The 112,208-nt window shown below is 59.4% G+C and carries 107 protein-coding genes and 8 pseudogenes (1 of these 115 only partly in view); 57 read left to right on the top strand and 58 right to left on the bottom strand.

Annotation, left to right across the window (positions count from 1 at the left end):
* On the top strand, positions 1-348 hold the 3' portion of the coding sequence (locus ACZ9EJ_RS24815; RefSeq protein ID WP_080955876.1) for a PAS domain S-box protein. The gene continues 2,625 nt to the left of window position 1, outside the view; only the last 348 of its 2,973 coding nucleotides appear in the window; its start codon lies beyond the left edge, outside the window; the stop codon is at positions 346-348.
* A 505-nt stretch (positions 349-853) separates the two neighbouring features.
* On the opposite strand, the gene ACZ9EJ_RS24810 is transcribed toward ACZ9EJ_RS24815, so the two are convergent.
* Positions 854-1,228: a hypothetical protein gene (locus tag ACZ9EJ_RS24810; RefSeq protein ID WP_046642513.1), complete on the bottom strand. Its 375-nt coding sequence runs from the start codon at positions 1,226-1,228 to the stop codon at positions 854-856.
* Positions 1,229-1,344: 116 nt separating this feature from the next.
* Between ACZ9EJ_RS24810 and ACZ9EJ_RS24805 the strand changes: the two are divergent.
* Both ACZ9EJ_RS24805 and ACZ9EJ_RS24800 read left to right on the top strand, forming a co-directional pair.
* Positions 1,345-1,624: pseudogene (locus ACZ9EJ_RS24805) on the top strand (transposase); the annotation flags it as partial.
* Positions 1,625-1,846: 222 nt separating this feature from the next.
* A complete protein-coding gene (locus ACZ9EJ_RS24800) occupies positions 1,847-2,158 on the top strand; it encodes a hypothetical protein (RefSeq protein WP_255743353.1) in 312 nt (103 codons plus the stop codon).
* A gap of 253 nt (positions 2,159-2,411) precedes the next feature.
* On the opposite strand, the gene ACZ9EJ_RS24795 is transcribed toward ACZ9EJ_RS24800, so the two are convergent.
* The 8 genes from ACZ9EJ_RS24795 to ACZ9EJ_RS24760 form a co-directional block, all read right to left on the bottom strand.
* Complete coding sequence (locus tag ACZ9EJ_RS24795) at positions 2,412-2,639, bottom strand: hypothetical protein (RefSeq protein ID WP_046642515.1); 228 nt, start codon at positions 2,637-2,639, stop codon at positions 2,412-2,414.
* A 1,848-nt stretch (positions 2,640-4,487) separates the two neighbouring features.
* Entirely contained in the window at positions 4,488-5,285 is a 798-nt protein-coding gene (locus tag ACZ9EJ_RS24790) for an NAD(P)-dependent oxidoreductase (RefSeq protein WP_255743354.1), read from the bottom strand.
* A 33-nt stretch (positions 5,286-5,318) separates the two neighbouring features.
* Positions 5,319-5,672, bottom strand: coding sequence for a Rossmann-fold NAD(P)-binding domain-containing protein (locus ACZ9EJ_RS24785; protein WP_255743355.1), 354 nt, complete (start codon positions 5,670-5,672; stop codon positions 5,319-5,321).
* 24 nt (positions 5,673-5,696) lie between these two features.
* Positions 5,697-7,205: a tripartite tricarboxylate transporter permease gene (locus ACZ9EJ_RS24780; protein ID WP_046642519.1), complete on the bottom strand. Its 1,509-nt coding sequence runs from the start codon at positions 7,203-7,205 to the stop codon at positions 5,697-5,699.
* Between the two features lie 12 nt (positions 7,206-7,217).
* A complete protein-coding gene (locus ACZ9EJ_RS24775; protein ID WP_046642521.1) occupies positions 7,218-7,682 on the bottom strand; it encodes a tripartite tricarboxylate transporter TctB family protein in 465 nt (154 codons plus the stop codon).
* Positions 7,682-8,611 (bottom strand): tripartite tricarboxylate transporter substrate binding protein, encoded by a 930-nt coding sequence (locus ACZ9EJ_RS24770; RefSeq protein WP_255743356.1) that lies wholly within the window; start codon positions 8,609-8,611, stop codon positions 7,682-7,684. The genes ACZ9EJ_RS24775 and ACZ9EJ_RS24770 overlap by 1 nt, the downstream gene beginning before the upstream one ends.
* Before the next feature lie 116 nt (positions 8,612-8,727).
* Positions 8,728-9,411 carry an RraA family protein gene (locus tag ACZ9EJ_RS24765; RefSeq protein WP_046642524.1) on the bottom strand — a complete coding sequence of 228 codons (684 nt, stop codon included), beginning with the start codon at positions 9,409-9,411 and terminating at the stop codon, positions 8,728-8,730.
* A gap of 10 nt (positions 9,412-9,421) precedes the next feature.
* Positions 9,422-10,438 carry a hydroxyacid dehydrogenase gene (locus ACZ9EJ_RS24760; RefSeq protein WP_046642526.1) on the bottom strand — a complete coding sequence of 339 codons (1,017 nt, stop codon included), beginning with the start codon at positions 10,436-10,438 and terminating at the stop codon, positions 9,422-9,424.
* Between the two features lie 180 nt (positions 10,439-10,618).
* On the opposite strand from ACZ9EJ_RS24760, the gene ACZ9EJ_RS24755 reads away from it, so the two are divergent.
* On the top strand, positions 10,619-11,500 hold the full coding sequence (locus tag ACZ9EJ_RS24755; RefSeq protein WP_255743357.1) for a LysR family transcriptional regulator: 882 nt from the start codon (positions 10,619-10,621) through the stop codon (positions 11,498-11,500).
* A 307-nt stretch (positions 11,501-11,807) separates the two neighbouring features.
* Here ACZ9EJ_RS24755 and ACZ9EJ_RS24750 read toward each other — a convergent pair whose 3' ends face one another.
* Positions 11,808-12,731 carry an AraC family transcriptional regulator gene (locus ACZ9EJ_RS24750; protein WP_255743375.1) on the bottom strand — a complete coding sequence of 308 codons (924 nt, stop codon included), beginning with the start codon at positions 12,729-12,731 and terminating at the stop codon, positions 11,808-11,810.
* A gap of 162 nt (positions 12,732-12,893) precedes the next feature.
* Between ACZ9EJ_RS24750 and ACZ9EJ_RS24745 the strand changes: the two genes are divergently transcribed.
* From ACZ9EJ_RS24745 to ACZ9EJ_RS24685, 13 genes and pseudogenes are all read left to right on the top strand, one after another.
* On the top strand, positions 12,894-14,207 hold the full coding sequence (locus ACZ9EJ_RS24745; RefSeq protein ID WP_080955841.1) for an MFS transporter: 1,314 nt from the start codon (positions 12,894-12,896) through the stop codon (positions 14,205-14,207).
* Between the two features lie 135 nt (positions 14,208-14,342).
* Positions 14,343-15,392 carry an aldo/keto reductase gene (locus ACZ9EJ_RS24740; protein ID WP_046642034.1) on the top strand — a complete coding sequence of 350 codons (1,050 nt, stop codon included), beginning with the start codon at positions 14,343-14,345 and terminating at the stop codon, positions 15,390-15,392.
* A 137-nt stretch (positions 15,393-15,529) separates the two neighbouring features.
* On the top strand, positions 15,530-16,513 hold the full coding sequence (locus ACZ9EJ_RS24735) for an SDR family oxidoreductase (RefSeq protein WP_046642033.1): 984 nt from the start codon (positions 15,530-15,532) through the stop codon (positions 16,511-16,513).
* 3 nt (positions 16,514-16,516) lie between these two features.
* Positions 16,517-17,152, top strand: coding sequence for a DedA family protein (locus tag ACZ9EJ_RS24730; RefSeq protein WP_046642032.1), 636 nt, complete (start codon positions 16,517-16,519; stop codon positions 17,150-17,152).
* Positions 17,149-17,790, top strand: coding sequence for a class I SAM-dependent methyltransferase (locus ACZ9EJ_RS24725; protein WP_080955840.1), 642 nt, complete (start codon positions 17,149-17,151; stop codon positions 17,788-17,790). Before ACZ9EJ_RS24730 ends, ACZ9EJ_RS24725 begins: the two co-directional genes overlap by 4 nt.
* A gap of 397 nt (positions 17,791-18,187) precedes the next feature.
* Positions 18,188-18,457 (top strand): annotated as a pseudogene (locus ACZ9EJ_RS24720) (DUF2147 domain-containing protein); the annotation flags it as partial.
* Positions 18,458-18,617: 160 nt separating this feature from the next.
* The gene (locus ACZ9EJ_RS24715) at positions 18,618-19,226 is read left to right on the top strand and encodes a DUF2306 domain-containing protein (protein WP_255743376.1); all 609 of its coding nucleotides are present in this window, start codon (positions 18,618-18,620) and stop codon (positions 19,224-19,226) included.
* Positions 19,227-19,526: 300 nt separating this feature from the next.
* Positions 19,527-19,994, top strand: coding sequence for a (2Fe-2S)-binding protein (locus ACZ9EJ_RS24710; RefSeq protein WP_080955839.1), 468 nt, complete (start codon positions 19,527-19,529; stop codon positions 19,992-19,994).
* Entirely contained in the window at positions 19,991-20,683 is a 693-nt protein-coding gene (locus tag ACZ9EJ_RS24705) for a hypothetical protein (protein ID WP_046642030.1), read from the top strand. Before ACZ9EJ_RS24710 ends, ACZ9EJ_RS24705 begins: the two co-directional genes overlap by 4 nt.
* Before the next feature lie 42 nt (positions 20,684-20,725).
* Positions 20,726-22,918: a xanthine dehydrogenase family protein molybdopterin-binding subunit gene (locus ACZ9EJ_RS24700; protein ID WP_080955843.1), complete on the top strand. Its 2,193-nt coding sequence runs from the start codon at positions 20,726-20,728 to the stop codon at positions 22,916-22,918.
* A gap of 199 nt (positions 22,919-23,117) precedes the next feature.
* Positions 23,118-23,735 carry a (2Fe-2S)-binding protein gene (locus tag ACZ9EJ_RS24695; RefSeq protein WP_046642027.1) on the top strand — a complete coding sequence of 206 codons (618 nt, stop codon included), beginning with the start codon at positions 23,118-23,120 and terminating at the stop codon, positions 23,733-23,735.
* Positions 23,736-23,737: 2 nt separating this feature from the next.
* Positions 23,738-24,739 (top strand): FAD binding domain-containing protein, encoded by a 1,002-nt coding sequence (locus ACZ9EJ_RS24690; RefSeq protein WP_046642026.1) that lies wholly within the window; start codon positions 23,738-23,740, stop codon positions 24,737-24,739.
* On the top strand, positions 24,736-26,916 hold the full coding sequence (locus tag ACZ9EJ_RS24685) for a xanthine dehydrogenase family protein molybdopterin-binding subunit (RefSeq protein WP_046642024.1): 2,181 nt from the start codon (positions 24,736-24,738) through the stop codon (positions 26,914-26,916). The genes ACZ9EJ_RS24690 and ACZ9EJ_RS24685 overlap by 4 nt, the downstream gene beginning before the upstream one ends.
* Before the next feature lie 119 nt (positions 26,917-27,035).
* On the opposite strand, the gene ACZ9EJ_RS24680 is transcribed toward ACZ9EJ_RS24685, so the two are convergent.
* Complete coding sequence (locus ACZ9EJ_RS24680; RefSeq protein ID WP_255743358.1) at positions 27,036-27,401, bottom strand: DUF1330 domain-containing protein; 366 nt, start codon at positions 27,399-27,401, stop codon at positions 27,036-27,038.
* A gap of 113 nt (positions 27,402-27,514) precedes the next feature.
* Here ACZ9EJ_RS24680 and ACZ9EJ_RS24675 point away from each other — a divergent pair, with 113 nt between their 5' ends.
* Positions 27,515-28,453: an AraC family transcriptional regulator gene (locus ACZ9EJ_RS24675; RefSeq protein ID WP_046642022.1), complete on the top strand. Its 939-nt coding sequence runs from the start codon at positions 27,515-27,517 to the stop codon at positions 28,451-28,453.
* Positions 28,454-28,529: 76 nt separating this feature from the next.
* Here the strand turns inward: ACZ9EJ_RS24675 and ACZ9EJ_RS24670 are convergent, their stop codons facing one another.
* Positions 28,530-29,183 carry a TetR/AcrR family transcriptional regulator gene (locus ACZ9EJ_RS24670; protein ID WP_255743359.1) on the bottom strand — a complete coding sequence of 218 codons (654 nt, stop codon included), beginning with the start codon at positions 29,181-29,183 and terminating at the stop codon, positions 28,530-28,532.
* Positions 29,184-29,264: 81 nt separating this feature from the next.
* Between ACZ9EJ_RS24670 and ACZ9EJ_RS24665 the strand changes: the two genes are divergently transcribed.
* The 3 genes from ACZ9EJ_RS24665 to ACZ9EJ_RS24655 all read left to right on the top strand — a co-directional run bounded on the left by ACZ9EJ_RS24665 (position 29,265) and on the right by ACZ9EJ_RS24655 (position 32,035).
* Positions 29,265-30,002, top strand: a complete 738-nt coding sequence (locus ACZ9EJ_RS24665) for an SDR family NAD(P)-dependent oxidoreductase (protein WP_046642020.1) — start codon at positions 29,265-29,267, stop codon at positions 30,000-30,002.
* A gap of 435 nt (positions 30,003-30,437) precedes the next feature.
* Positions 30,438-31,397 (top strand): quinone oxidoreductase family protein, encoded by a 960-nt coding sequence (locus tag ACZ9EJ_RS24660; protein ID WP_046642019.1) that lies wholly within the window; start codon positions 30,438-30,440, stop codon positions 31,395-31,397.
* Between the two features lie 314 nt (positions 31,398-31,711).
* Complete coding sequence (locus ACZ9EJ_RS24655; protein ID WP_052764698.1) at positions 31,712-32,035, top strand: hypothetical protein; 324 nt, start codon at positions 31,712-31,714, stop codon at positions 32,033-32,035.
* A gap of 146 nt (positions 32,036-32,181) precedes the next feature.
* Here the strand turns inward: ACZ9EJ_RS24655 and ACZ9EJ_RS24650 are convergent, their stop codons facing one another.
* The 3 genes from ACZ9EJ_RS24650 to ACZ9EJ_RS24640 are packed head-to-tail and all read right to left on the bottom strand — an operon-like array spanning position 32,182 to position 34,920.
* Positions 32,182-32,766, bottom strand: coding sequence for a dioxygenase family protein (locus tag ACZ9EJ_RS24650; protein ID WP_046642018.1), 585 nt, complete (start codon positions 32,764-32,766; stop codon positions 32,182-32,184).
* Positions 32,767-32,819: 53 nt separating this feature from the next.
* Positions 32,820-33,902, bottom strand: coding sequence for an aldo/keto reductase (locus ACZ9EJ_RS24645; RefSeq protein WP_046642017.1), 1,083 nt, complete (start codon positions 33,900-33,902; stop codon positions 32,820-32,822).
* Positions 33,903-33,927: 25 nt separating this feature from the next.
* Complete coding sequence (locus ACZ9EJ_RS24640) at positions 33,928-34,920, bottom strand: MBL fold metallo-hydrolase (RefSeq protein ID WP_046642016.1); 993 nt, start codon at positions 34,918-34,920, stop codon at positions 33,928-33,930.
* A 146-nt stretch (positions 34,921-35,066) separates the two neighbouring features.
* Here ACZ9EJ_RS24640 and ACZ9EJ_RS24635 point away from each other — a divergent pair, with 146 nt between their 5' ends.
* On the top strand, positions 35,067-35,996 hold the full coding sequence (locus ACZ9EJ_RS24635; protein WP_046642015.1) for a LysR family transcriptional regulator: 930 nt from the start codon (positions 35,067-35,069) through the stop codon (positions 35,994-35,996).
* Positions 35,997-36,028: 32 nt separating this feature from the next.
* On the opposite strand, the gene ACZ9EJ_RS24630 is transcribed toward ACZ9EJ_RS24635, so the two are convergent.
* Together ACZ9EJ_RS24630 and ACZ9EJ_RS24625 are read right to left on the bottom strand one after the other, a co-directional pair.
* Entirely contained in the window at positions 36,029-36,523 is a 495-nt protein-coding gene (locus tag ACZ9EJ_RS24630) for a lipocalin-like domain-containing protein (protein ID WP_046642014.1), read from the bottom strand.
* A 49-nt stretch (positions 36,524-36,572) separates the two neighbouring features.
* Positions 36,573-37,406 carry an SDR family oxidoreductase gene (locus ACZ9EJ_RS24625; protein WP_046642013.1) on the bottom strand — a complete coding sequence of 278 codons (834 nt, stop codon included), beginning with the start codon at positions 37,404-37,406 and terminating at the stop codon, positions 36,573-36,575.
* Positions 37,407-37,502: 96 nt separating this feature from the next.
* On the opposite strand from ACZ9EJ_RS24625, the gene ACZ9EJ_RS24620 reads away from it, so the two are divergent.
* Positions 37,503-38,402 (top strand): LysR family transcriptional regulator, encoded by a 900-nt coding sequence (locus ACZ9EJ_RS24620; RefSeq protein WP_046642012.1) that lies wholly within the window; start codon positions 37,503-37,505, stop codon positions 38,400-38,402.
* A 94-nt stretch (positions 38,403-38,496) separates the two neighbouring features.
* Here the strand turns inward: ACZ9EJ_RS24620 and ACZ9EJ_RS24615 are convergent.
* Positions 38,497-38,825 (bottom strand): annotated as a pseudogene (locus tag ACZ9EJ_RS24615) (Atu4866 domain-containing protein).
* 106 nt (positions 38,826-38,931) lie between these two features.
* Positions 38,932-39,486 (bottom strand): nuclear transport factor 2 family protein, encoded by a 555-nt coding sequence (locus tag ACZ9EJ_RS24610; RefSeq protein ID WP_080955838.1) that lies wholly within the window; start codon positions 39,484-39,486, stop codon positions 38,932-38,934.
* 221 nt (positions 39,487-39,707) lie between these two features.
* On the opposite strand from ACZ9EJ_RS24610, the gene ACZ9EJ_RS24605 reads away from it, so the two are divergent.
* The 8 genes from ACZ9EJ_RS24605 (at position 39,708) to ACZ9EJ_RS24570 (ending at position 45,273) form a co-directional block, all read left to right on the top strand.
* A complete protein-coding gene (locus ACZ9EJ_RS24605; protein ID WP_046642011.1) occupies positions 39,708-40,598 on the top strand; it encodes a LysR family transcriptional regulator in 891 nt (296 codons plus the stop codon).
* A gap of 269 nt (positions 40,599-40,867) precedes the next feature.
* Entirely contained in the window at positions 40,868-41,317 is a 450-nt protein-coding gene (locus tag ACZ9EJ_RS24600) for a MarR family winged helix-turn-helix transcriptional regulator (protein WP_046642010.1), read from the top strand.
* Between the two features lie 4 nt (positions 41,318-41,321).
* Positions 41,322-42,131, top strand: coding sequence for an NAD-dependent epimerase/dehydratase family protein (locus ACZ9EJ_RS24595; protein WP_046642009.1), 810 nt, complete (start codon positions 41,322-41,324; stop codon positions 42,129-42,131).
* Between the two features lie 365 nt (positions 42,132-42,496).
* A complete protein-coding gene (locus tag ACZ9EJ_RS24590; RefSeq protein ID WP_046642008.1) occupies positions 42,497-42,808 on the top strand; it encodes a helix-turn-helix domain-containing protein in 312 nt (103 codons plus the stop codon).
* On the top strand, positions 42,805-44,034 hold the full coding sequence (locus ACZ9EJ_RS24585; protein ID WP_255743362.1) for a type II toxin-antitoxin system HipA family toxin: 1,230 nt from the start codon (positions 42,805-42,807) through the stop codon (positions 44,032-44,034). Before ACZ9EJ_RS24590 ends, ACZ9EJ_RS24585 begins: the two co-directional genes overlap by 4 nt.
* 172 nt (positions 44,035-44,206) lie before the next feature.
* Positions 44,207-44,470, top strand: a complete 264-nt coding sequence (locus ACZ9EJ_RS24580; RefSeq protein ID WP_255743363.1) for a hypothetical protein — start codon at positions 44,207-44,209, stop codon at positions 44,468-44,470.
* A complete protein-coding gene (locus tag ACZ9EJ_RS24575; protein WP_255743364.1) occupies positions 44,460-44,828 on the top strand; it encodes an HAD-IA family hydrolase in 369 nt (122 codons plus the stop codon). Before ACZ9EJ_RS24580 ends, ACZ9EJ_RS24575 begins: the two co-directional genes overlap by 11 nt.
* Before the next feature lie 211 nt (positions 44,829-45,039).
* A complete protein-coding gene (locus ACZ9EJ_RS24570; protein ID WP_046642007.1) occupies positions 45,040-45,273 on the top strand; it encodes a hypothetical protein in 234 nt (77 codons plus the stop codon).
* Positions 45,274-45,428: 155 nt separating this feature from the next.
* On the opposite strand, the gene ACZ9EJ_RS24565 is transcribed toward ACZ9EJ_RS24570, so the two are convergent.
* A complete protein-coding gene (locus ACZ9EJ_RS24565) occupies positions 45,429-45,773 on the bottom strand; it encodes a hypothetical protein (protein ID WP_255743365.1) in 345 nt (114 codons plus the stop codon).
* Between the two features lie 95 nt (positions 45,774-45,868).
* Here ACZ9EJ_RS24565 and ACZ9EJ_RS24560 point away from each other — a divergent pair.
* Positions 45,869-46,569 (top strand): annotated as a pseudogene (locus ACZ9EJ_RS24560) (enoyl-CoA hydratase-related protein).
* Positions 46,570-47,054: 485 nt separating this feature from the next.
* On the opposite strand, the gene ACZ9EJ_RS24555 reads toward ACZ9EJ_RS24560, so the two are convergent.
* From ACZ9EJ_RS24555 to ACZ9EJ_RS24535, 5 genes and pseudogenes are all read right to left on the bottom strand, one after another.
* Positions 47,055-47,654 (bottom strand): alpha/beta fold hydrolase, encoded by a 600-nt coding sequence (locus ACZ9EJ_RS24555; protein ID WP_255743366.1) that lies wholly within the window; start codon positions 47,652-47,654, stop codon positions 47,055-47,057.
* On the bottom strand, positions 47,632-49,254 hold the full coding sequence (locus ACZ9EJ_RS24550; RefSeq protein WP_052764701.1) for a GMC family oxidoreductase: 1,623 nt from the start codon (positions 49,252-49,254) through the stop codon (positions 47,632-47,634). Before ACZ9EJ_RS24550 ends, ACZ9EJ_RS24555 begins: the two co-directional genes overlap by 23 nt.
* Before the next feature lie 66 nt (positions 49,255-49,320).
* Positions 49,321-50,283: a Bug family tripartite tricarboxylate transporter substrate binding protein gene (locus ACZ9EJ_RS24545; protein ID WP_046642004.1), complete on the bottom strand. Its 963-nt coding sequence runs from the start codon at positions 50,281-50,283 to the stop codon at positions 49,321-49,323.
* A 147-nt stretch (positions 50,284-50,430) separates the two neighbouring features.
* Positions 50,431-51,177 (bottom strand): aldehyde dehydrogenase family protein, encoded by a 747-nt coding sequence (locus ACZ9EJ_RS24540; RefSeq protein WP_476100007.1) that lies wholly within the window; start codon positions 51,175-51,177, stop codon positions 50,431-50,433.
* Positions 51,149-51,910, bottom strand: a pseudogene (locus ACZ9EJ_RS24535) (aldehyde dehydrogenase family protein); the annotation flags it as partial. The pseudogene ACZ9EJ_RS24535 and the gene ACZ9EJ_RS24540, both read right to left, overlap by 29 nt.
* On the opposite strand from ACZ9EJ_RS24535, the gene ACZ9EJ_RS24530 reads away from it, so the two are divergent.
* The gene (locus ACZ9EJ_RS24530; protein WP_370649758.1) at positions 51,876-52,964 is read left to right on the top strand and encodes an NAD(P)-dependent oxidoreductase; all 1,089 of its coding nucleotides are present in this window, start codon (positions 51,876-51,878) and stop codon (positions 52,962-52,964) included. The pseudogene ACZ9EJ_RS24535 and the gene ACZ9EJ_RS24530 overlap by 35 nt on opposite strands.
* Positions 52,954-54,576 carry a GMC family oxidoreductase gene (locus tag ACZ9EJ_RS24525; RefSeq protein WP_046642002.1) on the top strand — a complete coding sequence of 541 codons (1,623 nt, stop codon included), beginning with the start codon at positions 52,954-52,956 and terminating at the stop codon, positions 54,574-54,576. Before ACZ9EJ_RS24530 ends, ACZ9EJ_RS24525 begins: the two co-directional genes overlap by 11 nt.
* Before the next feature lie 42 nt (positions 54,577-54,618).
* Here the strand turns inward: ACZ9EJ_RS24525 and ACZ9EJ_RS24520 are convergent, their stop codons facing one another.
* Positions 54,619-55,593: a Bug family tripartite tricarboxylate transporter substrate binding protein gene (locus tag ACZ9EJ_RS24520; RefSeq protein WP_255743367.1), complete on the bottom strand. Its 975-nt coding sequence runs from the start codon at positions 55,591-55,593 to the stop codon at positions 54,619-54,621.
* A 195-nt stretch (positions 55,594-55,788) separates the two neighbouring features.
* Here ACZ9EJ_RS24520 and ACZ9EJ_RS24515 point away from each other — a divergent pair, with 195 nt between their 5' ends.
* A complete protein-coding gene (locus ACZ9EJ_RS24515) occupies positions 55,789-56,889 on the top strand; it encodes an NAD(P)-dependent alcohol dehydrogenase (RefSeq protein WP_046642001.1) in 1,101 nt (366 codons plus the stop codon).
* Positions 56,890-57,202: 313 nt separating this feature from the next.
* Here the strand turns inward: ACZ9EJ_RS24515 and ACZ9EJ_RS24510 are convergent.
* The 7 genes and pseudogenes from ACZ9EJ_RS24510 to ACZ9EJ_RS24480 all read right to left on the bottom strand — a co-directional run bounded on the left by ACZ9EJ_RS24510 (position 57,203) and on the right by ACZ9EJ_RS24480 (position 63,966).
* Positions 57,203-58,019 (bottom strand): annotated as a pseudogene (locus ACZ9EJ_RS24510) (bifunctional allantoicase/(S)-ureidoglycine aminohydrolase).
* Complete coding sequence (locus ACZ9EJ_RS24505; RefSeq protein WP_046635634.1) at positions 58,016-58,678, bottom strand: flavin reductase family protein; 663 nt, start codon at positions 58,676-58,678, stop codon at positions 58,016-58,018. The pseudogene ACZ9EJ_RS24510 and the gene ACZ9EJ_RS24505 overlap by 4 nt, the downstream one beginning before the upstream one ends.
* A 1-nt stretch (position 58,679) precedes the next feature.
* The gene (locus ACZ9EJ_RS24500; protein ID WP_007773262.1) at positions 58,680-60,104 is read right to left on the bottom strand and encodes a Xaa-Pro peptidase family protein; all 1,425 of its coding nucleotides are present in this window, start codon (positions 60,102-60,104) and stop codon (positions 58,680-58,682) included.
* Positions 60,105-60,138: 34 nt separating this feature from the next.
* Positions 60,139-60,960 (bottom strand): ABC transporter permease, encoded by an 822-nt coding sequence (locus ACZ9EJ_RS24495; protein WP_046635632.1) that lies wholly within the window; start codon positions 60,958-60,960, stop codon positions 60,139-60,141.
* The gene (locus ACZ9EJ_RS24490; RefSeq protein ID WP_046642000.1) at positions 60,953-61,780 is read right to left on the bottom strand and encodes an ABC transporter permease; all 828 of its coding nucleotides are present in this window, start codon (positions 61,778-61,780) and stop codon (positions 60,953-60,955) included. The genes ACZ9EJ_RS24495 and ACZ9EJ_RS24490 overlap by 8 nt, the downstream gene beginning before the upstream one ends.
* Before the next feature lie 9 nt (positions 61,781-61,789).
* Positions 61,790-62,830 (bottom strand): extracellular solute-binding protein, encoded by a 1,041-nt coding sequence (locus ACZ9EJ_RS24485; RefSeq protein ID WP_046642036.1) that lies wholly within the window; start codon positions 62,828-62,830, stop codon positions 61,790-61,792.
* A gap of 20 nt (positions 62,831-62,850) precedes the next feature.
* A complete protein-coding gene (locus tag ACZ9EJ_RS24480; protein WP_370649761.1) occupies positions 62,851-63,966 on the bottom strand; it encodes an ABC transporter ATP-binding protein in 1,116 nt (371 codons plus the stop codon).
* Positions 63,967-64,594: 628 nt separating this feature from the next.
* Here ACZ9EJ_RS24480 and ACZ9EJ_RS24475 point away from each other — a divergent pair.
* From ACZ9EJ_RS24475 to ACZ9EJ_RS24460, 4 genes are all read left to right on the top strand, one after another.
* Complete coding sequence (locus ACZ9EJ_RS24475) at positions 64,595-65,527, top strand: ABC transporter substrate-binding protein (protein WP_046635625.1); 933 nt, start codon at positions 64,595-64,597, stop codon at positions 65,525-65,527.
* A gap of 2 nt (positions 65,528-65,529) precedes the next feature.
* Entirely contained in the window at positions 65,530-66,402 is an 873-nt protein-coding gene (locus tag ACZ9EJ_RS24470) for an amino acid ABC transporter permease (RefSeq protein WP_046635624.1), read from the top strand.
* Between the two features lie 79 nt (positions 66,403-66,481).
* Positions 66,482-67,612, top strand: a complete 1,131-nt coding sequence (locus ACZ9EJ_RS24465) for a sugar phosphate isomerase/epimerase family protein (protein WP_046635622.1) — start codon at positions 66,482-66,484, stop codon at positions 67,610-67,612.
* 144 nt (positions 67,613-67,756) lie between these two features.
* Positions 67,757-68,509: a GntR family transcriptional regulator gene (locus tag ACZ9EJ_RS24460; RefSeq protein ID WP_046635620.1), complete on the top strand. Its 753-nt coding sequence runs from the start codon at positions 67,757-67,759 to the stop codon at positions 68,507-68,509.
* A 232-nt stretch (positions 68,510-68,741) separates the two neighbouring features.
* Here ACZ9EJ_RS24460 and ACZ9EJ_RS24455 read toward each other — a convergent pair whose 3' ends face one another.
* Positions 68,742-69,440, bottom strand: a complete 699-nt coding sequence (locus tag ACZ9EJ_RS24455) for a nucleotidyl transferase AbiEii/AbiGii toxin family protein (protein WP_046635618.1) — start codon at positions 69,438-69,440, stop codon at positions 68,742-68,744.
* An 11-nt stretch (positions 69,441-69,451) separates the two neighbouring features.
* A complete protein-coding gene (locus ACZ9EJ_RS24450) occupies positions 69,452-69,715 on the bottom strand; it encodes a hypothetical protein (RefSeq protein WP_046635680.1) in 264 nt (87 codons plus the stop codon).
* 347 nt (positions 69,716-70,062) lie between these two features.
* Here ACZ9EJ_RS24450 and ACZ9EJ_RS24445 point away from each other — a divergent pair, with 347 nt between their 5' ends.
* Positions 70,063-70,701, top strand: a complete 639-nt coding sequence (locus tag ACZ9EJ_RS24445; RefSeq protein WP_046635616.1) for a plasmid pRiA4b ORF-3 family protein — start codon at positions 70,063-70,065, stop codon at positions 70,699-70,701.
* 86 nt (positions 70,702-70,787) lie between these two features.
* Here the strand turns inward: ACZ9EJ_RS24445 and ACZ9EJ_RS24440 are convergent, their stop codons facing one another.
* The gene (locus tag ACZ9EJ_RS24440) at positions 70,788-72,419 is read right to left on the bottom strand and encodes a GMC family oxidoreductase (protein WP_046635615.1); all 1,632 of its coding nucleotides are present in this window, start codon (positions 72,417-72,419) and stop codon (positions 70,788-70,790) included.
* Positions 72,420-72,611: 192 nt separating this feature from the next.
* Complete coding sequence (locus tag ACZ9EJ_RS24435; RefSeq protein ID WP_046635613.1) at positions 72,612-73,403, bottom strand: alpha/beta fold hydrolase; 792 nt, start codon at positions 73,401-73,403, stop codon at positions 72,612-72,614.
* 143 nt (positions 73,404-73,546) lie between these two features.
* Here ACZ9EJ_RS24435 and ACZ9EJ_RS24430 point away from each other — a divergent pair, with 143 nt between their 5' ends.
* Positions 73,547-74,014: a MarR family winged helix-turn-helix transcriptional regulator gene (locus ACZ9EJ_RS24430; RefSeq protein ID WP_046635611.1), complete on the top strand. Its 468-nt coding sequence runs from the start codon at positions 73,547-73,549 to the stop codon at positions 74,012-74,014.
* A gap of 19 nt (positions 74,015-74,033) precedes the next feature.
* Here the strand turns inward: ACZ9EJ_RS24430 and ACZ9EJ_RS24425 are convergent, their stop codons facing one another.
* Entirely contained in the window at positions 74,034-74,822 is a 789-nt protein-coding gene (locus ACZ9EJ_RS24425) for an SDR family oxidoreductase (protein WP_255736851.1), read from the bottom strand.
* Positions 74,819-75,079, bottom strand: coding sequence for a nuclear transport factor 2 family protein (locus ACZ9EJ_RS24420; protein ID WP_476099997.1), 261 nt, complete (start codon positions 75,077-75,079; stop codon positions 74,819-74,821). The genes ACZ9EJ_RS24425 and ACZ9EJ_RS24420 overlap by 4 nt, the downstream gene beginning before the upstream one ends.
* 164 nt (positions 75,080-75,243) lie before the next feature.
* Between ACZ9EJ_RS24420 and ACZ9EJ_RS24415 the strand changes: the two genes are divergently transcribed.
* On the top strand, positions 75,244-76,161 hold the full coding sequence (locus ACZ9EJ_RS24415; protein WP_476099995.1) for a LysR family transcriptional regulator: 918 nt from the start codon (positions 75,244-75,246) through the stop codon (positions 76,159-76,161).
* 103 nt (positions 76,162-76,264) lie between these two features.
* Here ACZ9EJ_RS24415 and ACZ9EJ_RS24410 read toward each other — a convergent pair whose 3' ends face one another.
* Positions 76,265-77,170, bottom strand: a complete 906-nt coding sequence (locus ACZ9EJ_RS24410; protein ID WP_046642505.1) for a LysR family transcriptional regulator — start codon at positions 77,168-77,170, stop codon at positions 76,265-76,267.
* A gap of 94 nt (positions 77,171-77,264) precedes the next feature.
* Between ACZ9EJ_RS24410 and ACZ9EJ_RS24405 the strand changes: the two genes are divergently transcribed.
* The 4 genes from ACZ9EJ_RS24405 to ACZ9EJ_RS24390 are packed head-to-tail and all read left to right on the top strand — an operon-like array spanning position 77,265 to position 80,176.
* Entirely contained in the window at positions 77,265-78,443 is a 1,179-nt protein-coding gene (locus ACZ9EJ_RS24405; RefSeq protein ID WP_046635141.1) for an MFS transporter, read from the top strand.
* 36 nt (positions 78,444-78,479) lie between these two features.
* Complete coding sequence (locus ACZ9EJ_RS24400) at positions 78,480-79,226, top strand: SDR family oxidoreductase (RefSeq protein WP_046642506.1); 747 nt, start codon at positions 78,480-78,482, stop codon at positions 79,224-79,226.
* Between the two features lie 10 nt (positions 79,227-79,236).
* Positions 79,237-79,698, top strand: a complete 462-nt coding sequence (locus ACZ9EJ_RS24395) for a cyclophilin-like fold protein (protein ID WP_046635138.1) — start codon at positions 79,237-79,239, stop codon at positions 79,696-79,698.
* 40 nt (positions 79,699-79,738) lie between these two features.
* Positions 79,739-80,176 (top strand): lipocalin-like domain-containing protein, encoded by a 438-nt coding sequence (locus ACZ9EJ_RS24390; protein WP_046635136.1) that lies wholly within the window; start codon positions 79,739-79,741, stop codon positions 80,174-80,176.
* Positions 80,177-80,289: 113 nt separating this feature from the next.
* Here ACZ9EJ_RS24390 and ACZ9EJ_RS24385 read toward each other — a convergent pair whose 3' ends face one another.
* Together ACZ9EJ_RS24385 and ACZ9EJ_RS24380 are read right to left on the bottom strand one after the other, a co-directional pair.
* A complete protein-coding gene (locus tag ACZ9EJ_RS24385) occupies positions 80,290-80,580 on the bottom strand; it encodes a DUF1330 domain-containing protein (RefSeq protein ID WP_046635134.1) in 291 nt (96 codons plus the stop codon).
* 31 nt (positions 80,581-80,611) lie between these two features.
* On the bottom strand, positions 80,612-81,607 hold the full coding sequence (locus ACZ9EJ_RS24380; protein ID WP_046642508.1) for a zinc-dependent alcohol dehydrogenase family protein: 996 nt from the start codon (positions 81,605-81,607) through the stop codon (positions 80,612-80,614).
* 105 nt (positions 81,608-81,712) lie between these two features.
* Between ACZ9EJ_RS24380 and ACZ9EJ_RS24375 the strand changes: the two genes are divergently transcribed.
* Positions 81,713-82,681 (top strand): AraC family transcriptional regulator, encoded by a 969-nt coding sequence (locus tag ACZ9EJ_RS24375; RefSeq protein ID WP_046635132.1) that lies wholly within the window; start codon positions 81,713-81,715, stop codon positions 82,679-82,681.
* 242 nt (positions 82,682-82,923) lie between these two features.
* Here ACZ9EJ_RS24375 and ACZ9EJ_RS24370 read toward each other — a convergent pair whose 3' ends face one another.
* From ACZ9EJ_RS24370 to ACZ9EJ_RS24340, 7 genes are all read right to left on the bottom strand, one after another.
* A complete protein-coding gene (locus ACZ9EJ_RS24370) occupies positions 82,924-84,018 on the bottom strand; it encodes an ABC transporter ATP-binding protein (protein WP_046635130.1) in 1,095 nt (364 codons plus the stop codon).
* 29 nt (positions 84,019-84,047) lie between these two features.
* On the bottom strand, positions 84,048-84,428 hold the full coding sequence (locus ACZ9EJ_RS24365; protein WP_046635128.1) for a cupin domain-containing protein: 381 nt from the start codon (positions 84,426-84,428) through the stop codon (positions 84,048-84,050).
* 16 nt (positions 84,429-84,444) lie between these two features.
* On the bottom strand, positions 84,445-85,536 hold the full coding sequence (locus ACZ9EJ_RS24360) for a Gfo/Idh/MocA family protein (RefSeq protein WP_046635126.1): 1,092 nt from the start codon (positions 85,534-85,536) through the stop codon (positions 84,445-84,447).
* Positions 85,537-85,538: 2 nt separating this feature from the next.
* Positions 85,539-86,366 carry a carbohydrate ABC transporter permease gene (locus ACZ9EJ_RS24355; RefSeq protein ID WP_046635124.1) on the bottom strand — a complete coding sequence of 276 codons (828 nt, stop codon included), beginning with the start codon at positions 86,364-86,366 and terminating at the stop codon, positions 85,539-85,541.
* A complete protein-coding gene (locus ACZ9EJ_RS24350; RefSeq protein WP_046635175.1) occupies positions 86,363-87,310 on the bottom strand; it encodes a carbohydrate ABC transporter permease in 948 nt (315 codons plus the stop codon). The genes ACZ9EJ_RS24355 and ACZ9EJ_RS24350 overlap by 4 nt, the downstream gene beginning before the upstream one ends.
* A gap of 59 nt (positions 87,311-87,369) precedes the next feature.
* Entirely contained in the window at positions 87,370-88,623 is a 1,254-nt protein-coding gene (locus tag ACZ9EJ_RS24345) for an ABC transporter substrate-binding protein (protein WP_046635123.1), read from the bottom strand.
* A 94-nt stretch (positions 88,624-88,717) separates the two neighbouring features.
* On the bottom strand, positions 88,718-89,383 hold the full coding sequence (locus ACZ9EJ_RS24340) for a GntR family transcriptional regulator (RefSeq protein ID WP_046635173.1): 666 nt from the start codon (positions 89,381-89,383) through the stop codon (positions 88,718-88,720).
* A gap of 132 nt (positions 89,384-89,515) precedes the next feature.
* On the opposite strand from ACZ9EJ_RS24340, the gene ACZ9EJ_RS24335 reads away from it, so the two are divergent.
* A complete protein-coding gene (locus ACZ9EJ_RS24335; RefSeq protein WP_046635121.1) occupies positions 89,516-90,727 on the top strand; it encodes a Tm-1-like ATP-binding domain-containing protein in 1,212 nt (403 codons plus the stop codon).
* Positions 90,724-91,548: a phosphoenolpyruvate hydrolase family protein gene (locus ACZ9EJ_RS24330; RefSeq protein WP_046635119.1), complete on the top strand. Its 825-nt coding sequence runs from the start codon at positions 90,724-90,726 to the stop codon at positions 91,546-91,548. The genes ACZ9EJ_RS24335 and ACZ9EJ_RS24330 overlap by 4 nt, the downstream gene beginning before the upstream one ends.
* Before the next feature lie 521 nt (positions 91,549-92,069).
* On the opposite strand, the gene ACZ9EJ_RS24325 is transcribed toward ACZ9EJ_RS24330, so the two are convergent.
* From ACZ9EJ_RS24325 to ACZ9EJ_RS24305, 5 genes and pseudogenes are all read right to left on the bottom strand, one after another.
* Positions 92,070-93,293: an ATP-binding protein gene (locus tag ACZ9EJ_RS24325; protein ID WP_046635117.1), complete on the bottom strand. Its 1,224-nt coding sequence runs from the start codon at positions 93,291-93,293 to the stop codon at positions 92,070-92,072.
* Positions 93,294-93,443: 150 nt separating this feature from the next.
* Positions 93,444-94,615, bottom strand: a pseudogene (locus tag ACZ9EJ_RS24320) (ISL3 family transposase); the annotation flags it as partial.
* A 257-nt stretch (positions 94,616-94,872) separates the two neighbouring features.
* Positions 94,873-98,136 (bottom strand): error-prone DNA polymerase, encoded by a 3,264-nt coding sequence (locus tag ACZ9EJ_RS24315; protein ID WP_046642551.1) that lies wholly within the window; start codon positions 98,134-98,136, stop codon positions 94,873-94,875.
* Positions 98,136-99,647, bottom strand: coding sequence for a Y-family DNA polymerase (locus ACZ9EJ_RS24310; RefSeq protein ID WP_046642552.1), 1,512 nt, complete (start codon positions 99,645-99,647; stop codon positions 98,136-98,138). Before ACZ9EJ_RS24310 ends, ACZ9EJ_RS24315 begins: the two co-directional genes overlap by 1 nt.
* Positions 99,568-100,323 (bottom strand): ImuA family protein, encoded by a 756-nt coding sequence (locus ACZ9EJ_RS24305; RefSeq protein WP_046642553.1) that lies wholly within the window; start codon positions 100,321-100,323, stop codon positions 99,568-99,570. The genes ACZ9EJ_RS24310 and ACZ9EJ_RS24305 overlap by 80 nt, the downstream gene beginning before the upstream one ends.
* Positions 100,324-100,532: 209 nt before the next feature.
* On the opposite strand from ACZ9EJ_RS24305, the gene ACZ9EJ_RS24300 reads away from it, so the two are divergent.
* The 5 genes and pseudogenes from ACZ9EJ_RS24300 to ACZ9EJ_RS24280 all read left to right on the top strand — a co-directional run bounded on the left by ACZ9EJ_RS24300 (position 100,533) and on the right by ACZ9EJ_RS24280 (position 104,065).
* Positions 100,533-100,793, top strand: coding sequence for a hypothetical protein (locus ACZ9EJ_RS24300; RefSeq protein WP_046642554.1), 261 nt, complete (start codon positions 100,533-100,535; stop codon positions 100,791-100,793).
* Between the two features lie 82 nt (positions 100,794-100,875).
* Positions 100,876-101,553 (top strand): SOS response-associated peptidase, encoded by a 678-nt coding sequence (locus ACZ9EJ_RS24295; RefSeq protein WP_046642555.1) that lies wholly within the window; start codon positions 100,876-100,878, stop codon positions 101,551-101,553.
* Between the two features lie 78 nt (positions 101,554-101,631).
* Positions 101,632-102,714 carry a DNA polymerase IV gene (gene dinB, locus ACZ9EJ_RS24290; protein WP_046642556.1) on the top strand — a complete coding sequence of 361 codons (1,083 nt, stop codon included), beginning with the start codon at positions 101,632-101,634 and terminating at the stop codon, positions 102,712-102,714.
* A gap of 214 nt (positions 102,715-102,928) precedes the next feature.
* A pseudogene (locus ACZ9EJ_RS24285) lies at positions 102,929-103,033 on the top strand (IS66 family transposase); the annotation flags it as partial.
* Positions 103,034-103,588: 555 nt separating this feature from the next.
* Positions 103,589-104,065, top strand: a complete 477-nt coding sequence (locus ACZ9EJ_RS24280; protein WP_046635106.1) for a hypothetical protein — start codon at positions 103,589-103,591, stop codon at positions 104,063-104,065.
* Between the two features lie 620 nt (positions 104,066-104,685).
* On the opposite strand, the gene ACZ9EJ_RS24275 is transcribed toward ACZ9EJ_RS24280, so the two are convergent.
* Together ACZ9EJ_RS24275 and ACZ9EJ_RS24270 are read right to left on the bottom strand one after the other, a co-directional pair.
* Positions 104,686-105,066, bottom strand: coding sequence for a MarR family winged helix-turn-helix transcriptional regulator (locus tag ACZ9EJ_RS24275; protein ID WP_255743291.1), 381 nt, complete (start codon positions 105,064-105,066; stop codon positions 104,686-104,688).
* A gap of 405 nt (positions 105,067-105,471) precedes the next feature.
* Positions 105,472-106,695 carry an ATP-binding protein gene (locus tag ACZ9EJ_RS24270; protein ID WP_255736845.1) on the bottom strand — a complete coding sequence of 408 codons (1,224 nt, stop codon included), beginning with the start codon at positions 106,693-106,695 and terminating at the stop codon, positions 105,472-105,474.
* A 528-nt stretch (positions 106,696-107,223) separates the two neighbouring features.
* Between ACZ9EJ_RS24270 and ACZ9EJ_RS24265 the strand changes: the two genes are divergently transcribed.
* A complete protein-coding gene (locus tag ACZ9EJ_RS24265; RefSeq protein WP_046642162.1) occupies positions 107,224-107,982 on the top strand; it encodes a hypothetical protein in 759 nt (252 codons plus the stop codon).
* 58 nt (positions 107,983-108,040) lie between these two features.
* Here ACZ9EJ_RS24265 and ACZ9EJ_RS24260 read toward each other — a convergent pair whose 3' ends face one another.
* Positions 108,041-108,460, bottom strand: a complete 420-nt coding sequence (locus tag ACZ9EJ_RS24260; protein ID WP_255736874.1) for a calcium-binding protein — start codon at positions 108,458-108,460, stop codon at positions 108,041-108,043.
* Between the two features lie 487 nt (positions 108,461-108,947).
* Here ACZ9EJ_RS24260 and ACZ9EJ_RS24255 point away from each other — a divergent pair, with 487 nt between their 5' ends.
* Positions 108,948-109,382 carry a pyridoxamine 5'-phosphate oxidase family protein gene (locus tag ACZ9EJ_RS24255; protein ID WP_046642163.1) on the top strand — a complete coding sequence of 145 codons (435 nt, stop codon included), beginning with the start codon at positions 108,948-108,950 and terminating at the stop codon, positions 109,380-109,382.
* 199 nt (positions 109,383-109,581) lie between these two features.
* Here the strand turns inward: ACZ9EJ_RS24255 and ACZ9EJ_RS24250 are convergent, their stop codons facing one another.
* Positions 109,582-111,330: a methyl-accepting chemotaxis protein gene (locus ACZ9EJ_RS24250; protein WP_304656049.1), complete on the bottom strand. Its 1,749-nt coding sequence runs from the start codon at positions 111,328-111,330 to the stop codon at positions 109,582-109,584.
* Positions 111,331-111,905: 575 nt separating this feature from the next.
* Here ACZ9EJ_RS24250 and ACZ9EJ_RS24245 point away from each other — a divergent pair.
* On the top strand, positions 111,906-112,052 hold the full coding sequence (locus tag ACZ9EJ_RS24245) for a hypothetical protein (protein ID WP_255743292.1): 147 nt from the start codon (positions 111,906-111,908) through the stop codon (positions 112,050-112,052).
* Positions 112,053-112,208 lie beyond the last annotated feature (156 nt).

Here is a 112,208-nt window from a genome sequence, read left to right as displayed (position 1 = left end):
CTTGTTGACGACGAAGCGATCGTTCGCACCAGCGCGGCCCACATGCTTGATGAGCTGGGCTTTGAAGTGGTCGAGGCCTCGAGCGCGCAGGCAGCACTGGCTTTGCTTGACGGTCTGCCCGATCTGAAGCTGCTTGTGACGGATCACCTGATGCCGGGCATGGATGGTGCCGAGTTAGTGCGCCGTGTGAAGCTGACCCGTCCAAACCTGCCTTGCCTGATCATTTCGGGCTATGCAGACGTCGAAGGAATCGCTCCCGATTTGCCGAGACTGACAAAGCCATTCCGAGCTGAGGAGCTTCGAGAAGCGCTGTTTACGACAGGGTATGGATCAGATTGGAGTTCCTGAGACCCGGTCTCCGTCGGCCGCGCGCTGGCGATTTTTCTCGAAAGCTAACGGCAGTGCGGGCTGCGATGGGTCAAGAACATCCGCATTCAGACCCGCTGGGAGGTTACTGATTGCGCGCTCCTCTTCGTCGGTCCATCACAGACGACTTCAATATTTTGCCATCGGAATCTATCACAAGGCTGCGTAGTAACGGTCGTGATACGGCCTGAACCCGGGCCTGCCATTCGATGTGCCTCCGGCTGCGACTGCTGCAGCGTGAAACGCATCAACCTCTTCATGGCTTCTCGCCTGGAATGCCAGGTGAGCCCTTGAGACGTAGTCGCTCGCTGCATCGACACAGATTTCGTCGATCGAAAAGTGATGGTGGTCTTCGTGCCATGCGTCTCCCAGGCCAAGCGCGTCAGAGATCGCCCTATAGAATTGTCCTGCTCACCGAGAGGTCACGAACACGGAGATGGGCCTGGTCGATGACGCGGCCAAAATGCTGGACCATAGGATTTTCCCATCAGAGCCGGCGATCGATCTGAGCGGCGATCGGGGGAACCGCTGCAGCACCCGGCGCTCCCAGACGAAGCCGCTGCACGAGTTTCCCAAGAACGAAGGTGGCCAGCATCGTCAGCCCGATGCGCAGCCAGGGATGCTCGTCGGTCGTCTGCGGCGCGTGAGATATGCCATCTGTCTCGCCGCGGATCACCGTTAGACGGGTGCGTAGGTCCGCAACCTCTTCGTGAAGCTTGGCTAGCTCCGATCTCGCCAATACAAGCTCATCCAGTCCATTTCGCTGCGGACCTCCCCGCATGGCGCGGCTGTCGTCTGCGTCCTTGATGTAGCGGTCAAGCTCCACCTTCGCATCTTGGCTGTTGGTGCGCACGTTTGTCATCTTCTCTCCGTCATCGCAATCACCGGTTCTAAATCCGAGTGCTCAAAGCTTTTGCTTTGGATATGCAAAACGTCTAGGGCGGGAGATCGTTCACGCCTCCTACGCGTCCGAGGTAGGAGCGTTGCCGTCGCTTGCTGGAAAGCATGGTATGGCCGAATGGCAGGGTCTGCCCCGCTTGTGGTTACAAGCGCTCGACCGCGATAGCTGGCCGCGACATGGGCAAGCGCCGCGCGCGGCCGGGGCTTTACCAATGCTCCAGCGGTGATTGCCGCTTCCAGTTCACTGTGACAACACATACGCCCCTGCACGCCACGAAGCTTCCGTTGCGCACCTGGCTCAAGGCGCTGTGGCTGCTGTTCAAGTCGGATAAAGGCTTGTCCTCGGTCGTCTTGCCGAGACCCTTGGCTGAACTACCTCGGGTGGGTCCAAATTTTCGCCTGCATCCCAACAGGTCATTTCTCTGCAAATCAACAACGTGGCCATAGTGAAATGCGCAACTCTAAACAGCTCATGGTCATCGGGAGAACGGGTTTCCACGGTCGCATTAAGCTTGGAACAAAATTCTCTGGCTGAGGTTGGGGAGCATTGGCAAAGCCGCCAACAATCAGGAGGATATCCATGCTGAAGATTATTTCGGTATCGCTCGTGTCTATTGGTCTCGCTACCGGTGTCGCTTTTGCGCAATCCTCATCGAACCCAAGCTCGAGCAACCAGCAAAACCAGTCCACCGATTCTGGTAAGCCCGATCCTGGTCCGATGCATCCGCCCCAGAAGACGGACAATACCGTCACGAATTCGACGCGTACCAATTGCGCTCCCAATCTGGCAACCAAGGGCTCCGCAACGACGCCGAATAAGGACGGCCAGGCTTCCACAGCTGTTGAAGGCGCCGCTGGCACCAACACCAATGGTCAGTCTTCAAACTGCTGAACATCCATCAATTGAAGTAAAGGCCGATCATGTGTCGGCCTTTTTTGTCGGAACGAATTCACCGCGACACGGCAGGGCTGGCCCTCGGAGGCCAGTCTGCTTATCATTTGGGCCTGCCTTGGGCTAATGGAAAGCCGGCCCTGTTGTTGACACACGTTTCCGGCAAGAAGGTCAAATGATCCTTCCCCAACTGGTAATGCACTTCTTAGTAATGCCCGGATACTGTTTGGCTCTCCAGGGGGCAGCCTCTTGATTACCGATCCTGATCGAACCGGAAAGCGCCGCTCTCGTGCATGAGCTGCGCCAGGTAATGTGCGACCCGATGCGCCCGGTTCAACCCTCGCCAGAGACCGGACCTGTCGAGCGCGACAAGGACCGAGTTCATGTTGCCTTCGTTGACAGGCGATTTTGCAGCCGCGCGGATCTGCGCGGCAGTGATGACGGTTATGGCGATGTCCTTCTGAGGGGGTGAGAAACGCATCCGGGCGGACCAGACTACGTCAGACGACGTAGCCAGAATGGGGGATGCGCGATATCAGGTTATCTGCGATGTTCCCGCCGCCAAGAGACTGTTGAGGGCTCGAACGGGAAAAACGGGCGAGCCCTCTCTTTTTTGGATCTGCTGTTCCGCGTCGGGTCGAGGGCCTTGCACCCTGGCGGACCAATGCAGGCCCTGTCGGCCAAGCATTGAGAGGCCCAGCCTTGCTCACTTGCTCAACCTGGCTCGCTCCGCCCCCCAAGTTACCCTGTTCTAAATAGCTACTCGACTCTCGGACAAGGCAGTGTTTCATTTTGGGACTATAGGTGCGTAGGGGCGAGCTGATGGTTTATGAGTGGGACGCGCGGCGAGCGCGACGTGCGAATGCGATCAAGATGATTGCGGCGCTTCTGGCGGGGATGATTACTGCAGGAGTACCTGCTTTGATCGTAGCCCAAGCTCTGGATCTTTAGAAGAACCAGCGCCTGCTCAAAGCTTGACGGCTCTCTATAGTTTCGACGCCGCGATGAAAAGGCCTCGACCTGTTGCGGTGTGAAACCCATCGCTACGAAACCTGCCTGCATCATCGGCTCGTTACGAACGAACGTGCCGCTGTATTCGTCTGCGACTTGAGTCCCGCGGTCCTGCGTGGAAATCCAGGCATCCACCTGATCAAGAAGCCCCGCTGAATCGCGCAAGCCGTCCGCGGACATCTGATTCGTTCTGAGAACCTAGGCCAGAATCTCTTGCGTCACCACACCCGGCACCAGCAGAATTGTCTAATACGCGCACGAATGGTTACGGAACGGATTGTGCCCGTTTAACCTTTTGAAATCCTGTTACTACTTCTGATTTCTGCGTCACGGGGCTGACGGAGTGAGCTCGCTTTCACCCGAATTCGCTTGAGCGGTCGTAGGGCGTTTGCTCTACATCATTTGAGCCTGTGGATTACTCTGAAAAGCTGATTTGTCCATTGCAAGCGATCGGCGTTCTATGCTCGGTGGCTGGGGGATAACTAGCCGGGGAAGAGCAGTGCGTAAATCAGCCAGTGGAAGGGAAGAACTTGAGCATCAGGTTCGGATTTTCACCGACGTCATCAAGGAGATGAAAGCCAGGCAGTCCACAGCTGGACACTGTCAGCGGGTCGCAGACTACGAGCAGATCGTCGCGGAACTCAAGGGATCTCTTGCTGCGATGCAACCGGCACACCTTCACTAGGCAGCCGGAACATTGGATGCGCAGGTCAGTTTGATCTCCAGGAGGAGATTCAGATGCACCGCAACCCGTCCAACCGTCACGACTTCGCGTTCTATGTCTGCCTGAACGTTGCTCTCGGCTGTCTTATCGCCGGTGCGGTCTGGCTCCTGCTGAATTGAAGGCCGGTCAGAATGCGAAAAAATGCAATGATCGGTCTGCTTGGCTTAGTCGTGGTTATCTTAGTCGCGGCATTCATGATGCGTGGTCCCAGCCAGCCGATGTCAGGCGCACCTGCATCAGGCCTTCCCCCTGCAGTTGCGCCTCCTGCAAACAAGTAGTTGGTGTCGCGAGGATCGCCGCAGATGTCAGCCGTAAACGACGCAGGCCTGCAGCTTACTGCCCAGGCTCTGGAATCTCCGAGTGATCTCGTCGCGGACGCCGTTGGTGTTTTTGACGGTGTTCCTACTGACGCGGCCAAACTAAATTGTCATCAGGGGTCAAGCGAAAGCCTTTCAGGCGCGGCATGTGGCACGGGATATTCATCCGGCTCCATAGCCTACGCAGACAACTCAAACAACTTGGCAACACCTCGGAAACGCTTTGTTTTCCGGCTTCGGGCAGATCTCGGCAAGACCGGGGTTAACCGCCGCCCTTTCATGGACATACAACAAACTCGACACCCAGGTCGCCGAGCTTTCGCCACCTGACTACGCAGGCGCGCCGGGCACCGTCATCGAACACAAGATCGAATACGTCCGGGACATCCGCAGTGCTTTGCATTACCAATTTTGCGCCCCCTGCGGACAGGTTCCGCACAGTGCAGTCGCGTGTCCTCGTGCCGCTACCATAGACAATACGGGCACCCTTGAGCGCGCGCATTCTGGGAGAATTTCGGCCCGCCTCGGGGCTAGCCCACGCCACGTGCGGCGTCAGGATGAAGTTCGGCAGATCGAGGAGACCCATCAGCGGATGATCGTCTGCAGGCGGTTCTGCGGTGGCGACGTCGAAGCCGGCGCCACTGATCTGGCCGCTTCTCAACGCGTGCTCCAGCGCGGCCTCGTCGACGAGGCCGCCGCGCGCGGTGTTGATCAGGAGTGGCCGCCTGGCCATCTGTGCGAACTCCGCCGTTGAGATCGTGTTGCGGGTCGATGGCATCAAGGGGGAGTGCAAGGTGATGATGTCGCTGTTCTCGAGAATCTTCTTGAAGGGCGTATAGAGCGGCCCCATTCCTTTTGTGCCCTTGTAGTCAGAAAACAGGACCTTCATCCCGAAGGCGCGGCCAAGGTCCGCCACCGAGCGGCCGAGAGCACCGTCACCGATGATGCCCAGCGTCGAACCGGCGAGATCGTTGATCGGGAGGTCGAAGTAGCAGAACTGGTTTGCTTCCAGCCAGCGCCCGGCCTGTACCGAGTTGCGATAGGCCAGAACGCTACGGCGAAGCGCGAGGATCAAAGCGAAGGTGTGCTCGGGAACGGTGTTGACCGCCTAATTGCGAATATTCGAAACCGTTACTCCGCGCTGCACGCATGCGGCGACGTCGACGACATCTGTTCCCGTGGCGGCTACTGCAACGAGCTTGAGGTTCGGGGCGGATGCGGTCGCCGGACCTCTTAACGGAGCCTTGTTCGTGATGACGATGTCGGCGTCCTTGATGCGCTCCGACACCTCGTCGGGCGCCGTGTGGTCGAACTGTATGAGCTCGTACGCGAAGGAGAACGCACGGAAGTGAATGTCGTCGGGCAAGGTCTTGCGATCGAGGAGAACGAAGCGAAGAGGATTGCGGGTTATCAGACATTGGAGAGGACACCAGTTCGAGGAGAGAGCAGCGGCCGCGGTCAAGCGGCCGCTCGTCGTAAGTCGGCATCAGGCTTCTTCTTCCTGGAAGGCTTCTTCGCGCGTTTTGCGGAATGACGGCAGGATCATCAGGAGAAGGACTCCGGCTGTCGCGATCAGCAGGACGAGGCTGATCGGCCGCTCCACGAAGACGCTGGTATTTCCGTGGGAGATTGTCAGAGCCCTACGGATGTTGGTTTCCAACAACGGTCCGAGGACGAACCCCAGAAGCAGAGGACCCGGCTCGCACTTTGCCTTGCGGAAGGCATATCCCAGCAATCCGAACCCAGCGGCCAAAGCTACGTCGAATATGCGGTTGTTGATGCTGTAGACACCGACACAGCAGAAGAGAAGGATCGCCGGGTACAGCAGTCGGTACGGGACGGTCAGGAGCTTCACCCAGACCCCGATAAGGGGCAGGTTGATCACGACAAGCATCAGATTGCCGATCCACATGCTGGCAACAAGGCCCCAGAAGATTTCCGGCTGGGTTGCAAGCACCGTCGGTCCTGGGGTGATGCCGTGGATGATGAAGGCGCTCAACATCATCGCCATCATGTTGTTCGACGGGATGCCCAGAGTCAGAAGCGGGATGAACGAAGACTGCGCGCCTGCATTGTTTGCAGCTTCCGGTCCAGCGACACCCTCGACTGCACCTTCGCCGAACTCGTGAGGGCGCTTGGAGACCTTTTTCTCGACGGAGTAGGCGCAGAAGGAGGCCAGAGTGGCTCCGCCGCCCGGAAGCACGCCAAGGAACGTGCCGACGGCAGTTCCGCGCAGCACGGCCGGCCATGCGCGCCGGAAGTCTTCTCGCGTGGGCCAAAGACGACTGAGCTTGCTGACCAGCACGCCGCGGGCTTCGACATTTTCAAGGTTCTCGATGATCTCCGAGAAACCGAATAGCCCGATGGCAATGACCACGAAGTCGATACCATCGAAGAGTTCGACCGCACTGAACGTGAGGCGCTCCTCGCCGGAGCTGGCGTCAATACCGACCATGCCGAGCAGCAAGCCAAGCAGGATCATGCCAATCGCCTTCAGGACTGGTCCGCGTGCGAGGATCGTTGCGGCGAGGAGCCCGAAGAGCATGAGCGACACATACTCCGCCGGCCCAAAAGAAAGGGCGAAGGACGAAAGTGTCGGACCGGCGATAGCAAGACCGAATGTCGCGACCGTCCCGGCAAAGAAGGAACCGAGTGCTGCGACTGCAAGCGCAGAGCCAGCTCTACCTTGTTGAGCCATCTTGTAACCGTCGACAGCCGTCACGACCGATGACGCTTCGCCGGGAAGATTGACGAGGATCGCTGTTGTCGATCCACCGTACTGTGCGCCGTAGTAGATGCCGGCGAGCATGATGAGCCCCGCAAGAGGCGGAAGGTAGAATGTGATCGGGAGAAGAACGGCGATCGTCGCCGTCGGCCCGATACCCGGCAGGACCCCAATCAAGGTTCCTAGGAGAGCGCCGAGAAGACAGAAGCCGAGGTTCGTGGGCGTCAGGGCCTCGCTGAAGCCCAGCATGAGAAGGTCGACGAAGTTCATGGTTTACCTCCCTCAGAACGGCCAGATCGGCATCTGGACGCCGAGGCCGACGATGAAGACCAAAGCGCCGAACGCTGTCAGCCCGGCAGTGAGCAAGATGACTTCGCGGACCCGTGACTCCCGGTCGGCAATACTGCCGACAAGAAGCAGCCAGACGGAAGCTGCAACGAAACCGAAGAATTCCGCGATGAACGCGAAGCCGACGACGGCTGCCAAGATGATCACAAGCGGCCACAGTCTCGGTTTATCGATATCGACACGCGCCCGGACCGCGCCGAACCCGCCAATCGCAGTACCGATGATGATCAGGAGCCAGCACACTATTCTCGGGAGATAGCCTGGACCCATGGCGGACGCCGTGCCCATGGTCAGGTCGCGCCCGGCCCAGAGGCCGAGCGCGCCAAATCCGATGAAGAGCGCGGCGGTGAAGAGGTCCGGCCGGTTACCGGTTCCTCCAGCCTTGCCGGGAGCAGCCATCACTTCTGTTCCTTGGCCAGTTTCCAGATCGCGCCCAACCGCTCACCGCGTACCGGAAGCTCCTTGTTCCACTCCTCGGATGAGCGATAGGAAAGGGCAAGCGACATTTGCTTAGCCTTTGCCTGGAACTCGGGATTGTCGAGAGCCTTTTTGATCGCTGCTGAGAACTTCGTCCGGATTTCCTCGGGAACGTCGCAGCTCATTGCGATACCGCGCTCAGAACTCATCAGGACTTCGAACCCCTGCTCCTTTGCGGTCGGAAGGTCAGGAGCAATGGTGGCGCGCTCTTCTGCAAACTGGCCGAGGTTCTTGAACGCGGAGTGGTCGCTGCCCACGAACTCCCCGACGTTGATGCCGATCGTATCGACATGGCCACCAAGAAGAGCGGTGCGCGCTTCGTTGGCGCCGTTGAAGGTAACGGCCGTCAGGTCGATGCCTGCGGACTTCTCCAACTGGAGCATGGCAAGATGCTCGTCGGTTCCGAGGCCAGTCGTGCCGACAGTCACGGCCCCCGGTTTTTCCTTCGCGTAGGCGACGAGGTCCTTGAGCGAGTTGAACTTGGAATTAGCCTGGACAATGAAAGAGCCGGGGTCTTCGACGATACGGGCAACGAGGCAGAGCTTCGTCGGATCGAACCGAACCTTGCGATCCATCTGCATCGTTAGATAGCCGGGCGTGTTGAGCGAGGAAACCGTGTAACCGTCGGGCCGGGCTTGTGTCATCGCGGTATAGGCGATTTCGCCCGAAGCGCCGGGACGGTTTAGAATGGTGATTTTCGCGCCCAACTCTTTCTCGACGAAAGGGGCCAGCGTCCGGTTCATCACATCGGTGCCACCGCCCGGAGCGAACGCCACGATGAACTCGATTGGACGGTCGGCGGGCCAGTCGGCGTGTGCTACGCCTGCGCCGAAGAGCAGCGTCGTCGCCAAAGCGGTATTTCTAATCAGATGCTTCATCTTATCCTCCCAGGATAGTGTTGATCGGTTTATTCCAGAGCCTCGATAACTGGCCGACGTTTCCCCTCCGGAGCGTCGGCCAGCGGTGTTTAGTTTGTCGTTGGCAGCTCGCATCCGGCCTTGACGAGGGCATCGTTGAACCATGTCGGATTGTGCGTCCCCGCTTTGATATTCTCGATCTGCTTCTGCTCGGCTGCGTGCTTGGCAACCGTCCTGTCATAGACTTCAGCGGCATCGTCGATCGGAACAACCACCACGCCGTCCGCGTCGCCAACGATCAGGTCGCCGGGCATGATGACCATTCCACCAATGGCGATCGGAGTGTTGATCTCGCCCGGCCCGTTTTTGTAGGGGCCTCGATGGGTGACGCCGACTGCGAACGAGGGGATGTTCATCTCGAGGAAAGCGTCCGCATCACGGATCGCACCGTTAAGAACGAAACCGACGACGCCACGGCGATGAGCGTAGTCGAGCATCATCTCGCCCATCAGGGCGTGTGTCACATCGCCCCCGGCATCCATGACAATGACGTCGCCGTCCACGGCCATGTCCATCGCCTTGTGCAGCATGAGGTTGTCGCCCGGAGGCGCTTTGACAGTCAGTGCGCGACCGACGAGCTTGCCATCGCGGTGCATCGGACGAAGCTCGGCCCCGCCCGCATACATGCGGTGCATGCTGTCGCTGATATTGGCGACTGGAAGCTCCCTGAACTTGTCGATCCATTCCTGATCGATGACCCTGTCCCTGTTTCGAACCCTGAATCCTATGGTCAACGTCGTCTCCTTATGCTGTTGAATTGGTGAGGCCTAAGGCGGGCGTCTTGGCCAGTGCCCGGTGGTTAACGATCCTCTCGCGACCAAGTGGACGTCCTTCCACAATGGCGAAGATGCCTTCCACCGCGTCCACCCCGACCCGAACGTTCGCCTCCTGGGTCACGCCGCCGATATGCGGCGTGACGACAATCCGCTGATTTTGCCAGAATGGGTGATTGTCCGCGGGCGGCTCAGTTTGGAATGTGTCCAGCCCGGCCCCGGCGATCTGTCCGCTCTCGACGGCGCGAAGGAGCGCTTCCTCGTCGATCAGGCCGCCCCGAGCGGTGTTGATGACAAATGAGCCCGGCTTCATCATACCCAGACGCCGATCATCCAGCAGGTTGCGTGTGTCGGCAGTAAGGGGGCAATGAAGGCTGACAATATCGGAGGACGCGATAAGGTCGTCGACATCGGCTACTCGGGCGACTCCGGCTTCGGCAAACCCCGCTTCGTCGGTAAAAGGGTCGAACGCCTGCACCGTTAAGCCTAACCCCTTGGCAAAGGATGCGGTATGGCGAGCGATCGCCCCGAAGCCGACAAGACCAATGGTCATGCCGGCGAGTTCCTTCCCGGAGAAGCCCGGCTTCTCCCAGCGCCCGGCGCGAAGGCTGCTGTCGAGTGGCACGATCCGCTTTACGACGGAAAGGAGCAGTGCAATCGCATGTTCAGCGACTGAAAGGGCATTCGCACCAGCGGCGACGACAACGGGTATGTCGCGGCGCGACGCTGCGTCCACATCGATATTGTCAACGCCGACACCGTGCTTCGAAAGGACACGGAGCGAAGGCGCAGCCTCAATCGCCGCAGAACCGAACCGCCCCATTCGCACCACGACGCCCACCGGGTCGAGATCCGTCACGATGCGGACCAAATCGTCTTCGCTTGTGTAAGGGGGGACGTAAGACACCTGGTAGCCTTTGCTGGCAATCAGGCTCACGGCTTGTTCATTGATGGCTGGTCCAGTGACCAGGATGTTTCGGCTTCCCATGCGTACCTCGAACTGGAATGCGCGAGGACGCGGCGCTGCTTTCGCACCGTTTCACCGTCCTCCCATACGCCAAAGTTCCTCCTGGCGTCTCCTGAAGAGAACGTAACATAAGGGACCCTTGATTAAAGCGAATAATTCTGGCCAAGATGAACAGGAAAACTTAATGCGTGGGAGGTCGGTTTGGATACGCGACAACTCAAAACCTTCATCGCGATAGCTGAGCACGGAACTTTTGCAAAGGCTGCCGAGGCCGTAGGTTTGACCCCGTCCGCAGTCAGTCAGCAGATGCAAGCACTGGAATTGGAGGTCAGCGGAGACCTGTTCGATCGCTCGACCAGGCCCATCACGCTTAACGGCCATGGTCTACAGATGCTTGAAGCAGCACGTACTCTGGTTCGTGGCGCAGACAACATCATTGACGCTATCTCCGGCAGAGCCGTAAGCGGCACGTTCACGATCGGCTCTGTTCGCTCAAGTGCTCTTTCGCTACTGCCTGTCTCAATCGTCGCCCTCAAGGCCGACTATCCCGATCTCAGGATCAAGCTCCAGGTCGCCAATACGGATGAATTAATGAACGATGTCATGTCAGGCCGTCTGGATTGCGCGATGGTCGCCGAATATTCCGGAATTCCTTCAGCCTTAAGGTGGCACCCGTTTATCAACGAACCTCTACTGGTGATCGGTCCTGACGGCACTCCACACATGTCTGGCCTCGATATGCTTTCCACGCTGCCTTATGTCAGGTTCAACAGTAAATTCAGGCTCGCCCAGATTATCGAGACCGAGCTTGCAAAAACCGGCGTCGAGCCAAACTTGATAGCCGAGATCGACACGATTGCGTCGGTGGTCTCCTGCGTTATTCACGGTCTCGGCGTGTCCGTGGTTCCCTGGATCGCGTTGAGAGACATTACGGCTCCGATCGTCTCGGTACCCTTTGGCGAACCGCAGATATTGCGGCCGATTGGGCTGCTAGAAAGGCGATCTGGTACGCGCACTGCCATCATCGATCGGCTGCATCAGCACTTGAGTAGGCTCAGCGCGCCGTACGGCGTAGCGCGTTGATTGAGGCTTTTGCGCCCGTGACCGGATTCGGACAAGCCAATGTTATCATTTACGCTCTTGGACCAACCCGAACCGTCGCCACGCCGCGCCTTTTGGAAAAGCCACTGGAGCTATTAACGATTTGCAGAAGACGCGCGTGGAGCCACCATCGTGGGTGAAATCGTTAATCTGGCCACCTGATGTGATCGAGACAAATCTTCCCTGCTAAAGTTCTCGCAAAGGCAGCTTATTGAAGCCAGCTGCAATCCGAGGCGGCAGCGCATGTGGTACTGCTGACTCTCCCTATATCGGCGACTCCGCTAATGCACTACGCTGAACGCACGGTACGGCTAGCATATAGGTCTTGGAGTTGTTGTTGTTTCAAGGCATCTTGCTTGGGCGCGATACCAAAGGTTCGGGAATATTCTCGACTGAACTGAGAGGGGCTTTCGTACCCTACTTTGTAGGCGGCCTCGGCGACATTCGCAGCTTGAGTTACCATGAGTCGGCGCGCCTCCAGCAGGCGAAGTTGTTTTTGAAACTGCAGAGGTGTCATAGCTGTCAGCGCCTTAAAATGTTGATGAAACGATGACGGGCTCATCCGCGCAATCTCAGCCAGTTCTTCCACCCGAAGCGTTTCCGCAAAATTGGTATGCAGGACTGCTACAGCTCTGACGACGCGCTCAATGTTCGATTCCGGTAAGGCCAGCTTGCAGATTTCGCCGCCATGCGGCCCGCTCAACAGCCAGTAGCAGATCTCCCGGACGATCGAAGGTGCCAAAACAGGAATCGCTTTCGGTGTCGCCAGCAACCGAACGAGACGAAGGATGCAATCTTCCAAGGGCTGATCGACCTTCGCGACGAAAGCGCACGGACCTGATGCCTCCGACTGCAGAGGGAGCGCCTCTAATTGTTCGAGGACTTCCCTTACGGTCGCCACATCAAAGTCAATCATCACACCAACGTATGGCGTCTCCTCACTCGCTTCGACGATCTGACCGGTTGCTGGCACGCCGACGCTAACGACCAGGCATTCCATCGTTCTGTAGCGCAGCAGCTCCTCTCCAAGCTGCAGTTCTTTGCCGCCCTCAACGACGACGCAGAGCGACGGCCGATAGATGTTGCGCATGGGCATCATCGATTGAAACGAGCGCACGATATTGAAGCCTTCTATGGCCGTCGGAAACAGGCCCTGCCCGCCACCTTGGTCTTCAATGTAGGCCGTTACGGCAGATAGCAATGGAGAATTCAAACGGAGCTCCGGCTGTTTCAGGGGCCACTGCAAGACGTGGTTCCTCGCCGGCATCATCGCCTCTCCTGCAGGAATAGGCAAGTTTCTTGAAGGTTCGGGCATTCTGGTCATTGGACACTCCATCTAGCTTAAGGGTGCAACCAAGCGAGGAGTGACCTCAAGATGACAGAAATCGTCGCCCGGTCAAGAGACCCCCTAGAGACACGAGCGCCGCCTGCTGCCGCTTCCCGGGAGTATGCCAAAGGCCTGCGAATGGCCGCCCTATGCATTGTGCTCCTGCTGATCAACGCGTTCTCCCAGATCGATCGAATATTGCCGTTCATCCTGGCGGAAAAGATCAAAGCAGACCTGTCGCTGACCGACACCCAAATGGGCCTGCTCACCGGCCTTGCGTTTGCAGTCTGCTACGCACTCCTCTCATTGCCGCTCGCCCGAGCGGCAGATCGGGGCTCTCCCCGGCTCGTACTGGTGTCCTGCGTCCTGATCTGGAGCGTCATGACGACACTCGGAGGTTTTGCCGCCAGTTTCATGTTCCTGGCCCTCACGCGCTTCGGCGTCGCGTTCGGCGAGGCCGGCGCGATCCCCGCGGGCCACGCTCTCATCGTCCGCAAAATTGGCCCGGAGCGGCGCGGTCTTGCGATCGGTCTGTTCGCAATGGGCATCCCGTTGGGCACCATGGTGGGCTTTGCCGCCGGCGGTGCGATCGCGGATGTTTTCGGCTGGCGCGTCGTTTTGATCGGTGCTGGAGCTATCGGAACCCTGATCGGGCTGTTGGCCATCGTCGTTGCCGGCCCCACCTCTCCACTTCCGACAACCGCCTCTCGCGACGAACCCTTCTTGCGAACCAGCGTTGACCTGCTGTCGTCTCCGGCATTCCGCTGGTTGTTCGTGGGCACCATTTTCCTGGGCTTCGCAGGCGCGCCTTTCTACGCCTTCTCCATACCGTTTCTGATCCGTACCTACGGTTTTACCGCGACAGAAGTCGGCGTTTCGTTCGGCATGTTGCAAGGATTGATGGGGATCATCGGTACACTGGGCGGCGGCCGATGGTTTGATTTCGCTGTTCGTTCAGGCACCGGCAAGGTGCTCGGTCCTCCGGCCATTCTATTCCTGATCGCCAGCATAACGACGACGGTGGCGCTATTTGCACCGACCGGCTGGATGTCCATTGCGCTGTTCGTGCCTGGAATGCTGTCATTTTCCTTCATGCTGCCGTGGGGCTTCGGCGCCTCGCATCTGATCGCCGGTACAGGACGTCAGGCGCAGGCGACCAGCCTCGTCATGATCGGAAGCGGCCTCCTCGGGCCTGCGCTTGGCCCTCTGATCGTTGGCATTGTCAGCGATGCTGCCAGCGCAGCCGATATTTCAAACGGCCTCGGCCTTGGCTTGTTGATCGTGCCTTTGGCGAGCGTTTTGTCGGGCTTTGCCCTGCTCGTCGCAAACCGTCGTGTCGGCACGTTCCTCCGCCGGAACTGAGCACGAAACGCAGCTTACTCATCACGTCTGCAGCATCTCAAAACTCTTCAGGCGGCATCGCCTGATCGATGCGGGCTGACGCTTCCCTGCGCCGAAGCCGTTCGCGACCGGATACTCTTACAGGACACCCTCGTCATGAAATATAACACACTCGGAAATACCGGCCTCTTCGTCTCGGAGCTCTGCTTGGGCACGATGACATTCGGCGGCAAAGGGGTATGGGCCACTATGGGCAACGTCCAGCAGGACGACGCTCAGCGACTGATCGCCCGCGCGCTCGAACATGGCATCAACTTCATCGACACTGCCGATATCTACTCCGGTGGCGTCGCAGAAGAGATCGTTGGTCAGTCGCTCAGAAACCTCGGTGTTCGGCGAGAAGAGGTGGTTATCGCAACCAAGGTCTGCGGACCGATGGGCCAGGGCCCAAACGACACCGGCAATTCGCGCGGCCACATCTTCGATAGCGTCAAAGCCAGTCTGAGACGGCTACAGGTGGATCACATCGATCTTTACCAGCTCCATAACGTCGACAATGTAACGCCGATCGAGGAAAGCCTTGCCGCATTGGACGCGCTTGTCCAGCGGGGTCTGGTTCGCTATGTGGGTGTGTCGAACTGGTCGGCCTGGCAGATGGCGAGGGCGCTGGGCCACAGTGAACGCCTTCAGATCGCGAAGATTGCCACCTCGCAGAACTACTACACGCTTGCAGGTCGCGATATCGAGCGGGAGATCGTTCCTCTCATCAAGGCCGAGAAACTTGGTCTTCTGGTTTGGAGCCCGCTTGCCGGCGGGCTGCTGAGCGGCAAGTTCGGCCGCGACAAGCAGGGCGAGGAAGGTAGTCGCCGGACCACTTTCGATTTCCCCCCGGTCGCTATGGATCGAGCTTACGACGTGATCGACGTGATGGAACGCATTGGCGCCGGCAAAGGTGTCAGCGTCGCAAGAATTGCGCTGGCGTGGCTGCTGCACCAGCCGCACGTCGCAAGCGTCATCGTCGGCGCGAAGACGATCGCGCAGCTCGATGACAGTATCGGGTCCTCGGAGATTACGCTGAGCGCCAATGAGATCGCCGAGCTGGACGCCGTCAGCAGGCTTGCTCCCGAATATCCCGGCTGGATGCAGCGGACGCGTGAGGTCCCGCCAAAGCCGCCTCTCAGCAAACCGATCGACGCCACCCCATAAGCTCGGATCCCGGAACCGCCCCATTCCGAATCCGTGAAAGGTCGCTTCACCCCAAGCGATCTCCTGTCCGCCGAAGACGTCCCCCAAACAATGCGTCTTCGGCGGACATTTCGCCCCAAAGAAACGAAGGACTGACTATGACAAAATCGTGGACACTCAATGATATGCCACCTCAAAAGGGCCGGACGATCCTGATCACCGGAACTGGTGGTCTAGGCTTCGAAGATGCACTTGCGCTGGCCCAAGCCGGTGCTGACGTGATCATCGCAGGGCGCGATCCGACCAAGGGTGCCGATGCTATCCGGCGCGTCAAGGAAAAGGCACCCAAGGCATCTGTCACTCTGGAAATCGTCGACCTCGCCAGCCTCGCATCGATCGAGGCGCTCTGCAAAAGGCTCAAAGAAACCCGCGACCATATCGATGTTCTCATCAACAACGCCGGTGTCATGACGCCGCCGACGCGCGAGACAACCAAGGATGGTTTCGAACTACAGTTCGGCACCAACTACCTCGGACACTTTGCTCTGACAGGCCACCTCCTGCCGCTGCTCATGCGAGCACAAGACCCGCGGGTCGTCACGCTTTCCAGCATTGCTGTTCGAAGCGCAGGCGCCGCAATCAATTTCGACGACCTGCAAGCGGAGCGTGGCTATAAGCCGATGCCTGTTTACACTCAGTCGAAACTGGCCTGCCTGATGTTTGCGTTCGAACTGCACCGGCGGAGCGAGGAAGCGGGTTGGGGTATCACCAGCATCGCTGCCCACCCAGGCGTATCGCGCACGGATCTCCTCCACAACGGCCCTAGTCGACGCAGCGTTCAAGGCTTCCTCAGGTCGTTCATGTGGTTTCTGTTCCAGCCGGTTGCACAAGGCGCGCTGCCGACCTTGTTTGCGGCAACATCCGCAGAAGCCCGAGGCGGCGGCTATTACGGTCCCGACAGGCTCAGCGAGACGCGTGGACATCCAACGGAAGCACAAATCCCGCGCCAGGCGCTGGAAAAGCACGTGGCGCAAAAGCTTTGGGAAACCTCGGAAAAGCTCACGGGCATCTCCTTCAACGCGCAGGCTCCGACCCTGGAGCTCTCTGGCCCGGGCGCGACAAGGCTCGCGCGGGACGCGTAAGAGATGGACCCGCTCGGAAATCTTGTCGACTGGATTGCGATATACGGCATATTCGGTCTCTTCGCGATCGGGCTGGCCGAGCGCTTCCTGCCTGCCCTGCCCTCCTATGGTGTTCTCGTTGCCATCGGTATCGCCGCCGACGGTCTTTGGTCCCTCCACACCGCCGTCATCGCAACGACGCTCGGGAGTTTCATGGGCGCCCTCGGTTTCTATTTTCTCGTGCGTGTTATCGGGAGAAAGAGGTCCGCAACGCTTCTCTACGCGGTCGGCAGCTGGGTGGGTCTATCGCGACCTCGCATTGACTGGACATTGTCCTCCCTGCGCGACCGGGAACAAGCGCTGACGATCCTGTCGCAACTCATTCCCACGGTGCGGTTGATCGCGCCTGTGGCGGCTGGGCTCTTAGGCACAAGTACGCTACGGTTTGTCGCTGGCGTAGCAGTCGGCATAGTCTTGTGGAACGGCTTGTTCATCGCCGCAGGTTATCTCGCTGTTTTGGCCATTCCCGGCATCAATTCATCCGCGCTCGCACTGAAGATACTGATCCTGCTGGTTGTCGCAGAGGGACTTGTGGCCTTGGTATGGCGGCTTCAGCGACGATATACGATGCGTGTCAAACCGGGAGCCCGCGAGCGATGACGAACAGGACTGCCGATGCCTTTTTGTTTTTTCGGGCGTGGCTTTCCGCGCCTCTTCGCGTCGCCTCGGTTACCCCATCAGGGCGCGCGTTGTCTTCACTCATGACAACCGAAATTTCTGCGGACACAGGCACGGTCATTGAGCTGGGTCCGGGAACAGGCGTTTTTACGGAAGCATTGCTGGATCGAGGTGTCGCTGAAGAGAATCTCGTGCTGGTCGAGTATGGTGCTGAGTTTGCCAACCAACTTAGCGATCGCTTCCCAAGAGCAAAAATCGTCCAGATGGATGCTGCTCAGTTGCGCAAGTTGTCGCTTCATGCCTTAGCGCCTGTAGGTGCTGTCGTCAGTGGCCTTCCTCTTCTATCGATGCCATTACGCAAAGTGCATGCCATCTTGGAGGGGGCATTCTCGCATCTTCGTCCGGGTGGAGCATTCTACCAGTTCACTTACGGCCCGAAATGCCCGATCGCCAGACCCTTGCTCGACCGTCTCGGCCTGAAGGCGACGTATATCGGCTGGACCTTCGCCAATATTCCACCTGCAGCCGTCTACCGTATCAGCCGACGACGACCGCGGAGAGCGCTCGCACCAACCCGTCGGAATCTGTTGTTTAATGGTCGGCAAAACCCGTCTTGGTGAGCATCAACGCGATCTGGATGGCTCTTTTTGTTCTGGTTGAGGCAGGCAGGCCTCGGACATCCCACCATGGCCCGAGGTTCCCAAAGGAAGGTCCTGGTCTGCGCGGTGCTGTGGCTCTGTACGTCTGGCCAGCAATTTCTGCGCCACGCCACACTGGATAAACTTCCTTATCCTCAGGCTCCGCGATAATCGGGGCGGGCAGCCCTCGATACGACAAGAAACCAACGATCCGCGGCGAGGCGGCAAAGCTACCGAAGTATCAGCCTCGGACGATCAGGCACATAATTTGAGGTTTTCGACATTCTACAGCGTGCGCCCCGGCCGTAGTTTTTCTCCTTAAACGGAAAAGGACGTCGATATACTGAAATCGAAAATCAAGAAGTTCTCACTAGCAGTCATGCTAACGGCTGGAATTACGGGATTACAGGTCACTGCGGCTGCCGCTCAAGCTTCGTCGCCAAGCGAGATCGAGGGCGTTTGGGAAACAGTGGAAGGCAACTTCAAGTTCGAAGTATACGACGCCGGTGGCAGCTTTGCTGCCCGTGTCATTTATGGCGATCGGCTGATGGAAGCGGACGGAAAGACCTTCAAAAAGGACATCCACAATCCCGACCCAAAGCTACGAGGCCGCTCGCTTGAGGGCATCACTTTTCCCACCGATCTGAGATGGGATCGACAGGATCGCCGTTGGGAAGACGGCAAATTCTACGACGGACGTCGGGGCGCACCTATTCAGGGCGGGCATCGATGCGAGATGGTGCGCTCGAACTGCGAGGTTATGCGTGGACGCCGCTCCTCGGACGGACTATGGTTTTGTATCGCTCGCAATGACGGCTTTCCCGGGAAACCGCCGCAGTTTTCACAGTCTGGATGCGAGCCGGAGCGCGCGATTGCTTGTGGCGGTGTGTTGGCTGAGCGGCTTATATTTGCCGCCTACATCGTTGGCTTTTTCGGCGCTATCCGCGTTGGCGGTGAAGCCTATCGATGGAACGAGGCGTTGCCCGGTTTGTACGATCCGTCATCGCGCCTGTCGACGATCGCCATCGGCGCCCATTTCGTGGCCGGCAGTATCCTCGTCCTGCTGGGGCCGGTTCGGCAGGTTGCGGCGAAGCATCCCGCGGCTTCACCGGTGGCTCGGGCGGATCTATGTGGTTTCGGCCGCCGCAGCTGGTGTGGGAGGTTTGGCTTTCATTGTCGGGCACGGCACCATCGGCGGCACTCTGATGGATGTCGGGTTCGGCCTTCGCGGCGGCCTCATGGTGCTGAGTGCAACCATGTCCTATCTCCACGCGCGGTCGGGCCGTTACTCTTCGCACCGTGCCTGGGCGATCCGCCTATTTGCCCTCACCATCGGCTCCTGGCTCTATCGTATAGAATATGGTGCCTGGTTTTTGCTGTCGCGATTTTCCGGGTCCATGGCGGAATTCAGCGACTAGTTCGACGCCCTTATGGTTTTCTTTTTCTGCATCCCGAACTTGATTGTCGCGGAATTCGTCATCCGTGCCGGTTGGCAAAGTCGCACCGCGAGCGCCAACCTCTCAGCATCGGCCCTGTTCGTGGCCGCAAGCGCTTTCATTGCCTGCGCCACGTTGATGTTCACCGCTCACACGTGGGTCCCAAAATCGTGAGTGGCATCACACTGTAGCTGCCGAGGATTAGGCATGTTTTTTGTCGGATCGGGTATGTCCGAGCAGGTGCGCACGATCCAAACTACCTTTGTCAGAGGGATTTAGTCCATGTCTTTTACACTCTCGGTCAATGGCCGGACCCATGATGTTGACGAAGATGGCGAAACCCCGCTTCTGTGGGTGCTTCGCGATCACCTGTCGCTGACGGGCACAAAATACGGCTGTGGCGCAGCTCAGTGCGGCGCCTGCACCGTCCATGTCGACGGGAGGCCAGCTCGATCCTGTTCGGTCCCATTACGGTCGGCCGTGTCGGCACAGATTTCCACAATCGAAGGCATGAACGGCGCTGAAGCAGCAGCTCTTCGGGATGCCTGGGTAGAGCGCGATGTACCGCAATGTGGGTTTTGTCAATCCGGTCAGATCATGAGCGCGATCGCACTGCTGCGAGCGAATAAACAGCCTACGGATCAGGACATTGACATTGCGATGAGCGGTAACCTCTGTCGCTGCGCCACCTACACTCGAATTCGCGCGGCCATCCACGATGCGGCGGCAAAGCTCGGTGCGCCGACATGACCCCACCCCCGTCCAAAAAGGGAAGATGGCGTCGCCGGGTCAAAGTCGCGTTTGCGTCGATATTCGGGATAATTTTTGTCGCGGCTGCCGCGGGCCTCGTCTACGCCCTTTATCCCCGTACCATGCCGCAGACACAAACAATTTTGGCTAGACTGCAGCCCGCTGAACTTGATCGTTTGCGCGAGGTTTCAGACTTCAATGCGATTACCGACCCGACCGCGAGGTCTGTGGCGCTATTCACGGAAGCCGGCCGTGTGATCGAGCACCCACGCTGCACGAACTGTCATCCACGAACTGACCGACCCACCCAGACAGACGCGATGCGCCCGCATACGCCCTGGGTCACACGTGGCGCCGACGGCGGAGGGCCCCCGACGCTTCGTTGCTCAACCTGCCATCAGGCCGAAAACTTTGAGGCGTCGGGTGTACCGGGGAACCCCAAGTGGAGGCTCGCGCCGATCGAGATGGCTTGGCAAGGCAAGACGCTCGGCGACATCTGCAGGCAGCTCCTCGATCCGGCACGTTCGCATATGACCCGCGAGGAACTGCTTCATCACATGGCGCAAGACGAACTGGTGGGCTGGGCCTGGCATCCGGGCGCGAACCGCAAGCCCGCCCCCGGCACTCAGGAAGCCTTCGGGTCATTGATCAAGGCTTGGCTCGATGCGGGCGCAGCGTGCCCACAGTGAGTAGGCTCAAGTGAGAGCAGGATTGACAATAGGAGAATGTCCGTGACCGACGCCCAAGACAGGAAGCCACGATTTCGGATGACCCGTCGACGCTTGATCCTGGGTGGATCGATGATCGGTGGGGCGCTCGTGGTGGGCTACGCCGCAACCAACCCGATGCAGGCTATCGGCGCCGTCCTGCAAGGCGGCGGCGACGACCCGGAGCCAAGCGCCTTCGGACCATTTATCCGCATCACCGATGACGGCTGGGTGACGATCGTCAACAAACAGCAGGAACTCGGCCAAGGCATTCACGCTGGGCTCGCCGCGATCGTCGCGGAAGAACTCGACGCGGATTGGGACAAGGTGCGCGTGGTCAACGCGCGCAGCAACTTCCGCGCCTACGGCGTGCAAATGACAGCCGGTTCAAATTCGATCGCCTCAAACTGGGATCTGATGCGGAATGCGGGTGCTGCAGCACGCGCTATGTTCGTGCAGGCGGCAGCCGCTCGCTGGGGCGTGCAAGGCAGTGGCATCGTTGTCCGCGACGGTACCCTATCCCATCCTGGCTCCAACCGAACCGCGACCTTCGTCGAGCTTCTGGCCGACGCATCCCGGCAAACTCCGCCAGAGACGCCGATCCTGAAACGCCGAGAAGACTATCGGTTAATCGGCACGGAGCGCGTGCGCCGAAAGGACAGCCTGCCGAAGAGCACAGGTGCCCAGGTCTATACGCAGGATATCCAGCGTCCGGACTTACTCATCGCAATGGTAGCCCATAGTCCCCGCTTTGGCGGAAAACTGATGCGGTTCGATGCATCGGACGCTCTGAAGGTAAGGGGCGTCAGACATGTGTTCGCCATCGAGACGGGCGTTGCCGTCCTTGCCGAGACGACGTTTGCCGCCAAGCGTGGGCGCGATGCATTGCGTATCGAATGGGACGACAGCGAAGCCGAGACGCGTTCGTCTCCCGACCTTGTGGCATATTTCCGTGACATCGCAGCCGGGCGTACCGATGTCAAGCCCGGCCGTTTCCAGACTAAGGGTGACACGCCGGAAGCGCCTTTCGACGGTGATGTTGTCGAGTTCGCCTTTGATTTCCCTTATCTTGCACATGCGCCGATGGAGACACTCAATTGCGTCGCCAAGGTCGACGGCTGGGATGTTGCAATAACATCGGGCGCTCATCTGGTAACAGTCGATCAGGTTCAGGCAGCACTTACTGCTCGGACCGTTCCGGGCCGGGTCGACATCGAGGTGATCCCTGCAGGCGGTTCGTTCGGCCGCCGCGGTGGAATGAGCTCTGACTATGTCGTCGAGTGCGTGCGGATCGCAAAGCGGGTCGAGGGTCGCTCCGTCAAGCTGATCTGGAGCCGCGAGGACGATATGAGGATGGGTTACTTCCGGCCAATGTCACATCATCGGGTATGGGTTCAGGTAGGCTCGGACGGGTTTCCCGAGCGCTGGCGGGTCCATTCGGTTTGCCAGAACCTGCTTCCCCTCGCCCCGAATTTTACGGCGACCGAGGGTATCGCAGACTCGCCTAATCTTTCCACCGCGACAACTGTCGATGGCAAGATTTTCACGCCGGCGTTTCCAGTCACTGTCGGGTTTTGGCGCTCGGTCGGCAATTCGCATACCGCCATGGTGATGGAGCACATCGTGGATCAGCTGGCGCGCCGGGCGGGTAAGGATCCAGTCTCCTACCGTCGTTTTCTATATCAGAAGGCTGGCGATACGCGTCGGCTGGCGGTACTGGACGAGCTTTACGCCAGGGCCGGCTGGGATACCCCACTCGAAGCGGGGTGGGCGCGGGGCATGGCGATCCACCAGGCGTTCGGAACGATCGTTGGCCAGGTTGCTGAAGTTACGCTGCTCGATGGCCGGCCGATCGTGCGTCGCGTTGTGGCCGTCGTCGATTGCGGAATCGCGGTTGCGACGGATCAGATCGCGGCTCAGATGGAAGGAAGTATCGGTTTTGGCCTGTCCGCGGCCTTTTACGGCGAGATCACGCTCAAGGATGGACTGGTACAACAGACAAACTTTGACCGATACCCAGTCTTGCGAATGAACGAGATGCCCGCTGTCGAAACCTATATCGTCGCGTCTGACAACAAGCCGACTGGAATGGGTGAGCCGGGAGTGGCGCCGATCGCGCCAGCGGTGGCGAATGCCATGCTCGCCTTATCTGGCACGCCGACACAGCGCCTGCCATTCCTCAATGGCGCAATGAATGCCGGCTTTTCGATTTCCTGACGGCAACGCGAACTTCGCGCGCCCAGCTACGGCCGGTGCACATAAAGCCATTGCTAAGTGGAGCTAATCAGTCCGCGCGATATTTGCGGGCTAATCCTCCCGGCTGGCCTGACTTACGTTGAAAGGAATATGCGGTTTCGGTTTAGGCCGGAACGGATGACGCCAGCATTGTTGCAACCCAACAGGAGACGAAATCCACATGTCACACACGCACGATAGGCAGTTTCTTGAGATCACCCGGCGACAGGTCTTAGAGGCTGGAACGATTGTCTCGGTGTCCGGGTTGCTGCCAGTAGCTGCGCAAGCCCAAGCGCCCAGTCCGCAGCCAACACGGGAAAACGGCGCGACAGTTCAGGTGAGCTTCCACGTCAACGGCCAGCCGAGTGCACTGGAAATTGATGCGCGGGCATCCTTGCTGGATATGCTGCGCGAGCGACTGGGCTTGGTTGGTGCGAAAAAGGGATGCGACCATGGCCAATGCGGCGCCTGCACTGTCCACATAGACGGGCGCAGGGTCGCCTCCTGTCTGACGCTTGCCGCCAAAGTCGATGGCCGTGATGTCACGACCATCGAAGGTATCGGCCGCGCGGACGCTCTACATCCCATGCAGCAGGCCTTCATTGACCACGACGCCCTGCAATGCGGCTACTGCACGCCCGGCCAGATCATGGCGGCAATCGCCTGCGTCAAGGAAGGTCATGCGTCTACGCCCGAGGAGATCCGGGAATATATGAGCGGCAACATCTGTCGATGCGGAGCTTATGTCGGCATTGTCGCCGCGATCGCGCAGGCAGCTCCCCTGATTGAGCGGAGCTGAACATGAGATCGTTATCCTACATCCGCGCCAAAACTGTCAGCGAAGCGACCGAAGCCTTTGCGGCGGCAGGCGAAGGTGCTCGCTATATCGCTGGCGGAACCACTCTCTACGACCTGATGAAGCTGGGTGTCGAGCGCCCCGCGCACCTGATCGATATCGCCTCTCTTGAGGGAGGCGATCGGATCGAGACCAGCGGCGACGTTCTGTTCTTTGGTGCCGGAGCCCGCATGGCCGATGTTGCCGAAGATGAGGTCGTGCGCCGTGACTATCCGGTTCTGGCCGAGAGCCTCTCGAAAGCCGCCTCTCAGCAGCTGCGCAACATGGCGAGCGTCGGCGGCAACCTCCTGCAGCGCACCCGTTGTCCTTATTTCAGGAACGGCGCAATCGGTGCCTACCCCTGCAACAAGCGAGAGCCCGGCTCCGGATGCGCAGCGATCGGCGGCGTGGACCGCGGCCAGGCCGTGCTCGGCATCAGTGCCGCTTGCACCGCCGTGTCCCCGGGTGACTGGCCCGTCGCACTGACAGCAATGGACGCAACGATAGAGATCGGGGGTCCCGCCGGTACACGGTCGGTTCCAATCTCCGCATTCTATCGGTTGCCCGGTGACACGCCCCATCTCGAGTTCTCGATAGAAGCCGGCGAGATCGTGACCGGTATTTCTGTGCCCAAGACAGACGCGGGCAAAAACTCAACCTATCTCAAAGTGCGCGACCGAGAATCCTATGCGTTTGCCCTGGCCTCGGCAGCCGTGGCGCTAGCGATGGATGGGGATCGCGTGCGACAGGCGCATATTGCACTTGGCGGCGTTGCCACCCGGCCTTGGCGGGCACGCGAGGCGGAGGAGATTCTGACGGGCCGGTCTATCGAACCAGAGATTGCGCTGGCTGCCGGCAGAGCGGCATTCGCCGATGCCCGACCCGGCGCGCACAACGCGTTCAAGATTGAACTCGGTGCTCGCACCCTTGCCGACGCCATCATGACAGCTGGAAGGAAGATGCAATGACGCAGGAACGCACTACTGACCGCCCTCGGGTCGATGCTTTTGAAAAAGTGCTGGGTCGAGCACTATACGCAGCAGATCAGCCGATCGCCGGTCTGCTTCATGCGATGACGGTTCCAGCGACAATCGCCAAGGGACGTATTGAAGCGATCGACGCAACTGCCGCTGAAGATGTGCCAGGCGTCGTGCGCATCTTCACGCATGAGGATTTCTCGCAGATCAAGACGACACCTGCCGCTCGCGGTGCCTATGGTCAGCCCGGCAAAGGCCATCAGCCGATGACGAGCCCGGTCGTGCGCCACCGGGGCGAACCGGTCGCCCTGGTGGTCGCCGAAACGTTGGAGGCCGCCATCGAGGGCGCGGAAGCCATCAAGGTCCGCTACGCCGAAGAGGCATTCAGCACCCACATGGAGGATGATCTTGCCAGTCCGGAGCCGGAGCCCGATCGCCAGCTGTCCTCCGGTGATGCGCAGGCAGCCTTTGCTACTGCCGATCATCGCATTGATGTCGAGTACGTGCATCCCCAACAGCATCACAATCCGATCGAGCTGATCTCGACGACCGCCGCATTCGAGGATGGTGAACTCCGGATCTATGAGGGCACCCAGGCGGCGTCAGCTTTTGCCGGCGGCCTTGCAGGGATGATGGGGATGGAGCCGAAACGGCTGCGCGGCGTAAGCCCCTACACAGGCGGTGGCTTCGGCCAGAAGAACGGCATTCAGGAGCAGAGCGTGCTGGTTGCAAGCGCCGCCATTCTACTGCGCCGTCCCGTGAAACTCGTGATGCCGCGCGGTCAATTGTTTCATACGGCATCCTATCGCCCCAGAAGCCGTCACCGGGTTCGGCTCGGGGCGGACGAACAAGGGCGCCTCCTGGCAGGCCTTTATGAAACGGTCCAGCAAAACAGTCGGTATGATGGGTTCGCGTGTGATCACGGCGCCAATCCTCCTCGCATGTACGAATATGGTGCCTGGGCAGGAAGCGACCGGATCATCCGGGTCGACACCCAAACGCCCGGCCATCAGCGTGCCCCGCATGAGCATCCCTCTAGTTACGCTACCGAATGCGCATTGGATGAGTTGGCTGAGGCTGTCGGGATGGATCCCGTCGAGCTCCGCATCCACAACGACGCTCAAAACGACCTGATTACTGGCAAGCCATTTTCTTCTCGTCATCTCGTTGGTTGTCTAAGACGCGGGGCGGAGCTGTTCGACTGGAGCCGACGAGCCCGCGAACCTGGCTCCTTGGTAGCAGAGAATGGCGACCGCATCGGCCTCGGTGTTGCCTGTGGGAGCTACAAAGGATCGATGACGGCAGCTGTTACGACACTTCGTCTCTCGGCAAGCGGACGATGTGAGATCGCCACATCCGGCCACGAGATGGGACAGGGCATTCGTAGCGTCATCGCCGCGGAGCTGATCGAAATTCTCGGCGTGGACCCAACCAGGCTCGATATCCGGATCGGAGATACCGGACATGCGCCGCAGCATATCACCGCGGGCTCATGGGGAACGGGAAGCGTCGCGCCGGCAGCGCGAAGCGCCGCCTTGAAACTGCGCGAAGAGCTTAGCGTTCTAACCGGCGCGCCATTGTCGGAAGAACCGGTCCATGTCCAGCTTGCCCGCACCCGCCGCCCCTCCTTGGAAGTCACAGTCAATACGATCCCACTCGGCAAGGACGGGCAGGTGATCGAGCAATTGCGCCGGGGTATCCCCTCAACCACCGGGCCTGAATATCCAGACTTCATGGCCTTCAGCTGGATCGCCCATTTTGCTGAAGTTCACGTGGAGACATCGACCGGGCGCGCGCGTGTCAAACGCGTCGTCAGTGTTGCCGACTGCGGCCGGGTCATGAACCGGCGCACGGCGGAAAGCCAGGTCAGAGGCGGTGTCGTCTGGGGTATTGGCGCGGCTTTGCGCGAGGCCGGTGAAACAGACCCCCGCTTCGGCGGTGTGCTCAACAATGACCTTGCTGAATATGTCGTGCCGGTCAACGCCGACATCGGCGCAATCGATGTCGATTTCATCGATCAACCGGACTTCAAGCTCAACATGTCCGGCGTCAAGGGTCTTGGCGAAGTCGCAATGGTCGGAGCTGCCGCAGCCGTCGTCAATGCCGTCTACAATGCGACCGGCAGACGTGTACGACATCTACCCATCAGGATTGAAGACCTGCTGTAAAGCAGGTCTCAACGGCAAGGCATGCGAGACGAAATAAGGGCACACGATGCTCTTTCCTGGGCACAACGGAAGAGTGGCGCGATCTCGCAGCCTTTTGAAATGCGCGACTGCCTAACTCTTCATCGAGTCATTGTGCGGATTGGCTGCAGTACCGCCTCCTCCAGGGCCGACATCCGGATCGGGTCGGCAACGGCATAGGCAGGGTCGGCGATCATCTCGACGAAGGCTGTCCGTCGTGGGTAGCGTACCAGCGCCACCGCGTCCCAGGATTGACCGGGTTCGGCGCAGAGCGCGGTCGCGCCATCGCCAGCTAAGATGATTTCCGCGCCATACCGGCTTACGATCGGGCCGGCCATGGCGAGATAGTCCAAGTAGCGCTGGCGCCCCCCGTCTGCCTTGAACCGAAGCAAGTTGAGCATCACGATGGGCTGCTCGTCATCTTCGGCAAGAAAGCGATCAATATCTGCGGCGGTGACTTTGATCATGATAATTCTCCGTGATAGGGGCTTCAGCCTCGTTCAATCGCCCGGAAAATTATGCTGTTGCCACGGCACGCTCCATAATGGAAACCCCAGAATACTTTATCTGAAACCCTAAAATGGATCCCTTCCTCGATCTTATCCGACTGCTGCGGCCGCGTGCTGCGCTTCTGGGTCGCGGCATCGATGCCGCCGGTGACTGGGGCCTCAGCTTTCCAGCGCTGGGAGACCTGTTGTTTTTCTGGATAGAAGACGGCACTTGCCAGCTGATACGACCCGGTTGCGATCCGCTGTCGCTGGAAAAGGGCGACTTCGTGCTGCTGCGGACAACGCTTTCCTTTACGCTGACCTCAAGTCAGGAAGTAGAACCCTTGGACAGCGTCATGGCGGTGGCCGCCAAACAGGAGGGGCGGTTGAAGCTGGGCTCCGGTCAGGAAAGACCGATTTCGCTTCACATGGGCAAATTTCTATTCTCGACAGCCAACGAGGATCTACTGACGGATCTTCTCCCGCCGATCGTTCAGATCCCCTCCCGTTCGCCCAAACTCCACCGGCTTCACAACCTGCTGACGCTGATGGAATCCGAAGGCCGCGACCCTGGACCTGGTAGCGAGTTCATCATCGTCCGTCTCGTCGAGCTGGCGCTGGTCGAAATTCTCAGGATGCCGACAATGAACTTTTCGAGCCAAACGGTCGACCCCACCAACCCTGGGCTGCTCGCCGGCCTCCGAGACCCCGTCGCGGCCAAAGCAATTCGGGCCATGCACAATAATGCCGGGCAGGACTGGACGGTCGAGTCTCTGGCGAGGCTTTGCGGTGTCTCGCGGTCCGCCTTTGCAACGCGCTTTCGTGCCGTCGTCGGGATCGGTCCGATCACCTACCTGTTGCGGTGGCGCATGGCCTTGGCCAAGGAGGCGCTAAAGTCAGGAACGGTGAGGATCGAGGAGATCGCCTTTTCGATTGGGTACAAGTCGGCGAGCGCCTTCAGCACCTCGTTCACGCGCGCCGTCGGTTGCTCGCCAAGCCGGTTCACAGAAATCTCCGTCCGCTCCGCGTAGGCGAGCAGCCTTGACGCCCGCTACCGTTCTGATTGGTCTCACTGCCATAGGATCGGGCTTTGCCCCGCAGGTTTAATCAGTTGCCGGTGATATTGTCCCAGCCGGAAAGCGCAATTTCCGCCACATCGTGCAGTTCGGCGCGGTCCGCTCCATCCCGTGCACGGATCGCCATCCCGCTTTGGACTGTCTGCACGAATCTGGCCAGTTTGGTCGTATCTGCCGTGGCCTTTAGGTCACCAACGCTCTTTGCTCTATCGAAGCGCGCCTTGAGGAGTTCAAAGCCGCCTGCACGGGTCGCTCGCATGAGTTCGCCCAATTCGGAATGCCCCTCGCTGCCCACGGTCGCGAGCGTCGCCATGCAGCCATGGGGCAGATCGCAATCTCCACCGGTCATCGCAATCGCGGAATCCTGAAGGAACGCCAGCGCTGCGTCTCTCGCTGTCGAAGCAGCCCTGAAGCGGGTCCACACCAATCCCTCGTAGGTCGTGTAATAGTATCGGAGTGCCTCGGCATAGAGCGCATCCTTCGAACCGAAGGCCGCATAAAGGCTCTTGGTTCCGATCCCCATCGTTTCCGTCAGATCTGCGATCGAGGTCGCCTCATAACCCTTGATCCAGAACAACCGTGTAGCCGCGGCAAGCGCAGCCACGCGATCGAACTCCCGCGGCCGTCCGCGTGCCGGACGGGTCGAGGGTGAACTGGCTGGCGGTATCGAACCATCATTTTGCATCGACCGCTGCATAAATCAGTTGACGACAGTTTGCAATGGTCCTACCCATTTCTACATCGATCACTGCAGAAAAGGAAAACCATGGAACTGGCTGGAAGACGCGCACTTGTGAATGGCGGATCGAGGGGAATAGGGGCTGCGATTGCGACTGCCCTTGCCGAGAATGGTGCAGATGTTGCATTCACCTATCAACGCTCGGTGGAAAGGGCTGCATCAGTCGTTCAGACGATCGAGAAGAAAGGTCGGCGTGGGCTTGCCATTCAGGCCGACAGTGCTGACCCGGACGCCATCCGTCGCGCCGTCAGTCAGACGGTCGAGACGCTTGGCGGGCTCGATATTCTGGTCAACAGCGCAGGCATCGGAACCGCAGGCATGACCGCGGCTCTAGCCCTTGCCGACCTGCAGGCCATGCTTGATGTGAACGTTCGCGCGCCCGTCCTTTTTGCACAGGCAGCCATCCCGCATCTCTCATCGGGCGGCCGGATCATCTCTATCGGCTCCTCATTGGCAGAACGTGTGCCTTTCCCGGGTGTGACGGCGTACGCTATGTCGAAATCGGCGCTCCTGTCGTTCACGCGTGGACTTTCGCGCGAACTCGGGCCTCAAGGTATCACCGTCAATCTTGTACTTCCTGGTTCCACAGACACTGAAATGAACCCGGCCAATGGAGAGAATGCTGACTATCAGCGGAGCCTCACATCGCTCGGACGGTTTGGCGAGCCCCGCGAAATTGCGAGTGCGGTCGCTTTCCTGGCTGGTCCCGCCGCAAGTTTGATAACGGGCGCGGTTCTCAACGTGGACGCCGGGTTCAACGCCTGATCTGGTTAGCAGGAAGACACAGGGTCGGAGGAAAAAGTAGCTTCCGGCCCCTTTTCGACGGCACCCGGCGCGGTTCTTGGTCACTGCTAGGACGATACGCGTGTATCAGTCATTCCTTGCCCCGGCGATCCCACTTCGAGCTGGCATCGTCAACGGCGGGCCAGCTAAGGCCATCGCGAGCTTCTGCTCTGTTCTTTCGCGCACAAATTTCCAAACGATTGGAGCGTGCGGGCTAGGCTTCTGTAGAACATTAGGCAATTTTTTTGGGAGTTTAGGCATGGTTTTTCAGACCCGTCCCGTGGCAACGTCATGTAAAAAACTTCTTCGGGTCTGGAGCTATGGTCGCCGGCAACCGGCCAAAGTCGTTAAAGATGGCGTTCAGTGGGTCGGCTGATCACGTGATTCCCCGCGCAATACAGTTAACAAGGAAAGCCAATGAAGGCCGCGGTTTACCAATCACCCGGCGCTCCTGACGTCCTGCGCTACATAGACGTTCCAGATCCAACCTGCCCGACGGACGGTGTCTTGATCAAGGTCGAGGCAATCTCCGTCGAGGGTGGAGATCTCATCAATCGGGCCTCCTCGCCTCCGCCTGATCCAGGCGGGATCGTCGGATACGCGGCCGCAGGCGAGGTCATCGCTGTCGGCTCTGATGTGCGTGATCGCTTCATCGGACAGAAAGTTACGTCGTTCGACATGCACGGGTCGCATGCGGCGCTGCGCGGGGTCGCATCGAACAGAACCTGGGTCATACCTGACGGTTTGGGCGTGGATGCCGCGGCCGCATTGCCCATCTCCTTCGGTACTGCTCACCATTGTCTGTTCCCACGCGGACATTTAGCCGAAGGCGAAACTGTGTTCGTTCAAGGCGGCGCGGGCGGCGTGGGTGCGGCTGCTATTCAACTGGCGAGCCGGAACGGGGCAGAGGTCATCTCAACCGTTTCCGGAGCAGAGCGGATCGCAAAATTGAAGGATCTCGGCCTGACCCATGCGATTGACCATCGTCTGACCAACGTCCACGATTCGCTTATGCACCTTACCGATAATCGGGGGGTTGACCTCGTCATTGATCCTATAGGCTCGACTTTACGGACCTCGCTCTCAGTGTTGCGGGCGGGGGGACGCCTCGTCTTTGTCGGAAATGCCGGACGTTCATCTCTTGAAGTCGATCTGTGGCCAGCTTTGCAAGCAAACCAGACTCTGATCGGTGTTTTCATGGGAACGGAGCTCGACAAGCCAGACGTTCACGCATCCGTCGCCCACATGTTGAAGAGAGCCGCAGCAGGTGAACTTGAGGTGCTTATCGATCGTACGTTCTCTCTTGCAAATGTGGCGGACGCGCATGCCTATGCTGAGAACAACTCGGTACTCGGGCGGGTGATCCTTCGCCCTTGAAGAGGACGACACAGCGAAACCACGCTGCGCAGCTGTTGTAACCAACGTGCATGCACATTCCATGACCTTATTTGAAGCCCCGATCAGCCCAGAGCAAGCCACCAGTGCGATAGCCAGAGAGCAGAACATCCAAAGGAATCAATCAAATGCTTGTTTCAGGTAACTCAAGGGTCCCTCTGCTGTTACAGTCATCCTCCCGCTCACCGGGACAAGACACAGTCCGGGAATCGCATGAAGGAAAAACGAGTGGGAACGTCCCCACCGTCTCTCTTGATTCGCGGCATAGTTCGAAGCTCGCGGACGCCCTCTGGTCGATGGAGAGCAACGGCGTTGTGTTGGACCAAAAGCCACACCGCATCGCGCTTAACAAGGATGAGCGGCCCGACGCAGGTGACGAGTTCCTGAAGGTATCTAAGATGACGCCAGCGGAACGTATCCGCTACTTCTTTCTGAAAGACCGTGAGCTTAATGAAGACAAGCTGGCTGCGATGAACGAGAAGGATCGAGAGGCGATCGAACAACAAATCAAAGAGGTAATTCTTCAACAACTCGGGTTGGAAGACGAAGACGGCAAGCCTGCCGATGCTCCCCAGCCCGCGCCAGAGGGCGATCCGGTACCCGTGGATGCGACACGGTAAGGCTTGGTCAGGTTGAGTTTTACTAGCGCGATCGCCTGCATGGTTCGACGACGGCTGAACGCAGCGCCTGACATGGGTGGTCGATAGTAAGCCCCAGCTATCGTGGGCTCTTCGGCCGCATTGCTCAATCGAGAACGGTACCTTCTTCAGATCACGAAATCGAACCGTCCAAACTTTCCGTCATCAGTTTGCTTGATCTCCAGGAGCAGCGCTTCGTCGAACAGCCTATCTCCGGCATTTCTGGCCTCTCCGGGAAAATAGAGCTGAGTAGTGAGGACCCGCCCACCTGGGCGCTGGACCTTGAAATGGAAATGCCGGGTGCGGCCGGGATAAAGCGCGGGCACGATGGTGTTGAACCACCAGCGCCCTTGGGCGTCGGTGAACTGGTGTCCGCGCAGGCGGAAACCCACGCTGTCATAGTCGCCGTTCTCGTCGGCATGCCAGATCTCAACGAGACTGCCGGCTAGAGGCCGACAGCGTTTGTCGAAGACGAAGCCAGCGGCGGTTATTCGCTCGCCCTCGGGCGCAGCGGGGTAGAGATCCCGCTCGAGCGGGGAGTTCGGCCTGAAGAAGGGACCTGCTTCCCGTTCGAGGGTCAGTTCGTCTTCATCGTCACATGCAAGGGTTAGCGGCAGGTCGGGAGCGGCCTGCGCAAACGCCCTGCTTCTCGCCACGTCGATGAGGGGCAGCGTCAGAAAGGCCGTCAGAAGCGAACGTCTGGTGGCAGGCAAGGCGGATCTCCCAGTGAATGTTCCAGAGTGATGGCGGGTTAATCGAGGCGGCCTTACTGCAGGCGTTGCGCGGCATTCTCCTGTGCTTCCCGGATGAGGCCGGAATACATCTTTTCTTTGCCGGGGTACCACGGCATCGTGCCGATGGAGCCGAAGCCCGGAATGGTTTCCATATGCGCGACCATGCGGGCACGCATGCGCTCGTCGGGAAGCGGGCCTGTCATCGCCTGGACATTATCACTCATGTGGTCGGGGTTGGAGGTGCCGCAGAGCACGGTGCTGACCGCGGGATGCGCCATGACCCACTTCAGGAAGAACTGGGCCCAACTGGTGGCTCCGAACTCCTGCGCAAAGCCGGGGAGCGGGTGTCCCTCGACCACCTTCATCAGCCGTGCCTTTTCGAGCGGCAGATTGATCAGGACGCCGACGCCCTTGTCAGCGGCGGCCGGGAGAAGACGGCGCTCGGCATCGCGGTTGAAGATCGAGTAGTTCGTCTGGATGAAGTCGACATCGTCGCGCTGGACGATTGCCAAGAGTTGGTCCTGCGCTGCCGACTCGTGATGGGTCACGCCGACGTGGCGTATGAGCCCTTCCTTCTTCCATGCCTTCATCAGCGGAATGACGACCGGCGCATTGGTGATGCTGTGGCATTGCATGAGATTGACCGTGTCACGCCATGTCCGCATGCGCGACTGCCGGAAGCTTTCGACGGCGTGACTTTCGTCTCCGAGATATTCTCCCGTCGACCAGACCTTGTTGGCGAGGAACATCTCGTCGGATCGTTCAAATTCTCCCATGAACTGGCCCACGCTGACTTCCGCCGAGCCGTAGAGCGGTGATGTGTCGACCACGCGACCGCCTGCGGCGACGTACCGTTCGAAGACCTGGCGCAGAGCGTCGCGGCGATCGCCGGGCTTCAGGTCGAAGGTGAGAAACGTGCCGAGGCCCAGGGCCGTAACCCTTTCGCCGGTCCGCGGCAAGCTGCGCGTCACGACGTCCGGGCTTGATTCAGAGGCCGGCGACACCGCATTCGTTTCCTGGGCTAGCGCCGTGGCACCAGCAGCGAGTGCCAGTCCCGTTGCCGTGGCGCCCAACGTGCCAAGAAAGCTACGTCGGTTGATCTTTGACTGGTTCATGAGACCTCTCCTGTTTCCTCAATCGTCAGAACTGCCAGCTGGCGGGGACCCAGGCGTAACCGCCATCGGTCTTCAGCATCCGCCCGAGCCCCGGAAATGGATAGTGGAAGCCTAGCACAGGCATGCGCTCGGCGGCCGCCCTGTCGAAAATGCGCCTGCGAGACGAAAGGGCCGTCTCCTTGTCGCGGTCCGGGCCCGGAAGCCAAGGCCTGTCGACATTGACGACAGGGTGATAGGCAAGGTCTGCCGTCAGCAGCAACTGGTCGTTTCCGGAATGGACGAGGAAGGTGGCCATGCCCGGCGTGTGGCCGGATGCGACTATCGTCGTCAGGCCCGGCACGATCTCGGCGCCGGCTTCATAGAGCTCGACATCGCTGATGAACGGCTGGAGGCTGTTTTTGATGTTCGCGGCAAAGCGCAGGCGGAATTCCTCCGGGACCGGCATATAAGAGAGGTCCGGATCGGTCCCGACGAAGAAATCCCAGTCTGCCTTCGGAACGAAAACGGTGGCGCGGGGAAAGGCCTTGCTGCCGTCTGCGGTTCTCAGATTACCGACATGGTCGGGATGGGTGTGGGAGATGACGATCGCGTCAACGTCCGAAGGACTGAGGCCGATCGCCGCGAGGTTATCGAAGATGCGCCCGCCATTCGGGCCCATGGTCTTGCCCGCGCCAGCCTCGATCAGAATCCGCCGGCCGCCGGTCTCGATCAGCAGCGTGTTGAGATTGAGCGTCATGTGGTCGGTCGGCAGAAATGCTTGCCGCAGGACCTCCTGAAGCTCGGCTTCCGGCGCGTTGCTTGCATAGACGCGGGGCGGGCCACCAATCACACCATCGCTCAAGACAGTCGCGCTGATCTCGCCGACGCGGAAACGGTAGTGACCCGCATTGCCAGCTACGGCGGATGTGGCCTGGGCGTTGGCGCGCCCCGGGCCACCCAGGTTCGGGAGGATCATGCTTGATGCGCCTGCGACAGCGGACAGCATGATTGCTCGACGATTGAGAGTGAACGCAGTCATTGGTTTTCCCTTCTTCATTGTGCGCGCTGCCTCGTCTCGTTCCGTGATCAGACACCGACGAGATGAGCTTTCCCGCGATCATGACACGGGGTGATTGCTCTGATAACCTGTAGTAAGTTTATCAGCTTGATTAGAGAAACTTCACAATGGACCCAATTCGGCTGGATAGCTTCGACGTCTTCGTTGCAATCGTGCGCTGTGGCGGTTTCCGCGCAGCTGCGCACGAGCGGGGGATCTCATCATCGGCGTTAAGCCAAACAATGAACGCTCTGGAGGAGGCTCTGGGTATTCGGCTTCTTAATCGCACAACGAGGAGCGTTTCTCCGACTGAGGCAGGGCAGCGCCTTCTTGAGCGACTGGCACCTGCGTTGAGCGACATCAGGCTCGCCATAGCGGAGGTCGACGAGTTGCGGGATAGCCCGTCCGGAACTCTTAGGATTAACGCGCCGGCGCCGGCCGTCGATCATTTTCTCTGTCCGCTGGCGTTCGACTTCATGGACACCTATCCCGAGGTGAAGATCGAGATCATCAGCGATGCGGCCGTCATCGATATCGTGGAACAGGGTTTCGATGCTGGCGTCAGGTTTGGCAAGCAACTGGCCCAGGATATGATTGCGCTGCCGCTTGGACCGGCGCTTCGTTATGCTATCGTCGCTTCGCCCGATTACCTCAGGAGATGCGGACAGCCGCAGACGCCGCATGAACTCGGCGACCACGACTGCGTACGGCGTCGTTTCCCGGGTGGCACGCTCGTTACCTGGCGGTTCCAAGAGGGCGGCGAAGATATCGAAGTTACGCCGACGGGCCGCCTGACGGTCAGTTCTGCGCATAATGAACTTCAAGCTGCACTGGCGGGTAGAGGAATCGCTCATGTCTTCGATGACTACGCCAAGCCATATGTCCAAAGCGGCAAGCTGGTAGAACTTCTCTCTGACTGGAGCCCCACCTTGCCACACTGGTTTTTATACTACCCCAGCCGCCGCCTTCCGAGCGCCGCCATGCGCGCCTTCCTCGACTACATGAGGAGCTACGACTGGCAGGCCAGGGTTGACGCCGTTCCTGCACGCGTCAGATAAGGAATTGATAGCTGCGCGGATGCTCCTGTGCCTCATTTGACGCGCTGCCACTCGATCCTGATTGCAGTGCCTTCCGGCCTGCGGAACTGTTCGGTCATGCGGTCACCTTTCACTTCGAGCGTCAGGTCATCACGCGTTCGCACGCTGCCAACCCAGTTTGGAAATGTCGCTCCTTCGACGCGGTTGCCGCTGAACTCGCCCCTCTCATCGACGGTGTAGGTCCCGAAAAACCCGATGCTGCGTGCCATGGCCATGCGATTTTCATCGTCCGTTCCCTCACCGCGAGCATTGGAAGCAAACCGCGGGACGTCGGCGTCGGTCAAGACTTCAACAAAATGCATGTCGGGCGTGAAGACGAGAAGACCATTGGGTTGCTCTCCATAGGCGGAGATATTCTTGCCGCCGGGATCGATCGTCGCCGACATCATCCGCCACGTGCCGACGACCTGATTTTCTGCGGCGGTCTGCGCGAGGGCAGAAGACGATATACCAAGGGTGAGAGCCAATATTATAGGTCGAATGGACATGTTGTTTCCTTCCGATTCATGCGGCCTGTGTTTCCAGCCGCCAGTGGGTTCACAGATCCTGCCTGTCGGCGGAATTCGCCACTTCCCGCTGCGCCTCAAGAGCATCCAGGCGCGCGGAAAGCGCCCGTGAGATAGAGAAATAGGCCGTACTGCCCAGCGTCAGCCGCAGTGGCGGCGTTGGGCTCTCAGTGGCTGATATGATTGCCGCCACGGTGCGCGCCGCATCTCCTCTGATCTCGAAGCTGCCGTCAGTAAGCGCACGGCGCACGGCGCCGGCAGGGGTTTCATCATAGGCATCCATTGGTGTCGCGTGGACAAGATTGACCCCGAAATTCGTGCCTGTCGGTCCCGGCTCGGCGATAATGAAGTCGATGCCGAAGGGAGCCACTTCCTGCGCCACCGCTTCGACGAAGCCTTCGATGCCCCACTTGGTCGCGTGATAGAGGCTGAAGCCCGGATAGGCAATCTGCCCCCCTTCGGACGAGACCTGGACAATTCGCCCGCCGCCTTGCTTTCGAAGAAGAGGCAACGCTGCACGGATCAGATGGATCGATCCGGTAAGGTTGGTGGCGATCTGCCTGTCGATCGCCTCATTCGTGAGCTCTTCCGCCGCACCGAACAGACCATAGCCCGCGTTGCTGACAACCACGTCTATTCGGCCGTGACGTTCGAATGCGCCTTCGACTGCCGAGCGGATACTCTCTGGCATGACCAGATCGAGCGGAACGACGTCGAGGCGTTCGCCGTAACCGTGCTTGAGTTGCGCTAGTGCCTCAGCGCGGCGGATCGTTGCGACCACCTTGTGGCCCCGTGTAAGCAATTGTTGCGTCATCTCGAGACCAAGCCCCGATGAAGCGCCGGTAATGAACCAAGTCTTTGGCATGTGAACTCCTCGTCTATTCGTCCCCCAGATGTAGAACAGTGACATTGGTGCTATAAGATATTCAATTTGAGATGATGTGGTGAGGATAAATCACGAATGGCGCGCCCGAGTTTGAACGATCTTGCCGCCTTTGCGGCAGTCGCCAATCACCAAAGCTTTCGTAGGGCGGCCGACGTCGTGGGGGTCTCGCGCTCCGCCCTCAGCCACACGATCATAGGCCTGGAGGGAAAACTGGCCGTCCGGCTCTTCAACCGGACGACGCGCAGCGTGTCGCTGACTCAGGCCGGTGAGCGCCTGCTCGCGCGGCTCGATCCCGTCCTTCAGGATCTCGATCAGGCACTCGATACTCTCTCGGAAGAACGCGGTACCCCCAGCGGTTCCCTGCGGATCAATGCAAACAAGAGCGGCGCGCGCATTCTCCTTGCAGACGTTGTGCCGCGCTTTCTCGATCTTTATCCCGACGTCGAGCTTGATCTGGTGTCGGAAGGCCGGCTCGTCGATATCGTGGAACAAGGTTTTGACGCGGGGGTACGTCTGCTGGAAGCCGTCCCGAAAGACATGATCGCGGTGAAGTTCGGTGGCGACGTCCGTTTTATCGCCGTGGCGGCGCCGTCCTATCTCGACGGCAGAGCAAGGCCGAACACACCAGACGACCTGAATGCGCATTGCTGTATCCGCCAGCGCCTGCCGAGCGGAAAGCGCTATCGCTGGGAGTTTTCCAGACGCGGCGCTGAAGTCGCGATCGACGTGCCCGGCAATCTCACTCTCGATGACAGTGATCTTCTGGTGCAAGCGGCGGCAGACGGGCGCGGTATCGCCTATGTGCCGGAATATTTCGCCTGGCCGTTTCTGGAGTCCGGCCAGCTCGTGACCGTCCTTGACGAGTGGTGCCCGCCAACGCCAGGCCTGGCCCTTTATTATTCGCGCAGCCGGCATGTGCCGTCTCCGCTACGGGCCTTCATCGATCTCCTCCGGGAGGTGGATAGGTCGCGCTGAAGGGGCGACGGTGAACGGCATCCGGCCCCGTTAGATGAGGATCAGCGACACCCACCGCTTGAGCTGTTTGCGCATCACGAATGCCCGAGGTCGGTCACGGCGAGGCTGGCTTTCGACGTAAGATCATCCCGCCATGATGCAAGGTATTGGCATCGACGAAATCGCCGTCCGCAGTAAACCCGTGTCGTCCCAATACTCGATATGCGTCCCGTCGACTCCATAGCGGCCCTCATAGGCTCGCTCGCGCTGGCCGCGGGCCTCGACATAGCGTCCGTTCGGCAGAAGTTCGTGGCGAACACGGTTGTCGTCGGTGACCCACATGCCGACGTATGGGTGGTTCGGCTGCAAATTGTTCTCCTGTGCTTCTACGGGTTGGATCGAAAGGGTGGCGGATGTGATGAGTGCTGCAAGTGGCTGTCGCATTGTCTGGCTCCATTGAGTGTTGCTGTTCTCGGTTTGGAAGCGGTGGCGCGCGGATGCGCGGCTATCGGTCGGCAGACGTCCTGGGCTGCCGAACCGCAGGCGTCGGTCACTCGGACCGTGGAGCGTTGTTGTCGACGACCTGCTGATAGGCAACGAGGTCCAGAAAGGCCTCCGCGTTGACTACGAGGCCGTTCTTCATCTTGAGTATCCAGACGAACTGGTTGCGATAAGGTGCGCCCGACGTCGTGGTCGCTGTTCCGTCGAAGCGGATGATGACCGTGTCGCCGTCGCCGAAGATGTTGTGCACCTCCGGCGCGATCGGGGTCGCGAGCCGGCTGGTCAGGGGACGCGATGCCTGTTCGATGAAATCCTTTTGGTTGCGATAGGTGCCGGCGACCGGGCCGGAACCATGGATCGTCCAGACGACATCGGGAGCGAGAAGTTCCGCGAAGACATAAGTGCCCCCGCGCCATTTTTCGAAGGCGGCCTCGACGACAGCCTTGTTCCGTTGCTCGATTGCGGCACTGTCCGCGGACTGCACCTGCGTTCCCGCGGTGTTGGCAATAGCCGCGCCCGGCAGGCCGAGCGACAGCACTGCCACTGTGACCAGAGCTGCTCGGCTCTGGCCGCCGACCCGGTGGAATGTCCGGAAAATGGTCATGGTATCGGTCCTTTCCTGTTGCAGAGGGTTTGATAGGTTCGGTCGAAGGGCAACGAAGGTCAGTGCCCGGTCGACAGGCCTCACGTCGTTTCCCAGGTCAGTCTCGGCGTTTGACCGCGGCAGTGCCAATCATCAGTTGCTCTGGGAGATCCAAGCTAGACGCGCCAAAGAGAGCGAACAACTTGCCCAATGATGACCACTATGGTAACTGGTTCTAACCAATGGCGATCGATCTGAATGGCATCTCTGTCTTCCTGGCAGTCGCCGAAGCGCGGAACTTTCGCGTGGCCGCGGCGAATTTGGGCGTCACGAGGCCCGCCGTCAGCCAGACCATCCGGCGTCTCGAAGATCGGCTGGGAGTGGCACTCGTGCAGCGCACCACGCGCAGTGTCAGTCTCACAGAGGCCGGCGAGCGACTGTATCAGCGGGTGGCGCCGGCTATTTCCGAAATCGGACTGGCGCTCGACGCCACGGCGGACCGCGACAGCGCACCGAGCGGACTGTTAAGGCTGGCAGTGTCATCCATCGCCGAGCAGTTCATCTCAGGGCCGCTTATCGCGCGTTTCGCGGAGACATTTCCCGCCGTTCAGGTCGACGTGACCGTCACGGACGAGGAATTCGACATTGTCGCGGAAGGTTATGATGCGGGGGTACGTTTAGGCGAAGTCATCGATCAGGACATGATTGCCGTTCCGGTCTCAGGCGACCAGCGCCAGGGCGCTTTCGCTGCGCCGTCCTATATTGATCGTTTCGGCAAGCCCGAACATCCGTCAGAACTCTCTGCCCATCGGTGTATCGGCTGGCGTCCAGCGCCACAAAGTGCGCCCTACCGATGGGAATTCGGCCAGCATGGGCGTGAGTTTGACGTGTCTGTCGGCCCCCAGATCACCACCAACGACATGTGGCTCATGATCAGAACAGCATGTGCTGGCGGCGGCATCACCTTCGGGATGGAAGACACCTTCAAGCCCTATGTCGAATCCGGTCAATTGGTCCCTCTCCTTCAGGAGTATTGCCCACCGTTTGCCGGCTTTTTTCTTTATTACCCCAGCCGGCGCAATCTCGCTCCGAAACTTCGGGCACTCGTCGATCACGTAAAGCGCTGGCGATAGCGCAGCCTATGACATCGCTCTCGTGACGCATAACTACCGGGCGCAGCAGGTCGATGCTGACGCCCTGAGGACCACGGTTGCCCTTAAGGGCACTCCCTTATCGTGGTCGCCCGGATTGCCCACGCTATCGCATCACCTTCGGTGAAGACGTATGTTATCTTCTGGCGGTCCGAGATAACCTAACCCGGACCCTATCGCAGCGAGCCTTGACATTCGTTCGCTACCTTGCGATTATCGTATGGTAGCGAACGAATTGCAGGGGCTTTTCTATGCGCGATCAGGCCGACACCAAAATTCCTTCCGTGGGTGCATGGACGAAGCGGTGTTACTTCGCGGGTCGGGCCGTTATGGACGAGCGTCTGCGGCCTTTCGATCTGGGTTCCACCCAATGGTACGTTCTCTGGTATCTCGCCAACCACGGGCCGTCCCTCCAGCGCGACCTGGGCCGCGCACTCGAACTCGAACGCGCGACCTTGAGCGGAATCATCACCACGCTGGTCCGAAAGGATCTGATCGCGCAGACGGCGAACGGAGACGATCAGCGTCAACGTGTGCTCGCGTTGACAACTGCCGGCGAGGCGCTGTGGCGCAGGCTTCCTGATCTTTCTTTCATTCACGAGGCTGCGTTCGGCGGGATCGACGAGGCCGATCTCGCCACGACCATCCGCGTCCTCAAATCAGCGACCGAACGACTGCAGAACTTGTTGCGAAAGGATTGAGCAAATGACCGTATTGATCACCGGAGCCTCCGGGCTCGTCGGCGAGCGACTATTGCCGCGGCTGATGGAGGCCGGCTTCGCCTGCCGCATCCTGCTCCGGGCGGGCAAGGGCGGCCCCGGCGGAATAAAAGCCGTGACGGGCGACATTCTCGACCCTTCAACCCTGACGAACGCCGTCGAAGGAGTTTCCGCTATCGTGCACCTCGCCGCCGTCTTTCGCACGCAGGACACCAATCTCATCTGGAAGAGCAACCTCAACGGGACACGCAACCTGATTGCCGCCGTGAAGACCCATGCTCCCGACGCACGATTCATCATGTCGAGCACCAGCCATGTCTACAACAAGGACAATCCGCATCCGGGAAGGGAAGACGACCCGGTCGATCAGCAGCACGCCTATCCCGCAAGCAAGGTTGCCGCGGAAAAGGAACTGCGCGAAAGCGGGTTGAACTGGTCCATCCTTCGCTTCCCCTTCGTCTATGGAGATGGTGATGGACATCTCGAATCTCTTCCCAAGCACGTCAGCACCTGGCATCCGGCGCAACGCATTAGCACGATTCACCATCGTGACATCGCGCAGGCAGTCACGCTTGCGCTGGAGGGTGTCTTCGATCGGCGCGTGGTAAACTTAGCCGACGAGGCGCCGTCCTCAATCTACGAACTGGCGGGCATGGTGGGGTCCCGGGTGGATTCAAGTTCCGAGCCTCTTGCAAATCCATGGTACCTGCATGTTGACACGTCTCTGGCTCGCAGCCTGGGATTTCGCCCTAGCATAAGGACTGTGTATCAGGCTTGGCAGGAGGGTCTTTTGTAGGAGGATCGCAGAACTTGGTAGCCGAGCTTCGCATTTTCCCCCGTAAGGTCTGCCGCTTAATCGGTGGGGGTCGCCGGTTGCTTTTGTGTTCGCCTTGATGGGAATCGAACCATATACTACGCGTTTGATTTCATTGCGAAAAAATTCCGTTTCGGCTTCGGACGCCGAGAAGGAGGCCGTCAAAAAGCCGTCGCTGGCTCACGGTCGGGCAGGAGACGGATCGTCCGCCGACGCTCCAAGTCACACACGATCGTGGCATCAAAACTGAGTCAGACCCAATATTCCACGCCGAAACACAGCTTGCAACGGCAGTTATTGATATTATAGTGGTAAAAAAGCACCGCTAAGCAGGCATTTCTAACACCATGATATTATTTATCACGCCATCTTTTGCCCAGCAGAAGCTCGCGGATCATGTCCGTAGCCGGCGGCTGGCCATGGAGCTAACGCAGGAGGGGCTTTCCAAGCGTTCCGGCGTGCCGCTGCCGAGCCTGCGCAAGTTCGAGCAGAAGGGCGTGATCTCGCTCGAAGCCTTTTTGAAACTTCTCATGGTGGTCGGCGGGATGGAAGAGGTGGTGCAGGCTGTAGCGCCGCGCGAAACACCTTTTGCCTCAATCGATGACGTCCTCAAGGCCGACAGTAATAAGGTCATCCGCAAGCGGGGCCGTCGCTCGTGAAGAACTATCTGTCCGCTACGGAAATCAAGGTCGGCCTAGATTTTGGTGGCGAAACCATACCCATCGGGCGGCTCGCCACCCGCGAGCGCCGCGTTTATTTTGAATACGACGCCGCTTTCATTCGCAAGGGCATGGAGATTTCCCCGCTCCGTTTGCCGCTGAAACCCGGACTTACGACATTCGACGGCGCGCTGTTCGAGGGCCTGCCGGGTGTGTTCAGTGACAGTCTTCCCGACGGCTGGGGCCGCCTTTTGTTCGACCGCTTCACGCGATCCCAGGGGATCGCACCGGAGACGCTGACACCCTTGGACCGGCTGGCGCATGTCGGCCGCAGCGGTATGGGCGCCCTGGTCTACGAACCAGACTACAGCGTCGAGGATGCCGACAACGTACTCAACCTGGATGAGCTCGCCAGGCAGGCCCAGGACGTGCTGGATGGGGCATCGGAGGATGTCCTGAAAGAATTGCTGCTTTTGAACGGCTCCTCGGCCGGGGCGCGTCCCAAGGCGATGATCGGCTTGGATGCCACTCGTCGGCATATCGCGCATGGGGTGACCGCGTTGCCGGAGGGGCATGAGCATTGGCTGGTGAAGTTCGCCAATTCACAGGATGGAAGCGACGCCGGAGCGGTCGAATATGTTTATGCCCTGATGGCGCAAGAAGCCGGTGTAGAGATGCCCGATGTCCACCTTTTCCCGGCCCAGAAAGGTGCGGGTTATTTCGCGACCAAACGGTTTGACCGGAACGGGGAGAAGCGGCTGCACATGCATACCGCCTGCGGTGTGCTGCATTCGGATTTCCGCGTCCCGGCCTTAGACTATGAGGACCTGATTGCCCTGACCGGCTTCCTCACCAAGGACATCCGGGAAATCGAAAAGATGTTTCGCCTGGCCGTTTTCAACGTGTTGGCCCACAACCGCGACGACCACAGCAAGAACTTCTCGTTCCTGATGGACGAAACGGGCCAATGGACTTTGTCCCCGGCCTATGACCTGACATTCTCCCATGGCCCGCGCGGAGAACAGAGCACCATGGTCATGGGGGAGGGCCGGAATCCCGCTGCCCAACATCTCTTGAAGCTCGGCGAGGCTGCCAAACTGAACAAGCAGACGATCGCCGACGCGATTGATCGGACGCGTGAGGCTTTGTCCCGCTGGCCTGAACGCGGGGGCGAGCATGGCGTCAGCAAGGTGACCATCGACCGAGCTCGCAAGGCAATAGCTTAGGGCGCCTCGATCTTGGCGTGGTCGACCCCTTCGGCCGGTCACCGAGAGGCTTGGTGTCTTGTTGGGCGTGGAATGACGTATGCTGCGCGCCAAAGGCGGATTTGTGTCTGGTCAGAAGCTACGTATCCTCTAAACCCGATTCTCGAGGCAATCAGACCCACGAGGAGACGATATGGTCGGCAAGAATGCTGATTACGCCGCGTTGATGATCGATGTGGACGGCGTTTTGGTTTGCGGCCGCCCTTCCGACGGCAGACCTTGGACATCTGCCCTTGAGGATGACTTGGGCTTGTCAGTCGTAGACCTTCAACGGGAGTTTTTCCTTCCTCACTGGAACGAGATCGTTCTTGGGAGGTCTCCGTTGGTTGATCACCTGAAGCCGGCTCTAGCAAAGCTGGCTCCCAATCTCTCCTACGATGATTTCATTGGGGTTTGAGAACGATGCACGACTGAACATCGAGCTGCTTGAAGAGCTTCATCAGCAGCGGGAGGCTGGAAAGAAAGTCTATCTGGCAACCAACCAGGAGCACGTCCGGGCAGCGTACCTGATTGAAGTGCTCGGGTTGGGCCGCCATTGTGACGGCATGTACTATTCGGCAGCCTTGGGAAGCCGCAAACCCGATCGAGCCTTCTTTGAACAGGTGGCGGCCCTTGCAGGTCTGCAGTCAGACCAATTACTTCTAGTTGATGACACGCCTGCAAATGTTGTAGCCGCACGAGCCTGTGGCTGGAATGCCATTGAATGGCGAAAAGGTAGCTCGCTGTCCGCTGCCCTGACAGAGATCGAGATTTGAGGATGGCCATCCGCCAGGCTCTGATGCGCCAGAACCTGACATTCGCGTTGACCGGCATTATATATAATGTCATCAACCGTTTGCCGGATTGTACGGTTTAACAGGGAAGGAATATCCCATGAGGCAGGTCGAACTCTAAGCGCATAAGCGCGAGTTCACTCTTTCGCTTGTGCGCCATGTCCGAATTTCTATCGAGCATTTGGAGCACACAATGCGAGCCACTGAGGCCACGCCCGATGAGGGTGTTGAGGTCTATGATGTGGATTCCGGCATGGGCGGCTACTTCACTGTGTCCATAGTCCAAGAAATGGATGATGGAATAGTTTTGGTACGCGTCTGGCAAGGGGAATTCATCGATACGCTTTGGAAGTCTTACGGCCTGTTTGATGGCAAGGCTTTCACGACTTACCGCAGCAGACTGGTCAATCAACGCAAGATTTGCTGAAGCAAAAAAATGGCCACCTCGAAATTTAGGGGTGGCCGTTCTCTTTTGCCGAATGACCGGTCGGGGGCGAAAGCAGCCGTCACGAGCACGGCACCGTCCATCGACGTGACCGACGGTAGCCTGCCAGGCTCATGGTCAGCTTGGCGGAAATCTGCTCAGAATTCGATCTCAAGCCCGTCTTCGCAGAAATCGAACTTGGCCGGTTCAGATTCGCTGCCGTCTGCGTAGGTCGCCTTGACCCATTGTACGCAGCTTTCGCTATTTGTGGTCTGGTCCCAGACGAGGTTTGCAGTCTTTCCTGGCTTGATGCCGCTGCCAACGTCAAAATAGCCCCAGTCTTTTTTGTTTTCAGACACCACTACCTTGGTGATGGCGGTTTTGGTTGTATTGGTAGCTGTGAAAGAGAACTCTGCCGCATGGGCAGCAGTGGTCATCAATCCATTCCACGCTGAACTGACAGTGATTGCAACAACACTTAGGCGAATACCATTGAAATTCATCTTAATTCCTTAGATGGGCGCTCGTTTTGTACTGACCCTTCTTGCAATGTACTTAATGGAAGTCCATGGAAATAATTGTCTCGGCATCGTAATGTCTGGATGGCGCCCGCCTGGCGAGCCACGACCTGGAGGCTGTTTGGAATGATTTCGCCGAGAATGATGATCTGTGGGTTGGCATCATAACGGGTGCGGGCGACCGGGCTTTTTCGGCCGGAAATGACCTGAAGGCCCAGGCTGCCGGCAAGCGGGGCCCGCGACCGCATACTGGTTTCGGTGGGCTTGCCATGCGTTTCGATCTTGCAAAACCGGTAATCGCGGCCGTCAACGGCCTGGCGCGGGGCGGCGGGTTCGAAGTGGCGCTGGCCTGCGACCTGATTATCGCGACGGAGAACGCCTACTTCGGCCTGCGGAAGGCAAGGTGGCCATGATTGCCTCAGGTGGCGGCGTCCAGCGGCTGCCGCGCATCATTCCGCAAAAGGAAGCCTTGGGAGTTATCGTGGCCGGACGAAGGGTCACGGCGGAAGAGGGACGCAGGCTCGGCTTCGTCAACGAGGTGGTCCCGACGTCAAAGGCGCTGGATGCGGCCCTCTCCTGGGCCGACAAGATTCTGGAACAGGCGCCCATTGCCGTGCGTGCCGCCAAGGAGGCCGTGTATGCCTCGATGGACAAGCCGACACTGGAGGAGGCCATCAGGACCGTCTACCCGATAAATTCCACCCTGACCGGCACCGAGGACTTTATCGAGGGGCCGCGTGCCTTTGCCGAAAAGCGCAAACCCGTCTGGAAGAACCGCTAACGCGGATATCGAGAGGAACACCTAAAACCCTCAATGTACCTCGGTCAGCGACGGAGGACGAAGATTGATGCATATCCGCGTGATCGCAACCGCCCACAGGCGGCCGCGCGGATACCCAACCAGGTGTCGGAGGCAGCATAGCGTCCGGACGTATTGCTTATCCTCATCATACGGGCCGATGCGGGACAGGCTCCACCGGCGTCTACATTCCCGGTCGTCTCCGCCTTGATGGGATCCGCACCGTCGGCGCCTTACGCAGATGAGTTAAGCGTTTGATAAATCGAAGGTGAGTGATAACGCCTATCTAGGAAACTACAGACGGCGTTGCGATCCTAGACTCCAACTATCGCTAGTGGGTCACCATCCTCAGCGCTTCGAGAAAATAGGGCCAGAAAGCCGCTGGATGCTCTGACATGGGGAAATGACCGATCTCATCCATAACGGTCAGCGTTGCCCCGGCAATCCCGTGAGCCGTCCGGCGTGCGTCATCGGGGGTGCAGGTGAGGTCGTGGCCCCGACCAGGATGTGAACGGGTGTCGCCTGCGTGTCGATGAGAGATAGCCGATCGACCGGGCTCCTGTCCTGAGTATAAAATGCGAGGTCACCCCGGAAGACGCCCGGTCCGGACTGCATGAACATCCACTGGGTGTTCCACCGTTCGACACTGGGAGCATGCGGCGAAATATTGGCCGAGACGAGAGCGGCGCCCATTCGCCACCGTGGGCGTTCGGACGATGAAACCAGTCTATATCATACCACGCGGGCCGGAAATCCGACGCCTCTATCGCCACGAAACCTGAGAACCTGTCTGGATGAAGGGGATCAAGTTGGAGGGCTATCCGGCCTCCCATCGAACATCCGGCGAGGATCGGGCGCGTAACCGCAAGCGCCGAAACGACGGCGAGCACGATTTCCAGATAGATTTCGGTGCTGAGAAGATGATCTTCAGTTTCAAAGCCCTCAGGCGGCAGCGATTTGCTGTGCCAGGCAAGGTCGAATGCGAAGAATTGGTATTCCTGTCCCAGCTCCGGTTGTGCAGAATGTGGTGTCGTTTTGCACTTGTTACGCAACCGGTGTGGCAGCACCGCGCCCGCGGATCATGTCGGACGCTTTTTCCGCAATCATGATCGTCGGGATATTGGTATTGCCGCCCGGCTCTTCCGGCATGATGGAAGCATCAATGACACGCAGGCCTTCGATGCCGTGAACCTTGAGTTCCGGATCGACGACGGCACCTGATGTCACGCCCATGGCGCATGTGCCCAATGCGTGCTGCCGGACCAGCGCCGTCTTGCGGATGACCGCCTCCAGGTCGGCATCGGTCTTTACGTCCCCGCCGGGGAAAATTTCGTCTTCGATCAGGTCCTTCTGCCGGCCGGAATTGTAGATTTCCCGCGTCAGCCGGATCGCCTTGATCATGTCGTCCATGTCGGAGCGCTCAGTGAAGAGATTGAACTGGATGCGCGGAGAGGCGTCCGGGTCTGCCGAGCCGAGCTTCACCCATCCACGCGAGCGCGGATACAGCGTCCCGACACGGGCGGTGAAGGAATGGATGGCGGGCGGCGTCAGGCCGGGGAACCATAACTTCGCATCATTTGCGACTGAGGAGCAGACGAGCTGCACGTCCGGCCGGTCGAGATGCGGTTCGGTCCTGGCAAAGATCACCGCGGCAGCCCCGTTATTCGTGAACGGGCCTCTGCGGAACAGGTGCCAGCGGGCGCCGGAAACGACCGCGCGATCCAGCCGAAGCTGTTCCAGGAACGTGCCCTTGTTCTTCGCCTTGAAGATCACCAGCATATTGGGATGTTCCGACAGGTTCTGCCCGACACCCGGCAGGTCGTGCACGACATCTATCCCGAACTCGCGCAGATGATCTGCAGGCCCGACGCCGGACAGCATCAGCATCTGCGGTGACTTGTAGGGCCCTGCCGACAGGATGACTTCGCTCTCCGCAACTGCCGCCCGCAACTGGCCGTCCTGCCTGTATTCGACACCTCGGGCGTGGCCTTTCTCGATCACCACGCGGCGCAAAACGGCACCGGTCTCGACCGTCAGATTGGGCCGCGGGAGTGCGGGGTCAAGGTAAGACCGAACGGTGCTCTGTCGCACGCCATCACCGACGGCGAGTTCTATCTTGCTGACGCCTTCGGTATCGGCACCGTTATAGTCGTCGCGATCGGGAAGACCGAACGTAGCGGCACCGTCCCTCAAGGCGTCGTAGAGCATCTGCGGATGCCGGGTCTGGGAGACCTTGATCGGGCCGCTTCCGCCGTGAAACTCACCCTCGCCGCGCCAGCTGTTTTCCAGCTTCCGGAAATAGGGCAGGACGTCCTGATAGCTCCAGCCTTCAAGGCCAAGCTGTCGCCATGTGTCATAATCACGGGGATTGCCACGGGCGAAGATCATCCCGTTGATCATCGATGTTCCGCCCAGCGCCCGGCCACGGCGCAGCAGGATGCGGCGGCCGTTCAAGCCCGGCTCCGGCTCTGTGTCGAACTGCCATGTGTAACGCTTGTTGAACGACATCATATAGAAGGCGATCGGCATCTGCAGCCACGGATGTCGGGCACGCCTCCCCGCTTCGAGTAGCAGCACTCGCGTCGTTCCGTCTTCAGTCAGCCGGTTGGCAAGCACGCAGCCAGCCGAGCCCGCACCGACGATGATATAGTCGTATGTGGCAGTCATGCTTTTCTTCATGCCTTCTGGGGAGACAGGCTTCCGCTGGAATGGCGGAAGCCCGAATGCCGCCCGTCAACCGGCTGGCGGGATGTTAGCGATACGGATGAACTCGCGCCAGTCGTCGATCGCCTTGATCAGCATCTGCTGGGTGGTTGCGGGCGAATTCGCCCAGGGGTCGCCGCCGGAATCGTTGAGGAACTTGATCGTGTCCGGCTGTTTGAGCGCCGTATTGAACCAGCCGTTGATCTTGTCCACGACCGGTTTCGGCGTAGCTGCCGGAACCGCCGCCGAGAACCAGGTGGTCACGTCGATCGGCAGTCCCTTTTCCTTCAGCGTCGGAATGTCCGGTATCGAGGCGAGCCGCTCGCCGCTCGCAACCGCGAGCACGCGGAGCCGCCCTTCGCGCTGCTGCGCCAGGGAGAAGACCGGGTCCAGCGTGCCGAAAAGAAGCCGGCCGGACAGGAGATCATTCAGCGACGCGGGCGCCGACTCGTATTTCACCTGAACGGTTTCCAGCTTGGCCGCCTGTTTGTAGAGTTCGCCCAGCACCATGCCGGAATTGGCCGCAGCGGCATACGACGCCTTGTCGCCTTCCGCCTTCAGTCTCTCCGTCAGCTGTTCGAGGGTCTTGATATCGCTCTTTGCATCGACCACGATCATGAAGGCCTGCCGGTTGATCGTCGCGACCATCTGCAGGTCCTTGGCGACGTCGATCGGCGGCTGCTTGAAGCGCGACATAATCGAGGCGATCGTCGTGCCGGCATCCATGAGGATGGTATGACCATCCGCCGCCGAACGCGCCACATATTGCGTTCCGATACTGCCGGCTGCGCCCGGCTTGTTTTCAACGATGATCGTGGCGCCCGGAACCTGCGCCTTGATCTTCTCCGTCATGAAGCGGACGAGAATGTCCGCGCCGCTTCCCGCCGGGAAGGTGCAGATGATGCGAATGTCCTTGCTCGGATAGTCCTGCGCCTGGACGCCAAGTGGCATTGCCGCGGCGAGCGTCAGCGCCATGAAAGTTCTGCGAAACATCGTGTCCTCTCCTCCCTTTTGCCGGCCGGAAGAGACCGGCATGACACACCGACTGCAGGTTATTGCAGTTCACCAGCACGGCCTCCTCCGCCATACCGATCCTTGAGAGCGGGGGCGTCATGCCCCCGATGCACGAAACCCAAAGGCTCAGAGCGCCATCGCCACCGATTTCAGCTCGGTATAGGCCTCGATACCTTCGCGGCCGAGTTCCCGGCCCCAGCCTGACTGCTTGAAGCCCCCGAAAGGCAGAGCCGGATCGAGACCGCCGCCATTGACCCGAACCGTGCCGGCCTTTAGCTTCTTCGCCATCTTGTGCGCCGTCGAAAGGTTCTGCGTCCACAGCACCGCGCCGAGGCCGTAACTCGTCGCATTGGCCTCGCGGGCGATGCGATCGAGATCGGCCTCCTCATAGGACATGGCGCAGAGCACCGGTCCGAATATCTCCTGCTGCACGACATCCATGTCCGGTCGCGTTCCGGTCAGTACCGTGGGCTGGATGAAATAGCCTTCGCTGCCGATGCGGCCGCCGCCGACGCGAAGCTCCGCGCCCTGGTTTTGGCCCGAAGCGATAAAGCCGGAAATCCGGTCGAGCTGCTCCTGCGACACGACCGGTCCCATCTGTGTCGAAGCCGCCAGACCGGGGCCAACCCTGAATTCGCTCGCCCGTTGCGCAACACCGGCCAGCAGTTTCTCGAAAACGTCGCGATGGGCATAAAGCCTGGAGCCGGCATTGCAGATCTGGCCGGCATTGGAAAAGATAGAGCGGGCCGCGCCCTCGATCGCCCGGTCGATATCGGCATCCGGGGAAGACGATGACCGGGGTCTTGCCACCGAGTTCCAGCGTGACGCGCTTGAAGTCGTTGGCAGCAGCCCGGATGATGATGCGGCCGACATCCGTCGAGCCGGTGAATGTCACTTTGTCGATGCCCGGATGCGCGGTCATCGCCGCACCAGCATTCTCGCCGAAGCCGGTCAGGATGTTGACCACGCCTTCGGGGAAACCGACATCGAGGATGAGCTGGCCGAGCCGCAGCGTGGTCAGCGGCGTCTGCTCGGCCGGCTTCAGCACCACAGTACATCCGGCAGCGAGCGCCGGAGCAATCTTGGATACCGCCATCATCAGCGGCGCGTTCCACGGCGTGATCGATCCGACGACGCCGACCGGTTCGCGCATCGTATAGGCATGCCAGGTGCCGGGATTGGAGATCGAGATGGACTCGCCGTTCAACTTGGTACACCAGCCGGCGAAATAACGCAGCACTTCAATCGAATGCGGCAAGTCGACTACCTTCGAATCGTTCAGCGGCTTGCCGTTGTCGAGCGTTTCGATGAAGGCGAATTCCTCGGCATGCGCTTCCAGCGCGTCTGCCAATCGCCACATAAGCTTGGCGCGGGCCGCCGGCGTCATGTTCGACCACGGGCCGTCGTCGAAGGCGCGGCGGGCGGCATTGACGGCGAGATCGACATCGGCCGCATCCGCTGATGCGATTTCGGCGAGCAGGCTGCCATCGGCCGGATTTTGGGTTGAAAAGGTCTTGTTCGATCCTGCCGCCACCCACTTGCCGTCAATCAGCAATTTGTGGGGCCCACGAATGAATTCGTTCACGGCAGCAGGGATCGCCGCCATCGAAACGTTGACGCTCATGCTTCCTCCTTCTCGCCACTCCAGGAGTGCTCCTCTGCGAGTATCAGGCAACCTTAGTATTCATGATAGACAAACGCAATCCATCATCGTAAAATTTAAGGTAGATAAGAGATCATCACGACGGGAGGAAAACGTGACGGATCGCATTATAGGATTTATCGGGCTCGGCAATATGGGCTCGCACATGGCGGCGCATCTGGTGAAGGCCGGATACGAGGTTCTGGCCTACGATATAGATCCCGAAAAGCGCACGCTCTTTGCCCGTGAATATGGGACGGTCGTCCCGGAAACCCCGGCCGATCTCGCGCCGGCATCGGTCATCCTTACCATGGTGCCGACAGGTGCAGTCGTGCGTGCAGCGCTGAACAAAGGTGGTGAAAAGAGCCTTCTCGCCGGGCTCAAACCCGGCAGTCTCGTCATCGATACAACCTCATCGCCGCCGGACAGCACCCGCGAACTGGGCGCCGATCTTGCCCGTCAGGGCGTGCTGCTGATCGACGCGCCGGTGTCCGGCGGCTGGATGGGCGCACGCGACGCCAATCTGGTCTTCATGATGGGCGGCGACAGCGAAGAGGCGGTCGAACGCGCCGCGGCGGTTCTCTCGCATCTCGGCAACAAGATATTCCGGCTCGGCAAGCTCGGCTCCGGCCATGTGATGAAATCGATGAACAACTATGTCTCCGCCGCAGCCTATGTTGGCGCCTGCGAGGCGCTGATCATCGGCCGCCAATACGGCCTCGACCCTGCCATGATGGTGGACGTCTTCAACGTTTCGACGGCCCGGAGCTTCGCGACCGAAACCTCCATTCGCCGCATCATCGCCGGCAACGAGAGCCGTAATTTCGCGCTCGACCTCTTCACCAAGGATATCAAGATCGCCGCCGACCTCGCCGATGCCAAGGCGGTGAAGGCAACACTGATCCATGCCGTGCACGACCGCATGGTCGAGGCGCGCGATGCGATCGGCGGCCATGGCGACCACACCAAGGCCTATGCCTTCTGGGCATCCGAGGTAGGAGAGGAGCATGGCCAATGAGACGCATGAATTCGACATCGTCGTCGTCGGTGCCGGCAGTGCCGGCTGCGTCGTCGCCGGGCGGCTGAGCGAGCTTAGCGGGCTGAAGGTCGCGCTCGTCGATGCGGGTACGAAGGATAACCTGCGCCTGACAAAGGTGCCGGCGGCCGTGCTGAATACGCTCGGCCATCCGCGCTACGATTATCGCTTCAAGACCGAGCCGGACCCGACCCGCAACGGCCGCGTCGACCAGATCGCCCGCGGCAAGGTGCTCGGCGGCTCCTCGGCGATCAACGGCCTGATCTTCGCACGCGGCGCGCCGGTGGATTTCGACCGCTGGTCGGCGATGGGCAATCGAGGCTGGGACTGGCAGAGCGTCCTGCCGCTGTTCCGGCGTCTGGAAACGTCCGATCTTGCAGACAACAGTTTGCGCGGCGGGTTAGGCCCGCAGGATGTGACGTTACCAACCTATCGCCATCCCCTGACGGACCCTTTCATTGCCGCGGCCGGACGGCACGGCATTCCCTTCAACCCAGATTATAATGGCGAAACGCAGGAGGGCATCGGTTATGTGCAGGGCACGATCCGCCGCGGCGTTCGCGTATCGGCCTATGACGGTTATGTCGCGCCCAATCTGAGCCGATCGAACCTGCAGATATTTGCCGGATGCCGGGCCGAGCAACTGACTTTTGAAGGCAATCGCGCGGATGGACTGATCGCAAGGCGGGGCGACAGGTTGCTGCAGCTCAAGGCGCGGCGCGGTGTCGTCGTCTCGCTCGGGACGTTCAACAGCCCGCAACTTCTGATGCTATCCGGCCTTGGCCCCGCGGAACGACTGCAACATTACGGTATCGGCGTGCGCCAAAACCTGCCCCGCGTTGGGCAGGACATGCTCGACCATACCGGCTTCCGGATGATCATGGAGGTCGATACGCCGACCGCCAACAATCAGTCGCGCGGCCTGCGGGCGCCCTATCATCTTGCCCAATGGCTTTTGGGTGGACGCGGGCCGGTCGGTGCGGCTTCGGCCGAAGCGGTTGGCTTCTTTCGCTCAGACGCAAGCGTCGCGACGCCTGATCTTCAGGTGACGTTCTTCCCCTATGCCAGCGAATTCGCGCCGACGACCGGCAGGGCCGTTCTGAAACCGAAATCGCTGATCTCGGTCGGCCTCAACATGAACTATCCCAGGAGCCGCAGCCATGTGACGATTCGGTCGGCAAACCCCGCCGATCCGGTCGAGATCCATTACCGGCTGTTCGAGAACGAGAACGATCTGGAAACGCTGGTGCGCGGATTGAAGATCATGCGTTCGCTGGTCGATGAAGAACCGTTCGGCAAGCATATCGTCGATCGATCGCTTTACCCTTCCAACGAGGCGTGTGAACAGGCGGACAGGGATTTCGTGCGCGCCAACTCCCGCAGCTACATGCACCCGATCAGCACCTGCCGCATGGGAACGGACGAGAATGCGGTCGTCACGCCGGACTTGAAGGTACGCGGCTTCGATGGCCTGTGGGTGGCCGACGCCTCGGTATTTCCGGATCACATCAGCGGCAATATCAACGCCACGACGCTGATGATCGGCGAAAAGGCCGCCGATCTGTTGAAAGCCGACCTTCGGCAATTCGCATGATACGACAAGGGCCGGCGATTCGCCGGCCCTTGTCGGAAAGCATCATTGCGGCTCGATATTGCCGACCTTCACGTAACGCGCCCAGTCGTTGATCTCGCGCTCGACCATCTTGTAGGTCGCAAGGGAAGAATCGGCCGTCAGCGGTTCGCCGCCATTCTTGCCGACGAACTCGCGGGTCCCGTCGGATTTGGCGATCTTGGTGAGAAGCGCGTTCAGCTTGTCAACGACCGGCTGCGGCGTCTTTGCGGGCGCTGCGACCAGCCACCAGATGTTCAGATCCACATCGACGCCCTGTTCCTTGAATGGTTTTACGTCTACCATGCTGGAGATCGGCTTTGCCGTGCTGATCGCCAGCAGCCTGCCGCTGCCGTCTCGAGCGCGGGCCAGTCCGAAGACCGGGTCCGACACGATGAAGTCAATTGAACCGCTTTCGAGGTCGTTCAGGACATCGGCGGTCGCCTTGTAGCGGACCTGGACGGTTTCCAGCCCGGCGCTCTGCTTGTAAACCTCGGCCAGAATGGTCGAGACGTTGTTTGAGGTTGCGTAGGAAGACTTCGCCCCCTTCTGCTTCATAGCCGCGGTCAGGTCGGCAAGCGACTTGTAAGGCGACTTGGCGCTGACGAGCATGGTGAAGCCCTGGCCGAAGATCGGCGCGACATAAATGAAATCCTTGCGAGGATCGAAGGGCGACTGCTTGAAGACATAGGGCGTGGCGCTGAAGGTATCGGCGCCGCCGATGAACAGCGTATAGCCGTCGGGCGTCGCACGCGCAGCGGCAACCGCCGCAATGCTGCCGAAACCGCCGGGCTTGTTCTCCACCACGACCGTCTGTTTGGTCGCGTCCTCGATCTGCTTTGCGAAATAACGTGAATAAATATCGGCGCCGCTGCCGGCGGCAAAGCCGGTGATGATCGTCACCTGCCGGCTCGGATAGTTGTCGTCAGCGGCGAATGCGCCGCCAGTCGTCAGGCATGCGGAAACCACCAGCGCCAAGGCGCAGGCCACCAAGCGTCTCATTGATTTTCCTCCCAAACCAGGCCCGGCCTGCAAGCGATGCCGGACGATCATGACGCGAAAGTCTCCTCCCTTCGCGCCAAATATAAGGTATCCATATATTGTATTTTCGTCAAATAGCATTTTATATTAACGAATAAGAGAGGCGACTATTCCTGCCGACGCAGCAGATGGTCGCGAAAAATGTCTGGAGGAAACATGCAGATCAGAGCCGCCGTCGTTGGCAAGGACAACGCCATCACCATTCGCCCGCTGGAACTGGCAGGACCGGGACCGCATGAGGTTCTGGTGAAGATCGTCGCGGCCGGCGTCTGCCATACGGATCTGAAGTGCGCCGGTTCCAATATCCTAGTGAAAGCCCGTCCGGTGGTCCTCGGACATGAGGGAGCCGGGATCGTCGAGGCGGTCGGTTCGGCGGTGTCGGAACTCAACGCCGGCGACCATGTGGTGATGACATTCGCCTATTGCGGCACCTGCCGAAGCTGCCGTGAAGCCGAACCGGCCTATTGCTACCAGCAATATCCGCTGAATTTCAGCTGCGCGAGACCGGATGCCGGCAGGAGCTATCTCTGCGACAACGGCGAGGATGTTCACGGAGACTTCTTCGGCCAGTCGTCCTTCGCGACCTATGCGATCGGCAGCGAGCGCAATGTCATCAAGGTACCACACGACTTGCCGCTTGAAATCCTCGGCCCGCTCGGCTGCGGCATCCAGACCGGCGCGGGCGCGGCACTCAACGATTTGAAAGTCGGCCCGGGCGATCGCTTTGCGGTCTTCGGCGCCGGCAGCCTTGGGCTCAGCGCCATCATGGCGGCCCGCTATGCTGGGGCGAAGACGGTGATCGCCGTCGATCGCATCAAGGCACGTCTCGATCTGGCCCTCGAACTCGGAGCCGACCACGCGATCCTCGCAACCGAAACTGATGCCATTGTGGACATCATGCGGCTGACCGGCGACGGTGTCGACCAGTCACTTGATACGACGGCTGTGGCCTCAGTCATGCGCCAGGCGATCGACGTGCTGGCACCGCGCGGCGTCTGCGGTTTTGTGACCGCGCCAAGCGATGGTTCGGAACTGCCGATCCCGGTACGCAGCATGCTGCTCGGCAAGAAGGTGCGCGGCATTGTCGAAGGCAACAGCAATCCGAAACTGTTCATCCCGTTCCTGATCGACCTCTACAAACGCGGACATTTCCCGTTTGACCGGCTGATCCAGTTCTTCAATTTCGAGGACATCAACGATGCCTTCCATGCCCAGCAGAGCGGCGCGGCGGTCAAACCGGTCTTGAGGGTCGGCTGACGTCTACCCGCTTCGAATTCCATTGAGTCTTCCGCCCAATCGTCGTCAAATGCCCGTGGCTGCAGCTCCGCGACCATGAGATCAATCCATCGAAAATCTAGTATAGATCCGGTTCGTGAGCAAACCCGGTTGCTCAGTCTCGATGGACACAAGTACCACCTTGCTCCTTCAATAGCGGGCGGCAACTCGAGCAATATTGTTATACCATTTTCGCAAATATAGTATAGAATCACAATCAAACAGCACGCCTTGAACGGATACGAACTTACGACCTGAAGCAACAGTTAGGCTAACTAACTGTCTCTCAACGCTTTCACAGATCAGGATGCCGGTTGACGTCCTTGTAGAGCAGGTAGCGAAAGCGGCCCGGGCCACCGGCATAGCAGGCCTGCGGGCAATAGGCGCGCAGCCACATGTGGTCGCCTGCATCAACCTCTACCCAGTCGCTGTTCAGTCGATGGACGGCTTTGCCTTCCACCACGTAGAGCCCGTGCTCCATGATGTGGGTCTCCATGAAGGGGATGCTGGCACCCGGTTCGAAGTGACGATGTTAAGATGAAAGTCGTGACGCACGTCGTTCGGATCAAAGAAACGGGTCGTGCCCCACGTCTCTTCCGTGTCAGGCATCCAGTCGAGCACGCACTCGTCCTCGAGGGTAAATACCGTCGGCGGCGGGTCCAGGCCTTCCACGGCCTTGAACACCTTGCGCACCCAGTGGAAGCGGATCGGCGCGGAACTGTCGTTTCTGAACGTCCACTTGGCACCAGTTGGAAGATAGGCAAAGGAACCTGAACGCAACGGCCGACCCTGGCCTCGTAGGTGATCGTACCTTCACCCTCGACAACGAAGATCGCGGCCTGCGCACGCGGATTCGGTTCCGGCATCACGCTACCCCCGCGGGGAGCGACCTCCATGAGGTGTTGCGCGAATGTCTCGGCGAAACCGCTGAGCGGCCGCGAGAGGATCCATGCACGAGTCTTTTCCCAATGCGGCAGAACACTGGTGACGATGTCGCTCATCACTGTCTTCGGGATCACGGCATAGGCGCTGGTGAATAACGCCTTGCTGGAAAGCGTCTGCGTCTGCGGCGGCAAGCCGCCGACCTGCGAGAAATATCCCCCACTGGTCATTCGGCAGCTGCCTTTGACTTGTCCTTCCGGCTTTCCCATTCCTGTGGCGTCAGCGTCTTGATGTCGAACTGATCGCGGGTGCGGGTATAAGTGTGTCCTCCCATGCGGCCGACCGCGTCCATCAGGTGCTGGTCGATATGCAGGTTCGATGGGTTCACCGTGTCGCTGCGGACATAGACGCCGAGTACCTCCCCCAGAATGATTTCTCGCGCCGGGCCGACCTGCAGCGTCGTGTGGCGACGGCACTCTAGTGCTGCCGGTGCAGCAAGAATGCGTGGACTGCGCACCATCTGGCCGGGCACGGTCGCAAGGCCTGCTTCCTCCATCTCGTCGATCTCGGGGCCAAACTTGATGGCGCAAACTTCCATCTGTTCGACCAGCGCATTGTCGCAGATGTGCACGGTGAACTCGCCAGTCTCGCGTATATTGCGGGCGGTATCCTTGAATCGCATGTCGGAATAGTTCTCGACCCCGATCGCGACGATTGCCGGATCATGGGTCAGGACGTTGAAGAAGCTGAAGGGCCCGGCATTCGGCAGGCCATCAGTACTCACGGTCGTCACCAACGCGATCGGGCGCGGGATCACGGTTCCAATGAGTAGCTTGTAACGCTCGCGCTCGTTGAGCTTGGCGAAATCGAAATGGGTGTGCTCGGTCATGTCAGGCCTCGACTGCAATGCGGTGGGTTTCAAGCGGGGTATGGCGGGACAGGTTCTCGAACCCATCCTTTGTGACGACATACATGTCGCCGACATTGCAGCCGGCAGACAGTGGTTCGAGCCACTGCGTATGCAGCACGAACACCATGCCCTCCTCCATCCGGTCGTAATTATGGGAGGAGATGTTGAAGCTGTTCTGCCCGCCCGCCATGCCGACGGAATGACCGAGATTGGGGTTATGCGGCCCGTGGGTGGCCGGGTAGACATGCATCAGCGTGCGGCCCTGCGCCTCCCAGTCGATATTTTTGACATACTGCCGCGGGATAAGCCGCGCGCTGCCATCGTCCATCGGCGCCCAGTTATAGGGCATGGTGCGCGCTTCCGGCGAAGATAGCATGCCGCGCTCGATCATCGCCTCGAAGGCGGCGTTGTTAACGTCGCGCATCAGAGCCCCCGGCCGGATCAGCTTTTCAGCACGTTTGACGCCCTCGGTGCAGGCGGCAAGCACCTCTTCCTGCCGTTTGGTGATGTTACCAACCGCGATCATGCGGGCGGTCTGGGCGGTGTAGCCGCGGTAGGTTATGTTGGAGACGTAAAGATTGATCAGATCACCGGGACGGACGACGTGGCCGTATGGCTTGCCGCAATGGGTGCCAAACTCGTTGATGCCGATCTGGTAGCCGTCACCCGTCTCGCCACCGAAAGAAAGCTGCGCCTGTGTGAAGGCGGCATAGATTACATGATCGGTCACGCCGGGTTTCGCCACGTGATAGGCCGCCTGAGTGGCAATGCTGACGAGTTGCGCGGCGGCCCGGAACATCTCGATCTCCCGGGGCGAGCGCACTTTCTGCATCCGGTCGAGAATGGCGTTGTCAGCCACGAACTTGCACTTGGGCATCAACTCATCCAGACCAGACCAGAAGGTCAGCGAAGTACGATCACCGATGCGGCCGATCTGTGCCTTCGACAGTCCCATGCCGGCCAGCAGTTCGGCGCATTTCTCCGCCGTCTTGACCACGCTATCACCTGGACGGTCGGCATATTCGCGGCCGATCGGGCCGATCTGCCAGATATCTTCGACCAGCACGGGCTCGCCGCCCGGCGGCAGAAGCACGGACTGGGTGAAGAAGGACAAAAGCGTCAGCGGCGTGTCGACATCCGTCGGAATGATCAGCACGCCCTCACGCATCCAGTCGCAGATGTAGCGAAGGTAGTGGTTCGATGTGTGGAACCAGCCGACGCCGCCGGTGTGGACGATCAGCGCGTCATGCCCGGCCTCGACGGCCTGGCGGCGGATGCGCCGCAGGCGCTCCTCGAATTCCTCGACCGGCAAGGGCAAGGGTGCCGCAAAATCGAAATTCGGCTGGAAATCGGCAAGCAGCGATCCGATGCGGTAGGCGCCTGCCCTGGTAGCATGTATGTTCATGGGGTATTCCTTCCAGAAGTGTTTTTTCTATGGGTCAGGCTTGCCTGGGTGGCGCCAGCACCCGCCTTGCAACCAGCATCACCACCAGGGTCAGCCCGATCAGGATGCCGGACATCGCAGCCACCCGGACATCGAGCGACTCTTCGATAAGCGCGAACATGCGAAGCGGCAGCACAGTCGTTTGAGCGTCGGCAAGGAAGAGCGAGACGGAGACGTTGTCGAGCGACTGGATGAAGACGAGAAAGGCACCGGCCAGGATGCCGGGTGCCAGCAGCGGGAGGATCACGCGGCGGAGCGTCGTGTACCAGGTCGCGCCCATCACGGTGGAGGCCTCCGCCAGCGACGGGTTGATGCCCTGCGCGACAACCGATGCGGCCCGGTACATCAGCGGCCCGAAGACGACGACATGGCCGACCACAGTGAGCCAGAGTGATGGCTGGAAGCCGATGAAATTCGCCACGATCAACGCTGCAAGACCATAAACAAGACTAGGCAGGACGAGCGGCGCCAAGAGAAACGGCTCCAGCGAATTGACCGTGCTGCGCCGCATCCGCGCCATGCCGATCGTGGCAGGCACGGCAAACAGGAGCGATCCGAGTACCGCGAGGACTGCGATCTTCAGCGAATTGCCGGCCGCGATATGTTCGGTTCCGGAGCGGACAGGATCGAGGAGCGCCTCGTACCAGCGGAGCGAAAAGCCCTCGGGCGGATATTTGAGCGTCTGGCCCGCGGTAAACGACATGGTGATCGCGATGACAATTGGCGCCACCAGATAGATCAGGCTGAGACCACCGAAGCCGAAGATGAAAGCCCTGTAGAGGAAGACGGGAAACGGATTTTCGCGAGGACTATGCAAGGCCGACAAGCCTCCTGTGGCGGGAAATCGTGGTCATGGCGACGAGAAGGATGCCGGTCGACAAAAGCAGGACGACCGCGATGGCAGAGGCCATTGGCCAGTCGAACAGCGTACCGACCTCGCGATAGATGAGCTGCGGCACATAGACATTGCGGGCACCGCCGATGACTGCCTGGGTGACGAAGGAGGCGCTGGTGCTGGCAAAGACCAGGATCCAGCCCGCTAGCAGGCCCGGCAGCATCATCGGCAGGAGAACCGTTACCAGGATCCGCCACGGTCCGGCGCCCGAGACCTGTGCGGCCTCCGTGAACTGCACCGGCGTACGCGACAGGATTGCGATCAACGGCAGGATGATCAGTGGCAGGTCGATCTGGCACATGGCCAATACGAGGCCAAGTTCGGTGGACATCAGCGTGAACGGGCGCTCTGCAAGTCCGAGAGCCACAAATGTCTCGCTGATCGGTCCCTGCCTCCCGAGGATGACGATCCAGGCGAAGGTGCGCACCACATTGCTGGTCAGCATCGGGATGAGCGTCAGGAAGATGATGACCTGTCGCGCGGTTTTGCCGCTGTGCCAGTAGAGAAGCGCGATCGGAATACCGAGCAGGGTCGTGCTAGCAATCGTCTGCATGCCGAGCTTGGCTGTGTTCATCAAAACGCGGTAGTTGAACGCATCGCCCAGAAAGCGCGCGTAGTTGTGAAGGGACGGGCCGTCGGGGCCGATGAAGCTGAACCCCACGAGAACGGCGAGCGGCGTCGCAAAGAACGCCACCGACAGCAGAAGCATCGGGAGAACGTATGGGAAGCCGCTCGCTTTCATTTTATACCCTCAACCGGCGACGAGAGCGTCGAACTGGCGGATCCATTCCGCACGGTTCTTGTTGATCGCCGCCCAATCCGGATAGACCAACGTCGCAAGCTGTTCGCGCTTCACATAGGCCTCGATGCCGGGCGTCAATTCGACTTGCCTGTTGGTCGGGAACATCTCGGTCGGCGGCATCTTCAGCTTGTCCTGCGCGGCCTTGGAGATGGCGGCATCCATATAGGCATAAGCCGCATCCGGGTTCTTTGCGCCCTTGGTGAGGTGGATGTTGACCGAAGCTGCCGGAGAGCCTGTCTCGGGCTGGACGAATTCGGCCTTGAGGCCCAATGCCTTCAGCTTCGCGACATTGCCAGTCGAGCACATGAAGACGGCGATTTCGCCCTGCTGGAACAGCGTCATCTGGTGGTTGGTGCTGGCGACGACACCTTTCAGTTGCTCCGGATGCTCCTTGAACAGCTTGAACACGGCCTCCATGTCGGTCGGACCGGTCCCGAAGATCTTGGCGATCTCGGAATAGGCCATGACGCCGGTGTTGGAGGCAAAACCCGTCCAGGAAACGAGGCCCTCGTAGGCCGGATTTTCGAACAGATCGCGGTAGCCCTTAGGCGCGGGTACCAGGTCCGGGTTATAGGCGATCCCGTTGACTTCGACGGTCACGGTCGGGCCGTACTCGCCCTGGAAGGCCGGATCGAGCAGGCTCCAGTTCTTCAGCTTCGACGGATCGATCTTCTGGATCAGATCGTTCTCGATGGCGACGGCCATCTGGCCGGGCGACATCAGCAGCGTGTCATAGGGCGGGTTGCCGGGGCTCGCCATGACCTTGGCGAGCTGATCCTGCGCCATGGCGGGCGCGACCGTAAGATCGAACCCGGCTTCCTTGACGAGCGGCGTCAGCGTGGTGCGATAAGCATCCTCCCAATTGCCGGGGAAGGTCGCGGCGACGGCCGTGGCTCCGGCGGCGCGTGCAGCGAAGGGCAGCGTGGCGGCGGCTGCCGCACCGGCGGCGAGCAGTCCGAAATGACGTCGTGTGATGTTGAATTCTTGCATCTGTTCACCTCTGTTGTTGTTCATTCACGGGATGTTTCCGGGTCGCTCGGAAAGGCGTGACACCTCAAGGTGTCGATCTCGGCAAAGAGTTGGGCTCCCGGCTCGGGAATGAATGTGTAAGGTCCACGGACCTGCGACGCGCGCAGGCCCGTCCCGTCAGACAGGACAAGATCGTGGACGAGCGTCGGTCCCAGTGGCACAGACACTGTCAGCCGGGCTGGCAATGCGAAGTCACTCGGGTTGGTGGACAGCCGCACATCTTCGGGACGGAAGGTGATGGTGACCTTGGAGCCGACCGTGAAGTTCAGGCGGCGCGGCAGAACAACCGTGTTGCCATTCGGGAGCGCAACGGTCGTTGCCTCTGCGTCCAGCCGCTCCACTGTCCCATGCAGCACATTGGCCTGGCCGATGAAGGTATTGACGAACAGCGTCTTCGGCCGATCATAGACGGCCATAGGCGTGTCGATCTGCTCGACATTGCCCTTATTCATCAGCACCAGACGCCCCGCAAGGCTTTGCGCCTCTTCCTGATCATGCGTGACGATCAGCGTGGTGATGCCGAGCGTCTTCTGCAAATGCAGAAGCTCGACCTGCAGATCGAAACGAAGCGCCCGGTCAAGCGCGCCGAAGGGTTCGTCGAGCAATAGAAGCGAGGGCCGGCCGGCAATGGCGCGGGCGACCGCGACGCGCTGCTGCTGGCCGCCTGAAAGTTCGCGCGGCAGGCGGTTGCCATAGCTCTTCAACTGCACGAGCGAGAGCATTTCCTCCACCCGTTCCCTTCGCTCAACTCGTGGCATATGCTGGCAGGCCAGCGGATAGGCGATGTTTTCCGCTACCGTCAGGTGCGGAAACAGAGCGTAGTTCTGAAATACCATGCCGATGCCACGGGACCTTGCGGACACGTTGGCGAGATTCTGGCCGCCCAGCTGAACAGCGCCGCTCCTTGGTTGGATGAGCCCGGCGATCGCCCGTAGGACCGTGGACTTGCCGCAGCCGCTTGGCCCCAGTAGGGCGACGATCTCGCCAGCCTCGACCTCGAACGAAATGTCGCTGATGGCGTTCTGCCCACCGTAGCTGTGAGTCAGACCCCGAACGCTGAGCTGCTTGCCTTCGCCTGCCTTCAAGGCCTCTGCCATGAATATCCCCTTCGGTTTCGCCATGTCGTCAAAGCGCTCGGCGCGTGGTGGCACCAGGCAGAGATGAGGTCGGTCGATGATGTTGGCTTCTGTTTCGGTCATGGCAGAAGAGTAGCAATCTGCATGCCAGTTCTCCGGTTACGTCTGATCGATAGCGGTAACACAATGTTTTTGCGTATTTAATTCTGAACTCTATAGTTTCGCACATCTCCAGTAAACTTTGTGCGAATATCGTTCCGTAACTAAAAAATGTGCAACTTTCGCCGACGCCGCTCACGCATTAAGCACTATTTGAGGCAAAAAATAGGGATTTTCCGGGAATTTCCCAAATGAAATCGCAGCAGACCATTATCCATACGGCTTGGATAATCAGAAAAATGCTCTGCCAACGCAGTGACTTAGGCAAGCGACCGCCAACGCACGGTCTGGGAAGCATCCGTGAGGTGGTTTTTTAATCATCACGTTTTCGGATCTTTGTGCGCATATTTGTACGGATAGATGAAAAACCTTTATTATGAAAAATAAGCATTTAAAAACAAAACACTAAGAAGCCATCGCCCAAGGTGGCACACCGATTGCATTGAAGTTTTCGTAAATTAACGGTCATAAAAATCGACAAGGGGATCACATGCGCAGCTTCAAGAAAAGTCTCAAAGGCGGCCTGGCCGGCATCGCATTCGCACTGCTCGCGACTTCGGCATACGCCGCAGAAGGGACCGCCATTAAGATGGTACCGGATGCAGACGTCGCCAAACTGGCGGGCGTCGCCTTCGATCAGACACTGGCGGACCGCCTGCCACCTGCGATCAAGGACAAGAAGACACTGAAAGTGGCGACAGACCTGACGCCGCCGATAAGCTTCCAGGCAGAGGACGGAAAGCTGATCGGGATCGACGCCGATATCGCCGCAGCACTGGGTGTCATTCTCGGCATCGATGTTCAGATGACCAATGTTGGCGCCGGCGCCGCGATCGTGCCCGCCGTCCTGTCCAAGCGTTTCGACATGACCATCTCCGGCATCAACGACGATGTGGAGCTGGAAAAGCAGGTCGACGTCATCGACTACATGTTCGACGCCACGACGATCATGACCATCAAGGGCAACCCGCTCGGCATCAAGAGCATGGAAGACCTCTGCGGCAAGAAGGTTGCCGTGCCCGTCGGCACGTTCCAGGCGCGTCTGGTGGAAGCCGCATCGGCAAAATGCGCGACACCGATGAACATCATGTCGATCCCGAAAATGCCTGACGTCCTGCAGGCTGTGCGCACCGGCCGCGCCGACGCAACCGTCAACGGTTATGCGACGAGCGTCTACACGACGGAAAACCAGACCGGCAAAGGTGTCGGCCTGCAGGCGATCCCGGAAGTCCGCCTCGCCGTCGGTTATCTCGGCATGCTGACGTCGAAGGACAATCCCGAACTGCGCGACGCGGTCATCGCCTCGTTGCAGCATATGGTCGACAGCGGCGCCTATAAGGCAATCATGGAGAAATGGGGTCTCGGGCCCCTCGCCGTGACGACCGTCAAGTTCAACGACGCCGCCAGCATGCCGGTGAACTGACGATGTCATTGTTTGCTCAACCCGTCAGCATGGCCATCGCACCTCCGGTCGGCAAGCCGATCCGGTGGGGGCAGCTCACAACCGGAACCAGCGCGATTTTCGCGCTGGTTTTCTTCGTCACCACGATTGCACGAAACCAGACCGTTCAGTGGGGCGAAATTCCCCGTTACATGGTCGATCCTGTTATCCTCGACGGGGTCGTTCTGACTTTGCAGCTGACGGCCGGTGCAATGGTGTTCGGTATCGCCTTCGGCTGCATCGTTGCTATCATGGCCACCACCCAGAATATCGTCTTGAAGGCTTTCGCCATAGCCTTCGTCTGGTGGTTCCGCGGCGTGCCGCTCATCGTCCAGATCTTCTTCTGGTTCAACATCGCGCTGTTCATTCCGCAACTGGGCGTCGGCAGCTATTCCATATCGATCAACGAAGTAGTCACTCCCGCACTTGCCGGCTTCCTCGCGCTCGGTCTGCATGAAGCCGCCAATATGAGCGAGATCATTCGCGGCGGATTAACGGCTGTCGATCGAGGCCAGCGCGAGGCGGCCTCCTCACTCGGCCTTCGCCCACTCCAGGTCCTTCGAACCGTCGTCCTGCCCCAGGCGATCCGGCTTATCGTACCGCCAACCGGCAACCAGGCGATCGGCATGCTGAAGGCGAGCGCCATCGTTTCGGTCATCGGCATGCAGGACTTGCTGACCCAGGCACAGGCTATCTACGCGCGCAACTTCCTTGTGATCGAGCTGCTGTGCGTCGCCTCGCTCTGGTACCTGCTGATCACCACCATCGCATCGATCGGTCAGCATTTTCTGGAAAAGCACCTTGCCCCGAAGGGCCGCAGCGCCGGTGCGCAGAAAGGCGCGCCCAGACCTGCCTGACACACCACCCACTCAATCCACCAACCAACCAGGGTCGCCATTGCAGCGCATCCGATCAGGAAACATCAAGGAGCAGATCATGAGACTAGGCATCGATGGACAAAAACTTCCAGAAGCCAGGAAGCGCGGGCCAATCAAAAGCCTCGACCACGTCAAGGAACTGGGTCTCGGTGGCATCTTCTTCAGTACAATCCTCGATATGAGCGCCACGCTGGACAAGGGAGAATTGGCCGATATACGGGCCAAGGCAGACGAGCTCGGGCTTTATCTCGAAGCCGGTGTTGGCAAGATCAATCCCTATTGCAGCGCCGAAGCCCCTGAGTTCCGGGCAATCGGCGATGGCGACACTATCCTCGGTTTCACCCGCATGATCGAAGCGAGTGCGGCCATCGGCTGCCGCGAGCTCTGGGTGTCGCCGGGAAACTTCAAATCGGAGTATCGCGGGCGACTGGCCAATGACCGCTTCCGTACCGACGTCACCTGGGACGAGCAACTGCTGGCGATCGAAAAGGTGCTCTTGAAGCTCGCCCCTGTGGCGCGCGCCAATGGCGTCCATCTCAACATGGAGACCCATGACGAAATCACCTCCTTCGAAATCCTTCGACTGATCGAAAAGGTGGGCGAGGATTGCATGGGTGTCGTCTTTGACACCGCCAACGGACTGCAACGTGCAGAACATCCGGTCTTTGCCGCAAAACGCGTGGCCCCCTATGTTCGCCAGACCCATATCAAGGACGCCTATGTCGGCCGTGCTGCGGGCGGCCTCGATTTCCAGACCCGTCCCGTCGGTCGGGGCATTGTCGATTTTGCGACGATCATCCCCATCCTCGCCAAGGCCAATCCTGATCTCAACCTCTCCCTTGAGGTCGCGGCTTCCGTCGAGGACAAGCCGCGCAGGACCTATCCTCGCCAGTGCATCGAGATCAACGATCCGATCTGGCGCGCCGGGCACCCCGACCTGACGGCGGAAGAACTCAAGGCATATCTCGCCTCGGTGGATGCGTGCGAGAAGCGGGTGGCCGCCGGTGAGATCCCGGATTGGGAGGCCTATGAAGCCAGCCAGTATGGATACCCGACCTATGAGAACCAATTCTATGGCTACAGCGAAGCAGTAGAGTTCATCAAAATTTCGGCCCGACATATCGAAGAGGTTTGCATAGCGAGTGGAATTTCACTCTCGACGGCTTCCACGAAACAGCGAGCAGCCTGAAAGGGGAAAGTATCAGCACCGGCGACGGTTGTTGCCGGTGCTCAGAAAACCGTGGGAATATCTCGACTTTTGGCATCAGACGCATATACGCAGGAATATTCTCATGAAAATAATTACATCGCCTGATTGGAGCTGGAGACGAGAATGAAGAAGACGACACGACGTCAGGGCACCAAGACCGCACCGAAGGCCAACGCCCCGGTGGACACGGCGGAAAACGCCCATGACGACGTTACGGAACGCATCCGGATCACCCTTGCCACGGCGATCGGTGAAGGCGCGCTCAAACCCGGCGTCAAGATCCTCGAGGACGCGATTGCCGACCACTTCGGCGTCAGCCGCACGGTCGTGCGTGGCGCCCTTGGCGTATTGGAGAGCGACCATCTCCTAGAGCGGAAGAAAAACCGTGGCACATTTGTGGCTGAGCCTGGCATCGAAGAGGCGAAGGCCTTGTTCGAGGCCCGTCGCAAGCTTGAGCACGTCATCCTCGAACTGGTCTTGGGCCACGCGACCGCCGACCAGTTGGACGCACTTGAAAAACTGACTGACGAGGAAGAACACATCCATCACCATGGTGATGAGAAGTCCAAGACGGTGCTGTCAGGCAAGTTCCATGTCGTTCTGGCAGAGCTCGGTGGCAATGCCGTCCTGACGGAGGTGTTGTCGAAGATCGTCGCCCGCCTCTCGCTCGTCATGTCGCTCTACGAGGAGGAGCGGAAAGACGACTGCGGGGCTGATCACCACCGCCAGATTGTTGGCGCTCTGAAAGCTAAGGACCTGGCAAAGGCGCAACAGTTGATGGATCATCATCTGGCCGACATCGAGGGCCGCGTTCGACTGACCGAAGGACAGGGCGATCGGCACACATTCCTGGCCGTCTTAGAGAATTTTTCCTAACCAGGGTCTTGAACTGATTCGAACCGTCGACCACGTGCCGTGGACTCGCTAAACGTTTGAAAACGGCTCACTCACACGGGGAGATGTCCTTCATTACCAAGCCTCGCAGCAAGGACCTCCGCTTGTTGACGCCGCCCTCACTTGGTTTCGCTGGCTAACCCGCAATGATCCGCATCGAAGGGATAGTTAACCGAACGGCAGTACAGCTGAGGTCGCCAGGTTGCTGAGAAAATCAGCGTGGGAACGGAGAGGAAGGTGCGGCGGATACCGGTGGCTTGTATTCGCACACCGCTTTCAAAAGCGAGATTGTCTTCGCTTGTGCAGTTCTCGAAATATCCGCATATCTTTCTCTGTACTGAAGCTTCCCCATAACCGTACTAGCGAGGCCTTCGTTCATTCTCTCGGCGACTGCCAATGCAGCGGCGACGTTGTTTTTGAACGGCAAGAGAGCTTCGACAACGTATCCATCGCCGAGTGCCTTGGCAATGCACGCGATATCGAACATGTCGCGTGGTTGAAGAGAGGCACCCCGGTAGTGAACCTTCTTCGCGATGATCTCGCCCGGTGTCTCAAGGTCAACTTCGATCCCTCGCACCGTGACACGGGACGTAGGATCGTCGGTCAGGCTTGGCGCGCAAATGTAGTCGATTTCACCAATTCCCGCGAACACGATCTTGAGCGCATGAGTACCGTCCGAAACGTATTCATCTGGGTCCACCTGCAGGGTATAGCCCTGCGTTGTCGGATTTAGATATGGGAGGACCTGCGGATCATCGATGAATATGTCGATGTCGAAGCTTTCACGATGGCCGATCTGGAGCATAAGGGCAGTGCCGCCACCGAACGTCCAGCTATCGAGGAGCGTAAAAGACGAGTTCGCCTGATTAATAATCGACACGGACTGGTCGAAGAGGCTTTCCCATTGGCTCATCACGACTGCCCTCAGGCGGCTAAGGCGAGCGGGTATCCGGCGAGCTGCGAGAATTTCTGGGCGATCTCGGATGCGGCCCCGTGATCGATTTCCATCTCATCCAGAAACTGGTACTGGAGGTCGGCTTTCACTTCGGAATAGAATGAGAATGCGGAAGCATCGAAATTCTCAACGCTCGCGAAATCGGAAATCTTCGAAGCGAGTTGCTCAGCCGAAAGGTTCGTCCCGTAGGGGGCGTTCACCGTCGACAGTACCTTAAACGCAACGCTAGACATCGTCATCACCACCAGTTTTCAATAAGCTATGTAATACATATCCCTCAAAAACGCAAGAAACACCGCAGATGCAGGCATTCAACGGCAATTATACAAATTGGAAATGATGTCGCAACGAGCAAGCGCCAGTCGCGAGGTAATCAGCGACCCTAAAACGCCGCCGACCGATTATAACATCCATGATCGCAATAAAATCCCGTAAGCCTCAGAATATTCGACAGCCGACAAGTAATCCGGCATGAAGACTGCGCTCTGATGAAATCGAATGCGCCACGGCTCAACATATCCTGGCGTGCGGCGCGAGCTACCGTCTTGACGATCGTCCTCCCTCGATGTTCATTCGGACAATGTTCAAAGCCGCAAACGCTGTGCAAATCAAAGTATCTCTCGACGAGGTTGCGCCGGACGTCTGGCGCCGTCTGGTCCTGCCGGTCCACTGGAACCTGGAGCATCTGCATCTCGGAATTCAGGCCGCGTTCAACTGGTGGAACTATCATCTCTATGAATTCCGCATCGGTGGTCTGAGGTATGGGGATGTCGAGATCCTGACGGAAGATGCGACCGATGACGATCCTCGGGTCTTCGATCAGAAAGAGGTTCGCTTGCTGGACTTTGATCGAGGTTCTGTCTTCAGCTACCGCTATGATTTCGGGGACGGTTGGCGGCACACCGTTGCGGTCGAGGAGGTCTTAACGCTCACTGCTACACCCAAACACGGGAGCTGCATCGCCGGCGAAAGGGCGCGCCCGCCCGAAGATGTTGGTGGTGTGTCGGGATATGAGCGGTTCCTGGAGATCATAGCCGACCGGGACGATCCGGAATATGCCGAAACAATTCGGTGGTGCGGTGGGTACTTTGATCCGGAGTGGTTCGACCTTTCGATCGCAGACAAGGATGTTCGCAATGCTCTGCGTTCGAACGTCAAACGGCGCTTATATCAACCGAAGCCGAAAGCCGTTCCGAAGAAAAGAAAAGGCAATGGGTGAGCGCCTTGAACCATACTGAACCGCTGGCCCGGTATCCCGAGAACTCGGCGACCATTGACCGAGCGCCGAGTTCTACATGGATACGTTTAGCTGGTCTGAGCTTCGTGATTGCAGAAGACTGCGCGACCGTGCTTCGTTAAGATCAAATCGGCCGCCCTCTCTCCGATGACCACACAAGGCGCCATGGTGTTGCCGGTGGTGATACGCGGCATGATTGATGAGTCAGCGATGCGAAGGCCGTCGATACCGTAAACCTTGAGCTCGTTGTCGACCACCGACATGCTGTCGCGTCCCATTTTGGCCGTGCATGACTGATGCCAATAGGTGACGGCCGAACGTCGGATGAACTCAATCATGCCTGATCGATCTCTCTGGCTCGGCGCAGTCTCTCCCGAGACCAACGAGGTGAATGCTTCGCTGTTGCCGATCTCGCGGCACAGTTCCACCGCGGCCAAAGCGGCGGCCATGTCCTCCGGCTCACTGAGGGAATTCGGCTCGATCAGGATGGCGTCATTCGGATTGGGGCCGGAGAGCCGCAATCGACCGCGGCTCTTCGGCTGGGCGAGACCGTTGAACATCGTCCAGCCATGCTCAGGTGTCTCGATACCGGTTTCGACAGGAGACGGCACAGCGAACTCCAACTGGCATTGGAGAATATCCGGCTGGGCAAGACGCGAGTCGCTTTTCCAGTAAAGCTTTGCTTCGCAGCCGCTACCACCAATGGCTTCGGGTTTCCGATATGCCCAAGTGCAGCCGAATGCGAGATGATCTTGATGATTGCGACCAACGCCCGGCAATTGCTGAACCAAGGGAATGCCATGGGCTTGCAGCTCATCTTCCGGGCCTATACCCGACTGCATCAGCACTTTTGGCGTGCTGATCGCGCCGAGCGACAACACCGTCTCGCAACGGGCCTTGAACTGGCGCCGTTGGCCGGCGACGAGAGCCTCGACTCCGATCACCCGCTTGCCATCGAAGATGAGACGCGTGACCAGGGCGTCGGTCAACACCGTTAAGTTGGGGCGCGACATGAGCGGGCGGACATAGGATCCAAAGACAGACTCCCGCTTGCCATCGCGGATCCGCAGTTCAGCGATAGATGCGCCGCCTGAACCCTCCATCATTTCACCGTTCGGGCTACCGTAGACGGGAATGCCGATCATAGATGCGGCATTCAGTAAAGCCTCCGCGACTGGTTGGGGAGCCTTTGGCTGCGCGACATAGGCCGGCCCTCCCACTCCGCGACGAACCGGGTCCGGAGCGCCTTGCCAATCTTCTATCCGGCGGTAGTAGCCGAGGATCGACTCGTATCCCCAAGCGTCATCGCCGGCTTCAGCGGCAAAGTGGTTCCAATCTTCTTTGTGCCCCCTCGCCCACACCATGACATTGATACTCGAACCGCCACCGAGTCCCTTTCCCATGCTGAGAGGAAGCCGTCGCCCATCGAGACCAGGAGCCGGCTGCCCGACGAAGCCCCAGTCCCGGCTCGAGCCAAGATTGAGCGGCCACTGCGCAGGGTCTGACACAGTCTCGGCCGCATCGTCCCCGCCTGCCTCCAGCAGTAGAACGCTCGCGTTCCCATCCTCGGCAAGTCGCGCGGCGACAACGGAGCCGCTGGACCCGGCTCCGCAGACGATGAAGTCGAAGACATCACCGCCCTCGCGAAGAGGAATTGCCTGACGTTCGGACGAGGTTTGGTCATAAGTATTCAGCTTCACGTGATTACCTCCGTGAATAGATTGCATGAAATTATGGAGTTGCCGGGAACTGAGGCGCGAGAGCACTTAATGATCTCAGTCAGAGATCAGGTGCCATTCCAGGCCTGCGCGTTGGGGATGCATACCTGGATTAACAAGCACGACTTGTCGTCATCGGAACAGTAGGCTATCCCGATGACGCTGAGCCCGACATTACTTCTTCGCCGACACAGTTTTGGCGGCCTCATCAATGGTATCTGCGACGACCTTTGGCTGGGTCATGAACAGGGCGTGGCTTGCCGATACTTTGGTGACCTTCGCCTTGATGCGCTCTGCCATGTGGATCAGCATTGCCTGATCGAATGCCTTGTCTTCGGTAGCGATGACTGCCCAGCTCGGCTTGGTGCGCCAGGCAGCGTTTTCAAGTTTCGTGCCGAACGCCGACATGTTGATCGGCACCTGCGCGTCCCTCATGAACGCAACATCGGCATCGCTGACGTCATGGGCGAAACCGGCCTTGAACTTTGCCGGGCTGACATAGCCGAAACCATCCTTGGTAGTCTCGATGACGAATTCTGAAGCGGGCGCAAATCCCTCATATTGCTGAGCCGTCGTCTCGCCTGCATCGGGGGACAGGGCAGAGACATAAACAAGGCCTGCGACCTTCGCATCGACACCAGCTTCAGTGATGACCGTGCCGCCCCACGAGTGCCCGACGAGAATGACAGGACCATCCTGCCGCTCCAGCGCACGCTTGGTGGCCGCAACGTCGTCGGCAAGAGAAGTCAGAGGATTTTGGACAATGGTGACGCGATAGCCGCGCTTCGTGAGAATGTCGTAAACGCCCTTCCAGCCTGAGCCGTCTGCGAAAGCGCCATGAACGAGTACAACGTTTCTGACGGACTGGTTCTGAGGGATGATTTCAGCGGCGCTCGCCGGTATTGCGGCAGTCAATGCTGCAGCAGCTGCAATGGCGGCACGGGGGGTCGTGGTCTTGCGTGTCATGGCTGTCTCTCCGTTAATCACGATAACTGTTATCGCGATACATGTGAAATGTCAGAGTTCAGATTGCGCGTCAAGATAATTCTTATCGCGATATTTAATTTTGTTATTGCATAGGCTATATGGAGGTCTACAGGAGCTCAGAAATGACCGAACGCCATAACGATCCACCGCCTTTGCACGACCAATTGTGCTACGCGATCTACACTGCCGGAATTGCAATCCAGCGCGCGTACAAGCCGCTTCTCGACGAGTTGGGTCTGACCTACCCGCAGTATCTCGTGCTCAACGTGCTGTGGAGCGAGGATGGGCAAACGGTCGGCGCCATTGCCAACGCCCTTGCCTTGGAATCCAGCACGCTGACGCCGTTGCTGAAGCGGCTCGAGACATCTGGCCTGCTGCGCCGGACCAGAAACCTCAGCAATGAGCGGCAGGTGGTTATCGGGTTAACCGACAAAGGACGTGCCTTGCAGCACAAGGCAGGCTGTCTCAGCGATACCTTGCTTGCAGCCTCGACCCAGACGCCGCAGGAATTGGCCACCCTGAACCGCGACGTCCGCCATCTTCGCAATACGATTTATTCCCAGATCGGCGGGTGGGACGCACCCGCCTGATCAAAATGGTGACGTGATATCAGACCGTCGGAACAGTGCCGCCGTCGATGACGAACTCGGCGCCGTGAATCGCAGCAGCGCGATCCGAGGCCAGGTAGGCGATGAGGTCGGCGACCTCATGGGGCTCGGCTGGACGCCCGATCGGGATACCGCCCAGGCTGTCAAGAACGATTTGCCGCGCGTCCTCGATCGTACCGCCATTGGCTGCTTGCAGACGTTTCAGCAAGTCCTGGGATGACTCCGTCATGATCCAGCCGGGGGAAACGACATTGACCCGCACGCCTTTCGGCCCAAGCTCCTTGGAGATGGACTTGCTGTAGGTCTTGAGTGCGGCCTTGGCGGAGGCGTACGCGGTGGTCGCCTCTGGCAGGGGAAGGACGGACTGAATGGAAGTGACGTGCACCACCGCGCCGCTGCCCCGTGCGATCATCTGCGGGATCAGGAGACGATCCAGGCGGACAGTGGCCAAGAGGTTCAGGTTCAGTTCTGCCAGCCAGTGGTCATCTGTCAGGGCACCGAAACCGCCGCCCGGTGTCGACGATCCGCCGATAATGTGAGCCAGAATATCGATGCCGCCCATGCGCTCGAGCGCGGCCTTGGCAAGGGTTTCCCCGCCCTCGGCCGTCGTCAGGTCCGCCTGTATGAACTCGAGACCGTCAATGGGTTCCGGTGCTCCCCGAGCGGCGGTGATGACTCGGGCGCCGCCGGCCAGGAAACGGTCCACAGTGGCACGACCAGCACCCTTGGTGCCGCCGCTGACAAGCACGCGCTTTCCTGCAAACTCGGTCGGATCAGCTTTGATGTTCATGCCGTGATCTCCAATGCTTTGATGGTGTCGTTCTCGAGCGTGAACCGGTAGGTGAAACGGATCGGGCTGCCTTTGAAGTCGCCGTGGGCAGGACCCTCGACCACGACCTGATCATCCTCGTAACGAACGCTATCCGGCGTAAAGATCGCCTTGGCGGGAATCACTGCCTCTTCGAACAAGGTTCGCAGCTCGGCATGGCCTTCGTGACGGCCACCGTTATCCAGGACCACAGTATCGTCCGCGAAAGGCTTCAGCATGCCGTCCACGCTTGAGTTGTGCATTAGCCTCGACATAGGCCGCTATGGGCTTGGGTAGTGCTGGTGTCATGATCGTTCTCCATTGCTCGGGATGACATTTAGCACTGGACAATTGTAGGGATAAGGAGGACGAAGCGGCATGAAGTGATGAATGGAACGGGACAATGGATCAGGCGACCCTAAAAGAACTTGAAGCTGCCATTGCGATCGCACGGCGTGGGACATTCCGCGCAGCATCCATCGATCTGGGGTTGTCGACCACGGCACTGAGCCACACGATCGGCAGGCTCGAGGCTGCGCTGGGCGTGCGACTGTTCAATCGCACCACGCGAAGCGTCTCCCTCACGGACGCTGGACGGCTTTTTATGCAGCAGGTCGCTCCATCACTTCAGGATCTGCATGCAGCACTCGGGTCGGTGCGCGAGCAACGTGAGACGCCTTCCGGCACGATACGGATCAACGCCGCGCCGTTTGCAGCACGCTCGATCATCAAACCGCTCGTGCTTGAATTCCTGCGCCGCTATCCCGACATGAATGTTGATATCGTCACCGAAGGGAAGATGGTGGATATCGTCAGGGACGGGTTCGATCTCGGCGTTCGAGTGGAAGGCCTCGTTCCTAGCGACATGATTGCCGTTTCGCTCGGCAGGCCTCAACGACATGCCGTGGTCGGATCCCCCGAATACGTCGAAAAGCGCGGGATACCGATAGTCCCCCCGGATCTCCTTGCTCACAGTTGCATTCGCGTTCGTCTGCCTGATGGCTCCCTGTTTCGCTGGCGGTTTGAGAAGGGCGGCGAGCAAGTTCAGATAGATGTTCGGGGGCAGATCACGCTGGATGAGGCCAGCCTCACGCGAACTGCGGTGCTTGATGGCGCCGGCTTGGGCTACCTCTTTGAGCAAGACATTCTTCCAGAGATCGAGGTCGGACAGGTTATTCGTGTATTGGCGGACTGGACGCCGTCTTATCCTGGGCTTTGCCTGTACTATCCCGGACGCCGAAATCTATCGGCCGGCGTGAGAGCTTTTCTAGAGCTGGCTCGTGAGCTTTCGCGTACGGGTGATCAGCGCCCGAAATCCTGAGCGATCCCCTCGCCTTGAACAGATACGGACCGACGTTCCACTAATACACAACTTACCCGTCTCAAAATGCTTCAGCTGCGAGTGCCACCGGAGCACGAATTTTTCAATGGCCCGTGCCAAGGCGAAACCTGAATGCATCGACAAATGTCGAGAACGCCGGTGAATGATTCCGCTTGTTGGGATAGTAGAGATGGTAGCCTTGGAAGGTCGGGCACCAGTCCTTGATGACCTCTCGCAGATGGCCGTCGTCGACATATCCGCGAATGAGATCGGTCGGCGCGTAAGCAATACCCATTCCGTCGAGAGCGGCATCGATTGCTGAACCAATATTGCTGTAAACCAGCTGGCCATCGACGCGGACGCTGAACTCGCGCCCATCCTCCTGGAATTCCCAGGCGTAAAGGCCCCCCGATGTAGGAAGCCGCAGGTTGACGCAATTGTGCGCCGTGAGATCCTGCGGGCTCTCCGGTACAGGATAACGCTCGAAATATTCTGGCGACCCAACCACGGAATAGCTGACATCAGGACCAATACGAACCGCGACCATGTCTCGGGCGATCGCCTCGCCCAGCCGCACCCCGGCGTCGAACTGACGCTCGACGATGTTGGTGAATCCATTGTCCACGATGAGTTCGACCTGAATGTCGGGATATTCGCAAAGGAACGTCTTCAGTCTTTTTCGAAATACCAGTTCGATGGCGTCGTCGGGACAGACAATCCGGACATGGCCGGAGGGCTTGTCACTGAGCGCCTTCAGCGCTGCAACCTCGGCACTAATCCCCTCGAAATGATGCTCGATACTCTGCACCAGCCTCTGCCCCATGGCAGTAGGCGCGACATCGCGGGTCGTGCGCGCAAGAAGGCGCACACCGAGCCTCTCCTCCAGCGCTCGGATGGTGTGACTAAGCGCAGATCGCGTCACCCCAAGCTTGACTGCCGCGCGCGTAAAGCTGCGTTCTCTCGCCACCTCAAGAAAGGCCCGCATCTCGGTAAATTCATCTCGACGCATTGTTGAATCTTTCTCATCACGACATGCAGTTTATGCTGTCTAGTAGCACGACTTCAACACCGTTATCTAATCTCGCAACGAGAGCGAGTACGATATGACCGAACTGACCGTAGAAGATGGATTTAAGGGCCTGCATCAGACGACGCCCTGGAGCGCCGTCACCTGCCTGTCGCTCCTGACATTCCTTCTGGTGGGCCTGGAATTCATGCCTGTCAGCCTTCTGACGCCGATTGCGCAGGACTTGTCGATCACGGAAGGTCAGGCAGGACTGGCAATCGCGGTCTCGGGCTTCTTTGCAGTCGTGACCAGCCTGTTCGGAAACAGGGTTTTGGGCCAACTGGACCGGAAAACGGTCGTCCTTTTCTACACGTCCATCCTGACGCTCTCCAGCCTCACGGTAGCGTTGGCGCCGAGCTACTTTATCTTCATGCTTGGGCGGGCGATGGTTGGTATGGCGATCGGCGGCTTCTGGTCACTGTCGACCGCCGTTCTCGCGCGTCTCGCATCCGGCCCCGATCTTCCCCGGGCGATTGCGCTGCTTCAGGGCGGAACGGCAATGGCAATCGTGGCTGCCGCACCGCTGGGCAGCTTTCTCGGCAGCCTCATTGGGTGGCGTAACACATTTCTCTTTACCGTACCGATCGGCCTTGGGGCGCTGATATGGCAAATGGCTGTCCTGCCGAAAATGCCCCCTGCCAAAGCTGCATCCATTGGGACAATGTTCGGATTGCTCCGCAACCGCACCTTTTCGATCGGCATGGCGGCGACTGCGCTGACGTTCATCGGCATGAATTCGCTCTCGATCTTCCTGAGGCCGTTCCTCGAGCATGTGACCCGGCTCGATATCAACACACTGTCCATGGTGCTGCTCGGCCTGGGTGCGGGCGGACTGGCCGGACTGTTCGCGATCGGGTTTGTGCTCCGTCGGCATCTCGGTGTCGCTCTTGTCGGCATGCCCGTTGTCCTTGCCGTCATCGCCCTCCTCCTGATCGCAGCCGGACCATTCCAGTGGCTGACGGCAGCCCTGCTTGTTTTCTGGGGTGTCGTGTCGACACCGGTGCCCGTCGCCTGGAACACCTGGATGACACGTATCATCCCGGACGATCTCGAAGCCGGCGGCGGCCTGCAGGTCGCCCTGATCCAGCTCGCTATAGCAGGCGGCGCGTCCGCAGGCGGTGTCCTGTTCGATACCGTCGGATGGTGGAGCGCCTTTGTCCTCTCCGCAAGCTTGCTCGTCGGGTCGACGGTTTTGGCCGCCCTCGCCCGGCCTTAGCAGCTAAACAACTAAATTCCACAACTGGAGACCATCATGTCACAGGGAATCGAAGACAAGGTCGTCGTCATCACCGGGGCCAGCAGTGGTCTCGGCGAAGCAACGGCCCGGCATTTGGCCAAGCGCGGCGCGACCGTGGTCATCGGCGCGCGCCGCATCGACCGTATCGAGTCTTTGGCTGCGGAGTTGACGGCAAACGGCGACAAGGTCGTCGCGGTAGAGACTGACGTGACCGACCGGGATCAGGTCAGGAACCTCGTCGATATCGCTGTCGAACGATTCGGTCGCATCGACGTCATGCTGAACAACGCCGGTCTCATGCCCCTTGCTCCGCTGGAGCGTCTCAAGATCGACGAATGGGACCGCATGATCGATGTCAACATTAAGGGCGTGCTCTACGGTATTGCCGCCGCACTGCCTCACATGAAGGCTCAGAAGTCCGGACACATCATCAACGTCTCCTCGGTATACGGCCATGTCGTCGATCCGGGTGCGACCGTCTACTGTGCCACAAAGCACGCCGTCTGCGCCTTGTCCGAGGGTCTGCGCAAAGAGGTGAAACCCTACAACATCCGGACAACGATCATCTCCCCCGGCGCGGTCAGCACCGAACTTCTTGAGCATATCAGCGAGAAAGATATCCAGGCGGGCACCCGGGAGTTCGTCAGCAAGATTGCGATTGGACCGGGTACATTCGCCCGGAGTGTCGCGTTCGCTATCAGCGAGCCGGACGACGTCGATATCAATGAAATCCTCTTCCGGCCCACAGCGCAGCCGGTCTGACGGAACCGCCATGTCTCGTCCGATCAGCCGACGACAAGTTCTGGGAACCGCGCTGGCGGCTGCGGCAATTCCGCGTGTCGCCATTGCACATCAAGGGGGCGATCCAAACAACCAGGAGCCGACCGACGTGCGCATCAGGTTGACCTTCAATGGATTGGTGCTGACAGCGACGCTCTACGACAACCCCTCGGCGCGCGACCTTGCGTCCCTGCTTCCGCTTGAGCTCAAGATCGAGGACTTCGGAGGCAACGAGAAGATCGTCCGCCTACCTCGCAAGCTCACCGAGGATGGTAGCGGCCCCTTCACCAACGAGAGGCCAGGCGACCTCTGCTACTTCAAGCCCTGGGGCAACCTGGCTCTTTTCTATGCGGACTATCGCTGGGACGGGCTGATCCGTCTCGGCCGGTTTGACAACAGTTTCGACGCGCTCCTGGTGCGTGGCGCGTACCCCGTCGGCATCGAACGGATTTAACAAGCCCACCACATCCTGCCACTCAACAAAGGACATCTCGATGAACAGTTTCAAGATCTTGGCTGCAGCGCTGGCACTGGCCTTCACCACCCCGGCATTCGCCGGCGATGCGAAGTCTCCGATCATTGGCGCCTGGCGCATGACCGCACTGGAGGTAGGAGCTGCGGGCAATCTTCAGACCATCCCGTATTCAGGCCAGCTTGTCTTCACTGAAGGGGGCACCCTGTCGGTCCAGGCGATGAATCCCGATGCGAATGCCGCGGACACGCCCTACACCACGAAAGCATACGAGGCCTATTACGGCCCGGTTGAGATCGACGATGCCAAGAACATATTCGCGATCACCGTGGAGTCCTCCCTGGTCCGCAACCTGATCGGTCAGAGACTGGAGCGCAAGTTCGAGGTCACAGGTGACAAGCTGGTGATTTCCCCGATCGATGCTGCGGAAGGTTGGCGCGTCAGCTACGACCGCTTCTGAAAGCTCGAACCCTGCAGACATTCTTCAGGAGCCATCGCCTGAACGACTGCGGTGCCCGCACCGCTGTGGCGGGCACCGCATATTGAGATCCTGTAGGCGAGTCCCTTGCAGCCCTAGTTGATCCCCTCAATGATGAAGGAGCGATAGTCCGCACCCAGGAACCTGTGCTTCACGGCCGCCTGGTATTCGGGGTTGTCGTAGAAGGCGCGAGCGGCATCCATGGTCGGGAAGCTGGCCATGACGACACCTTCGGGAGCGGCGCCCTCGAGGGCATCCAGAGGGCCGTAGGCGGCAAGCACGGTCGCTCCCGATTCACCGAGCAGTGGCGTCACCAGTTCGGCATAAATCTGCAGTTCAGCGGCGTTCCGACTGCGCTCCCGAATGAAAATTGCGTAAGCGGTCATACCAAAATCTCCTTGAAAGTTAGCGACACCGTCAGTTGCGAATAACGACCTTGCCGAAGACGTTTCGGCTCCCAAGGCGCTCATAGGCTGAATGGGCGTCCTCGAACGCAAAAACGCTGTCTATCACCGGGCGGATCTGGTGGGCGGCAACCGCGCGGTTCATTTCCTCCAGGTCGCTACGATTGCCCACGCTGATGACCTTGTAGGTCGCCTGGCTGAAGAACAGCTTCATGATATCGATCGCTTCGCCCTTCATGCCAAGCGCGCCGACGATCGAGACCTGGCCGCCTTCGCGGATCGAGCGAACGGACTGGGCAATGGTTGCCGGTCCGCCCACCTCGACGATACGGTCGGCCCCCAGGCCACCCGTCAAATCACGAACCGCTCGGTGCCAATCCGGTGTCTCGCGGTAGTTAATGAGCGCGTCCGCACCAAGCGCAGTCAGCTTCTCGAACTTGTCGCTGGACGACGTGGTAGCGATGACGCGCGCGCCCAATGCCTTTGCAAACTGGATCGCGGAGAGAGAAACACCACCCGTCCCAAGCGTCAGAACCGTGTCGCCAGGCCCGACACCCGACACGGCCGACCATCCGGTCAGGGCGGCGCAAGGTAACGCGGATGCTTCCTCGAAAGTCAGATGATCGGGAACGGTTGTCAAAGCTTCCGCACTGGTCAGACGATATTCCGTCAGCCAGCCATCATGCTCATTCTGGTATTGCTCACGGTGAGCGGGAATGGGCCCCCCGAACCAGTCTGGAAAGAAGCTGCTCATGACGCGGTCGCCAACGGCAAACCGACGGACGCCGTCACCGACAGCTTCGATCACACCTGCGCCGTCCGACAGGGGGACGTGGTTCTCCACGATGCCGAAGGGATAGTGACCCTGGGCAATAATGAGGTCACGGAAGTTCAGCGAACTGGCCTGGACACGAACTAGCACCTGACCAAAGCCGACCGAACGAAGCGCTTCCTCGCGAACCTTCAGAGTGCTCATGTCGCCTAACTGCGTATGGCGGTAAACTTTCATCTTCAACTCCATGCTTGACTGTGACGTCAATCTAGCATTGGTAATTCGGATGAATAATGCCGCGCAGTCCGCTATTCATGTCCGATCGTCCAATCCGGAGCTGTCATGAACCCGTTCGATGAGATCATCCACCAGATGCAGGTCGAGACATCACTCTATGCCCGTCTGCATCTCGGCGCGCCGTGGGGGATCCGATTCCACACTGGCGAGCACGCTCGACTGGTCGTCATATCCGGAAGCGACTGCTTTCTGCGGTGGGAGGGGATAACCGATCCTGTCAGGCTGGCCCCTGGCACCTGCATGATTGTGCAGCCACAGGTCACTTTCGATCTGTCGGATGTGGCTGATCAGCGTGTGATCGCCTGTGAAACACTGGTGACGTCGGAAACGGACGGCGTAGTGACATACGGCGGAAGTGGCTTGCAAACCGAGATCGTCTCAGCTCGTTTTTCATTTGATGCGGTCGCGGCCGAGCCTCTGTTTCGGTCCATACCGGCTCTGGTTCATTTCCCACTGAACCAAACCCATGCCGCTTTGATCAGGGCGACCCTTGATCTTATCGGCATGGAAACCAGTGCCGGTGAGCATGGTTCAGGGTTTGTCGTCGATCGCCTGGTCAACACACTGTTCGTGCAGGCGCTGCGTGCGCTGTGCAGCAACGACACCGGCAAGACGAGCTGCTGGCTTGCAGGCCTCGGCGACCGGCGGCTGGCGCGCACGATCCACGCTGTCCACTCTGATCTCGCCCGCCGGTGGACCGTCGAAGAGATGGCACAGCAGGCCGGGCTTTCGCGTTCGAGCTTTGCGGCGCTGTTCAAATCGGTGGTCGGTGAAGCGCCGCTGGATTACCTCACGGGCTGGCGCGTCTACCGTGTCAAGATGCTGCTGACCGGAACGGACGAGAGCCTGCTGCGCATCGCCAACCTGGTCGGCTACGACAGCGACTTGTCGCTGAGCCGGGTGTTCAAGCGCAGAACCGGGGTTGCGCCGGGGAGATGGCGGCAGATGATGAAATACAAGGGCACGGTTCATCTGGAACGTGCCCCGGTCGATGCAGAATTAGAAGTTGCGTGATCACATGTCGTTGCACCGGGATATTTCACAGGAGGTCTGAAGGATTTTCCAGGCAAGTTAGTAGAGTGAGTCTGTCACAGCGTCTGACGAGTAGAGAAAACAGCATTGTGTTCAAATATTCCTAGGCGCCTTGAGGAGATATGAACCCGCGACCCGCAGCGACTATCTGCGATAATCTATGGCGCCGGTCGAGGACGCGCCAATCATCAGAGCCTTAGCAAAACTTAAGGAAAACGTCTGCTTCACGCGCCCACTTCGGGAAGCCGCCTGCCCGTCTCGGCGGAAAACAGATGGTCGCTGGCGGCCCGCAAGGCGAAGCGGATCGTGTCGCCCGGCCTTACGGCGATGCGCTCGCGAAACAACATGGTGACGTATTCGTCCCCGGCCCAGGCCCCCTCGATCCGGGCAACGACCTGCGTTTCCGCGCCTGTGGGCTCGACGACCACGACCGTCGCCGGTGTTCCTTCATCGGCGATGACGAATTGTTCCGGCCTGATGCCATAGATGAGTTCTTCACCGGGATCGGCCGTCCCGGGACGCAGCGACAGCGGCATGGCGACGCCGGTTTCGGTGCGGAAGATCAAAGGCGCGTCGGCCTGAATGCTGCCCTTGAGCAGGTTCATCGCCGGCATGCCGATGAAGCCGGCGACGAAGGTGGTTGCGGGGCGATCATAGATTTCCAGCGGGGTTCCGATCTGCTCGACGATGCCGTCGCGCATGACGACGATACGGTCGGCCATGGTCATCGCCTCGGTCTGGTCATGGGTGACATAGACGGTGGTGATCTTCAGCCGCTGGTGAAGCTCCTTGATCTCGGCGCGCATCGCCACGCGCAGCTTGGCGTCGAGATTGGAAAGCGGTTCGTCGAAGAGGAACACTTTCGGATCGCGCACGATCGCACGGCCCATGGCGACGCGCTGACGCTGGCCGCCCGAGAGATGACGCGGAAGGCGGTCGAGATAGGGTTCCAGCGCCAGGATCTTTGCGGCGGACTGCACCCGGTGGCCGATCTCGTCCTTGGCCGTGCCGCGCAGCTTCAGGGAAAAGCCCATATTCTCGGCCACCGTCAGATGCGGATAGAGCGCATAGCTTTGGAACACCATGGCAATGTCGCGCTCCTTCGAGGGGAGGTCGTTGACCATGCGGTTGCCGATTGAAAGCCGGCCGCCCGAAATCGTCTCCAGGCCGGCGATCATGCGCAGCAGCGTGGACTTGCCGCAGCCGGAAGGCCCGACGAGCACGATGAATTCACCATCCTCGATATCGACGTCGACGCCGTGGATGACGGGCAGGCTGCCGTAGGACTTGCGGATGTTGTGGAGCGCGATCGACGCCATGATATTTCCCTCTCGCGATTATCGTCGTGTCAGGCCGCGCCCTCGCCTTCATGATTGACCGCCGTCCTGGTGCCGGAGGAGAACATGATCAGGGCGAAGAGCGGTTCGGTGCCGAGCGCGCGCGCCCAGTGCCTGATATTGCGGGGTATCCGGATCGCGTCGCCGGCTTCGAGCCTGTAGAGCGCATCGCCGAGCTTGTGCTCGCAATGGCCGGAAACGACATAGAGGATTTCCTCGCAATCGGGATGCGAGTGCAACTGGTTGCGCTCGCCGGGATTGATCCGGCAGGTGCCGAAGGTCATCTCGGCGCCGGGCGTGCCGTCGCCGGTGATCTTCCAATTGAGTTCGCCCCAGCTGGTGGGCATGAATTCGCCGCCGGCTTTCCTGAAAATGACATCGCTATCGGTCAAGGCTGTCGCTCCCCTGTCAGAGATTGGTGGTGACGCCGGCATCCGCGCGTCTGTAGAATTCGAAGAGCTTCATGATCTCGCGGGCGATTTCGAGCGTGCCCCTTGTTATCCGCGCGCCGGAGAGGATCGCATCCGTCAGATGCAGGATTTCGGGCACATAGCCGAGATAAAACAGGTTATTGTTGTAGAGCTGGCCGAGCGAATGCTCCGGCTCGTAGAACAGCGCCGCATTCTCGTCCGGCTGGATGAAGCTCGCGGCACGACCATAGGACGGCAGGTCAGCCTTGCGGAAGTAGGTCAGCCGGCTGCCGTTTTCGACGATGGCGTTGGCGCCTTCGCCGATGATTTCAACCCGCTCGAAGATACTGCCGCCCGACTGGCCGGCGGCAAGATGCAGCGTGCCGATTGCCCCGGAGCGGAAGCGCAGGCTAGTGACGGTCGCGCCCGTCGACGCTTCCCATTCATAACCAGCGCGTTCGATCTCGCCGCCGAGGAAGTTGAGGATCGCGCCCGGATGGTAGATGTGATCGAGGAAGCTCTGCATCTTGACGAGATCGGCACGGTCTTCCTGGCGCGGCAGGCTTTGCGGATAGCGGACATTGATCGAGGTCAGCCTGCCGAAACCGGGTGAGCCGATCAGATCCTTCAGTTTCTCGATTGTGGGGAAAAAGGTCTTCTTCAGACCGGTCATCACCATGCGGCCGGCCGTGTTACTTGCCGCCTGCAGCCTTTCGATGTCCTCGATACTTGCCGCCGTCGGCTTCTCCATCCACACGTGGGCGCCTGACGCAAGCGCGTCGAGCGCCAGATCGGTCGCCTGCACCCGGCCGTCGGGATGATAGGCGGTGACGAGAAAGACCAGCTCAGGCTTTTCCCGTTCGAGCATCTCGCGATGGTCGGTATAGGCTTTTCCGGCGCCGAATAGTTTTGCGAATTTCTCGGCTCGGCCGAGGTCGAGATCGCAGATGCCGGCAAGCTCGACCGGCGCGTAACGCAGCGCCGGATAGACATTGCGATAGGCATGACCGCCGGCGCCGATGAAGCAAGTCTTGATGCGGTGATCGAATTCGAAATTGTAGCGGATTTCCCGCTGGACATGATGCGACATGGTCAGCCCTTGATTGCCCCCTGCGTTAGCCCCTCGGTGAAGCGGCGCTGCATCAGGATGTAGAGAAGAATGATCGGCAGGAATGAAATGACGGTCCCGGAAAAGACCAGGCGATAGTCGGAAGCATAGGTGCTGGCGAAACGCACCAGCCCGAGCGGCAGCGTCTGTACCTCAGGACTGATCAGCACGATCAGCGGCAGGAAGAAATCGTTCCAGGTGGAGAGCGCGCTGATGATGACGAGCGCCTGCACCGCCGGCGTCGAGATCGGCAGAAAGACCTTGGTGAGGATCTGCAGATGCGAGGCGCCGTCGATCTTGGCGGCCTCGATCAGGTCGTCCGGCACGCCGATGAAGAAACTCCGCATCAGGAATATGCCGAAGGGAATGCCGTTGCTCACCTGCACCAGCACGATGCCGGTCAGAGTGTTGATGAGATTGAGCCCGAAGAGCACCTGGTAGAGCGGGATGACGATCGCCTGGACCGGCACGGTGAGGCCGAGGATGAAGGCGTAGAACAGCCATTCCCGGCCGGGAAAACGGATCTTAGCGAGCGCATAGCCAGCCGGCGCGCAGGTGATCAGCGATAGGAGGACGACGCCGATGAGATTGATGAGGCTGTTGCCGACAAGTCCGCCGAACCCGCCGATCTGCCACGCATCGAGATAGTTCCGCCACATCAGGTCGGCAGGCCAGGTGAAGGGGTCGGCCTGGCCGATCTCGGCCTCAGTCTTGAAACTCGAGACCACCAGCCAGACGAAGGGGGCGAGGATCAGGATCAGCGCCGGGGCCAACGCCAGCGCCACCGGCCATTCGCGATTGCGGACACTCATTGCGAAAGCCTCGCGCGCCAGCGGTTGAAGAGGATGGTGATGGTAATCGCAAGCAGGCTGAGCAGGATGCAGAGCACCGCCGCAAGCCCGTGATTCTGGGACTGGAAGGCAAGCCGGTAGATATAGGTGGTGATGAGCTCGCTTTGATAGAACGGCCCGCCATTGGTCATGACGAAGACCGTGGCGAAACCCTTCAGGCCGTTGATCATCGCCAACGAGACGACGAAGGTCGTCACCTCGCGAAGCCCCGGCAGAGTTACATAGATCAGTTTCTGGAAAGCATTGGCGCCATCCACTTCGGCTGCGTCGTAGAGCGAGCGGTCGATGTTCTGCAGGCCGGCGATGAAAAGCAGCATGTAAAGGCCGAAACCCTGCCACGAGCTTGCGACATTGACGGAAAAGAGCACTAAAGCGGGGTCGGAAAGCCAGCCTTGCGTGAAGGCGCCGAGCCCGATCCGCGTCAGGGCTGTATTCAGGAGGCCGAAGAACGGATCGTAGATATTGGCCCAGATAACGCCGACCACCGCCAGCGACACCAGATGCGGCAGGAAGAAGGCGGTGCGGAAGAAGACCTGGGTGATCCGCAGCCTGCTGACGGCAAGCGCGAGCAGAAGGCCGAGCCCGCCTGCCATCACCACATGGTAGGCCAGCCAGAGGAAGGTATGGACGAGGCTCTTCCAGACGATCGGATCCTGTGCCGCCTTGGCATAGTTGTCGAAGCCAACGAAACTCGCGGAGGTATTGAAGCCGGCCGAGCTGTTGAAGCTCAGCCAGAACGTGGCGGCGATCGGCAGCAGGGTGAAGGTGGCATAAAGGGCGAGCGCCGGCGCCATCAGCCACAATGCGGTGCGGGCATCGCCAGCGGATGAGCCAGCAGTTGAGGCAGCCCCAGTCGTCCGGCGTTCGGACATACGGGCGGAGATGCCACCCGTATGTCCCGCCACGGCAGGCGCATCCCTGAGAGGAGCCACGACCTTGCTTCCGGGGGTTTGGTGAATGACCACTATTTCGCCTCTGCCATCTTCGCCTGGATCTGCTTCATGCCGTCCTCGCCGCCGACCTGGCCGGAGATCAGGCCCTGGATGACCTGGAAATAGGTATCGAGCACGATGCCGGGCAGATAGACGCTTGGATTGTAGCCGACGCCGCCGGCGGCAGCCGCGAAGATGTCCTTCAGCACAGGGGTCGGCGGCTCGACGCCCGGGATTTCGCGCGGATAGATCATCGTGCTTGCCGGATCCTGCGCGCGCTTCTTCATCACCGCATCCGACAGCATGAAGTCGATCCACTTCATCGCGAGTTCGGGCTGCCGTGAGTTGACCGGCACCAGCCAGCTCCAGCCGACACCGCCGGTCGGTATCGCTGCACCCTTGATGTCGGAGGGCATGGGCGCGTAACCGGCGTTAGCGAGGTCATAGCCGGCCTTGCGGGCGTTAGCGGTAAACCACGGGCCGGCAACGAACATCGCCGCCCGCTTGTTGAACCAGAGGCGCGAAGCGCCGTCGAGATCGAGACCTGCCATTTCCTTCTTGATGGTGCCCGCCTCGACGAGATTCTGCAGCCGGATGGCGCCGGCGGCGACGGAGGGATCGTCCCAGGCGATCTCGCGGCGCAGCGCCTTGCCGATCACTTCTTTGCCGCTCGCCGATTGCAGCAGGTTGCCGAAGAGGTGGCCGGCGCTGCCCGTGGTGCGCGGACCGATGGCGATCGGCTGCAGCCCGGTTTCCTGGATCGATTTCGTCAGCGCTTCGAATTCGGTCCAGGTCGCCGGGATCTTCCAGCCAGCTTTTTCGAAAATATCCTTGTGATACCAGATGCCAAGCGCATCAAGGCCATCGGGGACCTCGTAGATCTCGCCACCGAACTGGCCCTTCAGCTCGGTGTAGAGCCAGGGATAGATCTCATCCTTCCAGCCCCGCTTTTCATATTGCTCGGTGAGCGGCATGACCTGCTTGGCATTCCTGACGACGCTGATGCGGCCGATGCCGGAATTGGTGAGGATCACATCAGGGCCGGCATCCGACTGGATCACCGCCTGCACCGCGCCGTTGCTGATCGTCCCGGTCGGCGGCATGAATTCGACGGTCACGCCGGGATTGGCCTTTTCGAAATCGGCCTTGATGCCGTTCCACAGCTGCGCCACCAGCGGTTCGGTGATCTGTTCGGGACCCCACATCTTCAGGGTTTCGGCATGCGCCAGCGAACTTGCGGCGATCATCGCCACTAGCGCCGTGCTGCGGGCAAGAAATTTCAGCATTGCTCCCTCCTCTTGGGGCCGCTCCACGGCCACGTTTTTCGATTGTTGAAAAGGAGACCTCCCTCTCCTTCTTTGCGCCTGGCGTGCCATACGGTTAACGCGCCGGATTCCCCTTCTTAAACCGCGCCATGACGGCCTGCTGGACATCGCTGATATGCGCATGCATCAACGCCTTTGCGCGGGGGATGTCGCGAGCCCGGAACGCCTGCAGGATCTGATCGCGCTCTTCGGCTGCCCTTTCGGCCAGATCGCGGCTCTCATTGGCGATCGAGCGGCAGATCTGGATCTGCAGCGCGAGCCGTGCCAGCGTTTCGATCAGCGGTGCGCTTCCCGAAAGCTCGGCGATGGTCTCGTGAAACTCCTTGTCGCGAATGCCGTAGGTCTCCATGTCGCCTCGACGCAATGCGGCCACCGCCTCATCCAGAATACGCTCGAAGCCGGCGATATGCCGGTCGCTCATCTGCGGCACGGCAAGCTCGACGGCGAAGCATTCGAGCGTCTTGCGCAGATCGTAGAGGTCATCGATCTCCTTCGGCGTGAAGCTGCGCACGAAGAAGCCGCGATAAGGCTTGATCTCGATCAGCCCTTCCTTGGCGAGCGTGCCGATCGCTTCGCGGAACGGCGTGCGGCTGACCTGCAGGCGTTCCGTCAGTTCCTTTTCGTCGATCGAGACCCCGCTCGGGAGCTCGCCGGAGACGATCAGGCGAACGATTTCCTCGTAGATCCGCTCGCGAAGGGTGAGATGGCGCGGTGCGTTCATGGTCTCCATTTCCGTCTGGCATTCGTCATTTAAGTATGCAATATACGAACAAATATACAATATGGAAAATACAAAACTCGGAATTTTATCGGAAGAAACTTGGAGACCGATCAAAAAAGGGGAGGAAAACCAATGGGAAAGGTCTATATCGTCGGCACCTGCGACACCAAGCGTGCTGAACTGAGCTACGCCAGGGAGGTGGTTCTTTCGGCCGGAGCCGATGCCGTTCTGGTCGATGTAGGCACGCTTGGGGAAGGCGCTGCCGGCGATATCCAGGCGCGCGAAGTCGCCGAATTTCATCATGAGGGCGCGGCAGCCGTGCTCGGGCAGACCGATCGGGGAACCGCGGTTTCGGCCATGGCCAAAGCGCTGACGGCGTTCCTGAAATCGCGCAACGACATCGGTGCCGTGCTCGGCCTTGGCGGCACCGGCAATACCGCGCTGGTGACTGAGGCAATGCGAACGCTTCCGATCGGCCTGCCGAAACTGATGGTCTCGACGGTCGCCTCGGGCAATGTGGCGCCCTATGTCGGCCCGAACGATCTCACCATGATGTATTCGGTCGTCGACATCGCCGGCTTGAATGCCATCTCGCGCAAGGTAATCGGTAATGCGGCAAATGCGGCGGCCGGCATGGCCCGCAACCCCATCCCCGTCTCCAGCGATGACCGGCCGGGCATCGGCATGACCATGTTCGGCGTCACCACCTCCTGCGTCAACCAAGTCCGCGAAATGCTCGGCAAGACGCATGAAATCTACGTCTTCCATGCGACCGGCGTCGGTGGCCAGTCGATGGAGAAGCTAGCCGATTCCGGCCTGCTACAGGGCGTGATCGACGTGACGACGACGGAAGTGCCCGACCTTCTCATCGGCGGCGTCTTTCCGGCGACCGAGGATCGCTTCGGCGCCATCATCCGCACCGGCCTGCCCTATGTCGGCTCGGTCGGCGCCGTCGATATGGTGAATTTCGGCGCGCGGGACACCGTGCCGGCGCCCTTCCGCGACCGCAGGCTTCACGTCCACAATGCGCAGGTGACCCTGATGCGCACCACCCCGGAGGAAAACCGCAGGATCGGCGCCTTCATCGTCGAGCGGCTCAACCGGATGCAGGGCCCGGTCCGCTTTCTGCTGCCGCTCCAGGGCGTTTCGGCCATCGACGCAGCCGGTCAGCCCTTCCATGACCCCGAAGCCGACGCGGCGCTGTTTGCCGCCATCCGTAACGGCTGGCGCGAGGCGCCGAACAGGCGTCTCGTCGAGATAGACGCCCATATCAACATCCCGGAATTCGCCGCGGCACTCGTCGCCAACTTCCGTGACATCCATGCCTCAAGGAGGGAATTTTGACCCGTAACGACAGAAACGACATTCTGAGCAAGCTCCGCCGCAAGGTCGCCGAGGGCCGGCCGATCATCGGCGGCGGCGCCGGCACTGGCCTTTCCGCCAAGAGCGAGGAGGCCGGCGGCATCGACCTGATCGTAATCTACAATTCCGGGCGTTACCGCATGGCCGGGCGCGGCTCGCTCGCCGGCCTGCTCGCCTACGGCAATGCCAATGAGATCGTCAAGGAGATGGGCCGCGAGGTTCTGCCGGTCGTGCGCCATACGCCGGTGTTGGCGGGCGTCAACGGCACAGATCCCTTCATGCTGCCCGATCACTTCCTCGACGAGTTGAAGGCGATGGGTTTTGCCGGCATCCAGAACTTCCCGACCGTCGGGCTGATCGACGGCACGTTTCGCGCCAATCTCGAAGATACCGGCATGGGCTTCGATCTGGAAATCGACGTCATCGCCCGTGCGCACGCCAAGGATATGCTGACGACGCCCTATGTCTTCAGCAGCGATGACGCCGCCGCCATGACCAAGGCCGGTGCCGATATTGTGGTCTGCCATCTCGGCCTGACCACGGGAGGTGCGATCGGCGCGGAATCGGCACTGACGCTCGACGGGTGCGTGGAGAAGATCAACGAATGGGCGGATGCCGCAAGGTCGGTGCGCGACGATGTCATCGTGCTCTGCCATGGCGGTCCGATCGCCATGCCGGCGGATGCGGCCTATGTGCTTGCCCGCTGCAAGGGCTGTAACGGCTTTTATGGTGCCAGCTCGATGGAACGTCTACCGACAGAAGTCGCGATCAGGGCGCAGGTCCTGGACTTCGCGAAGATATAGGTGTGGCGGTGCAACGCGGCCAAGCCGGAACCGGCACGCTGCGGGCAATGTCGCAGATAAAGTCGACAAACATCCTCAGGGAAGCCGCGAGCGTCAAGTCGGGGAACGACACCTATGGCAGCCATATCCACTGCTCTAAGGTCCTCGGAATGTACCATATGTGGAAGTACTTGATCTGACAACGTCAATCGCGAGACTCGGAGCGTATCGGAGCTAAAATAGACGGGAATGTTCAGGCCCATCCGAGGGTATCCAAAAATACGCTACGGTACGATCTAATGCACTGAAAAAACTTTCTGCCAGCATCTACTGGTATCTATCCGTGGGCATAGATGGGCGGTGCTGGTCCGCCTGCGGGCATCGCCCATAGTGATCATCGCGAAATTTGAACGTACTGCCAGGGCAAATGAGGGTCTTGATGGGAGCCGAACCAACGACCCCGTCATTCGACATCTTGCCTGCAGTTGACGAGAAGCGCGAAGTTTCATGAATGCCTGAGCCTGGAGAAGCTAAATACTACGCTAACGCCACAATGCCGAAATTGGCACCGCGGACAGGCGCTCCCCAAACGGGACCACCTTTTCATGGTCGTATAAGACCATGCCTGAAACAAACCGCTCTCCACATGCTTGGGCCAACATTCGCAATCCGGAAAAGTCGGAAGTCGAAACGGATGCTGCCGCTTTTATCTCGATACCGACAACCATGCCTCTTCTGTCTTCGATGACGATATCGACTTCGTTCTGCTGCTTGTCGCGAAAGTGTGAAAACTCAAAGCCGGTATGTCCGCTGTTGGCGAGTTTAAGGACCTCGCCAAAGACGAAAGTCTCCAGCAAGGCTCCGAACTGCCCTCTGTCATCCCGGAGTCTCTCCAGAGAGAGGTCGCGAAGGGAGGCGAGAAGACCAGAATCGAGGAAATGTATTTTGGGGGTCTTAGTCAGGCGCTTCAGTTTGTTGGAAAACCAGGGTTGGATCGTTCGGGCGAGGAATAGACTTTCGAATATGGCAACGTATTTTTGCGTGGTGACGTGGTTCATCCCGATGGCGGCCCCAATTCCCGAATAGTTCACGAGTTGTCCCGAATGTTCAGCCAGAATGCGTAGCAGGCGCGGCATTTGCGCGATCTGCTCGATTTGCGCGACGTCGCGAACGTCGCGTTGAACGATCGCTTGGATATAATCCCCATACCAGTCCTGTCTGCGGTTCAAGGTTTTGCGACCCAATGCCTCCGGATATCCACCTGCCAGAACTGCAGCCACCAGGTCGTCACCGACGATTGGTTGTCCGGCTTTAGCTTCGTTTCGGAAGGCGTCGACCAAAAAGCTTCCACCGGCTGTTCTGATCTCGCTTTGAGCGAGCGGCAGCAATCGGACGACCTCCATACGCCCTGCGAGCGAGTCTGCGACGCGTGGCAGCGTCATGAGATTGGCTGAACCGGTCAGAAGGAAACGCCCTGGACGCTCGTCAGTATCCACGCTTTCCTTTATCGCCAACAACAGCTCGGGAGCGCGCTGAATTTCATCGAGAATGGCGCGATCCATTCCTCTTACAAAGCCAACTGGATCCCGTCGCGCGGCGTTGAGCGTTGTCGCATTGTCTAGCGTGTAATACTCCATTCCTTCGTTGGCCATCTTCTTCGCCAACGTTGTTTTTCCGGATTGTCGGGGCCCCGCAATCAGCACGACTCGGGTGTCTGACATGGCGTCGGCGACGCGTTGCTCGACGAGTCTTGGATACAGCGGCATAGCTTCATTCCTTTAATTACCATTTGAAACTATGATAATGACCAATTGAAAGTCAAGGAATGACCATCTGAAATCCATCTGGCGACTGATTGAAACAGGGCCAAAACCAGGTAGCCCAATCCGATCCGGCGCCGCGTCACCCTTATCCTTATCCGCTTCCGGCCTCCCCGCGCGGCGCCAGGTTGCCAGGAGCCGTTCAAGATTAGAAAAGTTGCCGGTGTACCCGCGGTGCTTGATGTCATGAAACAGATGCCGCCCACGGCGATTGCCGTCCCTCCAACACTGGATGAGAACGGCTTCGAAATACAGAGGGGATGTTGGCTGCAGCGCTTCCCTGCGCCGGTCGGGTGGGGTTTCGAACGTCAGCCACTTCGCGATGCTGCGACGGTCATATCCCGTGCGACGCCCAATCTCCGAGCAGGTCAGGCCTTCTTTGCTCAAGGCGTGCACCGTCTCGAACACCTCCTTCCGGGACTGCCTATGTGTCCGGCGAAGCTGATCGGGCCAGCGCGTTCCAGGCGCCTGCTCATGCGAAGCCTGATCGTCATGATCAATCTCAATGTCCTCGTCTGGCAGCAATGTCCTGCCTGTAGCTCGTCCGGAGAGGCTCATCTGTTCCTCGATAGCAAGACGCAGATTCTGGATGAGATGAAAGCGGTCCGCCACCTGAGACGCTTGCGGGGCACCTTCACGAGCAGCCTGCGCGTAAAGCCCGCATCGATCTCGGCCGACCACCTCAATGGAGGGATGCCGCTTCAACCATTGTGCAACGCTTGTCACGCTCCGGTCCTCGAGAATGTCCATGACCTTTCTGCGCTCGAGATCGACGATGATCGTGCCGTAGCGCCACGATTTCCTCCAACTCCAGTCATCGATACCGATGATCCGCGCGGGTGGCTCGTTGTCGACCTGTGAAGCCATGCGCTTCAAGTGCCGAAGGATGGTGTCGTCGCTGACCGGCATCCCGAGCTGTTTCATCAAGCGCTCTCCTGGGCGTCCGCCTGTGCCGTGACCCAGAAGGCCAACTATCTTGGCGACCCTCGTTGTCGTGCGGGCGTAGGGCCGGCGATCTCCGGGATCAGGTCGGTGAACGTTTGCCGTTCGCACTGCCGATAACTGCAACGCCAGCGGCTTAATCGCAGCCTTACCGTCACTTCATTGCCCTGGGTCGGCAGGTCCTGGAGACTGCGGTACGACCAGCCGTGCCGACTTCTGCTCTGTTTCCGGCAATCTGGGCAAATACCCGAGGATGCTCCGCCAGCAGACACAACCCAATCACCATCGATGCCCGGACCGGGCGACCATTTCGATTTTGTTCGCATCCCCGTCCATACCGGGATGACCGCTAACGACTTGTTAACCACACAAAGTGAGGAAGACCCCAGTTAAGTGCCAAACGACAGCTCGACTCAAATCCCTCGCAATGCTTCGTTGCTGCTTGGAGGACTGGGCATGGCATACGAGTGGGACGAAGGCCGCGCACGAAAAGTGCGCGTCATTAAGTTGGCATCTGTGTGGGCATTGACCGCCTCAGCACTCAGCTTTCCAGTGGCCTTGCTTTTGACCGCATTTCCCGAAGTCACTGAAAATTCCGGCTCTTCACCTTCAGCGTATCGATATGAAGGTCATCTATGTAAATTTCCCGCGGCCTCACGCCCATCGGCGGCCGCTCGCGGCTGTCGGGGCTGCCGGGTGATCCATGCGCGAACTCGTCGCCACGGCCTGTCGGCACCCGGAATGTGTCCCGCTCGCCAAGGCTTGCCAGATCGGTGGTTAAATCGAACATCCGTTGCGCCACCAGATGCACGACGCCCCCTTCGCGCTGAATCTTGCCGTTGATCGCCATCATCGCGGATCCGAGCACGACGCGGCGCTGCTTTTCGAACAGGCTCGGCCAGACGACGATATTGGCAACGCCTGTCTCATCCTCAATGGTCATGAACATCACACCCTTGGCGCTGCCGGGCTTCTGACGGACGAGAACCAGACCCGCCGTCATCAGCCAGCGGCCATCGCGCGCCGTTGTCGCCTCGGCACAAGTGACGATATTTCGGCGGGCGAGATCCTCTCGCAGGAAGCTGACCGGATGGGCTCGTAGAGTGACCCCGGTATGCCCGTAGTCCTCAACGACATTGGCGCCTTCGGTCATCTGCCGAAGCGTCACATCCGGCTCCTGCTGTTCGGCAATCACTTGCCGCTCGCGATCGGCAGCCGCCGCGAATAGCGGAAGTGGCTCGTCGCGCAAGGCTTTGATCGCCCAGAGCGCATCACGTCGTTCAAGCTTGAGAGCCGGCCGGAACGCATCAGCTTCGGCAAGCTTGACCAGGGAGGCCGACGACACGCCGGCGCGCCGCCACATGTCATCGATGGAAACGAAGAGCTCGTCGCCGCGCGCCACTGCAATCTTTGCCGCATCCTGTTCAGGCAGCCCCCTGACCAGGCGCATTCCCAGACGCACGGCATGGCGGTCGGTCCCCTCGATCTCTTCCAGCGTGCAATCCCACCGCGAACGATTGATGCAGACCGGCCGGATCGCAACCCCGTGGGCTCGGGCATCGGTGACGATCTGAGCCGGCGCGTAGAATCCCATCGGTTGCGCATTGATGAGGGCAGCACAGAACACATCCGGATAATGGCATTTCACAAAGGAGGAGGCGTAGGCGATCAGAGCAAAGGAAGCGGCATGGCTTTCGGGAAAGCCATAGGAGCCAAAGCCCTCGAGCTGCGAAAAGGTCTTCTCGGCGAATTCCTCGGTGTAGCCGTTCTTCACCATTCCCTGGACCAGCTTGTCCTTGAACTTACTGACCCCGCCGGTGAACTTGAATGTCGCCATCGAGCGTCTGAGTGCGTCGGCCTCGCCGGCGGTAAAACCGGCACAGACGATCGCCACCTTCATGGCACTTTCCTGAAACAACGGCACGCCCAGCGTCTTGCCGAGCACGGCCTCCAGTTCCGGCTTCGGATAGACGACCGCCTCCTTGCCTTCGCGCCGTCTCAGGTAAGGATGCACCATGTCACCCTGGATCGGACCGGGGCGAACGATCGCCACCTGAATGACCAGGTCGTAATAGGTCTGGGGTTTCAGCCGCGGTAGCATCGACATTTGAGCGCGGGATTCGATCTGGAAGGTGCCGAGCGTGTCGGCCTTGCGGATCATCGCGTATGTCGGCGCATCTTCCGGCTCTATGGTGGCGAGATCGAGCGTTATACCCTTGTGTTCCTCCAGAAAGGCAAAGCTCTTGGCCATGCAGGTCAACATGCCCAAGGCCAGCACATCCACCTTCATGAACTTGAGCGCCTCGATATCGTCCTTGTCCCATTCGATGGTCTGGCGGTCCTGCATGCGCGCCTGTTCGATCGGCACCAGTTCGTCGAGGCGGTCATTGGTCAGGACAAAACCGCCCGGATGCTGGCCCAGATGACGAGGGGCGCCCATCAGTTGTTGCGCCAGTTCCAATGTCAGCCGCAGGCGGCGGTCGGACATGTTCATGTTCAGCTCGTTGACCTGCTTTTCGCCGACGCCCTCCTTGCTCCAGCCCCAGACGCCGGCAGATAGCGCCGTGATCATGTCTTCGGGCAGGCCGAGCACCTTGCCGACATCGCGAAGCGCGCCCTTGGCGCGGTAGCGGGTGACGGTCGCGCAAAGGGCAGCCTTCTGCCGGCCGTAGGTCTTGTAGATCCACTGGATCACCTCTTCGCGTCTGGCATGTTCGAAATCGACGTCGATGTCGGGCGGCTCGTTGCGCTCGGCTGAGATAAAGCGTTCGAACAGCAGATCGTTTGCGGCCGGATCGATCGCCGTGATCCCCAGCACATAACAGACGGCGGAGTTGGCAGCACTTCCCCGGCCCTGGCAGAGTATATCTTGAGATCGCGCAAAGCGGACGATGCTGTAAACCGTCAGGAAGTAAGGGGCGTAGTCGAGTTTGCGGATCAGATCGAGTTCGTGATTGAGGGTCTTCACCACATCATCAGGCACACCCTCGGGGTAGCGATCGCGCACGCCCTCCCAGGTGAACTTCTCCAGTGTCTGCTGTGCCGTCAATCCGGGGGTGATCGCTTCCTCGGGATATTGGTAGGTGAGCTCGTTCATGTCGAAGCGACAGCGATCGACAATCTCGCGGGTGCGGGCGAGCGCCTCGGGATAGCGGCTGAACAGACGGTGCATTTCTTCAGGGGGCTTCAAAAAACGATCGGCGTGCCGTTCGCGCAAGAACCCGGCCCGGTCGATGGTGGTACGATGGCGAATGCAAGTGACGACATCCTGCAGCTGTCGCCTGCCTGGCTCATGAAACAGCACGTCATTGGTGACGACCGGCCGGACCTTGTGCCGGATCGCCAGGCTGTTGAGCTCGTGCAGGCGCAGTTGATCGTTCGGCCGCCGGCGCAGCGTCAGTGCCATATAGGCGCGGTCGCCAAATATCTCCTTCACCTTGCGCAGCTGGACGGCGCATGCGTCATCGGCCTCGTCGGGGATCAGGACGGCGAGCAGACCCTCCGCATAAAGAGCCACATCCGTCAGATCGAGGATGCACTTGGCTTTGCCGCCCCGCTCCTTGCCGAGTGACAGCAGCCGGCAAAGCCTCGAATAGGCCGCCCGGTCCGTCGGATATACCAGCATCGACATGCCGTCTGTCAGATCGAGCCTGCAGCCAACCACCAGCCGGACCCCGGTTTCCTTGGCCGCCTCCCAGGCCCGCACGATGCCGGCAAGGCTGTTGCGATCAACAATGCCAAGCGCCTCGATACCGAGTGCCTTGGCCGTGGCAAACAGCTCATCGCAACCTGACGCACCACGCAGGAAAGAAAAATGACTGGTGACCTGGAGCTCGGCGTAGCGCATCAGCCATAGATCCCGTGCAGAAACCATTTGGCCGTTCCGGTCGCGGGATCCACACCGTCGCCGGAACGATAGACCCAGAAGCGATTGCCGTCCTCGTCCTCGACCGAATAATAATCCCTGACAGCTTCCATCTCGGATGAACGAACCCACCACTCGCCGAATACACGTTCCGGCCCGTCACCACGCTTGATGCGCCGGCGCTTGCCGCGCCAGGTCATGGATGCCGGCGGATGGTCGGGTGTGAGCGCAATCACCTCGATCCGTTCCGGGCGCGCCAGCATGCGGCTCGGCCGCGGCCAGCGGGTCGGCCAGGCCTGACCCAGCTTTTCGGAAATGGCGGAGACACGGCCGACATTGCGCTCGGGAACGTCGCTTTCGACCGGCGCCAGCCGGTACATGCGCTGGCCGCGATTTCCAAAACTGTCGAGCAGCGGCGTCACGTCGACGATGGTTTCTTCGACCAGCGAGGAGATCGACTGCTTCTCTTCAAACGGTTCGATCAGTGTCGCGGCAAGCGACAATTTTTCGATGCCGAACCCGGGATCGATTTTCTCGATGCTGGAACAGAGAAGCTTTGTCAGGTGCTGGACATCACGCACCGGCTTTGCCGTGCCGGCGCGAAGGGACTGCAATGTGTTGTCGACGCGGTAGATGATCAGATCGGCGCGGCGAACGCCCTGCCCGCGCGTTTCCAACGCCACGCAGAGTTCGACCACCAGCTTGCCGATATATTTGGCGATAGTCTCGGCAGCCCCGATCGGCTCGGAAAAGGATCTGATCACTTCGATCAGGTCCGCTGTGCGAATGGGGTCGATCGGTTCGACGACACGCCCGAACATTTGATCGAGCCGACGGCCGACCTCCGGCCCGAAGCGCAGTGTTAGAGGCGCCCGTGGCGTTGCGGAAAGCTCGCCGACGGTGCGAAACCCGAGTACCGCCAGGCCGCTGACGATGTCGGAAGGCAGGCGAAGGCTGGAAATCGGCAGGTTGACAACGGCCTTGGCCGTTTCTCCAACCGGCACGATGATTACCTGCCGCCGCATGGCGCGGGCAATGGCGTGGGCGCTGCCCCAGGTGTCGGCGATGGCGCCGCGGGCCTGAAGGCCGCGGCCTCTCAAAGCGTTGACAAGGCCAGTGAGCATCGCCAACTCGCCGCCGCGCAGATGGTCGGCGCCCTCGGTATCCATCACGATGCCATCGGGGCTGTCGATCGCCACCACCGGCGTATATTGGCGCAGCATCCACAGCGCCAGGCGCTCGACCGCCAAGGCATCACCGATGGGGTCGGCATCGACGAGATGCAGGCCGGATATCATCGCCTGGGATTTGGCGGCGGGCATGCCGATCCGCACCCCGGCTTTGTAGGCCGCAGCGTCGATCGCAGCCACGGTGCGTTTCGATCCGCTACGGGCAACGACCGCCACCGGTGTCTCAGCCAAAATTCCGGGATCCGCGCGTCTGATCCTGTCCGTCGACAGCGTTGGGAGAAAGACTGATACGACCCGTGGCATCGCAGGCACCTATTTCAAATTCCGCGGCTTCTCCCGCTCTTGCTCTGATCAGTTCCGCCAGCCAGCGCGCGCGCCCGATGCCCGGCACGGGAAGCGGTTCGGAAGGAAGAACGCTGATCCGCCACCGCGTCGTGGCAGCGGTGGGTTGACCAAAATCCGCAGCCTCGGTCGGGCGCCGCCATCGTCGAAGCGCAATTCCGATCGTTCCCGACGTTTCAGCCGCAAGCTGCAGCCGTCTGGAAGCCGTCATCGGCAGTCGCACCAGCTCGGCGACGACGGCGCCAAGCCCGCCAAAACGCAGGCCCTCCTCGAAATTCGTGAGCACGTCCTCTTCCCGGTCGGCTTCGACATAGATTACCCGGTCATGATGGAGGCCCGCCTGCGCCAATGCCGGCGCAAACAGATCCGGCCGTGTCAGGCACCAGAGGATGTCGCCCTTGGTGCGCGCGACAATGCCGGCGACAAACAGAGCGGCGGCCGCGCCATGCACCGCGTCGGCGCCACCACCGGCCACTTCGTGCAGTGCGCCGCGGGCCAACCCACCACCGGGTAGCTTGGCGTCGATCTCGGCAATACCAAACGACAGGACCTCGCCCTTGCGCGCAGCTCCGCCTTCAAGCCGCCGGATGCGGTCCTGAAGCTCGGAAATGACGGGGTTGGCGGCAGTGATTGGCATCGGTTTCCAACGTCAAGAGTGCATTTGCATCGTCAAAAAAAGGCTGCTATGTTCTGTTTTTGTTCTTTAAACAGTGATGAGTCAACGGGCAAGAATCGGGTGGACTGCAGCCAGCATCAAGAGACGGCTGTTGCTCAATCGATTCATCAAGCAGATTCAATTCGATGCGGAATGTGACGAAAAAATATCGTCGATGAGAAAATAGAGAGATGCCCGACCTGCTGACGCTCAGAGATTTCAAGGGACCGGTGATTACCGTCGAATGCAAACCGTGCGGTCAACAGGGCGAGCTTGATCGCAAGGCGCTGGTGAAACAGTTTGGCGCCAGCATGCGTTTTGTGGATCTGCGCCGTCGCCTGGCAATGGGTTGCGACAAGATGCACTGTTCTGACGGGCAGGATAGATGCGGGACGGGATTTCCGCGTTTGCTGGAGGCGGCCGTGGTTTTTGAGCCGCAAAAGCCCACGTGATCGCTGGAGCTTTCAAAACTTGATTGCGTTGCGAAAGGGTTGGAAACTTCGCCCTGACCCGCATTGGATAGGAGGACGGGTAGTGTGTAATCTCTATAACGTGACGACCACGCGCGACGCGGTTCTGCAATTTACAAAGGCGTTCCGGGATCGAGCCGGCTGGAATGAAGCCTCCTTCGATGTCTATCCAGGCTATCAGGCGCCGATTGTCCGCGTCGCCGAGGACGGGAGCCGAGAGATTGCCCGGGCGACCTGGGGAATGCCGTCGCCGCCTGCCTATGTGAAAAATTACGACCCGGGCGTCACCAATATCCGCAATGTGAGTTCGCCGCACTGGCGGCGCTGGCTCGGCCCAACCAGCCGTTGCGTCGTGCCGTTCACCTCTTTTGCCGAGCCTGACCCAGCCAGCAAAGTGGAAGGCGGGCGTGTGCCGAACGCCTGGTTTGCCGGCAACGAAGATCGGCCGCTGATGTTTTTCGCGGGCTTCTGGACGCCCTGGAAAGGCGTGCGAAAGGTCAGGGATGGCGAGCAGGAATACGAACTGTTCGGATTTCTGACGACCTCGCCCAACGAGATCGTCTCGCCGATTCATCAAAAGGCCATGCCCTCCATCCTGGCCACGCCTGAAGAAGTCGAGACCTGGCTGACAGCACCGTGGGATGAAGCCCGCCACCTACAGCGTCCGCTCCCGGGCAACATGCTGGTGATCGTGCCGCCACAGGCAAAACCGAAGCCTGACGAGGAAGGTCTGTTGCTTTGATCACCAGCACAGAGCCACGACCAGGGCAATCAAATGCCCGTTCACCAAATGCCGGCTTATCCTGTGGGAACTGACGTCATGGGGAGCGTGCAAACCGTGCGCAAGATCATCCATGTCGATATGGATGCCTTTTATGCCTCGGTCGAGCAGCGCGACAACCCGGAGCTACGCGGGCTACCATTGGCCGTCGGTGGATCGGCGGCACGCGGTGTGGTGGCAGCAGCGAGTTACGAGGCCAGAACCTTTGGCGTGCATTCCGCCATGCCGTCGGTGACCGCCAAGCGCAAATGTCCGGACTTGATCTTCGTGCCCCCGCGCTTCGACGTCTACAAGGCAGTATCGCATCAGATCCGCGAGATCTTCGCAGAATACACGCCACTGATCGAGCCGCTGTCCTTGGACGAAGCCTATCTCGATGTCACCGAAAACCTGAAGGGCATGGAGATCGCCACCGAGATTGCGCTTGAGATCCGTGCGAAAATCAAGGCGGTCACGGGCCTCAATGCGTCGGCCGGCATTTCCTACAACAAGTTCCTGGCCAAAATGGCGAGCGATCTGAACAAGCCGAATGGCCAGGCAGTCATTACGCCAAAGAACGGGCCGGGTTTTGTCGAGGCCCTCCCCGTCAAGAAATTCCATGGCGTGGGGCCGGCCACGGCCGAGCGAATGAAGCGGCATGGCATAGAGACCGGGCTTGATCTCAAGTCGAAGTCCCTCGCCTTCCTTCAGCAGCATTTTGGCAAGTCCGGTCCGTATTTCTACGGCATTGCCCGGGGGATCGACGAACGGCAGGTTAGACCTGATCGCATTCGAAAGTCCGTCGGCGCTGAAGACACGTTCGTCCAGGACATCGGCGATCTCGATCTTGCCAAAGCCGAGTTGCGGCCACTGGCCGAGAAGGTCTGGCGCTATTGCGAGGCCCATGACATCACGGGAAAGACGATCACCGTCAAAATCAAATATTCAGATTTCAGCCAGGCGACACGCAGCCAGACTGTGCCGGGAGCCGTCTCGGGCGTCGACCAGATGCTGGAAATTGCGGAGTTCCTACTTGGCTCGGTGTTCCCGTTCAAACGTCCAGTCCGGCTTTTAGGGATCACCCTTTCATCGCTCAACACCGAAGAAAACAGACAAGAACCGCAGCTAGCTCTCGGGCTCTGATCAGCAAGTCCGCAAAACGAAAAAGCCTGCCGCGGGAGGAGGTGCGGCAGGCTTTCCGAAAAGAACCGAACAGACAGCTTAAGAGGAGGAGTGCCGCTGTTCCGACAGACGTCCCTTGGGAGGAGGAGTGGGCCGTCTGAATTCGAAGCTCTGCGGGAGGAGGTGCATCGCCTCAATGAAACCAAGATACGCATTCTTTGCGCATGGCCCGCACCATTTTGCCGGGCCGAACCTGCTGGCGACGATCCTGTTCGGGAAGTTCGCCCAGCACCAACCGCTCAACCGCCAGAGCGAACGCTACGCTCGCGAGGGCATTGAGGGTTACGTCTGGAAAATCCGATAGTTGGCCCAGACACTTCGAGATATTTCGTCCGCCGTCGCCCATTCGGCATCGGAGTCGTTGAGCAGGGTTAGAAACCCGCCTCTACTCTCGATTTCGTCAGGCGATCGATAACCCTGCTCGCACTCCTCGCAGTGTCCGTAGACATCCCCGGTTTCGCTCTCGCGAAAGAGAAAGAGCCTGCCGTTGTGCCAATTCGGGCAATGGCCTGCGTGAAATTGCATCATGGGCCTCGGAACATTTTCGCGAGTGTTTTGTCATGCCTGCATTGCATAGGCATATGCCTAATAAACGGTATCGGAGCGTTTGAGGACGAGAAGCAAGTGGATATGCGGAAGCGTCTCCTGCCCGGGCCCATACACGCGGCTAAAACGCTGGCGCTTGGGCCAACCCGTATTGCATCAGCAAATCCTTAAAGAATCCCTGTTGACTCATTTTCGCATCAGAACATAATTAGAACATCGAGGCCGCCATGGCGGGCGGCTATCCACGTATCATCCACAGCTTGACACGCTTCGGCGCTAAGGACTAGCCATGCCCGAAACAACAGCACCCTCGCCTTCCGACGCCGCCGCAGGTGACCTTGAATACATGTGGGCGTTTGTCCGGCCTATAGATGATGCCAGCAAGGAACTGCTGGCAGGTCTAGCAGAAAGGCCCGACCAGTCGTTCGAGTATTTCCGGGCTGATATTTATGGCACCGACCCTGAAAGCGAGTGGCCGACAATGTCCTGGCTGGAGGTGGGTTTCAGCAAATCCTCGGGCGACTTCCGCATCCTCTGGAAAAGCGGCATGGGACCCACTCTGGAACTCCCGGACAACCTGCTCACCGACTGGGGAAACGGTACCAACCCGGAAGACGCGCTGGAGCAGCTCACGCAACAGATGAAGAACGAAGGCCGGCCATTACTTGGCGTATGCACCGTCAAGCATGTTCGGGACGGCGTGCGCGGTTATCGAGATGCTCCAGGGATCATCGGCTTCGACTTCACTCCAGGCCTGCAGAAGTGAGGTTTGCGAAATGATGAGATTCGAGCCTGGTCGAGCGCCCCCCGCCTTCAGCGAACCGCCACGTGCCTCACTGGCAAAATCTGCGGTCGATGTTGTACTCGAGCCCGATGTCGTCTCGGTCGAGGCGGACGACATAACTCGCCCCAATCGCGAACCTTTGGAGCTTTCCTCGGATCTGCCGCCGAGGAAACCGGCGAAGCGCCACGCCGCTGCGCTTAAGAAACCGCGCGCTGTCGAACTGGTCGATGTCGACACAGCTCCCCTTATGCTCAATTTGGAAGTTTCGACAGCTCCCAGCAAGTTGCCCGGATCAACCTGATCGGGAGAATGATCGCTGGCAGTCTGATCGACTGAATCCGACACCGGTTCCGCTGGATAATGGCTCGACCTGAATGCTCCTGGCAAAGGTATCGCGCTCAATTTCGCAGCGGATCGATGAACGTTGCCGGGAGCCTGTTTGCGAACTCAGTAAATAGAATTCTGTCGGAAAACGTCCTTGCGACGACGGCCTGATGTTCGAGCGCGTTATGCTTCATCGGTTACCGAGAGTATCCGTCCCGGTGCATCAATACGAATGGGCGTCGCCCCGACGAGCGCGATAAGGGTACTTTCCAGCTTTTTCAGTCTTCAGTTCCTAACTGTCTCTCCCAATCGGCACGCAATTCCTCGAAGATGGCTTCGCCCTCCCGCATAACGGCGTGTCCGAACTCCGTTACATAAAGCGGTTTGCGTCTAGCATCGGTGTGATCATAGGCACGTGCCAGGTAACCTCGTTCCTCGAGCAGCGAAATTGTTTTGGCCGCCGCCTGTTTGGAGATTGAGAGGCGGCGGCCCAGCTCCGAAGCATTATCCGCGCTGGCTGCAATTGCACGCATGGCGAAATCATGCGCAGGACGCATATCCACGTAGCCTCGGCGGGCCAGTTCATCCGTCGCCGCATCGGCGAGGACCCGAAAGCCGCCAAGTAAGAGAAGTGCAAGGTCTGCGCCCGTTCTAGCCATGATTGGAAGCTAAGCTGCTGATTGTGACCTCCTCGCACGCCGCGACAGGAGGTGTAAGGGCCCAGATACAAATTCGGGCGTCGCTGAGCGCGACCCTCTCGAGGGTCGTTCCTCATCCTGAGATCGTTATTCCAACAGTATTTCAAAAGATCGTGGATGGCCGGCTGATTGATAAAGCGATGTTAGCCTTCGTGAGAGCCGCTATCGACAGCCTTCTGTAAGAAATCAAGGCTTTGGCGAACCGATTCGATGCGCATGCTCTCCCCGATAATCCCTGATTCACAGGATGCTTCCGCCTTGATGGGAGTCGAACCTGCGACCCCGTCATTCGACATCTTGCCTGCAGTTGACGAGAAGCGCGAAGTTTCATGAATGCCTGAGCCTGGAGAAGCTAAGTACTACGGGCTAACGCCACAATGCCGAAATTGGCACCGCGGACAGGCGCTCCCCAAACGGGACCACCTTTTCATGGTCGTATAAGACCATGCCTGAAGCAAACCGCTCTCCACATGCTTGGGCCAACATTCGCAATCCGGAAAAGTCGGAAGTCGAAACGGATGCTGCCGCTTTTATCTCGATACCGACAACCATGCCTCTTCTGTCTTCGATGACGATATCGACTTCGTTCTGCTGCTTGTCGCGAAAGTGTGAAAACTCAAAGCCGGTATGTCCGCTGTTGGCGAGTTTAAGGACCTCGCCAAAGACGAAAGTCTCCAGCAAGGCTCCGAACTGCCCTCTGTCATCCCGGAGTCTCTCCAGAGAGAGGTCGCGAAGGGAGGCGAGAAGACCAGAATCGAGGAAATGTATTTTGGGGGTCTTAGTCAGGCGCTTCAGTTTGTTGGAAAACCAGGGTTGGATCGTTCTGGCGAGGAATAGACTTTCGAATATGGCAACGTATTTTTGCGTGGTGACGTGGTTCATCCCGATGGCGGCGCCAATTCCCGAATAGTTCACGAGTTGTCCCGAGTGTTCAGCCAGAATGCGTAGCAGGCGCGGCATTTGCGCGATCTGCTCGATTTGCGCGACATCGCGAACGTCGCGTTGAACGACCGCTTGGATATAATCCCCATACCAGTCCTGTCTGCGGTTCCAGGTTTTGCGACCCAATGCCTCCGGATATCCACCTGCCAGAACTGCAGCCACCAGGTCGTCACCGACGATTGGTTGTCCGGCTTTAGCCTCGTTTCGGAAGGCGTCGACCAAAAAGCTTCCACCGGCTGTTCTGATCTCGCTTTGAGCGAGCGGCAGCAATCGGACGACCTCCATACGCCCTGCGAGCGAGTCTGCGACGCGTGGCAGCGTCATGAGATTGGCTGAACCGGTCAGAAGGAAACGCCCTGGACGCTCGTCAGTATCCACACTTTCCTTGATCGCCAACAACAGCTCGGGAGCGCGCTGTATTTCATCGAGAATGGCGCGATCCATTCCTCTTACAAAGCCAACTGGATCCCGTCGCGCGGCGTTGAGCGTTGTCGCATTGTCTAGCGTGTAATACTCCATTCCTTTGTTGGCCATCTTCTTCGCCAACGTTGTTTTTCCGGATTGTCGGGGACCCGCAATCAGCACGACTCGGGTGTCTGACATGGCGTCGGCGACGCGTTGCTCGACGAGTCTCGGATACAGCGGCATAGCTTCATTCCTTTAATTACCGTTTGAAACTATGATAATGACCAATTGAAAGCCAAGGAATGACCATCTGAAATCCATCTGGCGACTGATTGAAACAGGGGCAAAACCAGGTAGCGCGCCAGATTGCGGCATGGAGGAGGTGAGATCACGCAGGCACTGCTCCGCTCGGCGGCACCGGAACTGGCTTAGCTGATGCTCAGCGGACGTATCCGGAGCGAAGCGAAGATAAAATTGTGCATCTTTTCATTACACCGCCCGTCGACAAGCTTTTGATGGAGGAATCGACGCTCTTGAAAGAACACGAACTGCTGAACCACCATCCCCGGTGGAATTAGCCTTTGATTTCATCAACTTTCCAGTCCGTTATGACCCATCTCGGCGGAGTCAGCCCTGGGTGCTCAACCCGATTTGATCCGGCACGCACCGCTCAGCGTACGTGCTGGGTCTGGTCCTCCACATCGGCTTGCTCCGCTAGGCTCGCGCACGAATAGTATGCAATCAGAAGGAGAGGCTAGGAGAAGAGACAGCATGACGACGATCGGATCGATAGCCCAGGGTACGACCTCTGGTTATGCCGGGGCCTTCAGGTCAGGCACCGCGGACAAGGCGACCGCGCGCGCGACTCAGGCAAGGGAGACCAAAATCCCTGGGGCCACTGATGCGCCGGTCAATATTTCAGGAGACGCGGCCGTTTCGCAGTTGGTGGAAGGACTGGATCCTGGCGATATCGACACCTTCCTCTACGATCAGACTGGCAAACTTGCGAAGCCGGCGGAAAAGCCGGGACCCGTTGGACCTGGCAGTCGGTTCGCAAGCGTCCACGAGGAGAACGCGTTTGTCCGAAACGCCACTCGCGAAGAGCTTGCAGAAGTGTATGCCCCGCAAAATGTTGCATCCATTCTGAGCGCTCGCGAAATGCGAGAAGAAGGAGAAGAATGGGCACGACAAAGCGTGAGCGCGTTAAGACGGGACCAACCGGGATTCGTCGCGAACTCGTTCAAGGGGCAGGCTCACGACATTATCGGCGAGGTCAAAGAGAACCTGAAACTTCTCAATACGTTTCAACAGATGCTGGCCGCTCCTGAGAACCAGAACCCGGCCGACCAGGCGAGGCTTGGAAGTTTCGTGGCGCGCTTTCTAGGTAGCACCATGGACCTTTCCGAAAGCCTGCAGAGTATCGTCTCGGTCTCCGGCAATCTGATCCAGCAGCAGGATGATGGCATATATGTGCTGTCGGACTTCTCGCTGAGCTATGACGGGGTGTCTTTCCTGAAACACCGAGAATAGGGGCAGGCGCACACAAGGTGCGCCAACCGTGGTCTAATGTTCTTACAAGCAGCTCGCCTCAGGCGAAGATGAAATCCACGGCCGTCAATGATGAAGAAGCCACATTTACGAACTGCAGGACATCGCCATTGCCGAAATCAACAATGGTGTTGGCCCCGCTCATTGTCATCACCGCCTGAACGTCGGCAAAATCGTCGAAGCCGATCAAGTCCTCCAGTTGGACCTTGTCCGTCCCAGCGACGAAATCGGTAATCGTGTCCTGGTCGCTATCGACGCTGAAGATGAAAGTGTCAGCGCCCGCTCCCCCAGTCAGAGCGTCATTTCCCGATCCTCCTGACAGCAAGTCATTGCCGTCCTCGCGGTAAAGCACGTCGTTGCCGAAACCGGTATAGACAGAATCGTTGCCGTAATCCGCATTTACCGTGTCATTGCTTGTTTGGCTGACGGAGTCTCCTGCGAAGGCCCCTGCAAGGTAGATGATGTCACCCTGCGAGGTCCCTTCGATCGAAGCAACGCCACTCAGGAGCGTTTTGCTGAGGTCAATGATCGGCGCAGACGGGCCACCGGATGTATTCAGCTGAAGCTCAATCGTGAAATTGGCAAAGCCAGCAGAAGCAATTTCTTCGATGCCAGTGATGGACGAAATCCCGAGACGAGATCCATTCGCGTTTGCGAGAATCGTGTCGAAATCAGAGCCCCCATCGAAATGGTTTTCTAACCACGTGAGTGCAGTGGCTCTAAAGGTGTCGTTCCCGCTTCCTCCAACAAGGAAGCTTCTCGCTCCGTAATTCAGGTTGAAGGTATCATTCCCGATACCGCCGTCGAGCGTTGTGTCGCCGCTGGCAAACTGGCCGGATCGGAGATTTCGCGTGACGGCCCGCCGTTTGAGCAGACGACGGGAGGGTTGATCGCGAGGAACAGGATGCAGCGAACGTCGTTCTCCTACACACCATCAGGAGGAACCCATGAGTGAAATGACATTGTCCGACATCGCCAGCAAACTTAAAAAGATCGACTTCTGCATGATGTCGACGAAGGGATCGCAGGGCGAGATCTCGAACCGTCCGATGAGCAACAACGGCGATGTCGATTATGACGGTGATAGCTGGTTCTTCTCCTACGAGGACACGCGTAAGATCGTCGATATCGGACGGGACACCGGCGTGACTCTGTCCTTCACAGAACCTCCAAGCCTGCTAGGGAAGCCGGGCATATTCATTTCGATCGAAGGCAAAGCCGAACTCATCTGGGACAAGGCGCTATTCGAGCAGCACTGGACCAAGGATCTCGACCGCTGGTTCCCTGAAGGTATCGAGACGCCTGAGATCGTGCTCATCAAAGTGCACGCGGGCCGGATTGAATACTGGGACGGCGAGTACAACGGCACTGTCAGCGTCTGACAATAGCGCCAGCACGTCAGGCTTTCGTGCCGAAGGCGGCCCGAACCGGTTGGCCGCCATAAGCCTCGCGACAACCTCGGTTGTCGTTGCCAGATCATCCGGGTGGACAACTCAGAAAAGGACGTTTCCGAAGTCGACCATGGAGTTCGGTCAGGCCATAGAACGACCTGACCGGATCCAGTTGCTTCGACGTCCGTTCTCAGAACTCAGACCATTCCTGTTCCTGCTTCACGGCGGCGTTGCCGCGAAACGCGTGAGCGACCTTCTGACCGAGTTCTCGAGCGGGCGATGCTACCGGGCGAGCGTTCGCGACAACCTTGGCATGCGTCAAACCCTGGCTATGGGAGCCGCTACCCAGATTGAACTGCGACATCAGCTGCGAGAGCGCGGCGGCCTCGCTTGCAAGGCTATGGCTCGCCGCAGTCGTCTCTTCGACCATGGCGGCGTTCTGCTGCGTGCCCTGGTCCATAGTATTCACCGCCGTGTTGATCTCCTGCAGGCCAATGGACTGCTCGCGGGACGCCTCGGCGATGGCGTGGACATGACCGTTGATCTCCTGGACTTCCTTCACAATCACATCAAGAGCCTTGCCCGTGTCCCCGACAAGGCTCACCCCGGCCTGCACCTGCATCCCGGAGGTCGTGATCAACGCCTTGATCTCCTTGGCCGCCTTGGCAGAGCGCTGCGCGAGTTCGCGCACTTCCTGTGCCACGACTGCAAAACCCTTTCCAGCTTCTCCGGCGCGCGCCGCCTCGACGCCTGCGTTCAGAGCTAGCAGGTTGGTCTGAAACGCGATGTCGTCGATCACGCCGATGATGTTGCTGATTTCGTTCGACGATTGCTCGATCTGATGCATCGCCTGAACCGCGTTGCGGACCACTTCGCCTGATTTCTCGGCGCCCTCCCGTGTCCGAGCGACCAGCCCGCGGGCTTCGTTGGCGCGGTCGGAGGCATCCTTCACTGTTGTCGTGATCTGTTCGAGGGCTGCCGCGGTCTCTTCGACCGATGCAGCCTGCTGCTCCGTGCGCCGCGACAGATCATCGGCGGAGGAGCGTATCTGGTTAGAGCGAGCTGCGATGGCCGTGGCGTTCGTGTCGACAGCCTGCAGAGCTTCGTTCAGCTTCGCGATCGCCACGTTGAAGTCCTGACGGAGGGCGTCGAGCTCCGCCGTGAACGGCTGGTCGATGCGGTGAGTTAGGTCGCCGCTGGCGAGCGATACAAGTGCCTGCCCGAGAACCTGGATGGCGGCTTGGAGATTGGCGGCCTCTTTGGCCTTTTGTGTCTCCCTCTCCATCCGGTCACGCTCGCTGAGGGAGCGATCGGCTTCCGTCTGCTGCTCCAGCCGCAGCCGGTCGATGGCGTTCGTGCGGAACACGGCGACCGAGGCGGCCATCTTGCCGACTTCGTCCTTGCGGTCGATACCGGAGATCTCGTCGGCAGTGTTGCCGTCTGCCAGGGAAATCATCCGTTCGCGCAGTCTCGTGAGCGGGGTCGTAATCCCGGCTTGGGCGACGAACATGGAGGCGGCGATGGCCGCGAGGATCCCAATCGCCAGGATGGAGAGGCTCCACGTGATCGTGGAGATGGTCTCGTCTGTTAGACCGTCGCTGCCCTCGACAAGCGCTTTCGTCATAACGTCGTTGTTGGAAACGAAGAGCGGTGTGATCTGGTCCATGAAGGAGTAGACTTCCGCGACATGCCCGCGCGCGGTCTGCAGATCCCCGGCGTCGAACGCGTCGAATGCCTTGCGGCCGAGCGCCCGAAGATTTGCCAACCGCGCGATAATATCGTCACTTACCGTCTTGGTTCCGGGGACGAGCTTGGCGCTGTCGACCATGCGCTGGGTCGATGTGTCTATGAACTTTTCGAACGTCTGGCGCGCTGCCGCCATCTGCGGCGAACGTGGCGCGAGGTCGCCCGCCCGCGCCACCTGAAGCACGGCGACCATGGTTCCGCCGCTTGCCCGGGATGTCTGAAGGGCACCCATCGCATCGCCCGAAATGAAATGACTGTACGCGACGTCGGTCTTCCAGAACTCATTGCTCAGATGAGCAAGACCAATACATGCGACCAGCGACAGGAGAAGGATGACGGCAAGGATTTTGAGCTTGATGGCAGTATTCTTGAGCACGACGGAGGACCTTGGAGATGACTGGAATGGGTGGGCGCCGAAGCCGTTGATTGCGACGACCGCCACGCAAACCAAGGTTGAGGGATGGCAACATCTTCCGGAGAAGTGCGACGATCCGCTTCATGCATCGACCTTGTCGATCTCGTCTCGCGGAAAGTAGGATTGGATCATTAAGATCACGCTAACGCTCATAGCTCATGAGGCTGCGCGACTGGGTGAACCGCAAAAATGACCGCAACGAGGCAGCCCTCTCCGACGTCACCCATGCCGGAACATCTCAGTACGCCTGCTTGGGACATATCCGCGGCGACCAGCCAATCTAACCGCTGCACGCGACGCTGCGGATCACCCTGAACGGCGCGGAAAACCGGCGCACGCTCGCAGGACATTTCATGGCGGAGAAGTTCGGGTCGGGCATCCAGCATCTCGCCTTCGAGACACCCGACATCTTCGCCACCGCCAAGGCTTTGAAGGAAAACGGCTTCCGCCCCCTGCCGATTTGGGGTCAGAACAAGATTAGTGCGAAATCGTACGTTTAGATGAGAAAACGATGATCGAGATCGACATTACCCCCCAAAACTGGGCGCTCCTGATGCATTTCTCCTTAAAATCTAGCGTTCGGACCAGGCGGCAAACTACTGGAAACATGCACAATTTCGGCTAGCGTACGATCTCGCACTAATCTTGTTCTGACC

Source organism: Neorhizobium sp. USDA 3394, assembly GCF_056280385.1.
This window is presented reverse-complemented; position numbering and strand designations above follow the sequence as displayed.

Bases quoted from the DNA above. Each gene is read 5' to 3' on its own strand.
- ACZ9EJ_RS24810 (WP_046642513.1), bottom strand. From the start codon at position 1,228: ATGACAAACGTGCGCACCAACAGCCAAGATGCGAAGGTGGAGCTTGAC.
- ACZ9EJ_RS24800 (WP_255743353.1), top strand. From the start codon at position 1,847: ATGCTGAAGATTATTTCGGTATCGCTCGTGTCTATTGGTCTCGCTACC.
- ACZ9EJ_RS24795 (WP_046642515.1), bottom strand. From the start codon at position 2,639: ATGCGTTTCTCACCCCCTCAGAAGGACATCGCCATAACCGTCATCACT.
- ACZ9EJ_RS24780 (WP_046642519.1), bottom strand. From the start codon at position 7,205: ATGAACTTCGTCGACCTTCTCATGCTGGGCTTCAGCGAGGCCCTGACG.
- ACZ9EJ_RS24775 (WP_046642521.1), bottom strand. From the start codon at position 7,682: ATGGCTGCTCCCGGCAAGGCTGGAGGAACCGGTAACCGGCCGGACCTC.
- ACZ9EJ_RS24760 (WP_046642526.1), bottom strand. From the start codon at position 10,438: ATGGGAAGCCGAAACATCCTGGTCACTGGACCAGCCATCAATGAACAA.
- ACZ9EJ_RS24745 (WP_080955841.1), top strand. From the start codon at position 12,894: ATGACAGAAATCGTCGCCCGGTCAAGAGACCCCCTAGAGACACGAGCG.
- ACZ9EJ_RS24740 (WP_046642034.1), top strand. From the start codon at position 14,343: ATGAAATATAACACACTCGGAAATACCGGCCTCTTCGTCTCGGAGCTC.
- ACZ9EJ_RS24735 (WP_046642033.1), top strand. From the start codon at position 15,530: ATGACAAAATCGTGGACACTCAATGATATGCCACCTCAAAAGGGCCGG.
- ACZ9EJ_RS24730 (WP_046642032.1), top strand. From the start codon at position 16,517: ATGGACCCGCTCGGAAATCTTGTCGACTGGATTGCGATATACGGCATA.
- ACZ9EJ_RS24725 (WP_080955840.1), top strand. From the start codon at position 17,149: ATGACGAACAGGACTGCCGATGCCTTTTTGTTTTTTCGGGCGTGGCTT.
- ACZ9EJ_RS24715 (WP_255743376.1), top strand. From the start codon at position 18,618: ATGACGGCTTTCCCGGGAAACCGCCGCAGTTTTCACAGTCTGGATGCG.
- ACZ9EJ_RS24710 (WP_080955839.1), top strand. From the start codon at position 19,527: ATGTCTTTTACACTCTCGGTCAATGGCCGGACCCATGATGTTGACGAA.
- ACZ9EJ_RS24705 (WP_046642030.1), top strand. From the start codon at position 19,991: ATGACCCCACCCCCGTCCAAAAAGGGAAGATGGCGTCGCCGGGTCAAA.
- ACZ9EJ_RS24695 (WP_046642027.1), top strand. From the start codon at position 23,118: ATGTCACACACGCACGATAGGCAGTTTCTTGAGATCACCCGGCGACAG.
- ACZ9EJ_RS24690 (WP_046642026.1), top strand. From the start codon at position 23,738: ATGAGATCGTTATCCTACATCCGCGCCAAAACTGTCAGCGAAGCGACC.
- ACZ9EJ_RS24685 (WP_046642024.1), top strand. From the start codon at position 24,736: ATGACGCAGGAACGCACTACTGACCGCCCTCGGGTCGATGCTTTTGAA.
- ACZ9EJ_RS24680 (WP_255743358.1), bottom strand. From the start codon at position 27,401: ATGATCAAAGTCACCGCCGCAGATATTGATCGCTTTCTTGCCGAAGAT.
- ACZ9EJ_RS24675 (WP_046642022.1), top strand. From the start codon at position 27,515: ATGGATCCCTTCCTCGATCTTATCCGACTGCTGCGGCCGCGTGCTGCG.
- ACZ9EJ_RS24670 (WP_255743359.1), bottom strand. From the start codon at position 29,183: ATGCAAAATGATGGTTCGATACCGCCAGCCAGTTCACCCTCGACCCGT.
- ACZ9EJ_RS24665 (WP_046642020.1), top strand. From the start codon at position 29,265: ATGGAACTGGCTGGAAGACGCGCACTTGTGAATGGCGGATCGAGGGGA.
- ACZ9EJ_RS24660 (WP_046642019.1), top strand. From the start codon at position 30,438: ATGAAGGCCGCGGTTTACCAATCACCCGGCGCTCCTGACGTCCTGCGC.
- ACZ9EJ_RS24655 (WP_052764698.1), top strand. From the start codon at position 31,712: ATGGAGAGCAACGGCGTTGTGTTGGACCAAAAGCCACACCGCATCGCG.
- ACZ9EJ_RS24645 (WP_046642017.1), bottom strand. From the start codon at position 33,902: ATGAACCAGTCAAAGATCAACCGACGTAGCTTTCTTGGCACGTTGGGC.
- ACZ9EJ_RS24640 (WP_046642016.1), bottom strand. From the start codon at position 34,920: ATGACTGCGTTCACTCTCAATCGTCGAGCAATCATGCTGTCCGCTGTC.
- ACZ9EJ_RS24635 (WP_046642015.1), top strand. From the start codon at position 35,067: ATGGACCCAATTCGGCTGGATAGCTTCGACGTCTTCGTTGCAATCGTG.
- ACZ9EJ_RS24630 (WP_046642014.1), bottom strand. From the start codon at position 36,523: ATGTCCATTCGACCTATAATATTGGCTCTCACCCTTGGTATATCGTCT.
- ACZ9EJ_RS24625 (WP_046642013.1), bottom strand. From the start codon at position 37,406: ATGCCAAAGACTTGGTTCATTACCGGCGCTTCATCGGGGCTTGGTCTC.
- ACZ9EJ_RS24620 (WP_046642012.1), top strand. From the start codon at position 37,503: ATGGCGCGCCCGAGTTTGAACGATCTTGCCGCCTTTGCGGCAGTCGCC.
- ACZ9EJ_RS24610 (WP_080955838.1), bottom strand. From the start codon at position 39,486: ATGACCATTTTCCGGACATTCCACCGGGTCGGCGGCCAGAGCCGAGCA.
- ACZ9EJ_RS24605 (WP_046642011.1), top strand. From the start codon at position 39,708: ATGGCGATCGATCTGAATGGCATCTCTGTCTTCCTGGCAGTCGCCGAA.
- ACZ9EJ_RS24600 (WP_046642010.1), top strand. From the start codon at position 40,868: ATGCGCGATCAGGCCGACACCAAAATTCCTTCCGTGGGTGCATGGACG.
- ACZ9EJ_RS24595 (WP_046642009.1), top strand. From the start codon at position 41,322: ATGACCGTATTGATCACCGGAGCCTCCGGGCTCGTCGGCGAGCGACTA.
- ACZ9EJ_RS24590 (WP_046642008.1), top strand. From the start codon at position 42,497: ATGATATTATTTATCACGCCATCTTTTGCCCAGCAGAAGCTCGCGGAT.
- ACZ9EJ_RS24580 (WP_255743363.1), top strand. From the start codon at position 44,207: ATGGTCGGCAAGAATGCTGATTACGCCGCGTTGATGATCGATGTGGAC.
- ACZ9EJ_RS24570 (WP_046642007.1), top strand. From the start codon at position 45,040: ATGCGAGCCACTGAGGCCACGCCCGATGAGGGTGTTGAGGTCTATGAT.
- ACZ9EJ_RS24565 (WP_255743365.1), bottom strand. From the start codon at position 45,773: ATGAATTTCAATGGTATTCGCCTAAGTGTTGTTGCAATCACTGTCAGT.
- ACZ9EJ_RS24550 (WP_052764701.1), bottom strand. From the start codon at position 49,254: ATGACTGCCACATACGACTATATCATCGTCGGTGCGGGCTCGGCTGGC.
- ACZ9EJ_RS24545 (WP_046642004.1), bottom strand. From the start codon at position 50,283: ATGTTTCGCAGAACTTTCATGGCGCTGACGCTCGCCGCGGCAATGCCA.
- ACZ9EJ_RS24540 (WP_476100007.1), bottom strand. From the start codon at position 51,177: ATGTCGGCCGCATCATCATCCGGGCTGCTGCCAACGACTTCAAGCGCG.
- ACZ9EJ_RS24530 (WP_370649758.1), top strand. From the start codon at position 51,876: ATGAATTCGTTCACGGCAGCAGGGATCGCCGCCATCGAAACGTTGACG.
- ACZ9EJ_RS24525 (WP_046642002.1), top strand. From the start codon at position 52,954: ATGGCCAATGAGACGCATGAATTCGACATCGTCGTCGTCGGTGCCGGC.
- ACZ9EJ_RS24520 (WP_255743367.1), bottom strand. From the start codon at position 55,593: ATGAGACGCTTGGTGGCCTGCGCCTTGGCGCTGGTGGTTTCCGCATGC.
- ACZ9EJ_RS24515 (WP_046642001.1), top strand. From the start codon at position 55,789: ATGCAGATCAGAGCCGCCGTCGTTGGCAAGGACAACGCCATCACCATT.
- ACZ9EJ_RS24505 (WP_046635634.1), bottom strand. From the start codon at position 58,678: ATGACCGAGCACACCCATTTCGATTTCGCCAAGCTCAACGAGCGCGAG.
- ACZ9EJ_RS24500 (WP_007773262.1), bottom strand. From the start codon at position 60,104: ATGAACATACATGCTACCAGGGCAGGCGCCTACCGCATCGGATCGCTG.
- ACZ9EJ_RS24490 (WP_046642000.1), bottom strand. From the start codon at position 61,780: ATGAAAGCGAGCGGCTTCCCATACGTTCTCCCGATGCTTCTGCTGTCG.
- ACZ9EJ_RS24485 (WP_046642036.1), bottom strand. From the start codon at position 62,830: ATGCAAGAATTCAACATCACACGACGTCATTTCGGACTGCTCGCCGCC.
- ACZ9EJ_RS24480 (WP_370649761.1), bottom strand. From the start codon at position 63,966: ATGGCAGAGGCCTTGAAGGCAGGCGAAGGCAAGCAGCTCAGCGTTCGG.
- ACZ9EJ_RS24475 (WP_046635625.1), top strand. From the start codon at position 64,595: ATGCGCAGCTTCAAGAAAAGTCTCAAAGGCGGCCTGGCCGGCATCGCA.
- ACZ9EJ_RS24470 (WP_046635624.1), top strand. From the start codon at position 65,530: ATGTCATTGTTTGCTCAACCCGTCAGCATGGCCATCGCACCTCCGGTC.
- ACZ9EJ_RS24465 (WP_046635622.1), top strand. From the start codon at position 66,482: ATGAGACTAGGCATCGATGGACAAAAACTTCCAGAAGCCAGGAAGCGC.
- ACZ9EJ_RS24460 (WP_046635620.1), top strand. From the start codon at position 67,757: ATGAAGAAGACGACACGACGTCAGGGCACCAAGACCGCACCGAAGGCC.
- ACZ9EJ_RS24455 (WP_046635618.1), bottom strand. From the start codon at position 69,440: ATGAGCCAATGGGAAAGCCTCTTCGACCAGTCCGTGTCGATTATTAAT.
- ACZ9EJ_RS24450 (WP_046635680.1), bottom strand. From the start codon at position 69,715: ATGTCTAGCGTTGCGTTTAAGGTACTGTCGACGGTGAACGCCCCCTAC.
- ACZ9EJ_RS24445 (WP_046635616.1), top strand. From the start codon at position 70,063: ATGTTCAAAGCCGCAAACGCTGTGCAAATCAAAGTATCTCTCGACGAG.
- ACZ9EJ_RS24435 (WP_046635613.1), bottom strand. From the start codon at position 73,403: ATGACACGCAAGACCACGACCCCCCGTGCCGCCATTGCAGCTGCTGCA.
- ACZ9EJ_RS24430 (WP_046635611.1), top strand. From the start codon at position 73,547: ATGACCGAACGCCATAACGATCCACCGCCTTTGCACGACCAATTGTGC.
- ACZ9EJ_RS24425 (WP_255736851.1), bottom strand. From the start codon at position 74,822: ATGAACATCAAAGCTGATCCGACCGAGTTTGCAGGAAAGCGCGTGCTT.
- ACZ9EJ_RS24420 (WP_476099997.1), bottom strand. From the start codon at position 75,079: ATGCTGAAGCCTTTCGCGGACGATACTGTGGTCCTGGATAACGGTGGC.
- ACZ9EJ_RS24415 (WP_476099995.1), top strand. From the start codon at position 75,244: ATGGATCAGGCGACCCTAAAAGAACTTGAAGCTGCCATTGCGATCGCA.
- ACZ9EJ_RS24410 (WP_046642505.1), bottom strand. From the start codon at position 77,170: ATGCGTCGAGATGAATTTACCGAGATGCGGGCCTTTCTTGAGGTGGCG.
- ACZ9EJ_RS24405 (WP_046635141.1), top strand. From the start codon at position 77,265: ATGACCGAACTGACCGTAGAAGATGGATTTAAGGGCCTGCATCAGACG.
- ACZ9EJ_RS24400 (WP_046642506.1), top strand. From the start codon at position 78,480: ATGTCACAGGGAATCGAAGACAAGGTCGTCGTCATCACCGGGGCCAGC.
- ACZ9EJ_RS24395 (WP_046635138.1), top strand. From the start codon at position 79,237: ATGTCTCGTCCGATCAGCCGACGACAAGTTCTGGGAACCGCGCTGGCG.
- ACZ9EJ_RS24390 (WP_046635136.1), top strand. From the start codon at position 79,739: ATGAACAGTTTCAAGATCTTGGCTGCAGCGCTGGCACTGGCCTTCACC.
- ACZ9EJ_RS24385 (WP_046635134.1), bottom strand. From the start codon at position 80,580: ATGACCGCTTACGCAATTTTCATTCGGGAGCGCAGTCGGAACGCCGCT.
- ACZ9EJ_RS24380 (WP_046642508.1), bottom strand. From the start codon at position 81,607: ATGAAAGTTTACCGCCATACGCAGTTAGGCGACATGAGCACTCTGAAG.
- ACZ9EJ_RS24375 (WP_046635132.1), top strand. From the start codon at position 81,713: ATGAACCCGTTCGATGAGATCATCCACCAGATGCAGGTCGAGACATCA.
- ACZ9EJ_RS24370 (WP_046635130.1), bottom strand. From the start codon at position 84,018: ATGGCGTCGATCGCGCTCCACAACATCCGCAAGTCCTACGGCAGCCTG.
- ACZ9EJ_RS24360 (WP_046635126.1), bottom strand. From the start codon at position 85,536: ATGTCGCATCATGTCCAGCGGGAAATCCGCTACAATTTCGAATTCGAT.
- ACZ9EJ_RS24355 (WP_046635124.1), bottom strand. From the start codon at position 86,366: ATGAGTGTCCGCAATCGCGAATGGCCGGTGGCGCTGGCGTTGGCCCCG.
- ACZ9EJ_RS24345 (WP_046635123.1), bottom strand. From the start codon at position 88,623: ATGCTGAAATTTCTTGCCCGCAGCACGGCGCTAGTGGCGATGATCGCC.
- ACZ9EJ_RS24340 (WP_046635173.1), bottom strand. From the start codon at position 89,383: ATGAACGCACCGCGCCATCTCACCCTTCGCGAGCGGATCTACGAGGAA.
- ACZ9EJ_RS24335 (WP_046635121.1), top strand. From the start codon at position 89,516: ATGGGAAAGGTCTATATCGTCGGCACCTGCGACACCAAGCGTGCTGAA.
- ACZ9EJ_RS24325 (WP_046635117.1), bottom strand. From the start codon at position 93,293: ATGCCGCTGTATCCAAGACTCGTCGAGCAACGCGTCGCCGACGCCATG.
- ACZ9EJ_RS24315 (WP_046642551.1), bottom strand. From the start codon at position 98,136: ATGCGCTACGCCGAGCTCCAGGTCACCAGTCATTTTTCTTTCCTGCGT.
- ACZ9EJ_RS24310 (WP_046642552.1), bottom strand. From the start codon at position 99,647: ATGCCACGGGTCGTATCAGTCTTTCTCCCAACGCTGTCGACGGACAGG.
- ACZ9EJ_RS24305 (WP_046642553.1), bottom strand. From the start codon at position 100,323: ATGCCAATCACTGCCGCCAACCCCGTCATTTCCGAGCTTCAGGACCGC.
- ACZ9EJ_RS24300 (WP_046642554.1), top strand. From the start codon at position 100,533: ATGCCCGACCTGCTGACGCTCAGAGATTTCAAGGGACCGGTGATTACC.
- dinB (WP_046642556.1), top strand. From the start codon at position 101,632: ATGGGGAGCGTGCAAACCGTGCGCAAGATCATCCATGTCGATATGGAT.
- ACZ9EJ_RS24280 (WP_046635106.1), top strand. From the start codon at position 103,589: ATGCCCGAAACAACAGCACCCTCGCCTTCCGACGCCGCCGCAGGTGAC.
- ACZ9EJ_RS24275 (WP_255743291.1), bottom strand. From the start codon at position 105,066: ATGGCTAGAACGGGCGCAGACCTTGCACTTCTCTTACTTGGCGGCTTT.
- ACZ9EJ_RS24270 (WP_255736845.1), bottom strand. From the start codon at position 106,695: ATGCCGCTGTATCCGAGACTCGTCGAGCAACGCGTCGCCGACGCCATG.
- ACZ9EJ_RS24265 (WP_046642162.1), top strand. From the start codon at position 107,224: ATGACGACGATCGGATCGATAGCCCAGGGTACGACCTCTGGTTATGCC.
- ACZ9EJ_RS24255 (WP_046642163.1), top strand. From the start codon at position 108,948: ATGAGTGAAATGACATTGTCCGACATCGCCAGCAAACTTAAAAAGATC.
- ACZ9EJ_RS24250 (WP_304656049.1), bottom strand. From the start codon at position 111,330: ATGGTCGCCGTGCTTCAGGTGGCGCGGGCGGGCGACCTCGCGCCACGT.
- ACZ9EJ_RS24245 (WP_255743292.1), top strand. From the start codon at position 111,906: ATGGCGGAGAAGTTCGGGTCGGGCATCCAGCATCTCGCCTTCGAGACA.